At 63.9% G+C, this 115,343-nt stretch carries 100 protein-coding genes and 2 pseudogenes (2 of these 102 cut by a window edge); 52 read left to right on the forward strand and 50 right to left on the reverse strand.

Annotated elements, in window-relative coordinates:
• The 7 genes from RS897_RS24445 to RS897_RS24475 form a co-directional block, all read right to left on the reverse strand.
• On the reverse strand, positions 1 to 512 hold the 5' portion of the coding sequence (locus tag RS897_RS24445) for an ABC transporter ATP-binding protein (protein WP_315831292.1). It extends 532 nt beyond the left edge of the window; 512 of the gene's 1,044 nt are visible here — the first part of the coding sequence; the start codon lies at positions 510 to 512; its stop codon lies off the left edge, out of view.
• Positions 509 to 1,507, reverse strand: coding sequence for an ABC transporter ATP-binding protein (locus tag RS897_RS24450; protein ID WP_315831293.1), 999 nt, complete (start codon positions 1,505 to 1,507; stop codon positions 509 to 511). Before RS897_RS24450 ends, RS897_RS24445 begins: the two co-directional genes overlap by 4 nt.
• Positions 1,507 to 2,412, reverse strand: coding sequence for an ABC transporter permease (locus RS897_RS24455; protein WP_315831294.1), 906 nt, complete (start codon positions 2,410 to 2,412; stop codon positions 1,507 to 1,509). The genes RS897_RS24450 and RS897_RS24455 overlap by 1 nt, the downstream gene beginning before the upstream one ends.
• Positions 2,409 to 3,389 carry an ABC transporter permease gene (locus RS897_RS24460; RefSeq protein WP_315831295.1) on the reverse strand — a complete coding sequence of 327 codons (981 nt, stop codon included), beginning with the start codon at positions 3,387 to 3,389 and terminating at the stop codon, positions 2,409 to 2,411. Before RS897_RS24460 ends, RS897_RS24455 begins: the two co-directional genes overlap by 4 nt.
• A gap of 25 nt (positions 3,390 to 3,414) precedes the next feature.
• Entirely contained in the window at positions 3,415 to 5,007 is a 1,593-nt protein-coding gene (locus RS897_RS24465; protein ID WP_315831296.1) for an ABC transporter substrate-binding protein, read from the reverse strand.
• An 83-nt stretch (positions 5,008 to 5,090) separates the two neighbouring features.
• Positions 5,091 to 6,050: a CobW family GTP-binding protein gene (locus RS897_RS24470; protein WP_315831297.1), complete on the reverse strand. Its 960-nt coding sequence runs from the start codon at positions 6,048 to 6,050 to the stop codon at positions 5,091 to 5,093.
• Positions 6,047 to 7,690, reverse strand: coding sequence for an amidohydrolase (locus RS897_RS24475; RefSeq protein ID WP_315831298.1), 1,644 nt, complete (start codon positions 7,688 to 7,690; stop codon positions 6,047 to 6,049). The genes RS897_RS24470 and RS897_RS24475 overlap by 4 nt, the downstream gene beginning before the upstream one ends.
• Before the next feature lie 200 nt (positions 7,691 to 7,890).
• On the opposite strand from RS897_RS24475, the gene pdxR reads away from it, so the two are divergent.
• On the forward strand, positions 7,891 to 9,432 hold the full coding sequence (pdxR, locus tag RS897_RS24480; RefSeq protein WP_315831299.1) for a MocR-like pyridoxine biosynthesis transcription factor PdxR: 1,542 nt from the start codon (positions 7,891 to 7,893) through the stop codon (positions 9,430 to 9,432).
• A 12-nt stretch (positions 9,433 to 9,444) separates the two neighbouring features.
• On the opposite strand, the gene RS897_RS24485 is transcribed toward pdxR, so the two are convergent.
• Positions 9,445 to 10,233, reverse strand: a complete 789-nt coding sequence (locus RS897_RS24485; RefSeq protein ID WP_315831300.1) for a sulfite exporter TauE/SafE family protein — start codon at positions 10,231 to 10,233, stop codon at positions 9,445 to 9,447.
• 12 nt (positions 10,234 to 10,245) lie between these two features.
• Positions 10,246 to 11,757 carry an aldehyde dehydrogenase family protein gene (locus RS897_RS24490; RefSeq protein ID WP_315831301.1) on the reverse strand — a complete coding sequence of 504 codons (1,512 nt, stop codon included), beginning with the start codon at positions 11,755 to 11,757 and terminating at the stop codon, positions 10,246 to 10,248.
• A gap of 215 nt (positions 11,758 to 11,972) precedes the next feature.
• On the opposite strand from RS897_RS24490, the gene RS897_RS24495 reads away from it, so the two are divergent.
• Together RS897_RS24495 and RS897_RS24500 are read left to right on the forward strand one after the other, a co-directional pair.
• The gene (locus RS897_RS24495) at positions 11,973 to 12,395 is read left to right on the forward strand and encodes a nuclear transport factor 2 family protein (RefSeq protein WP_315831302.1); all 423 of its coding nucleotides are present in this window, start codon (positions 11,973 to 11,975) and stop codon (positions 12,393 to 12,395) included.
• The gene (locus RS897_RS24500; protein WP_315831303.1) at positions 12,392 to 13,786 is read left to right on the forward strand and encodes an NAD(P)/FAD-dependent oxidoreductase; all 1,395 of its coding nucleotides are present in this window, start codon (positions 12,392 to 12,394) and stop codon (positions 13,784 to 13,786) included. The genes RS897_RS24495 and RS897_RS24500 overlap by 4 nt, the downstream gene beginning before the upstream one ends.
• Positions 13,787 to 13,856: 70 nt before the next feature.
• Here the strand turns inward: RS897_RS24500 and RS897_RS24505 are convergent, their stop codons facing one another.
• The 5 genes from RS897_RS24505 to RS897_RS24525 all read right to left on the reverse strand — a co-directional run bounded on the left by RS897_RS24505 (position 13,857) and on the right by RS897_RS24525 (position 19,774).
• Entirely contained in the window at positions 13,857 to 14,849 is a 993-nt protein-coding gene (locus tag RS897_RS24505) for a 3-hydroxybutyryl-CoA dehydrogenase (protein ID WP_315831304.1), read from the reverse strand.
• Positions 14,849 to 15,940, reverse strand: a complete 1,092-nt coding sequence (locus tag RS897_RS24510) for an NAD/NADP-dependent octopine/nopaline dehydrogenase family protein (RefSeq protein WP_315831305.1) — start codon at positions 15,938 to 15,940, stop codon at positions 14,849 to 14,851. Before RS897_RS24510 ends, RS897_RS24505 begins: the two co-directional genes overlap by 1 nt.
• On the reverse strand, positions 15,937 to 17,475 hold the full coding sequence (locus tag RS897_RS24515; protein ID WP_315831306.1) for a class I adenylate-forming enzyme family protein: 1,539 nt from the start codon (positions 17,473 to 17,475) through the stop codon (positions 15,937 to 15,939). The genes RS897_RS24510 and RS897_RS24515 overlap by 4 nt, the downstream gene beginning before the upstream one ends.
• A gap of 188 nt (positions 17,476 to 17,663) precedes the next feature.
• Complete coding sequence (locus RS897_RS24520; protein WP_315831307.1) at positions 17,664 to 18,959, reverse strand: acyl-CoA dehydrogenase family protein; 1,296 nt, start codon at positions 18,957 to 18,959, stop codon at positions 17,664 to 17,666.
• A complete protein-coding gene (locus tag RS897_RS24525; protein ID WP_315831308.1) occupies positions 18,959 to 19,774 on the reverse strand; it encodes an alpha/beta fold hydrolase in 816 nt (271 codons plus the stop codon). Before RS897_RS24525 ends, RS897_RS24520 begins: the two co-directional genes overlap by 1 nt.
• 271 nt (positions 19,775 to 20,045) lie before the next feature.
• Between RS897_RS24525 and RS897_RS24530 the strand changes: the two genes are divergently transcribed.
• The 8 genes from RS897_RS24530 (at position 20,046) to RS897_RS24565 (ending at position 32,340) form a co-directional block, all read left to right on the forward strand.
• Positions 20,046 to 21,134: a ketopantoate reductase family protein gene (locus tag RS897_RS24530; protein WP_315831309.1), complete on the forward strand. Its 1,089-nt coding sequence runs from the start codon at positions 20,046 to 20,048 to the stop codon at positions 21,132 to 21,134.
• 14 nt (positions 21,135 to 21,148) lie between these two features.
• Positions 21,149 to 21,952 (forward strand): class II aldolase/adducin family protein, encoded by an 804-nt coding sequence (locus RS897_RS24535; RefSeq protein WP_315831310.1) that lies wholly within the window; start codon positions 21,149 to 21,151, stop codon positions 21,950 to 21,952.
• A gap of 222 nt (positions 21,953 to 22,174) precedes the next feature.
• Positions 22,175 to 23,869 carry a dihydroxy-acid dehydratase gene (ilvD, locus tag RS897_RS24540; protein WP_315831311.1) on the forward strand — a complete coding sequence of 565 codons (1,695 nt, stop codon included), beginning with the start codon at positions 22,175 to 22,177 and terminating at the stop codon, positions 23,867 to 23,869.
• A 191-nt stretch (positions 23,870 to 24,060) separates the two neighbouring features.
• Positions 24,061 to 24,939, forward strand: coding sequence for an NAD(P)-dependent oxidoreductase (locus tag RS897_RS24545; RefSeq protein WP_315831312.1), 879 nt, complete (start codon positions 24,061 to 24,063; stop codon positions 24,937 to 24,939).
• A 226-nt stretch (positions 24,940 to 25,165) separates the two neighbouring features.
• Positions 25,166 to 30,013, forward strand: coding sequence for an autotransporter domain-containing protein (locus RS897_RS24550; RefSeq protein ID WP_315831313.1), 4,848 nt, complete (start codon positions 25,166 to 25,168; stop codon positions 30,011 to 30,013).
• A gap of 239 nt (positions 30,014 to 30,252) precedes the next feature.
• Complete coding sequence (locus tag RS897_RS24555) at positions 30,253 to 30,714, forward strand: Rrf2 family transcriptional regulator (RefSeq protein WP_315831314.1); 462 nt, start codon at positions 30,253 to 30,255, stop codon at positions 30,712 to 30,714.
• On the forward strand, positions 30,704 to 31,600 hold the full coding sequence (locus RS897_RS24560) for an NAD(P)/FAD-dependent oxidoreductase (protein ID WP_315831315.1): 897 nt from the start codon (positions 30,704 to 30,706) through the stop codon (positions 31,598 to 31,600). Before RS897_RS24555 ends, RS897_RS24560 begins: the two co-directional genes overlap by 11 nt.
• A gap of 104 nt (positions 31,601 to 31,704) precedes the next feature.
• Positions 31,705 to 32,340: an FMN-binding negative transcriptional regulator gene (locus RS897_RS24565; protein WP_315831316.1), complete on the forward strand. Its 636-nt coding sequence runs from the start codon at positions 31,705 to 31,707 to the stop codon at positions 32,338 to 32,340.
• A 14-nt stretch (positions 32,341 to 32,354) separates the two neighbouring features.
• On the opposite strand, the gene RS897_RS24570 is transcribed toward RS897_RS24565, so the two are convergent.
• From RS897_RS24570 to RS897_RS24580, 3 genes are all read right to left on the reverse strand, one after another.
• Positions 32,355 to 33,593 carry an aminotransferase class V-fold PLP-dependent enzyme gene (locus tag RS897_RS24570; protein WP_315831317.1) on the reverse strand — a complete coding sequence of 413 codons (1,239 nt, stop codon included), beginning with the start codon at positions 33,591 to 33,593 and terminating at the stop codon, positions 32,355 to 32,357.
• A 22-nt stretch (positions 33,594 to 33,615) separates the two neighbouring features.
• Positions 33,616 to 35,109 carry a flavin-containing monooxygenase gene (locus RS897_RS24575; protein ID WP_315831318.1) on the reverse strand — a complete coding sequence of 498 codons (1,494 nt, stop codon included), beginning with the start codon at positions 35,107 to 35,109 and terminating at the stop codon, positions 33,616 to 33,618.
• A 192-nt stretch (positions 35,110 to 35,301) separates the two neighbouring features.
• Positions 35,302 to 35,751 (reverse strand): cupin domain-containing protein, encoded by a 450-nt coding sequence (locus RS897_RS24580; RefSeq protein ID WP_315831319.1) that lies wholly within the window; start codon positions 35,749 to 35,751, stop codon positions 35,302 to 35,304.
• Positions 35,752 to 35,952: 201 nt separating this feature from the next.
• Between RS897_RS24580 and RS897_RS24585 the strand changes: the two genes are divergently transcribed.
• The 6 genes from RS897_RS24585 to RS897_RS24610 all read left to right on the forward strand — a co-directional run bounded on the left by RS897_RS24585 (position 35,953) and on the right by RS897_RS24610 (position 44,261).
• Complete coding sequence (locus RS897_RS24585; protein ID WP_407654293.1) at positions 35,953 to 36,993, forward strand: AraC family transcriptional regulator; 1,041 nt, start codon at positions 35,953 to 35,955, stop codon at positions 36,991 to 36,993.
• 128 nt (positions 36,994 to 37,121) lie between these two features.
• The gene (locus tag RS897_RS24590) at positions 37,122 to 38,510 is read left to right on the forward strand and encodes a M20 family metallopeptidase (RefSeq protein WP_315831320.1); all 1,389 of its coding nucleotides are present in this window, start codon (positions 37,122 to 37,124) and stop codon (positions 38,508 to 38,510) included.
• Positions 38,511 to 38,592: 82 nt separating this feature from the next.
• On the forward strand, positions 38,593 to 39,354 hold the full coding sequence (locus RS897_RS24595) for an SDR family NAD(P)-dependent oxidoreductase (RefSeq protein WP_315831321.1): 762 nt from the start codon (positions 38,593 to 38,595) through the stop codon (positions 39,352 to 39,354).
• Between the two features lie 62 nt (positions 39,355 to 39,416).
• Complete coding sequence (locus RS897_RS24600) at positions 39,417 to 40,268, forward strand: enoyl-CoA hydratase family protein (protein ID WP_315831322.1); 852 nt, start codon at positions 39,417 to 39,419, stop codon at positions 40,266 to 40,268.
• A 162-nt stretch (positions 40,269 to 40,430) separates the two neighbouring features.
• Positions 40,431 to 42,782 (forward strand): bifunctional salicylyl-CoA 5-hydroxylase/oxidoreductase, encoded by a 2,352-nt coding sequence (locus tag RS897_RS24605; protein ID WP_315831323.1) that lies wholly within the window; start codon positions 40,431 to 40,433, stop codon positions 42,780 to 42,782.
• Positions 42,783 to 43,022: 240 nt separating this feature from the next.
• Entirely contained in the window at positions 43,023 to 44,261 is a 1,239-nt protein-coding gene (locus tag RS897_RS24610; RefSeq protein ID WP_315831324.1) for a flavin-dependent oxidoreductase, read from the forward strand.
• 303 nt (positions 44,262 to 44,564) lie between these two features.
• Here RS897_RS24610 and RS897_RS24615 read toward each other — a convergent pair whose 3' ends face one another.
• From RS897_RS24615 to RS897_RS24635, 5 genes are all read right to left on the reverse strand, one after another.
• The gene (locus RS897_RS24615) at positions 44,565 to 45,848 is read right to left on the reverse strand and encodes an IS701 family transposase (protein WP_315831325.1); all 1,284 of its coding nucleotides are present in this window, start codon (positions 45,846 to 45,848) and stop codon (positions 44,565 to 44,567) included.
• A 117-nt stretch (positions 45,849 to 45,965) separates the two neighbouring features.
• On the reverse strand, positions 45,966 to 46,427 hold the full coding sequence (locus tag RS897_RS24620; RefSeq protein WP_315831326.1) for a cupin domain-containing protein: 462 nt from the start codon (positions 46,425 to 46,427) through the stop codon (positions 45,966 to 45,968).
• 35 nt (positions 46,428 to 46,462) lie between these two features.
• Entirely contained in the window at positions 46,463 to 47,161 is a 699-nt protein-coding gene (locus RS897_RS24625; protein ID WP_315831327.1) for an ABC transporter ATP-binding protein, read from the reverse strand.
• Positions 47,161 to 47,946 carry an ABC transporter ATP-binding protein gene (locus tag RS897_RS24630; protein WP_315831328.1) on the reverse strand — a complete coding sequence of 262 codons (786 nt, stop codon included), beginning with the start codon at positions 47,944 to 47,946 and terminating at the stop codon, positions 47,161 to 47,163. Before RS897_RS24630 ends, RS897_RS24625 begins: the two co-directional genes overlap by 1 nt.
• Positions 47,943 to 48,926, reverse strand: a complete 984-nt coding sequence (locus tag RS897_RS24635; protein WP_315831329.1) for a branched-chain amino acid ABC transporter permease — start codon at positions 48,924 to 48,926, stop codon at positions 47,943 to 47,945. Before RS897_RS24635 ends, RS897_RS24630 begins: the two co-directional genes overlap by 4 nt.
• Before the next feature lie 167 nt (positions 48,927 to 49,093).
• Between RS897_RS24635 and RS897_RS24640 the strand changes: the two are divergent.
• A pseudogene (locus RS897_RS24640) lies at positions 49,094 to 50,239 on the forward strand (IS4 family transposase); the annotation flags it as partial.
• A gap of 259 nt (positions 50,240 to 50,498) precedes the next feature.
• On the opposite strand, the gene RS897_RS24645 reads toward RS897_RS24640, so the two are convergent.
• The 3 genes from RS897_RS24645 to RS897_RS24655 form a co-directional block, all read right to left on the reverse strand.
• Entirely contained in the window at positions 50,499 to 51,419 is a 921-nt protein-coding gene (locus RS897_RS24645; RefSeq protein ID WP_315831330.1) for a branched-chain amino acid ABC transporter permease, read from the reverse strand.
• A gap of 158 nt (positions 51,420 to 51,577) precedes the next feature.
• Positions 51,578 to 52,705: an ABC transporter substrate-binding protein gene (locus RS897_RS24650; RefSeq protein WP_315838732.1), complete on the reverse strand. Its 1,128-nt coding sequence runs from the start codon at positions 52,703 to 52,705 to the stop codon at positions 51,578 to 51,580.
• Positions 52,706 to 52,886: 181 nt separating this feature from the next.
• A complete protein-coding gene (locus tag RS897_RS24655; RefSeq protein WP_315831331.1) occupies positions 52,887 to 53,129 on the reverse strand; it encodes a hypothetical protein in 243 nt (80 codons plus the stop codon).
• Positions 53,130 to 53,317: 188 nt separating this feature from the next.
• Here RS897_RS24655 and RS897_RS24660 point away from each other — a divergent pair, with 188 nt between their 5' ends.
• From RS897_RS24660 to RS897_RS24685, 6 genes are all read left to right on the forward strand, one after another.
• Entirely contained in the window at positions 53,318 to 53,821 is a 504-nt protein-coding gene (locus RS897_RS24660) for a MarR family winged helix-turn-helix transcriptional regulator (protein ID WP_315838733.1), read from the forward strand.
• A 30-nt stretch (positions 53,822 to 53,851) separates the two neighbouring features.
• Entirely contained in the window at positions 53,852 to 54,685 is an 834-nt protein-coding gene (locus RS897_RS24665) for an alpha/beta hydrolase (protein WP_315831332.1), read from the forward strand.
• Between the two features lie 276 nt (positions 54,686 to 54,961).
• Positions 54,962 to 56,152, forward strand: coding sequence for an acyl-CoA dehydrogenase family protein (locus RS897_RS24670; RefSeq protein WP_315831333.1), 1,191 nt, complete (start codon positions 54,962 to 54,964; stop codon positions 56,150 to 56,152).
• 77 nt (positions 56,153 to 56,229) lie between these two features.
• A complete protein-coding gene (locus RS897_RS24675) occupies positions 56,230 to 57,882 on the forward strand; it encodes a benzoate-CoA ligase family protein (protein ID WP_315831334.1) in 1,653 nt (550 codons plus the stop codon).
• A gap of 35 nt (positions 57,883 to 57,917) precedes the next feature.
• Positions 57,918 to 58,394, forward strand: a complete 477-nt coding sequence (locus tag RS897_RS24680) for a RidA family protein (RefSeq protein WP_407654294.1) — start codon at positions 57,918 to 57,920, stop codon at positions 58,392 to 58,394.
• Between the two features lie 377 nt (positions 58,395 to 58,771).
• Entirely contained in the window at positions 58,772 to 60,100 is a 1,329-nt protein-coding gene (locus RS897_RS24685; protein WP_315831335.1) for an MFS transporter, read from the forward strand.
• Between the two features lie 146 nt (positions 60,101 to 60,246).
• Here RS897_RS24685 and RS897_RS24690 read toward each other — a convergent pair whose 3' ends face one another.
• Positions 60,247 to 60,609 carry an SPW repeat protein gene (locus RS897_RS24690; RefSeq protein ID WP_315831336.1) on the reverse strand — a complete coding sequence of 121 codons (363 nt, stop codon included), beginning with the start codon at positions 60,607 to 60,609 and terminating at the stop codon, positions 60,247 to 60,249.
• A 479-nt stretch (positions 60,610 to 61,088) separates the two neighbouring features.
• Between RS897_RS24690 and RS897_RS24695 the strand changes: the two genes are divergently transcribed.
• Both RS897_RS24695 and RS897_RS24700 read left to right on the forward strand, forming a co-directional pair.
• Entirely contained in the window at positions 61,089 to 62,678 is a 1,590-nt protein-coding gene (locus tag RS897_RS24695; protein WP_315831337.1) for a B12-binding domain-containing radical SAM protein, read from the forward strand.
• 129 nt (positions 62,679 to 62,807) lie between these two features.
• Positions 62,808 to 62,990: a hypothetical protein gene (locus RS897_RS24700; RefSeq protein WP_315831338.1), complete on the forward strand. Its 183-nt coding sequence runs from the start codon at positions 62,808 to 62,810 to the stop codon at positions 62,988 to 62,990.
• Positions 62,991 to 63,114: 124 nt separating this feature from the next.
• Here the strand turns inward: RS897_RS24700 and RS897_RS24705 are convergent, their stop codons facing one another.
• The gene (locus tag RS897_RS24705; protein WP_315831339.1) at positions 63,115 to 63,819 is read right to left on the reverse strand and encodes an SDR family oxidoreductase; all 705 of its coding nucleotides are present in this window, start codon (positions 63,817 to 63,819) and stop codon (positions 63,115 to 63,117) included.
• Positions 63,820 to 64,134: 315 nt separating this feature from the next.
• On the opposite strand from RS897_RS24705, the gene RS897_RS24710 reads away from it, so the two are divergent.
• From RS897_RS24710 to RS897_RS24725, 4 genes are all read left to right on the forward strand, one after another.
• A complete protein-coding gene (locus RS897_RS24710) occupies positions 64,135 to 65,130 on the forward strand; it encodes a phosphotransferase family protein (RefSeq protein ID WP_315831340.1) in 996 nt (331 codons plus the stop codon).
• A 4-nt stretch (positions 65,131 to 65,134) separates the two neighbouring features.
• The gene (locus tag RS897_RS24715; protein ID WP_315831341.1) at positions 65,135 to 65,509 is read left to right on the forward strand and encodes a DUF6285 domain-containing protein; all 375 of its coding nucleotides are present in this window, start codon (positions 65,135 to 65,137) and stop codon (positions 65,507 to 65,509) included.
• 18 nt (positions 65,510 to 65,527) lie between these two features.
• Positions 65,528 to 66,814, forward strand: a complete 1,287-nt coding sequence (locus RS897_RS24720; protein ID WP_315831342.1) for an acyl-CoA dehydrogenase family protein — start codon at positions 65,528 to 65,530, stop codon at positions 66,812 to 66,814.
• A 204-nt stretch (positions 66,815 to 67,018) separates the two neighbouring features.
• Positions 67,019 to 68,026, forward strand: a complete 1,008-nt coding sequence (locus tag RS897_RS24725; RefSeq protein WP_315831343.1) for an adenylate/guanylate cyclase domain-containing protein — start codon at positions 67,019 to 67,021, stop codon at positions 68,024 to 68,026.
• Positions 68,027 to 68,115: 89 nt separating this feature from the next.
• On the opposite strand, the gene RS897_RS24730 is transcribed toward RS897_RS24725, so the two are convergent.
• A complete protein-coding gene (locus RS897_RS24730; RefSeq protein WP_315831344.1) occupies positions 68,116 to 69,339 on the reverse strand; it encodes a phenylacetate--CoA ligase family protein in 1,224 nt (407 codons plus the stop codon).
• A 101-nt stretch (positions 69,340 to 69,440) separates the two neighbouring features.
• Between RS897_RS24730 and RS897_RS24735 the strand changes: the two genes are divergently transcribed.
• Positions 69,441 to 70,589 (forward strand): AGE family epimerase/isomerase, encoded by a 1,149-nt coding sequence (locus RS897_RS24735; protein ID WP_407654564.1) that lies wholly within the window; start codon positions 69,441 to 69,443, stop codon positions 70,587 to 70,589.
• A 15-nt stretch (positions 70,590 to 70,604) separates the two neighbouring features.
• Here the strand turns inward: RS897_RS24735 and RS897_RS24740 are convergent, their stop codons facing one another.
• The 12 genes from RS897_RS24740 to RS897_RS24795 all read right to left on the reverse strand — a co-directional run bounded on the left by RS897_RS24740 (position 70,605) and on the right by RS897_RS24795 (position 83,910).
• Positions 70,605 to 71,447: an ABC transporter ATP-binding protein gene (locus tag RS897_RS24740; protein ID WP_315831346.1), complete on the reverse strand. Its 843-nt coding sequence runs from the start codon at positions 71,445 to 71,447 to the stop codon at positions 70,605 to 70,607.
• Positions 71,448 to 71,506: 59 nt separating this feature from the next.
• Positions 71,507 to 72,808, reverse strand: a complete 1,302-nt coding sequence (locus RS897_RS24745) for an ABC transporter substrate-binding protein (protein WP_315831347.1) — start codon at positions 72,806 to 72,808, stop codon at positions 71,507 to 71,509.
• A gap of 33 nt (positions 72,809 to 72,841) precedes the next feature.
• The gene (locus RS897_RS24750) at positions 72,842 to 73,915 is read right to left on the reverse strand and encodes a branched-chain amino acid ABC transporter permease (RefSeq protein WP_315831348.1); all 1,074 of its coding nucleotides are present in this window, start codon (positions 73,913 to 73,915) and stop codon (positions 72,842 to 72,844) included.
• 2 nt (positions 73,916 to 73,917) lie between these two features.
• Positions 73,918 to 74,811: a branched-chain amino acid ABC transporter permease gene (locus tag RS897_RS24755; RefSeq protein WP_315831349.1), complete on the reverse strand. Its 894-nt coding sequence runs from the start codon at positions 74,809 to 74,811 to the stop codon at positions 73,918 to 73,920.
• Positions 74,812 to 74,826: 15 nt separating this feature from the next.
• A complete protein-coding gene (locus RS897_RS24760; RefSeq protein ID WP_315831350.1) occupies positions 74,827 to 76,758 on the reverse strand; it encodes a long-chain fatty acid--CoA ligase in 1,932 nt (643 codons plus the stop codon).
• Complete coding sequence (locus RS897_RS24765) at positions 76,755 to 77,555, reverse strand: ABC transporter ATP-binding protein (RefSeq protein WP_315838735.1); 801 nt, start codon at positions 77,553 to 77,555, stop codon at positions 76,755 to 76,757. Before RS897_RS24765 ends, RS897_RS24760 begins: the two co-directional genes overlap by 4 nt.
• A gap of 365 nt (positions 77,556 to 77,920) precedes the next feature.
• Entirely contained in the window at positions 77,921 to 78,595 is a 675-nt protein-coding gene (locus RS897_RS24770) for a Crp/Fnr family transcriptional regulator (protein WP_315831351.1), read from the reverse strand.
• A gap of 171 nt (positions 78,596 to 78,766) precedes the next feature.
• The gene (locus tag RS897_RS24775) at positions 78,767 to 79,462 is read right to left on the reverse strand and encodes an ABC transporter ATP-binding protein (RefSeq protein WP_315831352.1); all 696 of its coding nucleotides are present in this window, start codon (positions 79,460 to 79,462) and stop codon (positions 78,767 to 78,769) included.
• Entirely contained in the window at positions 79,462 to 80,241 is a 780-nt protein-coding gene (locus tag RS897_RS24780) for an ABC transporter ATP-binding protein (protein WP_315831353.1), read from the reverse strand. Before RS897_RS24780 ends, RS897_RS24775 begins: the two co-directional genes overlap by 1 nt.
• Positions 80,238 to 81,539 (reverse strand): branched-chain amino acid ABC transporter permease, encoded by a 1,302-nt coding sequence (locus RS897_RS24785; protein ID WP_315831354.1) that lies wholly within the window; start codon positions 81,537 to 81,539, stop codon positions 80,238 to 80,240. The genes RS897_RS24780 and RS897_RS24785 overlap by 4 nt, the downstream gene beginning before the upstream one ends.
• The gene (locus RS897_RS24790) at positions 81,536 to 82,477 is read right to left on the reverse strand and encodes a branched-chain amino acid ABC transporter permease (RefSeq protein WP_315831355.1); all 942 of its coding nucleotides are present in this window, start codon (positions 82,475 to 82,477) and stop codon (positions 81,536 to 81,538) included. The genes RS897_RS24785 and RS897_RS24790 overlap by 4 nt, the downstream gene beginning before the upstream one ends.
• A gap of 200 nt (positions 82,478 to 82,677) precedes the next feature.
• Positions 82,678 to 83,910 carry a branched-chain amino acid ABC transporter substrate-binding protein gene (locus RS897_RS24795; protein ID WP_315831356.1) on the reverse strand — a complete coding sequence of 411 codons (1,233 nt, stop codon included), beginning with the start codon at positions 83,908 to 83,910 and terminating at the stop codon, positions 82,678 to 82,680.
• A gap of 533 nt (positions 83,911 to 84,443) precedes the next feature.
• Between RS897_RS24795 and fcl the strand changes: the two genes are divergently transcribed.
• Positions 84,444 to 85,388, forward strand: coding sequence for a GDP-L-fucose synthase (fcl, locus tag RS897_RS24800; protein ID WP_315838736.1), 945 nt, complete (start codon positions 84,444 to 84,446; stop codon positions 85,386 to 85,388).
• Between the two features lies 1 nt (position 85,389).
• Here the strand turns inward: fcl and RS897_RS24805 are convergent, their stop codons facing one another.
• On the reverse strand, positions 85,390 to 87,837 hold the full coding sequence (locus RS897_RS24805) for a CaiB/BaiF CoA-transferase family protein (protein ID WP_315831357.1): 2,448 nt from the start codon (positions 87,835 to 87,837) through the stop codon (positions 85,390 to 85,392).
• A gap of 289 nt (positions 87,838 to 88,126) precedes the next feature.
• Here RS897_RS24805 and RS897_RS24810 point away from each other — a divergent pair, with 289 nt between their 5' ends.
• Positions 88,127 to 88,426 carry a hypothetical protein gene (locus RS897_RS24810; protein WP_315831358.1) on the forward strand — a complete coding sequence of 100 codons (300 nt, stop codon included), beginning with the start codon at positions 88,127 to 88,129 and terminating at the stop codon, positions 88,424 to 88,426.
• Positions 88,410 to 89,120: a nucleotidyl transferase AbiEii/AbiGii toxin family protein gene (locus RS897_RS24815; protein WP_315831359.1), complete on the forward strand. Its 711-nt coding sequence runs from the start codon at positions 88,410 to 88,412 to the stop codon at positions 89,118 to 89,120. Before RS897_RS24810 ends, RS897_RS24815 begins: the two co-directional genes overlap by 17 nt.
• Here the strand turns inward: RS897_RS24815 and RS897_RS24820 are convergent.
• The gene (locus RS897_RS24820; RefSeq protein ID WP_315831360.1) at positions 89,105 to 89,971 is read right to left on the reverse strand and encodes a uroporphyrinogen-III synthase; all 867 of its coding nucleotides are present in this window, start codon (positions 89,969 to 89,971) and stop codon (positions 89,105 to 89,107) included. The genes RS897_RS24815 and RS897_RS24820 overlap by 16 nt on opposite strands.
• Before the next feature lie 200 nt (positions 89,972 to 90,171).
• Here RS897_RS24820 and purU point away from each other — a divergent pair, with 200 nt between their 5' ends.
• Positions 90,172 to 91,035 carry a formyltetrahydrofolate deformylase gene (purU, locus tag RS897_RS24825; RefSeq protein ID WP_315831361.1) on the forward strand — a complete coding sequence of 288 codons (864 nt, stop codon included), beginning with the start codon at positions 90,172 to 90,174 and terminating at the stop codon, positions 91,033 to 91,035.
• 4 nt (positions 91,036 to 91,039) lie between these two features.
• On the opposite strand, the gene RS897_RS24830 is transcribed toward purU, so the two are convergent.
• From RS897_RS24830 to RS897_RS24840, 3 genes are all read right to left on the reverse strand, one after another.
• Positions 91,040 to 92,023 (reverse strand): NAD-dependent epimerase/dehydratase family protein, encoded by a 984-nt coding sequence (locus RS897_RS24830; protein WP_315831362.1) that lies wholly within the window; start codon positions 92,021 to 92,023, stop codon positions 91,040 to 91,042.
• A 100-nt stretch (positions 92,024 to 92,123) separates the two neighbouring features.
• On the reverse strand, positions 92,124 to 92,660 hold the full coding sequence (locus RS897_RS24835; protein ID WP_315831363.1) for a helix-turn-helix domain-containing protein: 537 nt from the start codon (positions 92,658 to 92,660) through the stop codon (positions 92,124 to 92,126).
• Between the two features lie 88 nt (positions 92,661 to 92,748).
• Positions 92,749 to 93,576 carry an amidohydrolase family protein gene (locus tag RS897_RS24840; RefSeq protein WP_315831364.1) on the reverse strand — a complete coding sequence of 276 codons (828 nt, stop codon included), beginning with the start codon at positions 93,574 to 93,576 and terminating at the stop codon, positions 92,749 to 92,751.
• Between the two features lie 649 nt (positions 93,577 to 94,225).
• Between RS897_RS24840 and RS897_RS24845 the strand changes: the two genes are divergently transcribed.
• The 6 genes from RS897_RS24845 (at position 94,226) to RS897_RS24870 (ending at position 100,104) form a co-directional block, all read left to right on the forward strand.
• Positions 94,226 to 95,347 (forward strand): ABC transporter substrate-binding protein, encoded by a 1,122-nt coding sequence (locus RS897_RS24845; protein ID WP_315838737.1) that lies wholly within the window; start codon positions 94,226 to 94,228, stop codon positions 95,345 to 95,347.
• A 220-nt stretch (positions 95,348 to 95,567) separates the two neighbouring features.
• Complete coding sequence (locus RS897_RS24850) at positions 95,568 to 96,434, forward strand: branched-chain amino acid ABC transporter permease (protein ID WP_315831365.1); 867 nt, start codon at positions 95,568 to 95,570, stop codon at positions 96,432 to 96,434.
• A gap of 7 nt (positions 96,435 to 96,441) precedes the next feature.
• Positions 96,442 to 97,488, forward strand: coding sequence for a branched-chain amino acid ABC transporter permease (locus tag RS897_RS24855; RefSeq protein WP_315831366.1), 1,047 nt, complete (start codon positions 96,442 to 96,444; stop codon positions 97,486 to 97,488).
• Positions 97,485 to 98,237: an ABC transporter ATP-binding protein gene (locus RS897_RS24860; protein WP_315831367.1), complete on the forward strand. Its 753-nt coding sequence runs from the start codon at positions 97,485 to 97,487 to the stop codon at positions 98,235 to 98,237. The genes RS897_RS24855 and RS897_RS24860 overlap by 4 nt, the downstream gene beginning before the upstream one ends.
• Complete coding sequence (locus tag RS897_RS24865) at positions 98,230 to 98,943, forward strand: ABC transporter ATP-binding protein (protein ID WP_315831368.1); 714 nt, start codon at positions 98,230 to 98,232, stop codon at positions 98,941 to 98,943. Before RS897_RS24860 ends, RS897_RS24865 begins: the two co-directional genes overlap by 8 nt.
• 45 nt (positions 98,944 to 98,988) lie before the next feature.
• Positions 98,989 to 100,104 (forward strand): cobalamin-independent methionine synthase II family protein, encoded by a 1,116-nt coding sequence (locus RS897_RS24870; protein WP_315831369.1) that lies wholly within the window; start codon positions 98,989 to 98,991, stop codon positions 100,102 to 100,104.
• Between the two features lie 165 nt (positions 100,105 to 100,269).
• Here the strand turns inward: RS897_RS24870 and RS897_RS24875 are convergent, their stop codons facing one another.
• Positions 100,270 to 100,701: a CBS domain-containing protein gene (locus RS897_RS24875; RefSeq protein ID WP_315831370.1), complete on the reverse strand. Its 432-nt coding sequence runs from the start codon at positions 100,699 to 100,701 to the stop codon at positions 100,270 to 100,272.
• Positions 100,702 to 101,064: 363 nt separating this feature from the next.
• On the opposite strand from RS897_RS24875, the gene RS897_RS24880 reads away from it, so the two are divergent.
• From RS897_RS24880 to RS897_RS24915, 8 genes and pseudogenes are all read left to right on the forward strand, one after another.
• On the forward strand, positions 101,065 to 101,847 hold the full coding sequence (locus RS897_RS24880) for an adenylate/guanylate cyclase domain-containing protein (protein ID WP_315831371.1): 783 nt from the start codon (positions 101,065 to 101,067) through the stop codon (positions 101,845 to 101,847).
• On the forward strand, positions 101,844 to 102,089 hold the full coding sequence (locus RS897_RS24885) for a nucleotidyl cyclase domain-containing protein (RefSeq protein WP_407654295.1): 246 nt from the start codon (positions 101,844 to 101,846) through the stop codon (positions 102,087 to 102,089). The genes RS897_RS24880 and RS897_RS24885 overlap by 4 nt, the downstream gene beginning before the upstream one ends.
• Positions 102,090 to 102,243: 154 nt before the next feature.
• Positions 102,244 to 102,861 carry a TetR/AcrR family transcriptional regulator gene (locus tag RS897_RS24890; protein ID WP_315831373.1) on the forward strand — a complete coding sequence of 206 codons (618 nt, stop codon included), beginning with the start codon at positions 102,244 to 102,246 and terminating at the stop codon, positions 102,859 to 102,861.
• Positions 102,858 to 104,552 (forward strand): acyl-CoA dehydrogenase family protein, encoded by a 1,695-nt coding sequence (locus RS897_RS24895; protein ID WP_315831374.1) that lies wholly within the window; start codon positions 102,858 to 102,860, stop codon positions 104,550 to 104,552. The genes RS897_RS24890 and RS897_RS24895 overlap by 4 nt, the downstream gene beginning before the upstream one ends.
• A 10-nt stretch (positions 104,553 to 104,562) precedes the next feature.
• The gene (locus tag RS897_RS24900; RefSeq protein ID WP_315831375.1) at positions 104,563 to 105,408 is read left to right on the forward strand and encodes a class II aldolase/adducin family protein; all 846 of its coding nucleotides are present in this window, start codon (positions 104,563 to 104,565) and stop codon (positions 105,406 to 105,408) included.
• Between the two features lie 2 nt (positions 105,409 to 105,410).
• On the forward strand, positions 105,411 to 106,307 hold the full coding sequence (locus tag RS897_RS24905; protein ID WP_315831376.1) for a Rossmann-like and DUF2520 domain-containing protein: 897 nt from the start codon (positions 105,411 to 105,413) through the stop codon (positions 106,305 to 106,307).
• Between the two features lie 35 nt (positions 106,308 to 106,342).
• Positions 106,343 to 106,861: pseudogene (locus tag RS897_RS24910) on the forward strand (AMP-binding protein); the annotation flags it as partial.
• 103 nt (positions 106,862 to 106,964) lie between these two features.
• Entirely contained in the window at positions 106,965 to 107,936 is a 972-nt protein-coding gene (locus tag RS897_RS24915) for an AMP-binding protein (RefSeq protein WP_315831377.1), read from the forward strand.
• Between the two features lie 16 nt (positions 107,937 to 107,952).
• On the opposite strand, the gene alkB is transcribed toward RS897_RS24915, so the two are convergent.
• The 4 genes from alkB to RS897_RS24935 form a co-directional block, all read right to left on the reverse strand.
• Positions 107,953 to 108,603, reverse strand: a complete 651-nt coding sequence (alkB, locus tag RS897_RS24920) for a DNA oxidative demethylase AlkB (RefSeq protein WP_315838738.1) — start codon at positions 108,601 to 108,603, stop codon at positions 107,953 to 107,955.
• Positions 108,604 to 108,606: 3 nt separating this feature from the next.
• Positions 108,607 to 109,374, reverse strand: a complete 768-nt coding sequence (locus RS897_RS24925; protein ID WP_315831378.1) for a 2OG-Fe(II) oxygenase — start codon at positions 109,372 to 109,374, stop codon at positions 108,607 to 108,609.
• The gene (locus tag RS897_RS24930) at positions 109,371 to 109,904 is read right to left on the reverse strand and encodes a methylated-DNA--[protein]-cysteine S-methyltransferase (protein WP_315831379.1); all 534 of its coding nucleotides are present in this window, start codon (positions 109,902 to 109,904) and stop codon (positions 109,371 to 109,373) included. Before RS897_RS24930 ends, RS897_RS24925 begins: the two co-directional genes overlap by 4 nt.
• An 83-nt stretch (positions 109,905 to 109,987) precedes the next feature.
• Positions 109,988 to 111,298 carry a UDP-glucose dehydrogenase family protein gene (locus tag RS897_RS24935; RefSeq protein WP_315831380.1) on the reverse strand — a complete coding sequence of 437 codons (1,311 nt, stop codon included), beginning with the start codon at positions 111,296 to 111,298 and terminating at the stop codon, positions 109,988 to 109,990.
• A gap of 191 nt (positions 111,299 to 111,489) precedes the next feature.
• On the opposite strand from RS897_RS24935, the gene RS897_RS24940 reads away from it, so the two are divergent.
• From RS897_RS24940 to ahcY, 3 genes are all read left to right on the forward strand, one after another.
• Positions 111,490 to 112,839: a hypothetical protein gene (locus RS897_RS24940; protein WP_315831381.1), complete on the forward strand. Its 1,350-nt coding sequence runs from the start codon at positions 111,490 to 111,492 to the stop codon at positions 112,837 to 112,839.
• Positions 112,840 to 112,899: 60 nt separating this feature from the next.
• Positions 112,900 to 114,096: a methionine adenosyltransferase gene (gene metK, locus RS897_RS24945; protein ID WP_315831382.1), complete on the forward strand. Its 1,197-nt coding sequence runs from the start codon at positions 112,900 to 112,902 to the stop codon at positions 114,094 to 114,096.
• A gap of 75 nt (positions 114,097 to 114,171) precedes the next feature.
• A protein-coding gene (gene ahcY, locus RS897_RS24950) for an adenosylhomocysteinase (protein WP_315831383.1) crosses the window boundary here: on the forward strand, positions 114,172 to 115,343 show its 5' portion. Its footprint extends 232 nt past the window's final position; the window shows 1,172 of its 1,404 coding nt (coding positions 1–1,172); its start codon is at positions 114,172 to 114,174; the stop codon falls past the right edge of the window.

Consider the following 115,343-nt stretch of genomic DNA (forward strand, 5'->3'; position numbering starts at 1 on the left):
TGACCGCCGGAGAACTGGTGCGGAAACAGTGCAGCGGCCTGCGGCGGCAGGCCGACCTCCGCGAACAGCTTGCTCACCCTTTGATCGCGTTCGCTGCGCGATCCGATCTGCAGGAGGTCAAGCGGTTCGCGCACCTGATCACCGGCCCGCCGTCGCGGGTCGAGCGCCGAGAACGGATCCTGAAACACGATCTGCAGATGCCGCCGCACACGCCGCAGCGGCTCGCCCGCGAGCGGCATGATGTTCTCGCCGCGGAACACGATCTGGCCCGATGTCGCGGGCACGAGGCGCAGGACTGCCTGCGCGGTGGTGGATTTTCCCGATCCGCTCTCGCCGACGATGCCGAAGGTGGTGCCGCGCCGGACCCGGAAGCTGACGCCATCCACCGCATGGACATGGGATGGTCGGGCGAACGCGGTTTTGCGGCCTGCCGGAAAATGAACGACGAGATCGTTCACATCCAGCAGGACGGAAGAGGGATCGTTCGGCGCAGGGTGGCTGATGGCGTTCATGCCGCGATCTCCGCCTGCCGCCAGCACGAAACCGCGTGGTCGGGCCCGGTCTTGTCGAGCGGTGGTTGCGGGTGCGACCGGCAGATCTCGGTGGCGCGCGCGCAACGCGGCAGGAACGCGCAGTCCGCCCCGCGGGCGCCAAGCGGTGGCACCATGCCGGGGATTTCTCCAAGATCGATCCAGTGTTCAGCTTTGTGCCGGCCGAGCGTGAGATGCGGAACACAGGCCAGGAGGCCGCGGGTGTAGGGATGCCGGGGCCGCGCGGTTATGGTGTCGGCCGGGCCGGTTTCGATGCAGCGCCCGGCATAAAGCACGGAGACGTCATCGGCGAGTTCGGCGACGGCGCCGAGGTCGTGGGTGATCAGTACGATCGCCGTGTCGGTGTCCTCCTGCAGCCGCGCCAGCAGGTCGAAGATCTGGGCCTGAACCGTCACGTCGAGGGCCGTGGTCGGCTCATCGGCGATCAAAAGCCTGGGCTTGCAGGCGAGCGCCATCGCGATCATGACACGCTGGCGCATGCCGCCCGAGAGTTGGTGGGGGTAGGCATGGATGCGTTGTTCGGCCGCCGGAACTTGCACCGCTTTCAGGAACGCGAGCGCCTGTTCGAAGGCGTCGGCGCGGCCGAGGTTGCGATGCAGGCGCAACACCTCGGCGATCTGGTCGCCAACCGTGTACAGTGGATTGAGCGCCGTCATCGGCTCCTGGAAGATCATCGACATCGCGTTGCCGCGCAGGCTGCGCAAACGCTTGAGCGGCGCGGCGAGCACGTCCTCGCCGTCGAGCCAGACCTGGCCGCCCGTGACGACGAAATCCTCCGGCAGCAGCCGCATGATGGCGAGCGCCGTCATGCTCTTGCCGCATCCGGATTCACCGACCAGCGCCATCGTCCGGCCCTGATGCACCGCGAAGGACAAGTTCTCCAGCACCGGCACCAGCTCTCCCGTGCCGCTTCTCATCCCGACGCTCAGATCATCGACGCGCAGCACCGGATTCATCATGTCCTCCGTCGCAGCCGTGGGTTGACCGCATCGTTGACGCCGTCGCCCACCAGGCTGACCGACAGCACCGCAAGAAAGATTGCTGCGCCGGGGAACATCACGGTCCACCAGGCGTCGAGCATATAATTGCGGTTCTGTCCGAGCATCAGGCCCCAGCTCATGGTGTTGGGATCGCCGAGCCCGAGAAAACTCAGGCCGCCCTCGAACAGGATGGCGACGCCGATGGCGAGCGTCGCCGACACGATGATCGGCGGCAGTGCATTCGGCAGCACCACCCGCAGGATCAGGTGCGCGTTGCCGGCGCCGGCAGCGCGTGAGGCCTTGATGAAGTCGAGATTGCGCAGCCGCATGAATTCGGCCCGGGTCAGCCGTGCGGCGGCGGTCCAGCTCACCGCACCGATCGCAAGCGTGATGGTCGTGAGTTTCGCCCCGAACAGCGTCACCAGCACCATCGCGAACAGCAGCGGCGGCAGGATCTGGAAGAACTCGGTGATCTTCACCAGCACGGTATCGACGGCGCCACCGAAGAAGCCGCTCAGCGCCCCGACGGTGACGCCGATGGCGATGGTGATCAGCGCGGCCACCGCGCCGACCGTCAGCGTCGCGCGGCCGCCATAGATCAGGCCCGCCAGCACGTCCCGGCCGAGATAATCCGTTCCGAGCCATGCATCGGCGGATGGCGGGTCGAACGGCGCGCCGGCGATATCAAGCGGATCGATGGAATAAACCATCGGTCCGAACACGGTACCGAGGACCAGTACGAGCAGCAGCACCGCGCCGATGATCCCCGACGGGCTGCGGCAGAACTGCCTCAGTGCCGCCATGGCAGGCGAGGCGGCCGGCCGCACGGGAAGGGTGACCGCGGGCGTCGGCACGGCGGACGTGGTTTCAATCGCGCTCATCTTGCCCCCGTGCGAATGCGCGGATCGATCAGCCGGTACATCATGTCGGTAACGATGTTGGCGATCATCACCATCATCGCGGAGAAGAACAGCACGGCCATCAGGGTCGGATAATCCCGCCGCAGGATGGAATCGAACACCAGGCGGCCCATTCCGGGCCAGCTGAACACCGTTTCCACCAGCACGGCGCCGGCGAACAGGTTGCCGAACTGCAGGCCGACGATGGTCACGATCGGGATCAGCGCATTGCGCAACGCGTGCTTGACGACCACGATCCATTCCGGAAGGCCCTTGGCGCGGGCGGTGCGGATGTAGTCCGCCGACAGCACGTCGATCATGTTGACGCGTGCCAGCCGGCTGTACTGGGCGATGAACACCAGCGCCAGGGTCAGCGACGGCAGGATGAGGTGGTGCAGCACGTCGAGCAGATAGGCGAAGCCGGTTCTCGGATGAACCACGTCGGCCATGCCGGTCACCGGCAGGATCGGCCAGACCGAGCCGAACAACAGCAGCAGCATCAGCCCGGTCCAGAAAATCGGCGCGGCATATCCCGCCAGCGACAGCACGGTGACGCCATGACTGAGCACGCCGTTGGGGCGGCGGGCACTGACGACGCCCAGCGCCGTGCCGATCAGGACCGCCATCACCAGCGCCGATATCGCCAGATACAGCGTCGCCGGCAGCCGCTGCGCGATCAGATGCAGCACCGGCTCGTTGAAGTAATAGGAGTAGCCGAAGTCTCCGGTCGCGACCTTGCCGAGATAGGTGAAAAGCTGCTCCATCAGGGTGTGGTCGAGACCGTATTTCTCGCGCAGCGCCGCGATCACCTCCGCCGATGCGCCCCCCATCTCGCCGGCGATCACCTGCACCGGATCGCCCGGCGCGAGGTGGATCAGGCAGAAGTTCAGCACCAGCACCGCGCCCAGCAGGGCGACGGCGTTGGCCAGTTGACGGATCATATGCACGGCGAGGGTCATGACGCTGCCTTGTGGTGTCGCGGCCTCAGGTCTTCGGCGGCGTTTCCCAATACAACTCGTCGAGCGGCGACATCATGCCCCAGATCGTTGTCGGCAGGTTCCCCAGGCCCTTGCTGAAGGCGTTGTAGTAAGGGGTCGCATTGACGAAGAAGATCGGCACATCCGACACCACGATTTTCTGGAACTCGGCGTACAGCGCCTTGCGCTTGTCGGGCGAGGTCTCCCGCGCGGCCGCGGCCAGCAATTCGTCGACCTTGGGGTTGCTGTACTGTTGGGTATTGGACCAGATGATGCCCTTGCGGATGTTGGAGGAAAGATAAGTGCGATCGACCCCGATCACCGGATCGCCCCAGTTGAACACATTGTCCATGGTCAGGTCGAAGTCGTAGTTGGAGACGCGCTGTGCCCAGGTCGGGAAGTCTGGAGCGGCGCGAACTTCGAGACTGATGCCCGCACGCTTCAACTGCGAGCGCAGGTATTCGGCGATATTGCGCTGCTGCTCGTCGAAGCCCGGAAGATAGTCGATGGTCAGGGAGAAGCGCGTGCCGTCCGCCTGCTTTGGATAGCCTGCGGCATCGAGCAGGGCTTGCGCCTTGGCGAGATCGAATTTGTAGGTCTCGACGCTCTTCTCCTCGAGCGGCGATCCCGGAGCGATCGGTCCGGTGGCTGGCGTTGCCTTGCCGCCCATCAGCTTGCTGACGATGAAATCGCGGTTGGCGGTGTAGGCGATGGCCTGGCGCACGCGCACATCGTCGAGCGGTTTCTTCCTGGTGTTGAAGGCGAGCCAGTTCAGCGGACCGATGCCGGCGAAGCCCTTGTCGGTGACGGTGAGGTTCGCGGCCTTCTGCAGCCGCTCGATATCGCGGACACCGGCCGCGTAGGGCAGGATATTGGCATCGCCACGCTCCATCGACACGATCGCGGCGTTCGGATCGGAGATCAGGCGGACCACGATCCTGTCGAGTTTCGGGCGGCCCGGGATGAAGAACCTGTCGAATTTTTCCAGCGTGTAGTATTCGCCCTGCTTGTATTCGGTCAGCTTGAAGGGGCCGGAACCGATCGGCTTGAGATTGGCCGGATGGGTCTTCAGGTCCTGGCCGTCGCCATAGATATGCTTCGGCAGGATCGGCATCAGCGCCGGCGACATCGCGAGCAACAGCGCCGGGTGCGGATGCGACAGCCGGATCACCGCGGTAAACGGGTCGGGCGTTTCGACCTTGTCGACTGCCGCGAGCATGCTCTGGAACGGGTGGTTGGCCTTGATTGCCATGATCGAGAACGCGACGTCCTCCGATGTCACCGGATGGCCGTCATGGAACACCGCATTCTTGACCAGCTTCAGCGTCACCGACAGCCCGTCGGGCGCAACCTCCCATGACTCCGCGAGATAGGGCTTCGGAGTCCAGTTGTCGTCGTAGCGCAGTGGGCTCGCGAAGATCTGCGAACTCGGCACCGCCGTTGCGATGCCCGATTGCACCGCGCCGTTGAAATGGCGCGGAACCTGGGTCGATGCGATCACGACCGTTCCGCCCGCGGATTGGGCGCGCAGCAGGCCGGGAGCGGCGAGCGAGAGGAGGCACCCGAGAGCGCCTGCAAGAATGGATCGCTTCAACGACATGGATGATACCCTGTTGTGAATGATGTTGCGGATGAACCGGCGTTTCTGGGCCGCCGTTGACGATATGAAAGCCGGAGCGCCGATCATCGTGGTGCGACCGGTGGCGCAAGCGCGCCGTCGAGGATGCTGTCGAGTTGGTCCGCCGACGGCAGGTCGCGGGTGCCGACACCAACCAGAACGATGCCCGGCGTACTTGCGGCTGGTTCGGTGGCGGGCGACAGCGACCACGTCTTGTCGACCATCTGGAAGACGGCGGCCGAGCTTTCGTCTGCCAGCCGGCACGATCCCTTGAGGCGCAGGAGTTGCGGCGGGAGTTGCGCCACGGCCGTGGCAAGACGGCGGCGATCGAACGCACCGTTGCGCCGGTAGGCCCAGCGTCGGAAGTCAACGTCATGGTTCGGTGCGTCAGCGTCGGCCGCGTCCGCGCGAAAGCCGGTGCCCGGGAGCGCGACCGCGAGCGACGTGAGCAGGGGCATCGCGTCGCGCGAGGTGACGAGGATCGGAATGCCCGGGCGAATCGCGGTCACCGTCTGCCGGGCGGTGTCGAGGCCGACGGTGTCGACCAGATCGCTTTTGTTCAGCAGGACCACGTCGCAGCGCGCGAACTGGTTGCGGACGGTGTCGCCGACGCGGACGTCGGCCACAAGCTGCGTGATGCGCGCGGCATCCGCGACCACGATCACCCGGCTCAGGCGCAGCGACGACTCGACCAGCGCGATTTCGGCAATGCGCCAGGGATCGCCGACGCCACTCGCCTCGATCACGATGTGATCGAATGCCGTGGTTTCATCGAGCAGGCGGCCGAGGGTTTCAATGAAGCCGCCGCCGATGCTGCAGCAGACGCAGCCATTGGTGAGCGTCATCGTGGTGCCGTCGTGGCGCGCGATCAGCGTGGCGTCGATGTTGATTTCACCGAAGTCATTGACCAGTACCGCGGTGCGCGCGGTGCCGGAGGCCAACAGATGATTGAGGAACGTGGTCTTGCCGGCGCCGAGGAAGCCGCCGATCACCGTGACTGGAATGGCCGCAGGCGATCCGCTCATGCGCGCGGTGCCTGCTTGACGCGGCCGCCGATCACGGTGCCCCAGACCGCAATGTCCTTCAGTTTTTCAGGGGCAACGGTGAAAGGATCCTTTTCGAGGACTGCGAAATCGGCGAACTTGCCGGCTTCGATGCTGCCGACGGCGTGATCGAGCTTGAGCGTGTAGGCGGCGCCGATCGTCACTGCCGCGAGCGCCTGTTCGACGCTCAGCGCTTCGGTCGCGCGGCCGAGCAGCCGCCCGCCGGAGGAGGTCCGGTTGACCGCGCACCACGCGGTGAACAGCGGGCCGAGCGGCGTCACCGGCGCGTCGGAATGGATGGCATAGGGAACGCCGATGCGCTGCGCGGTGCCGGTGGCATCGAGCCGATGGGCGCGCTCCGGCCCCATGGTGAGCTCGTAATGGGCGTCGCCCCAATAGTAGAGATGATTGGCGAACAGGTTGACGCAGACCCCGAGCGCCTTCATCCGGCGGAATAGCGCCGCATCGGCCATCTGGCAGTGCTGCAGGGTGTGGCGGTGGTCCGGCCGCGGCATTGTGGTCTGCGCGGCCTCGATGGCGTCGAGCGCCAGTTCGGTGGCTTCGTCGCCATTGGTGTGGATGTGAAGCTGGATGCCGGCACGGTGATAGGCGTCGACGAGGCGCGGCAATTCCTCGGGCGCGATGTACCACAGGCCGTTGGGCGCGCCGTTGTGATAGCCCGGCCAGCGCAGCCGCGCGGTAAATCCCTGGATCGATCCGTCGACCACCAGCTTGACGATGCCGTAGTGCAGCTTGTCGTTGTTGCCTTCGCGCAGCGATGCGATCTTGGCGATCCCCTGCTCCGGGGCATGCGAGGCCGACGACAGCGCCGGCACCAGCCGAACGCCGAAATCATCGTGCGAGGTCGCGGAGCGGTAGAGTTCGATCGTCTGCTCGCTCAGGTCGTTGTGCAGGTCGGTGATCGTGGTGACGCCCTGAACGCAGGCGGAGGCGGCGTAGCGGGCGATGTCGGCGGCCGCCATATTGCCGGACAGGGGGTTGCCGAGCACGCGGAACACCTTGAAGCGCGCGGCGATGCCCTGCAACTCGCCGCTGGCAAGCCCGTCGCTGCCCGCGACCACGCCGGAAATGTCGGTGGCGCGCAACAGTTCGGTGCGCTCCAGCACCAGCGTATTGACGTTGATGATATGGAAGCTCGCGTGGATGACCATGATCGGACGCGTGGTCGACACCTCATCGAGCTGTTGCCGGGTCAGCATCCGTCCGCCGATATGCAAGGGATCGAAGCCCCATGCGAACAGTGTCGCATTCGGGTCCGTCATCTGCGCCTCGGCCGCCTTGAGCCGCGCGATGATGGCGTCGATGTCGCGAACGCCGGGCACCAGCCGTCCCTCCGGCGAGCGGCGGTCGCCGGCGCCGACATAGGGCTGCGACCACACGATGCCTTCCATGATGTGGCTGTGGCCTTCGACGAAGCCGGGCAGCAGGATCTTGTCGCTGAAGCGATCGTCGATCGCGGCTTTGAGGCTGCTGGAGAGCTCCTCGGTCGACCCGACCGCGACGATGCGGCCGTCACGAACAGCGACGCCGGTCGCCGTCGGACGCGACGGGTTCATCGTGACGATGTGGCGGGCGGCGAAGACGACGGTGTCCTGGCTCACGCTCTCTCTCCCAAACTCGATGCAGGGAGCCTGAAGCGTCGGCTGGTCTCATGCCAGCGCCAGATGGCATGCACGAATGGAGCCAGCGACGTGCGCGCAGCGCACTGCGGCGGTCCCCGCCATGGCGTGGTTTTTGCTTGACATCGGGCCGCGGGACGACGTCCGATGACGGGCTTCGGCGGAGCAGGGCCTTAATTTGTATGGGAAAATCTGCGGAATTGAGACACACGGACGTGACCGGGACGCTGCCGTCGGCCGGAGGCGCCGACGTGCTGTTCTGGGGATCGCTGTTCCACAGTCTCGATCGCGGCGGCTCTTTCCTGCAATTGCAGATCCGGCAGATGATCGTGACGGCGATCGAGGATGGGCGGTTGCCTCTGGGTATCCGCATGCCGTCCAGCCGTGACCTGGCGTCGGTGCTCAAGGTCTCCCGCAACACCATTGTCATCGCCTATGAGCAGCTGGTTGATCAGAACTTTCTGGTGTCGCGCGAGCGCAGCGGCTATTTCGTCGCGGGCCTGCCGAAGCATATCGGCGCCGCGACGCGCGAGGGGGTTGTTGCGCCGTCTGACGCGGATGAACGCTGGGCGGGCCGGTTTGCCCTGAAGCCATCAGCCACCCGCAACATCGTCAAGCCGCTCGACTGGCAGGCCTATCCCTATCCCTTCATTTTCGGGCAGTTCGATCCGAGCCTGTTCCCGACCAACGACTGGCGGGAAAGCGCGCGCGCGGCCCTCAGCGTGCCGGAAATCAACAATTGGGCGCGGGACCTGATCGACGGCGACGATCCGGCGCTGATCGAACAGCTCCAGCTTCAGGTGCTGCCCCGCCGCGGCATCCGTGCCCGGTCCGACGAGATCATGATGACGATCGGCGCGCAGCATGCGCTCTATTTGATCGCCAAGCTGTTCATCAGCCCGGCCACGAGGGTCGGGATCGAGGAGCCGGGATATCCGGACGCCCGCAACATTTTCGGCATGCTGACGTCGAATGTGGTGCCGTTGCGTACCGACGGCGACGGACTTGTGCCGGACGATGCGTTGGAGAGCTGTTCGCTGGCCTATGTGACCGCGAGCCATCAGTGTCCCACGGCCGTGGTGATGCCGCTGGCGCGGCGGCAGCAGCTTTTGCAGGCGGCGCGGGCCCGCGACATCGTCCTGATCGAGGACGACTACGAGGGCGAGCTGATGCCGGAGGGGCCTGAGCTGCCGCCGCTGATGAGCCTCGACCGCAGCCGCAACGTGCTTTATGTCGGCAGCCTCTCCAAGGCGCTCGCACCGGGACTGCGGCTCGGATACGTGGTCGCGCCGGCGCCGGTCATCAAGGAGCTGCGCGCGCTGCGACGCCTGATGCTGCGTCATCCGCCGCTCAACAACCAGCGTGTAGCCGCTTTGTTCATCGGCCTTGGTCATTACCGCACGCACCTCCAGCAGGTGGCGCGTGTGCTGCTCGAACGAGCCCGCATCCTCGACCGGTTGTTGCCGGAGCATCTGCCGGACTGCACCTGGTCGCGCGGCGCGGGCAGCACACATTACTGGTTGTCATGCCGGCCCGGCACCGACACGACGAAACTTGCCGAGAGGGCGCGGGCGGAAGGCGTCGTGATCGAGCCGGGAGACGTGTTTTCGATGGACGAGAACGCCAGCCGCCATTGTTTCCGGCTCGGCTTCTCCTCGATCCGTACCGACCGGATCGAGCCCGGGATCCGGCAATTGGGGCAGGTCATCGCGCGGACCCGGTGAAGGACGTAGACGTCACATCAGATCGCTGAAACCCTTGATCGCGCTGCCGAGCGCGATGATGCCGAGGCTTGCGACGGATACCTGGCGATGCAGCGCATCGCTGCCGCGGTGAAACGCGTAGGCCCCGATCCGGGTGCCGATCAGCATCACCGGTAGCCCGATCACGGACAGCCACAGCACGCGGCGGTCGAGCAGCCCGACCGCCGCCACGCTGGCCATGGCGGGTATCGATGTCGCGAGAAAGAACACCAGCAGCGACGCGCGCGCCGCGACCCGGCCGAACGGGCCGGACATGTAAAAGACCACGGCAGGCGGTCCCGGCATCGCCGCGAGGCCGTTGAACAGGCCCGCGATCAGGCCGACGATGGTGGTGGCGAGGCGTGGCGGAACCGCGGCCAGTGCGAACCCTCTGCCGAGCATCAGCACGGCGCCCGCGGTGATCGTCGCGATCACGATGCGCGCCATCGGCGCCGGCACGACGCTGAGCACCAGCGCGCCGACTGGCGAGCCAATCACCGCGCCGACAATCAGCCAGCGTAGCGATGGCCAGTGACACGCCCGCGACGCGGCGCGCAAGTCGATCAGGCCGGCGAGCAGCTGCAGGCCGACCGCGACCGGGACGGCCTGCGACGGCGCCATGAACAGGCCGAGCAGGGGCACCGCGGCCAGCGAGAAGCCGAAGCCGGTGAAGCCGCGCAGCAGCGCGGCCGCGAAGACCGCGGCCAGTGTGCTGCCGACGGCCTGGGGCGTCAGCGACTGGGTGGCGAGGAGGTCGCGGAGCGCCGCGATCAGGTCATGCATGTCGCTTTCCGGTCATCGCATGTCGATGACGACGGTCTTCTTTCGTGTGAAATGCTCCAGCATCGCTTCGAGCGAGGCCTCCTTGCCAAGGCCGGATTTCTTGAAGCCGCCGTAGCTGAGGTTCGGCTGGATGGTCAGGTTCTGGTTCACCTGCACGTAACCGGCGTCGAGGTGCCGGGTGGCTTTCAGTGCTGTGCGCAGGTCGCGGGTCCAGACGGTGGCGGCAAGGCCGAAGTCGCTGTCGTTGGCACGCGCCATCACGTCATCTTCATCCTCCCAGGACTGGATGCAGACGATGGGGCCAAAGATTTCCTCGCGCATCAGCGGGCTGGCGTCGGGCAGGCCGGTGATGATGGTGGGCTGCAGGAACAGGCCGTCCTTGAGATGTGCGGCAGAGGGCAGCGTGCCGGCCCGCAGTACCGTCGCACCCGGCGTTCGTTCGCCTTCGGCGATATAAGCCTCAATTTTCGCTTTCTGCCGTTGCGATACCACAGTGCCGATATCGGTCGCCTCGTCCAGTGGATCGCCGATCTTCAGTGTCGCCACTGCATCGCGCAGGTTCGAGACGAACGCGTCGAAGCATCGCGCGTGAACGTAGATACGGCTCGCTGCCGTGCAGCTCTGGCCCTGACGGGTGAAGCGCATGCCGGCCACCGCGCCAGCCACGGCCTGCGCGAGCTCGGCGTCGGGATAGATGATCATCGGGCTCTTGCCGCCGAGTTCGAGGCTGACCGGAATGATCTTGCGTGCCGCGGCCTGATAGATGGCCTCGCCCACCGCCTGCGAGCCCGTAAAAGTCACTTTGGCGACGCGCGGATGCTCGACGAGCGGCATGCCGCAGTCGCGGCCGGTGCCGCAGATCACGTTGAGCACGCCGGCTGGCAGCACATCGGCCATCAGCCGGGCGGCTTCGATGGTCGCGAACGGGGCTTCTTCCGAAGCCTTCACCACCACCGTGTTGCCGGCCACCAGCGCAGGCGCGATTTTCAGCATCATCAGAACCAGCGGCACATTCCACGGCAGGATCGCGGCGACGACGCCGAGTGGCTCGCGTGTCGTGAAGCTCAAGACCGAGGGATGGAACGGCAGCGTCTCGCCCTTCAGCTCGGAGGCGAGGCCGGCATAGAGGGTGAGAATATCGACCGCGGTCGCAATCTCGCCACGGCACTCGGTGCGTAGCGCCTTGCCGCTTTCCAGCGCCAGCACGTTCGCGATGATCTCGGAGGCGGCGGCGATCCGCCGCGCGGCCTCGGCGACGAGCCGCCCGCGCTCGCGGGCCGGTGTCTCCGCCCAGCCAGGGTAGGCCTTGTCGGCCGCATCGACCGCAAGCGCGACATCCTCGGATGTGCCGGCAGGCGCAGAAGCGATCACCTGCGCGGTGGCCGGATCGAGCACGTCCAGGGTGAGGTCGAGGGCGGGGCGCACGAGCGCGTCGCCGATCAGGTGGCGGCCGGCGAGGCGGGTGAGCAGCTGCGGTACGGCCGAGGCCGAAGCCGGATTGATACGGGTTGCGACATTGATCATGGCGCCACCTTGGCGATGTTCGCCATCGCGCGAAGGTCCAGTGGCCACCAAGCCGTTGGGCCAGTTCGAACCGTCTTGACGTCGTTCTGGCCACAGACATCGCGGCATCTGGTTCTAAAGCTGGGCCGGGATGCCGTGCATCGTCGCGATGAAACCGGTGCCCATCGTCGTTCATTCGCAACGGATGTCGCGCCGTTGACAGGATGGAACTGGATATGTCTGACCTCGATGCGCTTCGGCTTGCCCGTCTTGAACAATTGTTTGCGGCCTTCAATCGCCATGACGGCGACGGCGTGATGGCCTGCATGACCGACGATATCGTGTTCGACGCTGCTGCGGGACCTGAGATGTTCGGCCGCCGGATGACGGGGACCGCGGACGTTCGCGCCGCGTTCGTGCGCACCTGGACCGATATGCCGGACGTCAGCTGGCAATGCACGAGGCATGCCGTGTTCGGCGACCGTGGACTGTCGGAATGGATTTTTCGCGCGACCACGAAGGATGGCAGCGGGATCGAGGCCGAAGGCTGCGACCTGTTCGTGTTCCGCGGTGACAGGATCCGCACCAAGAGCGCGTTCCGCAAGGACCGGCCGCTGCAGCCCGCCATGGCGGCGTCGAAGGAGACGATCGCCCGATGAACGTTCAGTCCAAGTTCGCGTCCGCCGCCGCCTACGACCCACACTACGACCCGCTGGTATCCGACGGTCCCGGTCGGAATCGCGAATACGCGCCGACCTACTGGCTGGCGACGGCGGGCGAACCGCCGCAGGATGACGGGCCAATCACGCAGGACGTCGATGCGGATGTGGTCATCGTCGGCTCCGGTTATACCGGGCTTGCCTGCGCGATCTTTCTCGCCCGCGAGTTCGGCATCAAGGCCACCGTGCTGGAGGCCAATCGCGTCGCCTGGGGATGCAGCACGCGCAACGGTGGCCAGGGGCAGAATGCGGCCGGCCGCCTGTCCCGCTCGCAATGGATTGCGCGCTGGGGCCGCGATGTGGCGCTGCGGCTGCATGCGGAGGTGCAGGACGGTTTCGAGACGTTTGAGGATTTGATCCGCGGCGGGCCGATCGATTGCGAGCCGCAACGGGGCGGGCACCTCTATATTGCCCACCGTCGCCGGAACCTCGAGAAGATCGCCGCCGAATCGAGGGTGCTCAACGATGTTTTCGGCTACGCCACCCGCGTCATCTCGCCCGAAGAGCTGCGCCGTGATTTCGTCAACGAAGCAGAGGCCGTCGGCGCGGTGCACGAACCTCTCGGCACGGGGGTGCATCCGGCCAAGCTCGCGTTCAGCTATCAGCGGATGGCACACGCGCTCGGCGCGCGTATCCATACGGCCAGTCCGGTTCAGCAGATAGAAGAGCGCAATGGCATCTTCCACCTGCGTACGCCCGGTGGCACCGTGCGCGCACGCGCCGTGGGCATCGCGACCGGCGCCTACACGGCTCCGGGCCTGACACCGTTGTTGCGCGGCCGGTGCATGCCGATCCTGTCCAATTCGATCGTCACCCGGCCGCTGACGGCGGCCGAACTGGACGCGACGGGATTCCGCACCACCCAGGTGATCACGGATACCCGCACCCTGCGCTTCTACTATCGTCGGCTTCCCGATAACCGGGTGCAGATCGGCAGCCGCAGCGCGATCACCGGCGCCGACGCCACCGATGAACGGCACCTGCAATTGCTCATCGACGGCCTGCACCGCAAGTTCCCGGCGCTCACCGGCATCGGGATCGATTATTCGTGGTGGGGTTGGGTCGATGTCAGTCACGACATGATGCCGCGCATCTTCCGGCCCGAACCGAATCAGAATCTCGTCTACGCGCTAGGCTATGGCGGCAACGGCGTGTCGTATTCGGCGCAGGCCGGCCGCCGCATGGCGCAGATGATCGCGGGGCAGACGTTCAAGGGTCAGGACTTGCCGATCTTCGTCTCGCCGCTGCCGGGACATCCGTTCGCACCGTTTCGGCGCATCGGCCAGCGTATGCTGTATCGCTGGTATCAGATGCGCGACGAAGCGGCTTGAAGCGAAGCCATTGTCCTGGCCGGGCTTGTCCTGGCCATACTCTGCGCCGCTGCAAACGAGGTTGTGTGCCTCAATCCAGCACCGGCGGCTTCGCCAGTCCCATGCGCTTGAGCTGTTCGGCGAGCTCGTTCAGCCGCGCCTCGCGATAGGCGTCCACATCCATGCTGGCATAGTCCAGGAACCCCTGGCCGGTGCGCAGGCCGATGTGGCCATCCTTCATGTTGCGCTCGATGATATCAGGCGCGACATAGCGGTCGTTGTTCAGCGCGCCGGCCAGATAGCGGCTGGCGTAATACAGAATATCGCCGCCGCCCCAGTCAATGAATTCGAGCAGGCCGAGCACCGCGAAACGGAAGCCGAAGCCATATTTGATCGCCTTGTCGATATCGGCGGCGCTGGCGACGCCTTCCTCGACCATCCGCGCGGCCTCGTTCATGGCCAGCGCCTGGATCCGCGGCACGATGTAGCCGGGGCGCGCGGCGCAGACCACCGGCACCTTGCCGATCGATTCCAAAATGGCGGTCAGTTTCGCGGTGACGTCGGGTGAGGTTTTTTCGCCCGGTGACAGCTCGACCAGCGGCACCAGGTGCGCCGGGTTGAGCCAGTGGGCGTTGAGGAAGCGCTCGGGGTGCGCCACCGCGGGGGAGATGTCATCGACCAGGATGGTGGAGGTGGTCGAGGCGATGATCGGCGTCGGTCCCGCGAGCTGCGACGCTTTCGCCAGGGCCTCGCGCTTGAGGTCCACCACTTCGGGCACGCCTTCGAAGATCACCGCGGCTCCGGAGAGCGCCGCGCCGGCCTCGGCTTCCGGCACCACGCGCACGCGGGCCATCAGTGTGTCGATATTGTCCGGGGTCAGCGCATTGAGCCTGCCGAGGCTTTCGAGAATCTTGCGCACGTCGCCCAGCGCTTCGCTTGAGAGCTTGGCAAACGTATCGGCGTCGCGCGGCTTGAAATCGACGATCGCAACATCGTGGCCGGCATAGGCGAACGCCACCGTAATGCCGCGGCCCATGCGGCCGGCGCCAAGACAGGCAATGGCGGGACGTGTGGACGCCGGCATCAGGCAAATCCCTTCTGCAGCAGTTCCAATAGTCCGGCGCGGTCGAGGCGGCCGAGCCCGAGGCTCTGCAGCGTGCGGCCGCCCTCCAGGAAGTTCTCGCCGCAGATCGCGCCGCCGATGCTGAGGAAGGCCGTGGCGAGCGGCGTCGGCACGCCGGCCAGCCGCGCGACGGAGGTGAAGAAGGACAGGCCGACGCGCAGGTCCTCGCGCATGTAGCGATGTTCGGTCAGCACCAGCTGCTCGCGCCAGTCGCCGGAGTCTGTCAGCCGGTCATGGGAGCCGCGGCCGTACATCCACTCCTCGCCCTCCTTGGCGTAGTGGTTGGCGAGTGGAAAATGTGGCGCGCCATAACCGAGGCTTTCGCGGATCGCCATGCGCTCGGCGTCGAGCGCGTCGGTGACGCGGCGGATCGCGGCCTGGGTGCCTTCCTTGTGGATGTCCCAGCGTTCGAAATGCTCGATGGGGCCGGCATTCATCACGATCAACGGCGGATGGATGATGGGACCGGCGTTCATCAGCGCGCCCGACAGCGCATCGCCGCAGGGTTTGATGGCGCCGGGAAATGCTTCGGAGATCACCGCAATGGCGCGATCGGCGTCCGTGAGCGGAAACACGCCGACCGGCAGCCGCTTGGCGCGGATGGTGATGGCCACTTCAAATGGCCCGTGCTTGCGGGCGAGCCAGGGCAGGGTGCCGGTCTCGGCAAAGGCGACCTTTGCGCGATTGCCGGCATCGAACGCGGCCTTGGCGAAAATCAGGGAGCCGAAGGTGGCTGGCGGCAGGAACACGACCTGGCCGTCGGCGAGATGCGGGGCCAGCGCCGCCGCGATGTCGTGCTGGGCGAAGGCCGGCGCCGGGCAGAGGATCAACGCCGCATCACGCACCGCGTCCGCAATGTCGGTCGTCACCAGCACAAGCGTCACCTCATGGCGACCGCGCGCGTCCTTGACCGCGATACGCGACCCCTCAGCGCGATGCCGCGCGACCAATTCGGCGTCGCGCCGCCACAGCCGCACCTCATGTCCCTGCAGGGCGAAATCGCCCGCCGCCGCAAAAGAGCCGTTGCCGCCGCCAAGTACCGCAATCTTCACTGTGCGTCCCCTTTGATGTCCCGGGCTTCTTTGATCTTGAAATGCTGCACCTTTCCAAGTGCCGTGCGCGGCAGGTCGTCGACGAACACGATGTCGCGCGGCACCTTGAAGCGTGCGAGCTCGGCCAGCACATTCGCCATCAGCTGCGCCTTCAGCGTGTCCACCTCGCTCGTGCAGCCGGCACGGCGCACCACATAGGCGACCGGAACCTCCTGCCATTTCGGATCGGGCGCGCCGATCACGCCGACGTCGGCCACATCTGGATGTTCGAGCAGCACACGCTCGATCTCGGCGGGATAGATATTCTCGCCGCCGGAAATGATCATGTTCTTCTTGCGGTCATGCACCCAGACATAGCCGTCGCTGTCGCGGGTGCCGATATCGCCGGTGCGGTACCAGCCATCGTGCAGCGCCTGGCGGGTCGCCGCTTCGTTGCCCCAGTATTCGAAGAACACATTGGGGCCGCGCACGGCGATCTCGCCGGTGGCGCCATGCGGCAGCTCGGTGCCGTTGTCGTCGATGATGGCGGCCTCGCAGCAAAGCCCCGGCAGGCCGGTCGACCCACGGCGGGCAAGGTCGCCGCCGATACGGGTGTAGATCGATATCGGACAGGTCTCCGTCGAGCCGTACACCTGCAGCACCGGGATGCCGCGCGCGGTGAAGCGATCGATCAGCGCCGGCGGCACGATGGTCGAGCCGGTGGCGATGGCCTTCAGGCAGGAAAAATCGGTGCTGCTCCACGCCGGATGATCGAGCACCGCCTGCAGCGTCGCCGGCACCAGCACGGTGAGGGTGGGGCGCTCGTTCTGGATGGTGGCCAGCGTCTGGTCCGGGGTGAAACGCTCGTGAATGGTCACGGTGGCGCCATGATGCAGCGCCGGCGTGGTTTGGATGTTGAGGCCGCCGACATGGAAGAACGGCAGCACGGTCAGGACATGGTCGTCCGAGGTCAGGCCATGCATATGCTGGCTCATCACGCCGTTCCACAGCAGCGCCTCCTGCCGCAGCACCGCGCCCTTCGGCCGGCCGGTGGTGCCGGAGGTGTAGACGATCAGCAGCGGGCACGACGTATCGGTATGCGGGTTATGGCCGTCGCCCTGCGCATGAGTCAGCAGGTCATTGAACAGCAACCCGCGCGACGGCGTGAAATCGAGGCCGATCGCGCGGGCTTCCGGCAGCTCCGCACCGAGCTCCGGCAGCAGCGCGGCGAACGTCTGCTGCAGCACCACCACTTTCACCGCGGCGTCCGACAGGATGAACATCTGTTCTGCGACCGCCAGCCGCCAGTTCAGCGGCACCAGGATGGCGCCCAGACGCGCACAGGCGTAGAGCAGCACCAGATAGTCCGGATGATTGAGGCTGAGGATCGCCACGCGATCGCCGCGCCCGACTCCGAGTTCGGATTTCAGGGCGCGGGCTGTGGTCTCGATCCGCTGATGCAGCGCCGCATAGGTCAGCGTCTCGCCATTGAACAGCAGCGCCGGTTTGTCCGGTGTGAAGGCGGCATTGCGTGCGATGAGGGTTGAGAGGTCCACGGACGGCTATCCACAAGCTCGATCTAAGTGATCCGTCATCCTGAGGTGGCTGCGCGCAGCGCGGCCCTCGAAGGACGACGGCCCGGGCCGTGCATCCTTCGAGGCTCGCCGAGCGGTGCAAGTGCACCGCTACGCTCGCACCTCAGGATGACGGATAACATGGCACTACTCTTGTCGTATTCACTCGTTCACTCATCCGTCTCACCGGGCTCATACAGCGCCTCACGCCCGATGCGATCCAGACACAGCTCCGCCGTCCAGGGCAGCATCAGCGAGCCGCACCGGCTGTCGCGGTAGATCCGCTCCAGCGGCAATGTCTTCAGCATAGCTTGGCCGCCGCAGGTGCGGATCGCCAATCGCGCGATGTCATTGGCGCCTTCCATGGTGGCGTACTGCGCGGCGTAGGCGCGCAGTACCTGCTCCTTGCTCGGGTTGGGGCCCGCTTCGGTGATCGCCTGGAACCAGGTCGCCTTGATCTGCTCCAGCCTGACGTGCATCTCGGCCACCGCGATCTGCTTGGTCGGATACATCCGCCGCTTCACCGGCGGCGTGCCCGGCACTTCGCCGCGCAGGTATTTGACGGTGAAATCGTAGGCCGCCTGGGCGAGCCCCATATAGGTGGGTGAGAGCGTCAGGAACATGTGCGGCCAGCGCATCGCGGCCTGGAAGTAAACACCGCGCGGCAGCATCGCCGCGTCATCGGCGACAAACACATCCTTGAAAATCAGGGTGCGGGACACCGTGCCGCGCATGCCCAGCGGATCCCAGTCGCCGACCACCGAGACGCCGTCGGCTTTCGCCGGCACCGCCAGATAGAGCGTGTTGCGGCGCGAGGCCTTCTCGCCCTCGGCGATCTCCGTGCAGAGCACGCCGTAATAGTCGGCATGACCGGACAGCGAGGCGAAGATCTTCTTGCCGTTGACAATCCAGCCGCCTTTGACGGGCTTGGCTTCGGTGCCGAACGCGACACCGCCGGCGGCCGCGGCGCCACCTTCGGAGAACGGCTGCGAATAGATCGCGCCGTCATCGACAATGCGCTTGTAGTGCACCGCGCGCCGCTGCTCGTGCTCGGCGCGGGTCGCCGCATCCATCTCGAGATCATCGGCGAGGGGGCCCGACCACAGCGTCGAGCACACATGCATGTTCCAGGTCAGCGCGGTGGCGCCGCAGTAGCGGCCGATTTCGGCGGCGGTGACGGAATAGGTCTGATAGTCAGCGCCAAGGCCACCGAGTGCCTTGGGGATGGCGATGCCGAGCAGGCCGGAGCGATGCAAATCCTTGTAGTTCTCGGTCGGGAATTTGGCGTCGCGATCGTAAGCAGCTGCGCGTCCCGCGAACACGGTCTGTCCCAGTGCGCGCGCCCGGGTCATGATGTCGCCCTGGGCGTCGCTGAGGCGGAACGCCTTGGGATCAAAAATCGGCGCGTCGAGCTTGATGCTGTCGAGGTCCGCGGCGCGGGTGGCCTGGGGGGCGGATTGGCTCATCACGTCCTCTTTAAAGCAGTGGTCAGGAACTGATCGATCGTGGTGTTGAATTCGCCGGGGCGTTCGAGGCCGGCGAGATGGCCGACGCCCTGAAGTTCGGCATAAGCGGCAGCCGGAATGTAGGTCGCCATCTTGGCCATCATCGGTGCCGGCGCGTTGTTGTCCTTTGAGCCCGACAGCACCAGCGTCGGCACGGAAATTTTAGCTAGCGCGCTGCGCAGGTCGAAGCCCATCAGCGCCAGCATGGTGGCGCGGTAGGTGGCTTCCGGCACTGCCGCCATGCAATCGCGGGCGAGATCCATGCCCTGCGGATCGGGGGCATCGCCGACCAGCTCGCGCACCAGCGAGGGCGCGAGCTCAGCCATGGTGGCGCCGCGGTCGAGCGGACCGAGCCGGGCGTCGATGAATTGTTTCTGCCAGTCGCCGTCCGGCTTGCCGAAGGCGGGGCTGGTTTGCGCCAGCACCACGGCGCTTGCGATCTGCGGATCGCTGGCGAGCAATTGCTGCACGATCATGCCGCCGATGGAATGGCCGACCAGAGCGGGTTTGGTCGCACCTGCCGCTGCCAGGAAATCCTTCAATGCGGCGGCGAAGGTCTCGATGCTTGTGGCCGTAAGCGGCGCCGAGCCGCCATAGCCCGGCATGTCCCAGGCAAGGGCAAAAAAGCGGTCGCCGAAATGTTGCAGTTGCGCTCGCCAGGCGCGTGCGGCGCCGCCGATGCCATGGAGAAAGACCAGAGGTGGTGAATGGGGGGAGCCCGCAGCCTCGTAAGCGAAGCGCCCGTCACCGGTTGTCTTCAAGGCAATATCGACCATGACCGCTCTCACGTCTGTCAACGCACCGATCCTAGCAGGCCCCGAATATATGAAAAGCGATAATTTTATATTTGAAGCATTTTTTCCGTCCGCTTCGTGAAGTCGTTGATTCGGTTGGGCGTTGCGCGATTGTTGCAACGCAGCGCCCAAAAATCGTTCAACCTGCCACTCGCCTTGGCGCTAATTTGACCTTCTATTTTAGACTTAAAATGGTTGTACTGTGCGGGTGCGATGACCGGTCGTCATCGCGTCGTCTTGTGGACACGTCGTCATGGCATCAGCGATACGCAATGCTCTCGAATCGGCGGTCGCGATGTCCCATGATGAGTCTCCCGTTTCAAAACTGGCCGGCAGCAAGCCCGCGCGGATCTGCGTGGCGGGCTCGGGGGCCATCGGCGGCACCCTGGCGGCGAGGCTGGCGCTCGCCGGTCACGATGTCAGCGTGATCGCGCGCGGCGCCACTCTCGAGGCGATCCGCAGCTCCGGGCTGCGCCTGGTCGACACCACTGCAGTGAACGCGACACCGGTGCGGGCGGATGTGCGCGCTGCTGAGCGCGCCGAATTCGGCGTGCAGGACATCGTCTTCGTCTCGGTCAAGGCCCATGGCCTGCAAGACATGCTGCCGCAGCTTGCGCCGCTGATCGGCGAGCGCACCAGCGTGGTCCCCACCATCAATGGCCTGCCATGGTGGTACTTCCAGGGGGAAGGCGGCCGGTTCGACGGTGAAGCCGTGCATGCGGTCGATCCGGATGGCGCGCTGCTACGCGCGTTGCCATGGCGGCGGGTTGTCGGCTGCGTGGTCTATATTGCGGCTCACGTGACCGAGCCGGGACTGGTCGTCACCACCAACGCCAACCGGCTGATTCTCGGCGAGCCGGATCATCAGTTGAGCCCGCGCGTCACTGCGCTGTGCTGGTATCTGGAACGAGCCGGCATCAAGGCGGAAGCAACCGCGCGCATCCGCGACGCGATCTGGATCAAGCTGATGGCCAACCTTGCCACCAATCCGCTGTCGGTGGTCACCGGCGGCACGCTCAGCCAGTTGCACAGCGACGAGGGCACGCGCGCCATCATCCGCACCATCATGCAGGAAACGCTGTCGGTCGGCCGCGCTTATGGCGTGCAGCCGGTGGTCGACATCGAGCAGTTGCTGGCGCAGGGCCTCAAGCTCGGCGCGTTCAAGACCTCGATGCTGCAGGACTTCGAAAAAGGGCAGCCGCTGGAACTCGCCGGGATCGGCGACGCAGTGGTCGAGCTTGCCGCGCGCGCCGACATTCCGATCCCCGCCACGCGGCAACTGCTGGCGCTGGCGCGGTTCCGGTCACGGCACGAGCCATCGCCCGTGCAATCGAACGTTTAAGAGAGGCCGCCATCATGACGCAACTGTCGCCCATCCGCACCAATGCCACGCCGCGATGGAGCGACGAGGAATGGAGGCTCCGGATCCAACTCGCGGAGTTCTACCATCTGGTGGATTATCTCGGCTGGACCGAAATGATCTTCAATCATATCTCGGTGCGCGCTCCGGGCCCGGATCATCATTACCTGATCAATCCGTTCGGCCTCTATTATGACGAGGTCACGCCGGACAACCTGCTCAAGATCGATCTTGCCGGCCAGTTGGTCGAGCCGTCGCCGTATCCGGCCAATCCGGCCGGCTTCGCCCTGCACAGCGCCATTCACGGCGCCCGCGCCGATGCGCATTGCATCGTGCACACCCATACCACGCCGATCTCGGCGATCGCGCTCAAGCAGGACGGCTTCGGTCACGACGATTTCTACGGCGCGCAGCTGTTCGGCCGGGTCGGCTATCACACCTTCGAGGGCATCACGCTGTTCGCCGCGGAAAAGGAGCGCATGCTCGCGAGCCTCGGCGACCGCAACGTGCTGGTGCTGCGCAACCACGGCGTGGCGGTCTGCGAACAGGACATTCCACGCACGTTCATGCTGCTGTGGACGGTGCAGCGCGCCGCCGAGATTCAGACTGCGGCCGGCGCCATCCCCGGCGCCAATGTGGTGCTGACCGACGAGATCCGCGGCAAGTGCTCCGATCTTGCTGATCATCTGGTGGAAGACGCCGCCTTCGCCACCAAGCTGTTCGACGCCATTGTCCGCAAGATGCGCCGCAACCGCGGCGAGCTGTGGCCTGGGGATGATGGGGAGCGGCGGAGGGCATAAGGGCGGCCGGGAGGTCAGATCGGAACGTATGCTTGCGCTTGTCCAGCGACTTGGCTGCGCCAAGGCGCCGGGACAAGCCCGGCCGTGACGGCCTGGGGTATCGAGACGTATCGCCCCTTACCGGATGCCAATTTATCGCTTTGCATCCGGCCGCGCCGGGCGATATGCCATAATACTCTTTAAGCTTGAAGCATACCGCCCCTGAACCAGGACTGCCCCGTCATGAAGAAACTTCGGTCACGCGTCACCACCGATGGGCTCGACCGGGCGCCGCATCGGGCCTTCATGCGCGCCATGGGGCTTGACGATGCTGCGATTGCGAAGCCGATGGTCGGCGTGGTCAGCATGAAGGGCGAGCAGACGCCCTGCAACATGACACACGACTTCCAGGTCGCGGCGGCGAAAGAAGGCATCGCGGAGGCCGGCGGCACGCCGCGCGAATTCTCCACCATCTCCGTGTCCGACGGCATCAGCATGAACCACGAGGGCATGAAGTTTTCGCTGCTGTCGCGCGAATTGATCGCCGATTCCATCGAAGCGGTGGTGCATGGGCTGGCCTATGACGCCCTGATCGGATTCGGCGGCTGCGACAAAACGCTGCCCGGGGTGATGATGGGCATGATCCGCTGCAATCTGCCGTCGATCTTCATCTATGGCGGCAGTGCGCTGCCCGGGCGGTTTGCGGGACGTGATCTTACGGCGCTGGATTCCTATGAGGCGGTTGGCGCCGTGATGACCGGCGAGATGGACGAGGCGACGCTGGAGCGGATCGAACGCGCGTGCCTGCCGACCATCGGCGCCTGCGCCGGGCAGTTCACCGCCAACACCATGGCCATGGTGTCGGAGGCGATGGGACTGACGATCCCCAACATCTCCATGGTGCCGGGCGTCTACAGTGAACGCGCACAGCAATCGCGCCGGGCCGGGCGGCTGGTGATGGAGATGCTGGAGCGTGGCGGCCCGCTGCCGCGCGAGATCGTCACCCGCAAGGCGCTGGAGAACGGTGCTGCGATCGTGGCTGCCACCGGCGGCTCGACCAACGCCGCGCTGCATCTGCCGGCGCTCGCCAACGAGGCCGGTATCAAATTCAGCATCGACGATGTCGGCGAGGTGTTCGCGCGCACGCCGCTGATCGGCAACCTGCGCCCCGGCGGCAAATACACCGCCAAGGATGTCTATGACATCGGCGGCACCGCGGTGGTGATCCGCGCGCTGATCGAAAGCGGCCACATCGACGGATCCTGCATGACGGTGACCGGGTGGTCGCTCACCGCCGAATACGGCGAAGCCAACAAGCCGGATGGCGAGGTGATTTTCAGGACCGACGCGCCGATCATGCGCGACGGCGGTGTCGCGATCCTGAAAGGCAATCTCTGTCCCGACGGCGCGGTGATCAAGGTCGCGGGGCTGAAGAACCTGGTGTTCGAAGGCAAAGCGCGGGTGTTCGAGGATGAAGAGGGCTGCGTCGCCGCCGTGCGCGCGCGCGCCTACGAGGCCGGCGACGTGCTGATCATCCGCAACGAGGGGCCGGTCGGCGGCCCCGGCATGCGCGAGATGCTCGGCGTCACCGCATTGATTTACGGCCAGGGCATGGGCGAGAAGGTGGCGCTGGTCACCGACGGCCGCTTCTCCGGCGCGACCCGCGGCCTGTGCATCGGCTATGTCTCGCCGGAGGCTGTTGTCGGCGGACCGCTTGGGCTGGTCAAAACCGGTGACCCGATCCGGATCGATGCCGCGTCGCGCCGCATGGATCTCTTGGTCGACGACGACGAGCTCGCACGCCGACGCAAAGCCTGGACCGCGCCGCCGCCACGCCATCGCGCCGGCGCGCTCGCGAAGTATGCCAAGCTCGTTGGGCAGGCCCCGGGCGGCGCGGTGACCCATGACGGTGCCGCGCAATGGCCCTGGTTCGATTGAGGCCCAACTCCTCATCCTGAGGAGCCCGCGTAGCGGGCGTCTCGAAGGATGAGGCCCGCGCGGTGAGCACATCGGCCTCGTGGTTCGAGACGGCGGTTCGCGCCTCCTCACCATGAGGAGCCGAGCTGAGATTTTGGTGTGCGTGATAGCGCTCGCTGAGACGACGACAAACTCACTGGAAGGAACACCCCATGGAAACACTCGGTTACATCGGCCTCGGTTTGATGGGACTGCCGATGACGCGGCGACTGCTCGCAGCCGGCCACAGAGTGTCGGCGTGGAACCGCTCGCAGGCGAAGCTTGCCGAGGTGGTGCAATCTGGCGCCCAAGCGTTGAACAGCCCGGCTGAGGTCGCCGCCAGCGCCAGCATCATCTTCATGTGCCTGACCGACGCAAAAGCCGTCGAAGCGGTGGTGTTCGGCGCCGATGGGTTAGCGTCGGTCGCGGGCGAGGGCAAAGTGGTGGTGGATTTCTCCTCGATCCATCCCGACGCGACGCGCTCCATCGCCGAACGCCTGCGTGCCAAAAGCGGCATGCACTGGATCGATGCGCCGGTGTCCGGCGGCACCAAGGGCGCGGCCGAGGGAACGCTCGCGGTGATGGCCGGCGGCGATGCCGCCGACATCGCCCGCGTCACGCCTTATGTACTGGCGATGGCGCGCGGCTTCACCCACATGGGGCCGACCGGCGCCGGGCAAACCACCAAGCTGTGCAATCAGGTGATCGTCGGCTGCACCATGGCGGTGCTGGCGGAAGCCACGCGTCTGGCGGTGAATGCCGGCATCGATGCCAGGCGGCTGCCCGAAGCGCTGAAGGGCGGTTTCGCGGATTCGATTCCGCTGCAATTGTTCGTGCCGCGCATGGTCGACGCGATCCATTCGCCGCCGCTCGGCGGCTCGGCCATCATGCTGAAGGATCTCGACACCGTGCTCGATGTCGCGCAATCGAACGGCACGCCGGTGCCGATGGCCGGTCTTGCTGCGCAACTGTTCCGGATGTTGCAGGCGACGCGTGGCGATGACGCCGAAGCGCTGGAGATCTACAAGCTGAGCGGAGTCAGCAAGAGTTAGCTTTGGCAAGAGCCAATTCTCCTGCGCTTACGATTACGCAATCGATCAATCTGATTCAATGTTGAGCCAGATCTGAAGATTGCGTCGCGGCAACAGTGCAAGCGAAAAGCACGGAATCAGCGACACACCCACGTCATGCCCTCCCGCAATTATTGCTGCATGTGTCCGTAGGCGACATCTGCTGTAGTCGATGTTGCCGGATGAGACATGAGTGAGGGTTCCAGTTATGCGCGATACCAGCGTGATGACGTCGCGGTTCCACTTCGGCGCGGTTTCGCGAACACGTGTGGAGCGGAACAAAACTTATCTCACGTCCACCGCTCTCGCAGGCGGATTGTCTCTGCTCGGATTCGCGGCATTGCTTCCACAACAGGCTTTTGCTGCCTGTGTTGTCAGCAGCGGTTCCACTGCGGTGTGTTCCGGAACCAACACAACACCGCAGACGGTCACAGTCGATAACGCTGATGTCACGACCACGCCGGGGTTCAGCATCGACACCACTGCAAGCAGCGGCGACGCGCTGACGATTTCGGGTGCAGGCGCCATCTCTTATAACGACGCCAATGCATCGGCACTGCAGTCCACCTCAACAGCGCTTTCGGTGACAACAACGGGGAACTCCGGTGTCACGCCGGGCTCCCTGACCATCAACACCGGTGGAACCATCACGGGCGCCGACGGCTATGGCATCTATGCACGGAACTCCGGCAGCGGAGCCACCAGCATCACGGCGTCGGGTGCAGTAACCGCGTTCGGCAACGTCGGCTTTGGTATCGGCGCGATCTTCGTGCAGAACGATGCCACCGCCACGAATCTGACCGTGAACGCAGCGTCGGCGCGGGGGGATCTCTACGGAATCTGGGTCGACAATGCCGGCACCGGCGCGACCAGCATCACGGCCACCGGCACGGTGAGTGGCAGCGCCAGCGGCATCTACGCGCATAATGCTGCCTCGGCAACGGATCTGACCATCACAGCGGCGATCGTGGTCGGGAGCGATTTTGCCATCGATGCCCAGAATTCCGGCTCCGGCAAAACCAGCATCACCACGGGCGATGTGTTTGCGACAACGAACGGCATGATTGTTTCGAACGGCGTGACCGCGACCGATCTGACGGTCCGTACCGGGGCCGTGACCGGAGGGCGCAACGGAATCGGCATCTCGGTTTTCAACAACGGTACCGGAGCAACCAGCGTGACCACCACCGGTCTGGTCGAAGTCGGCACGGCTGGAACGGGCATCCAAGCCGCCAACGGCGGTTCGGCGACCGATCTCACGATCAGCACCGCGGCTGTGAACGGCGACGATTACGGCATCTACGCCGACAATGCCGGCCACGGCGCGACGCGGGTGACGGCGACCGGAGCAGTGACGGCCGCCGGCGTCGCGAATCCCGGTGCTACCGGAATCTTCGCACGCAATTCAGCTTCAGCGACAGACCTGACGGTGAATGCCGTCGATGTGAGCGGCGGCACCACCGGCATTTATGCCGAGAATGGCGGCACCGGCGTGACCGCCATTACGGCGACCGGCGATGTGGCGGGGCGGACCTCGGGCATCGTTGTCCGCAATGGCTCGACCGCAACCGATCTCACGGTGAATGCGGCCGCCGTCACCGGTGGGCAGGCCGGACGTTTCGGCATGGGGATTTCCGCGATCAACAACGGGACCGGTGCCACCAGCGTGACGGCCACTGGGCTTGTGGCAGGTGGTAACAGCGGAGAGGGCATCCACGCCGCCAACGGGACGTCGGCCACCAGTCTGACGGTGAAGGCGGCTGATGTCAGCGGCGACACCTATGGCATCTTCGCCGACAATGCCGGCACCGGAGCGACCAGCATCACAGCGACGGGTGCTGTGACCGTGGCCGGCGTTTCCGGCCCGGGCGCGGCCGGTATTTTCGCGCGCAATGCAGCGTCCGCAACCGACCTGACCATCAACGCTGCCGCTGTGAGCAGCACCAGTTACGGCATCTATACCGAGAACCGCGGCCGGGGCGCGACCAGTGTCACCGCCACGGGCGACGTCGTGGCGCCCCTGATCTACGGCATTGTTGCCGTCAACGGGCAAGTGACCTTCAATGACTCCGGGAGTATCACCGACGTCGCGGCATCAAACGGCACCGATCTGACGGTGAAGGCCGCCGCGGTAACCGGCGCCGCGGCGGGCATCTATGCCTGGAACGCCGGGACTGGAGCGACCAGCGTGACGGTGACGGGCTCCGTTTCAGGCAACAGCCAGGTCGGCAGCGGAAGCGGAATCTTCGCGCAGAACGGCGCGACGGCGACAAGCCTGACGGTCCATGCAGCGGCGGTGAGCGGTGATGGTTACGGCCTTTACGTCCATAATTCCGGTACTGGCGCAACCAGCATCACGACAACCGGTGCGGTGATCGGATCCGGCGATGCCGGTGTTGGCACCGGCATCTTCGCCCAGAACGAGGCTACAGCGACCAGCCTGACCCTGAAAACGGCGGCGGTGCAGGGCGACATCTGGGGCATTCAAACCTACAACGCGGGGACCGGTGCGACCAGCATCACCGCGACTGGCGCCGTCACCGGGATTATCGGGATCGATGCCCGCAATGCGGCGTCGGCAACGGATCTGACGATCAATGCGACGGTCGCGGGTGGCCGCGATGAGGGCATCATCGCGGCGAACGCCGGCACCGGCGCAACCCGCGTCACCGTCACAGGCGGGGTATTCGCGCTGTCGAGCGGTATTCTGGCCTTCAACGGGGCGAGAGCCACCGATCTGACGGTGAATGCAGCAATGGTGACCGCTAACCGAAACGGTCTTGGCATTTCTGCGAGCAACAGCGGCACGGGTGCAACCAGCGTCACCGCCACCGGCCGGGTGAGCAGCGGCACCAACGGAGAAGGCATTCACGTCAGCAACGCGAGTTCGGCGACCAGCCTGACGGTGAGTGCCACTGATGTCAGCAGCGATGCCTACGGCATCTACGCCGACAATGCCGGCATCGGGGCGACCAGTGTGACGGCCAGCGGTGCGGTCATCGCTGCCGGCATCGCGGTTCCCGACGCGGTCGGCATCTTCGCGCGCAATTCCGCTTCGGCGACCAGCCTGCGGGTGGATGCGGCTGATGTCAGCGGCGGCAGCTATGGCATCTATGCCGAGAACCGCGGCCGCGAATCCACCAGCATCACGGCGCGCGGCATCGTCGAAGGTGGTGTCGCAGGCATCGATGTCGTATCGACCCAGATCGCCTTGATCCGGATCACCGGCGCGAATGCAGAGGTGCGCAATGCGTCGCGCGATCCCTCGGCGGCCGCCATCGTCACCAGCGGCGGATCAGTCACCCTGTTCAACGAAGCGCGTCTGACCGGAACGGTGCAACTGGGCGGCGCCGGCAATCTTGTGCTGAACAGCGGCGTCTGGACCACGGCCGGCGGCCTCAACGCCTTCGGCACCGGCGGCAACACCCTGATCAACACCGGCACGATCGCAGCCGCCGTCTCTGGCGCCCAGGCGGAAACGACGCGGTTCAATGGCCTTGCCAATTTCAGCAACAGCGGCTTGCTCACCTTGCAGGATGGTGGCGCCGGGGACACCGTTCGTTTCAGCGGCAATCTCATTTCCACCGCCGGCTCCGTCCAGGCCATCGACCTCAACAAGGCCGGCCAATCGGACCGCATCCTGGTGGATGGTGTTGCGAGCATCGGCGGCACGACGCTCAATGTTGCCAACCAGGGCGGTTTCACCGTGGGCACGCGCTACACAGTGCTGACCGCGACCGGGGCCCTGATCGGAACCTATGGAAACATCACCGGCAGCGGCGCCTTCATCGGTCTGGTCGACACATATGACGCCCACAACGCCTATCTCGACGTCACCCAGGCGCGCACCTTCAGGGCCGCCGCACTGACGCGCAACCAGGTCGCCATCAGCACCAGTCTCGATGCACTGGAGACCACCGACACCAGCAATGCGGTGTACAAGGCCGTGGTCAATTCCGCGACCGATAGCCAGGCCCGGGTGTCGTTCGATGCTCTGTCGGGCGCGGTGCATGCCTCGGGGCAGACCGCGCTGATCGAGAACAGCCATTTCGTCAGCGACTCCGCGATCGATCGCATTCGTCAGAGCTTCGACGCCGTTGGTGCGCCGTCCATGCAAGGGGCGATGCCTGTGATGTCGTTTGCAGCGGATGCGCCGGTCTCGCCTGCGCTCGATGCCATGGCTTATGCGATGCCAACCAAGGCGCGGCCGATGCGCGCGCCGGAGCCGGAATCCACGCTTGCGATTTGGGGGCAGGGGTTCGGCTCCTGGGGCCACACTGGCGGCGACGGCAACGCCGCTGCAGTGAACCGCTCCACCGGCGGCATCGTCACCGGCATCGACGGAGTTGTTGCCGAGACGTGGCGGCTCGGTCTGATGGCCGGCTACAGCCGCAGCAATTTCAGCGTGTCGGACGTGGCATCCTCCGGCCAGAGCGACAACTATCATGTCGGCGTCTATGGCGGCACCCAGTGGGGCCCGCTCGGCTTCCGTGCCGGCGCCGTCTACACCTGGCATGACATCTCGACTGTGCGCTCGGTCAATGCGCCGGGCTTCTCCGATCGCTTGCGCGCCGACTACAACGCCAACACGACGCAGGCGTTCGGCGAATTCGGCTATCGGCTGGACTGGTATCGCGTGGCGCTGGAGCCGTTCGTCAATCTCGCCCACGTCCATATGCACACCGACGGCTTTGCGGAAAGCGGCGGGCTGGCCGCCCTGACCAGCATCGGCACCACGACCGACACCACCTTCACCACGCTCGGCCTGCGCGGTGCCACGAGCTTCATGCTGGGCCCCGTAGCTACCACCGCGCGCGGCACGCTGGGCTGGCGCCATGCGTTCGGGGATGTCACGCCGCTGAGCACATTTGCCTTCGCCGGCAGCAGCGCTTTCTCGGTCGCAGGCGTGCCGCTGGCGAAGGACGCCGCGGTGGTCGAGGCGGGACTCGATTTCGCTGTGACCCGCGCCGCCACGGTCGGCGTTACTTATGGCGGCCAGTTCGGCGACAATGCGCGCGATCAGAATGTGCGGGGCACGCTCGCCATCAAATTCTGAGTTCGGGACTGAAGTGCGTCGGCGCTCTATTGATGTTGAATTAACTCCGTCATCCTGAGGTGCGAGCGAAAGCGAGCCTCGAAGGATGCTCGGCCGTGGCCGTCGCCCTTCGAGGGCCGCACTACGCGCGGCCGCCTCAGGATGACGGATAACGTTGATCGAACCATCTCGCTTTAGGTCGCTGCGAAAAACTTCGCGCCCTCTTGACGTCTGCCGTTTCACGTATCATATCAAGTTACATGAGACGAGACAGCAGACTTTCTGGCGTTCTCCATGTGCTGCTGCACATGGCGGAGCGGGACGTGCCGATGACCTCGGAGGAACTAGCGGCCTGCATGGGCACCAACGCCGTGGTCGTGCGGCGCACGATGGCCGGATTGCGCGAGGCCGGATTCGTCCGTTCTGAGAAGGGCCATGGCGGCGGCTGGACCATCGCGCGGGATCTCAAGACAGTGTCGCTGCGTGACGTCTACCAGGCGCTGGGCGAACCCGTTCTGCTCGCCATCGGGCACCGCACCGAAAGTCCAGGATGCCTCGTCGAGCAGGCGGTGAACGCCGCGCTCGGCGATGCCTTCCGCGATGCGGAGGCCTTGCTGATCGAACGCCTCGGCGATGTGTCGCTGGCTGATCTCGCCGATGATTTCAGGAAGCGCTACGCCGCGCACCGGCGCAGCCACAAAGGACACGGACATGCAGGTTGATGCAATCATTGTCGGCGGCAGTTATGCGGGCATGGCAGCGGGGCTCCAACTGGCACGCGCACGACGCCAGGTGCTGGTGATCGACGCCGGCCAGCGCCGCAATCGTTTCACCCGGGCATCGCACGGCTTCCTCGGTCAGGACGGCAAGCCGCCGGAGGTCATCGCCAACGAGGCGCGGGCGCAGCTCATGGCCTATCCGACCGTGAGCTGGATCGACGCCACGGCGGAGCATGCGGACGGATCGATGGATGCATTTAGCGTGACGGCGTCGGGCACCACGCACCAGGCGAGGCGCCTGATTCTGGCAACAGGCGTCGTTGACGACCTGCCCGAGGTGGCGGGATTGCGCGAGCGCTGGGGCCGCAGCGTGTTCGTCTGTCCTTATTGCGACGGTTATGAATTGAATCAGGGGCGGATTGGCGTGCTGGCGGCGGATGCCCGCTCATTCCATCACGCCATGCTGCTTCCCGAATGGGGGAGCGTTACTCTGTTTACCAACGGTGCGTATGAGCCCAGCGCCGATGAGCGGACCGCGCTTGCGCGGCGAGGCGTTGTGATCGAGCCCACGCTTGTTGCTGAGATCGGTGGCGAGGCCGCGACGGTCATGCTGGTTGATGGCCGTTCCATTGCACTCAGCGGATTGTTCGTGCTGCCGCGCACCCGTATAGCGAGTCCGCTCGCCGCGCAGCTCGGCTGCGGTCTCGAGGACGGGATGTTCGGGCCGATCATCACAACGGATCCAATGAAGGCAACATCGGTGGCCGGCGTCTACGCCTGTGGTGACGTCGCACGGATGATGGCATCGGTGTCCCTTGCCGTCGCCGACGGGGCCATGGCCGGCGTTTCGGCACATCAGTCCCTGGTCTTCAATCCGATCCCACACTGAGCACTTTGGCCCCCTGTTCTTGTGTGAAATTGGATGTTTATGGCGGTCCGGGTTCGGTGCACATTTTGCCTCTCAATCCGAGGACGATGCAAAGGACGATCGCCGTGTACATTCCGCCAGCTTTTATCGACAGTGATCTGTCGTCTGTCCACGCCACCATCCGTGAGGCGCGGCTGGCCAATCTGGTCACCGCCACCGCGCAAGGCTTGATTTCAACGCCGCTGCCGCTGTTTCTGGACGAGACCGAGGGAGCGCAGGGCGTATTGTACGGCCATGTGGCGCGCGCCAACCCACAGTGGAACGAACCGCCGGCCGGCGAGGCGCTGGCCATCTTCATGGGGCCGGACGCCTATGTGACGCCGTCCTGGTACGCGACCAAGCGGGAGACCGGAAAGGTGGTGCCGACCTGGAACTACATCGCCGTGCATGCCTATGGTCCGGTCGAATTCTTCGAGGATCCGCAGCGGCTGCTCGCGGTGGTGACGCGGCTGACCAACCTTCATGAGGGACCGCGTGCGGCAATCGGGGCCGAGCCCTGGGCGGTGAACGATGCGCCGGAGGATTTCATCAAGGCGCAATTGCGCGGCATCGTCGGCCTGCGACTGCCGATCGCGCGGCTGGAGGGCAAGCGCAAGATGAGCCAGAATCGCAATGCGCAGGACCGGACAGGTGTGGTGGAAGGACTGGCCGCGAGCGCAAACGCCGAGGACAGGATCGTGGCCGGCCTTATTCCGAAATGAAGGACGGGCGCGGTTCAGCCGTCCTTGCGATCGTCCCTGCACCGGTCCGACAGGACCCGTCCAAGCACCTCGATGAACCGCGCGATTTCATCGGTGTGTGTGTACGCATGGGGTGAGACACGCAGCACGTTCTGCAGGCCGCGGGCATCGAGCTCTTGCGGGGCGTAGATGCGTTCCTGGCTGGCGATGGCAATGCCGTCCTCGGCGAGGGCGAACACCACCTCGGACGACGGCACCCCATTGCACGTGAATGTCAGGAAAGCAGCATCGCCGTTGGCGGGCTCATGGACCGTGACGCCTTCGCATGTGGCGAGGTCACTACGAAGTTGCCGCAGCCGTTCATTGATGGTGGCGGTGACGGCGCCCTGGCCGGCATCGAGCAGTTCACCCAGCGCCGCGCCAAAGCCGAGCCGGCCGGCGACGCTGAATTCATGGCCCTCAAAGCGCCCGGCATCGCCGCGCGGCGTGGGCTCTCCCGCATCCGACCAGACGAAACCGCCGAGATCCATCAGTGGCGGGCTGGTCAGGCGCAGAAGGGCTGCGCTGGAGAGCGCCGCCACGGCCTGGCCGCGCGGCCCGCGCAGCCATTTGCGCGCCGGTGCCGTTATCACATCGGCGCGTGTGTCGCGAAGCGACAGGGGAAAGCGCCCCAGGGCCTGAGCGGCGTCGATGAAATAGAGGCAGCCCGGCGGCCGTTCCAGCGCGCCGATCTCGGCCACCGGCTGGCGCAGGCCGTAAACGCTCGACACGGCTGTCACCGCGAGCAGGCGAACGTCAGGGGCGAGCCGCGTGGTCAACCGCTCAAGATTGATCTTTCCGGTGGCGTCGGTCGGGATCGTCTCGATGTCGAAACCAAGCTCCCGGCCCATCACCTGGATGGCCAGCAGATTACCGCCCCATTCGCCGCGCGAGACCAGGATGCGTCCGCCCTTCGCAAAACGTTGGGAGCTAAACAGCAGTGACCAGAGCTGGGCGCAGGTGCTGCCGAACGCGATCTGGTCGGGACGGCAGTCGAGCAATGTCGCGGCGCACTGGCGGGTTGTCGCCAATCCCTCCTGCGCCTTGGTTAACGCGGCCTGCAGTCCGATTTTCGCCTCGAGATCGAGATGCGCCCTGACTGTGGCGACGACATCGGCGGCTGGCAGCGCTGCGCTGCCAGCATTGAGATGCAGCAGGGACGCGACGCCGGGCGTGCGCGATCGATAAGCTCCGGCATCGAAAGATGCCGGGGAACCTTGCGTCGGGCCGTTCATGATATCTCGCGGCAGGGGTTGGTCACGTCGCCACTTTATACGCCGGGGCTGCGGCAAGGAAGCGTGCATAGGCGTCCGCATCGGGCGGGCTGAATTTCTCCACCAGCGGATTGCGGCGCCGCTTGCCGGTGCCGATATCGGTCATCAATTCGTCGAAATGCTTGAAGTGATAGGGGGCTACGCAGAGCCCGCCATAAACGCCGGCCGCCGGCCGCTCCACCCGCTTGAAATGCAGCATCATGGCGATGTTGTCGCGCATCTCGGCTTGGCTCGGCTGCCGCGCGAGCTGGCCGTCGGCATAACGCACCAGCCAGTTCGCCGCGAGATCGGCACATAGCACCGTGCAGAAGCTGGAGTTGAAGCCGACGAAGCCGATATCCGGCAGGTCCGGATTGGCGATCAGCCGGTAGAGCTTGTACTGCCCGTCGGCATCAACCAGCTTGTCGCGATAGGCATCCGGTAGAAACGGAACACCGAGCTCGTAGCCGATCGCGAGCACGGCGAGGTCGGCATCGATGCGCTCGCCACCGGTCATCACGATGGTGTTGCCGTCGTAGCGATCGAAGGTGCCGCGCACCGCCTTGATGCGGCCATCGGCTACCATGGGAAAGAAATTCGGGGTCGCGATCGGCACCGAGCAGTTGACCCCATCCTCGATCCGCGTTTCCGGCACCATGTTGCACTTGCCGAGCTTGAGTTGCAGTTTCAGCAGGCTCTCCAGCCCGCGCCAGTTCGCCCACACCAGCGGCTTCGCCACCGCGTGCGCCAGCCGTGACAGCGGCCCGATGCCCCAGCTGCGGAACATTTCCTCCTGCGCGCGGATATAGAGGATGCGCTTGAAGTTGATCAGGCCGCCGATGAAATAGGGAATCCGCCACACCGGTTCGCGATAGACGATAGTCACGGCGCTGGCGCCGGAGTTGACCGCGTTGACGGCAATGTCGGTTGCCGACTTCGAACCGCCGAGCACGACGACCTTCTTCCTCCCGACGAGGGCCGGATCGTTATACTCCGACGAATGCAGGATCCGGCCACCCTGCGCCTTGAAGGCCTCGTCGCCGGGATGGCTGATGGTCTGCTTCTCGTTGAACTGCCCGGTGCAGACGGCAACGAAATCGAAGTCCTCGCGGCTGCTGCCGCCGTCCGGGTTGCGCAGATCGAGCGTCCATCCCGGCTGTCCATCCGCGCGACGGTTCATCTGCAATACACACGTGTTGAAGCGCATGGCGCGGTCGAGGCCGTGGTCGCGGGCGTAATCGTGCAGATAAGCCTGCACCTGCGGTCCCTTCGGCCATTCCGGATAGGACGCCGGCATGGCCTTGTCGGTGTAGCGATAGAGCTCCTTCGGACTCTGGGTCTGCACGTCGGGATAGGAGCGGGCCGGCTCCCAGACGCCGCCGAGGTCGCCGCTGCGCTCAATGATGGTGATGCGATGTCCCTGCCGGGAAAACGCCTTTGCCGCGGCCAGTCCCGATATACCGGCGCCGATGATGCCAACACGCTTCTGTTTGACCATGAGAAAAATCTCTCCCGTCCGATGAAATCGGTTGTGGTGCTTCAAAACTATTTTGTCAGGCGAAGCCGTATCGACATTCACTGTGTCATCACCGGGCTTGTCCCGGTGATCCCGCTTAGGGCGCAGTGCGTCCCTGGTCGGGGTTGCCGGGACAAGCCCGGCAACGACAAAGGAAGTTGCCGAACGCGATTCCTACTCGTTCGCTTCCGGCGGCAGAAAATTCACCTCGTGCTCGGCCGAGACGCGAACCACCTCGGCGGGATCGGCGAGATTGTGCAGCTTGTCGAACAGGGCTTCCAGCTTCTGCGCCGGCGAGACCCAGAACAGTGCGCGGGCCGGCTTGTCGGATTTGTTGAAATAGCCGTGCGGAATACCGCGCGGCAGCCGCACCAGGTCGCCCGCCTTGGCCTTGACCCACACGCCGTCAAGCTTGAGGTCGAGCTCGCCCTCCTGCACCAGGATGAACTCCTCCTGGCTCGGGTGGATGTGCACCGGCACGAACTGTCCGGGTTCGCTGTTGGTCTCGAACGCGAAGGTCGAGTCCGTGACGGCTTTGGGAAAATAGACCTGACCAAGGATATTCCAGGTCTTGCCACCGTAGCCGGTGCCGTTTGCGGTAATGCCTTTTTCGAGCGCTGCCATCGATACCCCCTGGTTGAGACTGGATGGCGCAGGCTGGCGTGGCCGGGGAGGGCTGTCTAGCCGTTAAACGAATCCCCCGTTGCTGCGATGCAGGATGGACCGCCTGCGCAACGATCGAGCAATCTGGCGTGCAAAACCGCTTTCGTAACGGCCGACCCGATATATTGTAGGTTTCAAATAATCTGGGAAGGCCGCCAGGTCATGATGAGGGGCGAGGGCACGCTGCAAGCTGATGGTGATCCGCGATGGTCGGCTGCCGCGATCCGGCTTGCCGCGTTTAACCGTGTGGCGACCGATAGTGTCGACGCTGCCGCCGAGGCGGTCGGGCGCATCTTTTGTCCCCACGACCTGAAACCCGTCCACCACGCTTCGCCGGACTTCTACACCCTGCACAACAGCGCCGCCTTCGAAGGCTTCTCCATCAACTACGTGGCCTATGGCGGATCGGTGTCGATTGATCCGGGCTGCCTCGAACGATTTTTCCTGGTGCAGATCCCGATCACGGGATCGGCGCGTGTGCGCACCGCAGCGTGCGAGGTTGCCACAGGGCCCGATCGCGTCGGTTCGTTGCTGTCGCCCACGATCCCGACCCGCATGACGTGGCAAGGTGATTGCGCCCAATTGATCCTGCTGGTCGAACGGCGGCTGGTGGAGCAGCGGGCGGCGGCGCTGGCGGGGACGTCGAGACGCACCGTCGAGTTCGATCCGGCTGTCGATCTGGAAACGGCCCCCGGCCGAGCGCTGCAGTCGCAGATCGCGCATCTGGTCGACGTCGCTGAAAGCCTTGGGCCGGGCCGCAGCCTTGCGCCGAACGCCGCCGCCGATCTGCGCGAGGCAATTCTGGATGGCCTGCTCAACGGCCAGCGCCATGGCCTGAGCGATGCGATCGCGGTGTTCGACGGCCGGGCGGAAACCCTGCCACGTGCGTTGAAGCGGGTACGGGACCATCTGCATGCAGAGGCGACCGAGCCGCTTGATCTCGCTGGGCTTGCTGCGGTTGCGGGCATCGGCATCCGCGCCCTGCAGCTTGGGTTCAAGCGGCACTTTGGAACGTCGATTTCCGACATGCTGCTCGATATTCGCCTGGCGCATCTCAATGCCCGGTTGCGGAATGCCGATCCCAGTGCGCGCATCACCGACATCGCCTTTGATCTCGGCTTCACCCATTTGAGCCGGATGGCAAGCGCCTATCGGGACAAGTTCGGCGAAACGCCATCAACGACGCTGCGCAAGCCCAGCTAGATCGTTGAATATTGCGCGATGATTGCATGGGGCCAGCGCATCCCCGGCCCTCGACTTTGCTTGCGATTGTCAGCAAACTCGAGCTACGGATCGATCCCCTTCATTCAACTGAATTCATGGAGTTCGTCATGACAAGAGCCGATGCGATTGATCGTGTGCGCAAGCATCTGCACTCGGGCGGGTTTCTCGCCGAACTCAATCGCCGCGTTGCCTACAAGACCGTAAGCCAATCGACAGAACATGCCGTGGACCTGCAGGCCTATCTCGACAGGGAATTGCAGCCGTCTTTCGCTGAGCTCGGCTTCACCAGCAAACTGATCGCATCTCCCACGGGCAGGGGCCCCTATTTGTTGGCGGAATATCGGGAAGATGCGTCGCGGCCGACCGTCCTGATGTACGGCCATGGCGATGTGGTCGAAGGCATGGTCGGGAGATGGCGCGACAATCTCGATCCGTGGCGGGCCACGCAAATTGGCGAGCGCGTCTATGGCCGGGGTGCGGCCGATAACAAGGGACAGCACACCATCTTGATGTCCGCGCTCGCCGCAGTGCGTGCGGCGCGCGGCGGCAAGCTCGGCTTTAACGCCAAGTTCATCATCGAAACCGGCGAGGAAATCGGCTCTCCGGACCTGTATCCGGTTTGTGCGTCGTTGCGTGACGAGCTTGCGGCCGACGTGTTGATCGCTTCGGACGGGCCACGGCTGTCCGCGGACCGGCCCACCATCGTTCTCGGCTGCCGTGGCGGCCTGCGTATTCATCTGGACGTCGAGCTCCGCGAGGGCGCGCATCATTCCGGCAACTGGGGCGGCGTACTGTCCAATCCGGCCACCATTCTGGCCAACGCCATCGCGAGCCTGGTGGATCATCGCGGGCGCATGCTGCTGGAGGCGCTGAAGCCACCGCCGATTTCGGGTGACGTGCGCCAGGCGCTGGCCAGTGTCGAGATCAGGCCGACACCGAGCGAGCCGGCGTTGGCGCCGGATTGGGGCGAGGAGGGGTTGTCCGCGGCCGAACGTCTCTATGCCTGGAATACGCTGGAAGTGCTGGCGATGTCAGCGGGCAGCACAGCCAACCCGGTCAATGCCATTCCCGATCGCGCGCAGGCGGTTCTGCAATTGCGCTTCGTGGTCGGCACGGACGTCGATGGTGTCGAGCGCGCCATCCAGGACCATCTGAACGCCCAGGGGCTATCGATGGTCCGGGTCAGCCTCCATCAGCGTTTCACAGCATCGCGCACCGATGTGCGCAATCCCTGGGTCGGCTGGGCCGTGTCTTCTATCCACGACACCACCGGCAAGGAGCCGGCGGTCTTGCCGAATTTCGGCGGGTCGCTGCCCAACGACGTGTTCTGTGATCTGCTGGGGTTGCCGACGATCTGGGTGCCACACTCCTATCCCGGCTGCAGCCAGCATGCGCCCGACGAACATATCCTGCTGCCGACCACCGAAGAGGGGTTGAGCATCATGGCCGGACTGTTCTGGGATCTGGGCGAGAAACCGCGGATTTCCGGCGGATAACCGACCTTGAAATGCCAAGTCGCTTCCTTGCAATTATTTCAAGCCTAAAATATATTGAGGGCTTGCTGATGCGAGGTTGAAGATGGCCGCATTTCCCCGTTCGACACATGCGCTGGTCACCGGTGGTGGCCGGGGCATCGGCCGCGCGATCGCGGCGTCCCTGGTGCAGGCCGGCGCGACGGTGACGGTGCTCGGCCGCAATCGCGATGGTCTGGATGAGGCCGTTGCTGCCGGTGCGGCGCACTTTGGCGTGGTTGCGGATGTCGCGAACGAGGCGTCGGTCACACAGGCGATCGCTGAGGCGGCGGCGCGCCAGCCGATCGATCTGTTGATTGCGAATGCGGGTGCGGCGGAATCTGCCCCCTTCATGAAGTCGGATGCGGCGCTGTTCCAGCGCATGATCGATGTCAACCTGATGGGGGTGGTCCACGCCGCCCATGCGGTGCTGAAGCCGATGACGGAGCGGCGGGAGGGTCGCATCGTGGCGGTTGCGTCGACCGCCGGCCTCAAGGGCTATTCTTATGTGTCCGCCTACTGCGCGGCCAAGCATGCGGTGGTGGGCTTCGTGCGTGCGTTGGCGCTGGAGGTGGCGGCAAGCGGCGTCACCGTCAATGCGGTGTGCCCCGGCTTCACCGACACCGATCTCGTCGCCGGCAGCCTCGATCTCATCATGAAAAAAACCGGCCGCAGCCGTGAGCAGGCGGTGGCCGAGCTCGCCAAGCACAATCCGCAGGGTCGGCTGGTGGCGCCGGCGGAGGTCGCCGATACGGTGCTTTGGCTGTGCGGACCTGGCGCGTCCGCGGTGACGGGACAGGCCATTGCGGTGGCGGGTGGAGAGATTTGATCCGCAGCGAAACCGCCGCATATTTTTTTGCGAAACAACCAAAATAACGTCCGGGAGACTTCATGAGCACAGATTCAACGGCAAGCTTCGCCAACTCCGTCACTTTGCCGCTGTCGCAATATGCGCCGCGCCATTTCCTGCTGTCGGTGATCGGCGGTGTTGCGACGGTGACGCTCAACCGTCCCGAGCGCAAGAATCCGCTGACCTTTGCAAGCTACCGCGAACTGACCGATTTCTTTCGCGCCTGTGCCCATGACGACACCGTCAAGGTGGTCGTGGTCACCGGAGCCGGCGGCAACTTCTCCTCCGGCGGCGATGTGTTCGAGATCATCGGCCCGCTGGTCGAGATGGACACCAAGGGATTGACCGCCTTCACCCGGATGACCGGCGATCTCGTGAAAGCCATGCGGGCGTGTCCGCAGCCGGTGATCGCCGCGGTCGAGGGCATCTGCGCCGGCGCCGGCGCCATCATGGCCATGGCGTCCGACCTGCGGCTGGCGGCCACCGGAGCCAAGGTCGCCTTCCTGTTCAACAAGGTGGGGCTCGCCGGCTGCGACATGGGGGCCTGCGCGATCCTGCCGCGCATCATCGGCCAGTCGCGTGCCTCGGAACTGCTTTACACTGGCCGTTTCATGACTGCGGAGGAGGGCGAGCGCTGGGGCTTCTTCAGCCGCATCGTGGCGCCTGAGGACGTGTTGGCGCAGGCCCTGACGCTGGCTGGCGACATCGCCGCCGGCCCGACATTTGCCAACACCATGACCAAGCGTATGCTGGCGATGGAATGGGCGATGTCGGTGGAGGAAGCGATTGAATCCGAGGCGATTGCGCAGGCATTGTGCATGACCACCAAGGACTTCGAGCGCGCCTTCCAGGCCTTCGCCAACAAGCAGAAGCCGGTGTTCGAGGGGAATTGAGGAGTCAGACGTGTAGCCCGGATGAGAGCGAAGCGCGACATCCGGGACAAGCGGCTCCCGGATATCGCTCCGCTCATCCGGACTACAGTTGTCGATAAAATCCACTTGCCAGGAAATTACTTTAGGCTTAAAATAATTGACAGTTGATCCCAGGAGGCTGTCATGAAGGTTGCGATCATCGGCGGTGGGCCAGCGGGGCTCTATGCAGCGATCCTGCTGAAGAAGCAGCGGCCGGAGGCCGATATCGCTGTCTACGAGCGCAACCGCGCCGACGACACCTTCGGTTTTGGCGTGGTGTTCTCCGATGCCACCCTCGACAATTTCGAGAAGCACGATCCGCCGAGCTATCGCCGCATCACCCAGGAGTTCGCCTACTGGGACGACATCGCGGTGCACTTCCGCGGCACCGTCCATCAGGTCGGCGGCAACGGCTTTTGCGGCTGTTCGCGCCGGATGCTGCTTCTGATCCTGCAGGAGCGGGCGCGTGAACTCGGTGTGCGACTGTTCTTCGAGGTCGATATCGCCGATGAAGACAAGTTCGCCGACGCCGATCTCATTGTGCTGGCTGACGGCAGCAACAGCCGCTTTCGCGACAAGTTCCGCGATCATTTCCAGCCCGAGATCGACCTGCGCTCCAACACATTCACCTGGATGGGATCGACCAAGCCGCTCGACGCCTTCACCTTCGTGTTCGAGGAAACCGAGTGGGGGCCGTTTATCGCCCACGCCTATCAGTACGAAGTCGGCCGCTCGACCTGGATCTTCGAGACCGACCCCGAGACCTTTGCCCGCGCCGGACTGACGGGTCTCAGCGAAGCAGCCTCCGCGAAGCGGATGGAGGAGATTTTCGGCGCCTACCTCGATGGCCACAAGCTGCTGATCAATCGCTCGATGTGGCGTAATTTCCCGATGATCCGCAGTCAGCGCTGGGTCAAGGACAACATGGTCCTGCTTGGCGACGCCAAGGCAACCGCGCATTTCTCGATCGGCTCCGGCACCAAGCTCGCGATGGAAGATGCCATCGCGCTCGCGGACGCCATGCAGAATGCGCCGACCATCGATGCGGCGCTCAATGCGTATGAACACGGCCGCCGCGAAGAGGTGGAGAAGATCCAGCACGCCGCCGACGTGTCGCTGGTCTGGTTCGAGCACGTCGATCGCTTCTGGGCATTCGATCCGGTGCAGTTCGCCTTCGGCGTGATGACGCGGTCCAAGGCGATCACCTATGATAATCTCGGCCTGCGCGCGCCGGAGTTTGTTGCCGAGGTGGATAAGGTTTTCGCGCGCCAGGTGCGGGCCAAGGGCTTCGACGTCAATGTCGACAAGCCGGTGGCGCCGATGTTCCAGCCGTTCAAGTTGCGCGACATGGTGGTGAAAAATCGCGCCGTGGTATCGCCGATGTGCATGTACTCGGCCAAAGAGGGCGTGCCGCAGGATTTCCATCTGGTGCATTACGGCTCCCGCGCCATCGGCGGCGCCGGGCTCATTTTCACCGAGATGACCTGCGTGGGGCCGGATGCCCGCATCACCCACGGCTGCACCGGCCTGTGGAACAACGAGCAGGAAACGATGTGGCGCCGCATCGTCGATTTTGTCCACGGCAACTCGGCGGCAAAAATCTGCCTGCAACTCGGGCACGCCGGGCGCAAGGGCGCCACCAAACTGATGTGGGACGGCATCGACCGGCCGCTGGAGAAGGGCGGCTGGGATGTGGTGTCGGCGTCGCCGATCCCCTATTTCCCCGACAGTCAGGTGCCGCGCGAACTCGACCGCGCGGCGATGGCCCGCATCAAGCAGGAGTTCGTCGACGCGGCGATCCGTGGCGATCGTTGCGGCTTCGACATGCTGGAGCTGCACTGCGCCCACGGCTATCTCCTGGCGAGCTTCATCTCGCCGCTGACCAACACCCGCACCGATGACTATGGCGGCTCGCTGGAGAACCGCCTGCGATTCCCGCTGGAGGTGTTTACGGCGATGCGTGCGGCGTGGCCGGCGCACAAGCCGATGTCGGTGCGTATCTCGGCGACCGACTGGGCCGAGGGTGGCCTCACCGGCGACGATGCGGTGGAGGTCGCGCGCGCGTTCGGCGAGACCGGCGTCGATCTGGTCGATGTCTCGACCGGACAGACCGTGCGGGACTCCCGTCCGATCTATGGCCGCATGTTCCAGATCCCGTTCTCCGATCAGGTCCGCAACGAGGCCCATGTGGCGACCATGTGTGTCGGCAACATCACCAGCGCCGACCAGATCAACACCATCCTGGCCGCCGGCCGTGCCGACCTGGTGGCGCTAGGGCGCCCGCATCTGGTCGACCCGGCCTTTACCATAAAGGCAGCCGCCTGGTACGGCGCCGGGGACGCCTATTGCCCTCCGCAGTATTTGCCCGGAAAAGAACAGATCTTCCGCAACAGCGTGCGCGAGCGTCAGGACTTCGAGGAGCTGAAGATCAAGGCCAAGCCGCGGACCCGGGCGGAGCTGAAAGCGGATGCGACAAAGCCGCTGGCGGCGGAGTAACGACTGAGTAATGATGCGAGCTACACAGGAGGCGTCATCCTGAGGTGCGAACCGCGTCAGCGGTGAGCCTCGAAGGATGGCTGAGGGAAAAGATAAAAAAGATAAGAGACAAGAAGCGTCACACCGGCCGTCGTCCTTCGAGGCTCGCCCAGCGGTGCAAGCGCACCGCAAGGCTCGCACCTCAGGATGACGGATCCTACTCGGAAAGCGTTCTAGGTTGGGTTGCGTGGAGCAGAGTTCATGAAGGCGATCATCGTCGGCGGCGGTATCGGAGGTCTCACCACGGCGCTGATGTTGCGCGCGCGCGGCATCGATTGCGAACTCTACGAACAGTCCGACAGCATCCGTGAGCTTGGCGTCGGTATCAACACGCTGCCCCACGCGATCCGGGAGCTGACCGGCCTCGGCCTGCTGGACCGGCTCGATGATGTCGCAGTCCGCACCGACCAGCTGTTCTATCTCACCCGGCATGGCCAGCAGGTCTGGCATGAAAAGCGCGGCCTTGATGCGGGCCACGACGTGCCGCAGTTTTCAATTCATCGCGGCCGGCTGCAGAGCGTGATCCACCGGGCGGTGGTCGAGCGGCTCGGCGCGGACGCCATCCACACCGGTTGCCGGCTGGGCGCCTTCACCCAGGACGAGGGCGGCGTCACCGCGCATTTTTTCGATCGCACCGGGGCTCATGTGGCGACCGCGCGGGGCGATGTCCTGATCGGCGCCGACGGCATCCATTCCAAGGTGCGACAGACGATGTACCCCAACGAGGGGCCTCCGGTCTGGAACGGCCTGATGCTGTGGCGCGGCGCCACCGACTGGCCGGTTTTTCTGACCGGCAGCTCGATGATCATCTCTGGCGGCCTCAACGCCAAGGCGGTGATCTATCCGATCGCGGAAGGCTCAAGTCCCGCGAGCCGGCTGACCAACTGGGCAATCCTGGTGCGGATAGGCGACGCCAATACGCTGCCGCCCCGCCGCGAGGATTGGTCGCGCCCCGGCAAACGCGAGGAGTTGATGCCGCATGTCGCTGGCTTTTCGATTCCACAGGTCGATCTCGCCTCATTGATCCGAGCGACGCCGGAATTCTGGGAGTATCCTTGCTGCGATCGCGATCCGTTGCCGTCCTGGATCGACGGCCGCGTCACCCTGCTCGGCGATGCCGCGCATCCGATGTATCCCGTCGGCTCCAATGGCGCCTCGCAGGCGATCCTCGATGCACGCTGCCTGGCCGACGCGTTGGCGCGCTCCGAACATCCGCGCCAGGCATTGATGGCTTATGAGCGCCAGCGGCTGCCAATGACCGCCGACATCGTTGCCTCCAACCGCCGCGGTGGCCCCGAGGGTGTGATCGACGCCGTGGAGAAACTGGCGCCCCAGGGCTTCACTGACATCGATGCCATCCTGAACTACGAATCCCGCGAAGCGATCGTGCGCGGCTATGCAGCGAAGGCTGGATTTGCCGCACGGGTGGTGGGGCGATAGGCGTCAGCAGGCTGATGCTTTGTAGCCCGGATGAGCGCAGCGATATCCGGGACGGGAATCCCGGGTGTCGCTTCGCTCACCCGGGCTACGCAGCTCGCAGGGCGGGTTAGCCGAAGGCGTAACCCGCCGACGCACGTCAACGCATAACGGCGGATTACGCTGCGCTAATCTTACTGCGTCATGATTTTTCTGCGCGTGGGTGATGCTGCGACGGCGCCGCAACAAGGGCATCGTATGATCGTTTTGCTGAGGGCCCGGCTCAACCGCACGCGCATGGTTGCGATCGAGTTCGGGACGTGGCGTTCAGGCCGCAAGGGCAGATCCTCTGGGTCGATAATTGTCGGGTAAGAGAGGGACCTGGACTGGCGCGGCGGAACAAGTTTCTGAGGGGGGAATCGTCGCCTGTTCGGCGATCAGGAAGCCGTAGGCCGCGATGCACAGGGTTGCGTGATGATGGAAGCCACGCCAGCCGCGCCCCTCGTAGTGACCGAGCCCGACCTCCTGCTTGAGCTCCTGATAGTCGCGCTCGATGCGCCAGCGCAGCTTGGCCAGATTGACGAGCTGCGTGAAGCTGACGTTCTCCGGCAGCGTGGCGAGCCAGTATTTGGTCGGCTCTGCTTCGCCCTCCGGCCATTCGATCAGCAGCCACTCCGGCGACAGCTTCTCGGGGATCAGTTTGTTGTACCCGACGCGGACACGCACCCGCGCAAAGCGCGAGGATAGCTGGTCGGCCGAGCCTTCCCGCCACGCCACCGTGCGCCAGGCCTGCTTCGGGAGACTGAGTGCCACTTTTTTGGCCGAGACCAGTTCGGGCTCGTCGCGGCGGCCGGTGTTGTTCATCGGCTTGTCCATCCGCCGCGGGCCGCTGCCAGGGGCCCACATCAAGATGGTCGGCACGATGCCGACCACGTAAGGCAAGCCCAATTCTGTCATGCCGGCACGCAGCCGCGCGTCCCTGCCGTAGGCCGCATCCATCAGCGCGACGCCGCGTGGCAGACTGCTCTCGCAGGCCCAGCGGATTTGCTCCAGCGCGATCTGCGGCTTAGTCTTGAACTTGATCTGCTTCGGCACGCCTGCCTTCTTCCGCCGGGCACGATCCTTCGTCCAGGCTTCCGGCAAGTACAGCCGATAGGCCACCGGAAGGCTGGCGGCATGATTGGCGATCGAGAGCGACACCGCCACCTGGCAATTGGCCTGCTTGCCGAGCTGCCCGCAATATTGGTGGTGCACGCCGACCGAATGCTTGCCTTGCTTGGGGAACGAGGTGTCGTCGATGATCCACGCCTCGATCGGCCCGCTCTTCTCGATCGCCGGCAGCACCAAATCGCGCACCTTGGTCAGCACGTCCTCGTCCGACCAGGCCGCGTTGGCGACAAAATGCAGCAACGACTGATGCTGTGCCGCCGTGCGCGCTGGAGCCGTCCGCGCCGCCATCGGCTCCACGCTCTTGCGTTCCCCAGGCAGCATCAGGCCCGTGCAATAGTCGCGCAGCGGTCTCGTCCGCTCCACGTGACCGATCACGCTTCCAAGACCGGCTACATACTCCGCAAACCGCGTTTCGCTATCCCCACCCTGATCGAGATTCATCCGGCCCTCCGCGCGCCAAATATTGAATCTCCTCAATTACTTGATTCTCAGCCTCAATGACTGCGACCGTCTGACTCAGTAAGACTAATCCGCCCTACGGTCTGAGTGCGTCTCGCCTTACGCCCCGGGAGGCGGCGGCAGGAAGTGGATGTTGTGCTCGGCGGCGAGAGCCACCACGTCGTCCGGATTCTGTTGCTTCATGTTGTGGATGCCCCAGAACAGGTCGTACAGCCTGCGCGTCGGCGACACCCAGAATAGCACCTTGGCAATCTGCTGCGATTTGTTGAAGATGCCGTGCGGCTTGCCCATGGCCAGGCGCACGGTGTCGCCAGCGGTGGCGAAGTCGTCGGCGCCGTCGAGCATGAAATCGAGCCGGCCTTCCAGGATATAGAGATATTCGTCCTGGTCGGGATGGATGTGCGGCGGCACGAAGGTGCCGGGCGGGAAGGTCGCGTGCCATGAGAACGAATGCTCGGTGCGGGTCTTCGGCACATAGGTCTGTCCGAGGATGTTCCAGCTGATGCCTTGCAGGCCTTCGTTGGCGCGGGTGATGCCGGCGGTTTCGATCGGCGTGGCCATGGTTCGGTCTCCTCCGTTTGGCGGACAGTTCGATCTCAGACGTGCAGAAATCTGTCCTTGATGGTGGGGTCGTTCTTCAGCTCGGAACTGGTGCCGGTCCAGACCACACGCCCTTTCTCTACGACAACGTGGCGGTCGGCGAAAGCGGTCAGCGCGTCGACATTCTTGTCGATGACCAGAATGGCCTGGCCCTCGCTTTTCAGCCGCTTCAGGCAGGCCCAGATTTCGGCGCGGATCAGTGGCGCCAGGCCTTCGGTGGCTTCGTCCAGGATCAGGAGCCTCGGGTTGGTCATCAGCGCGCGGCCGATCGCCAGCATTTGTTGCTCGCCGCCGGACAATTGCGTGCCGAGATTGCCGCGGCGCTCCTTCAGGCGCGGAAACAAGCCATGCACGGCGTCGAGCGTCCAGCGTGGCGTGCTCTTGCGGCTGGCCGCAGTGGCGATCAGGTTTTCGTCGACCGTGAGCGTCGGAAAGATCTGGCGACCTTCCGGCACCAGGCCGATGCCGCATTGGGCGATCTTGTAGGAGGGCAGGCCGGCGAGTGCTCTGGTTTCAAAGCTGATGTCTCCGCCGCTCGGTCGCAGCAGCCCCATGATGGCTTTGACCGTTGTGGTCTTGCCCATGCCGTTGCGCCCCAGCAGCGTTACCACTTCGCCGGCATCGATGCGCAGCGAGATGTCGAACAGCACTTGTGCGGCGCCATAACCAGCCTGCAGATGCGAGACGGCGAGCATCAGACGATCTCCCCGGCCAAATCTTGTTCATTAAAAGCGGCTTCTTCGCCCAGATACGCGGAGCGCACCTCCGCGTTGTTGCGAATGCTGTCGGGCGAGCCGCTGGCGATGATGCGGCCATAGACCAGCACCGAGACTTTATCCGCGAGCGCAAACACGGCCTCCATGTCATGTTCGATCAGGATGATCGGCAGTTCGCGCTTCAGCGCCAGCAGCGTGGCAATCACCCGTTGGGATTCCTCGTGGCTGGTGCCGGCCAGCGGTTCGTCGAGCAGCAACAGCTTCGGCTTCGATGCGATTGCCACAGCAAGCTCGAGCTGGCGTTTTTCGCCATGCGACAGCAGGCCCGCCGGCACGTTGGCGCGCGCCGCAAGCCCAAAGCGGGACAGCAGCTCCATGGCAATTTCGTTCAACGGCTGTTCTGCCGCCGCATTGCCGAGGAATCTGAAACTGGAGCCGGCATGCGCCTGCGCGGCCAGTGCGACGTTTTCCAGCACGGAGAAGCCCGGCAGGATCGAGACGATCTGGAACGAACGCACCAGGCCGAGCCGCGCCCGTTCGTGCATCGGCAATGATGTAACGTCCCGTCCGTTGAACGCGATGCGGCCGGAATCGGGCGCGGCGAGGCCGGAGATCTGATGCACCAGCGTGGTCTTGCCGGCGCCGTTGGGGCCGATGATCGCGTGCAGTTCACCCGGTGCGATGTCGAGCGAGACATCGTCGGTCACGCGCAGCGCGCCATAACTCTTGCGCAAATTCGTCAAAGTGAGGATCGGCGCGCTCATCGCTCGCTCCTCAGGATCGACACGAGGCCGCCGCGCGCGAACAGTACAACCAGGATCAGGATCGGGCCGAAAATCATGCCCCAGTATTCGGTGAGATGGGACAGGTACTCTTCGAGCAGGGTAAATGCCGCTGCACCGATGATGGCGCCGTGCAGCGAGCCGAGCCCACCCAGCACGATCATGAAAATGAGATCGCCGGAGCGCTGCCAGGTGGCGTAGGCCGGGCTGATGAATTCGCTCTGGTTCGCCAGCAGGCAGCCGGCGAGGCCGGCGATCATGCCGGCGATGACATAGGCGGTGAGCTGATAACGATAGGGCGCAAAGCCGATCGCTTCCATGCGCACCGGGTTCTCCTTGATGCCACGCAACACGCGGCCGAACCGCGACGCGACGATCGAGCGGCAAATAATGTAGATCCCGACCAGCAGGCCGAACACCACATAGTACAGCCCGAGATCGTTCTTCAGCACCGGCTTACCGAAGATCAGGCTGCGCGATGCGAGGCTCATGCCGTCATCGCCGCCATAGGCCGCGAGCGAGGTGGCGAGGAAATACAGCATCTGCCCGAAGGCCAGCGTGATCATGATGAAATAGACGCCGCGGGTGCGCAGCGAGATCGCGCCGGTCAGCAGCGCGAAGAGTCCCGACGCGGCAAGAGCCGTGCCGAGCTGAATGAAGGCGTCGTTGATGCCATGGCTGGACAGGATGCCGACGGCATAGGCGCCGATGCCGAGATAGGCGGCGTGGCCGAAGCTGATCATGGCGCCGCAACCGATCAGGAGATCGAGCGACATCGCCGCCAGCGCCAGGATCATGGTGCGGGTCACCAGCGCCAGGATAAAGCCGGAGGCGCCGAACTGGGCAGCGATGGGGACGAACGCGAAGGCCGCGAACAGGATGATCGGCAGCCAGAGCGCTGATTTGCGCGCGCGCGGCGGCGGCGTGGATGCAGCTGCGTTGATTTCGGCGATGTCGTTCATGATCGGCGGACTCGTTCGCCTGTGCCGTGATGCCGATTTCTTTCTGCTCCCTCCCCCCTTGTGGCAGGGCTGTCCCGGGAATGATTCACTATGCCGCAGCGCATGCCCGGCGACTCCAGCGTGAACCGGATACTTTCTGGTTGTCGAGACACAGAAAAGGGCCGGGCATGCAATACGTGAATAGCATCTTTGGGGAGCTCCTCAAACCGATTGATCGACGACAATTTCGGGAAATCGTCGAGCGACATAACGGTAATGCCTACGACAAGACGTTCAAAAGCTGGGATCATCTTGTGGCGATGGTGGGCGCCCAATTGGGCGGGGTCACGAGCCTGCGCGCTGTGGAAGCGACCTCTAAGGCAAACTCCCATCAGCATTATCATTTGGGTGTAGGCAAGACCCCTCGCTCGACACTCTCGCGTGCGAATGCACGTCGTCCGGTGAGTATTTTCGCGGAAACTTTCGCGATGCTGGCAAAGAAGGCCGATCGACACACGCGGGTGGAAGGGGCCGAGATGGTTCGGTTGATCGACTCGAGCCCGGTGCCGTTGGGCAAGATGTGCGAATGGGCCGAATGGAATGGCCGTATCCGCGGCCTGAAGATGCACGTCGTCTATCATCCAGGGAACGATGTCCCGCGTTGTGTCGAGATTACGCCGGCGACCGTCAATGACGTCGAGATCGGCCGTCAAACGGAGCTGGAAGCCGGTGCGACCTACGTTTTCGACAAGGGCTATTATCACTTTGGCTGGTGGAAGAAGATCAATGCTGCCAAGGCTTTCTTCGTCACCCGCGTCAAGGTGAACACGCGCTTGCGCATGACAAAGTCCCGGTACGTGCGCAAGACCATAGGCGACGGCTTCAGAGTCATCGCCGATGCCAATGTCTCGCTCGCCAGCAAGGGCGATTCCAGTCTGCCGATCCCATTGCGACGCATCAAGGTCAGGCGTGACAAAGGGGGAATGATCACTCTCATCACCAACGATCTCGAACGCACGGCAGTCGAGATTGCGGCTCTCTACAAGAGCCGCTGGCAGATCGAGCTCCTGTTCCGCTGGATCAAGCAGCATCTCAACCTCCACAAGTTCATGGGCAAGAACGACAACGCCATTCGGCTGCAAATCATAGCCGCGATGATCGCCTATCTGCTCCTGCGCCTCGCGCGGCGTCTGAATTCCTTGCCGATGCTGCAGCTACGTTTCGCTGAGCTCGTTTGCCAACGCCTGTTCATGCGAAAACCGATCGCAGAAATTGACACCCCGCCACCCGTCAATCCGAGCAGGCCAAAACCCAGGTTCTCTCCCGATCAGCTGGGGTCACCTATGCGTGATTTTTCCCGGGACAGCCCTGCCCTTGTGGGGGAGGGGCGGGGAGGGGGGTATTCCGTGTTCTGAGCTGGAGAGATCTTGCGGGAAGCGGGCGATCCGATCTGCTGCGGAGGCGCGGTTACCCCCCTCCCTAACCCTCCCCCACAAGGGGGGAGGGAACGGCTCATTGCCGCGAAGCGAGGTCGGCGGCTAACCAAGCCTGCGTTTGCCGGCGTGAGTGTTGCGATCTCTTGATGCATAGGCGCTACCGCTTCGCCGGGAACAGGCCGGAAGGCCTGAAGAACAGGACCGCCGCCATCAGCACATAGATCAGCATCGGCGCGATGGCGCGGCCGGTCTGGCTGGCGGTGGCCGGATCGAACACTGCGCGCAACAAAGTGGGTGCAAAGAAGCGTCCGAGCGTATCGGTCAGCCCGATCAGCAGCGCTGCGATAAACGCACCGCGGATGGAGCCGATGCCGCCGATCACGATCACCACAAAGGCGAGGATCAGCACATTGTCGCCCATGCCGGGCTCGACCGAAAGGATGGGGGCCACCATGGCGCCGGCAAAGCCCGCGAGCATGGCGCCGACGCCGAACACGATGGTGAACAAGAGCCGGATATTGACACCGAGCGCCGACACCATCGGTGCGTTGCTGGCGCCGGCCCGCACCAGCATACCGAGACGGGTGTGGTTAACGGTCCAGTACAGCAGCAGTCCCACCGCCAGGCCGGCAGCGATGATGACCAGGCGATACACCGGATAGAGCATGCCCGGCGCCAGCGTGACCGTGCCGGAGAGCAAATCGGGGATCGGCACGCTCAGCGGCGCCGCGCCCCACAACAGTTTCACTGCTTGATTGAGAAAGATGATGACGCCGAAGGTCGCCAGCACATGGGCGAGATGATCGCGTTCATAGAGGTGGCGAAAGATCAATACCTCCAGCAGCAGGCCGAACAGCAGCGCAGAGGGCAGCGCCAGAGCGAGGCCCAGCGCGAAACTTCCGGTCATCGCCGTGAAGGCGGCGGCGAGATACGCCCCCACCATGTACTGCACGCCGTGGGCAAGGTTGATGAAGTCCATCACGCCGAACACGATGGTGAGCCCGGCGGCGATCAGGAACAGGATCAGCCCGAACTGCATTCCGTTCAGGATCTGGACGAGTGCGAGCGTCAGGGTCATGCGGGCCTGCGGTGCTCCACACACGGCGTCATTGCCGGGCCTGACCCGGCAATCCAGCTTCCTTGCCGAAAACGAAGCAAGCTGGACACGCGGGTCAAGCCCGCGTGCGACGCTGTGGGTTGTTGAAACGCGTTAAACCAAACCAGTCGACGATCAGATCAATTCCCCGCCGGGCAATCCTTGGCGAACTGGTCGCCGAAGTTCGAATACACCTTCTGCACGACCTCGGTCTGGAACTTGCCGTCGGGGCGCTTGGCGGCCTTCACCAGATAGAAGTCCTGGATCGGATAGCCGTTGCTGTTGAACTTGAAGCCGCCACGCAGCGAGGTGAAGTCGGCTTTCTTCAGCGCGGCCTTGATCGCGTCCTTGTTGCTGACATCGCCCTTGGTCGCCTTCAACGCGCTGTCGATCAGCAGCGCCGCATCATACGCCTGGAAGGCGTAGGTGCCGGGCACGTTATTGTAGGCGGCTTCATAGGCGGCGACGAACTTCTTGCTCTGCGGCAGGTCGAAGTTCGGAGCCCAGTTGGCGCCGCCGAACATGCCGACAGCCGCGTCCTGCTGGGCGGGCAGGGTGGATTCATCCACCGTGAACGCGGAGAGGAACGGAATGCGGTCGGACAGGCCGGCCTGCTTGTACTGCTTCACCAGGTTGACGCCCATGCCACCGGGCATGAAGGTGAAGATGGCATCGGGATTGAGGGACGCGATCTTGGAGAGCTCGGCCTGGAAGTCGAGGGTATTCAGCGGAACGTAGGATTCCTCGATCACTTCGCCCTTGTAATCGATCTTGAAGCCGGCGACGGCGTCCTTGCCGGCCTGATAGTTCGGCACCAGCAGGTAGACGCGCTTGTAGCCGCGATCCTGCGCCACCTTGCCGAGGACCTGGTGCACCTGGTCGTTCTGGTACGAGGTGACGTACATGTACGAACTGCAAGCCTTGCCGGCGAGACTCGAAGGACCGGAGTTCGGGCTGATCAGGAAGGTCTTGGCTTCGACCACCGGCTTCTGGATTGCGATCAGGATGTTGGAGAAGATCGGTCCGACCACGAAGTCGACCTTGTCGCGCTCCAGCAGTCCCTTGACCTTGGTGACGGCCACGTCCGGCTTCAGTTCGTCATCGGCGATCACCACCTCGACATCGCGGCCGCCCATCTTGCCGCCGAGATCCTTCACCGCGAGGTTGAAGCCGTCGCGCGCCTGCTGTCCCAGCACGGCGGCGGGCCCCGACAGCGTCAGCACCAGACCGATCTTGAGTTTCTCCTGAGCGATCGCCTGGCCGGCCATCAGGCCAGACACTGCCGCAACCGCAACTCCCCCGAAAAATCCTTTTAGGATCCGCTTCATCGTCGTTCTCCTGTCCCCAAAAATATCCTCACCAGCAACCTAGCTGTTTCACAGGCGCTGTCGCAAGCCGACGGCGCATCGGCACAGTGTCGCGCCGGTCCGCTCTCAAATTATTTGAAGCTTAAATTAGTTTTGAAAACCGCGCAAGCGACCGGATTGCCCATTCGGCGTGCGGCAAGGCCACATGTTGCACTGCGTGTGTTTGGCTGTTTCTGCCGCGCTTTTCATAATCGATGAGCGTTGGTTGATCTCGCTGTGCAGCCGAATTGAGCGGCATCAGAGCAAAATTGCTGCAGAACTGAACCCTCATGGTGAGGAGCGCGAAGCGCGTCTCGAACCATGAGGCCGATGCCTTGCCCCACATCCATCCTTCGAGACGCCCGCTTCGCGGGCCCTCAGGATGAGGCGGTATGTGTGGAAGACCAGTCAAGACCGTATCGTTCTTTGACTTTCGTCGCATTCCGAATTATTTCAAGGTTCAAGGGTGATCCGGATCATGTGTCCGGGAGCGCGTCGGCGCAGGCCGCAACGGGGCGAAATCGCAACATGTCCATGACATTCGATTCCGAGACCAAGGCCACGGAAACGCCGGAAGATCATGGCGACGAACTGCGGCTGTGGCTGCGGCTTCTGACCTGCACCACCTTGATCGAAGGCGAGGTGAGAAGTCGGTTGCGCGAGCGCTTCGATGTCACACTGCCGCGGTTCGACCTGATGGCGCAGCTCGACAAGGCCCCCGACGGCATGACGCTATCAGACGTCTCCAAGCGCATGATGGTGTCGAACGGCAACGTCACCGGCCTGGTCGAACGTCTGGTCGAATCCGGCCACATCGATCGCCGTACCTCGGAAGAGGATCGTCGCGTGCAGGTGATCCGGCTGACCAAGCTGGGACGTGCGGTGTTTCGCAAGATGGCGGCGGAGCATGAAATCTGGATCGCCAGCTTCTTTTCCGAGCTGACCGAGAAGGACGTCAAGGAGCTGATGCGGCTGCTCGGCAAGGCCAAGGCGTCGACCCAGAAAGCTGCCAAGGAGCGGGCGTCGCTGCCGACTTAATCCACCTTAATCCAGTTCGCAGGACATCGCGTGGCCGCTGCAATCGATTACGAAGCCGAGTACAATAATCCCGCTCGCGTGCCCGAGCATCCGCCGATCATCGCCGGCTGGGCGCGGGATTCGGAAGCCTATCGCGCAAGCCACGGCCGCTGGCGCGCGCTGCGTTATGGCGGCGGTGAACGCCATGTGATGGATTTCTTTCCGTCTGAGGCCGATGCCGGCGCCATCGTGATGTTCATTCACGGCGGTTATTGGCAGAAGCTGGACCGTTCGTTCTTCAGCTATGCGGCCCGCGGTCTGAACCTGCGGGGCGTCAGCGTGGCCGTCCCGAGCTACGACCTGTGTCCGGCGGTGACCGTCGGCGACATTATCGGCCAGATGCGCCGCGCGGCGCGGGAACTGGCGCGGCTCGGCCGGCCGCTGGTGGTCAGCGGCCATTCCGCGGGCGGGCATCTGGCGGCCTGCCTGCTGGCCACCGATTGGCCCGGCATGTCTGCCGAACTGCCGGCTGATCTCGTGACCGCGGCCTATGCCATCTCCGGCGTGTTCGATCTCGAACCGTTGATTCCGACCTCCATGAACACCGCGCTGCAGCTCGATGCCGCAACGGCGCGCGCCGTCAGCCCGCTGTTTTGGCCCGCGCCGCATCGGGGCGTGCTCGATGCCGTGGTTGGCGGTGCGGAGAGCAGCGAATTCCTGCGCCAGAGCCAGGTGATGGTGGAGGCCTGGGGGAAGGCGGGGTTTGCCGCGCGGTATGAGGCGCTTCCGGGCGCCAACCATTTTACCGTTGTCGCGCCATTGGCGGATCCCGACTCGGCCATGACGGGGCGGCTGGCGGAACTGGCGGGGCTCGGTCGGCGGTAGAGCGACCAGGCTTCTCCATATACTGCGTCATTGCCGGACTTGATCCGGCAATCCAGCTTGCTCCACATCCGGATCGAATTTTGAAGCTGGATGCGCGGGTCAAGCCCGCGCATGACGGGTAGGGTGGGGACGTGCATCGCCCGTTACCGCGGCACGATGATTTCCCAATCCCCGCAAAAACCGGTGCACCGCCTCAAAATTCCCAGTTGCGTGAAATTATTTTAGGTTTAAAATGATTTTCGGATTTGGCGTTTCTCGAGCTCCGGCGGAGACCAGATGGCCGACACACTTTCCTGGCCGTTTTTTGAAGATCATCATCGCAAGCTCGGTGCGGATCTCGCGCGCTGGGCGGCGGCCACGCTGCCGGCGCTGGTCGATCATCATGATGTCGACGGCTCCTGCCGCAAGCTCGTTCGCGCGCTGGGTGAGGCTGGCTGGCTGCGCACGGTGGTGCCGGCGGTGTATGGTGGCCTGACGCCTGTGTTTGACGTGCGCACGCTCTGTCTCGTGCGCGAGACGCTGGCCTATGAGAACGGACTGGCCGATTTCGCGTTTGCGATGCAGGGGCTCGGCACCGGGCCGATCACGCTGTTCGGCTCGAACGAACTGAAGCAGATGTATCTGCCGCGCGTCGCCAAAGGCGAGGCGATCGCCGCCTTTGCGTTGTCCGAACCGGACGCCGGCTCCGATGTCGCGGCCATGAGCACGATGGCGGTGCCCGACGGCGCCGACCATGTCCGCATCAATGGCCTGAAGACCTGGATTTCCAACGGCGGCATCGCCGATCATTACGTCGTGTTCGTGCGCACTAATGAAGCGCCCGGCGCCCGCGGCATCAGCGCCTTCGTGATCGATGCCGATACGCCGGGGCTGACGATTGCGGAACGCATCGATGTGATTGCGCCGCATCCGCTGGCGACGCTGAAATTCGAAGATTGCCGCGTGCCGCTGGCGCGCCGGATCGGCCCGGCCGGCGAAGGCTTCAAGGTCGCGATGGCGACGCTTGACGTGTTCCGCTCGACAGTCGGTGCCGCAGCCCTCGGGCTTGGCCGGCGGGCGCTCGACGAGGGGCTTGATCGCGCAGTCAATCGCAAGATGTTCGGCGCCGCACTCGGCGACCTGCAGTTGACGCAGGCCGGGCTCGCCGAGATGGCGACCGGGATCGATGCGGCGGCGCTCTTGGTGTATCGCGCCGCCTGGACCAAGGACCAGGGCGCGCCGCGCGTCACCCGCGAGGCGGCGATGGCGAAGATGTTCGCGACCGAAACCGCGCAGACGGTGATCGATCGCGCAGTGCAGATTTTTGGCGGCCTTGGCGTCAAGAAGGGCGTCAAGGTGGAAGAGCTCTATCGCGAAATCCGCGCGCTGCGGATCTACGAGGGAGCTACGGAAGTGCAAAAGGTTGTCATTGGCCGGGAACTGATGAAAGCCGCACAGACGGTGGCTGTGCGCCATGCTGCTGAGTAGCGCAGCGTGGCGGACGGGGGAGGAACGCATGAGGTGTTGGTTGAGCTGGTGCGAGCGACGCTGAAAGGGAACGCACGATGGCAAAGACGGCCCATGTTGATACGTTTGCACGTGATAATCTGCCGGCCCCGGAGCTTTGGCCGGACCTGATCTTTACCCGCCCGGAGTATCAGTATCCGGAACGCCTGAACTGCGTGTTCAATTTCCTCGATCGCTGGATCGACGAGGGGCGCGGCAGCGATCCCTGCATCTTCACTGACCAGAAGAATTACAGCTACGGCGAACTGCAGCACCTGGTGAACCGCATCGCCAACGTGCTGGTCGGCAAGCTCGGCCTTGTCACCGGCGGGCGAGTACTGCTGCGTTCGGCCAACACCCCGATGATGGTCGCGACTTATCTCGCGGTGATCAAGGCCGGCGGCATTGCGGTGGCGACCATGCCGCTGCTGCGGGCCAAGGAAATCGCTTATCCGATCCAGAAGGCGAAAATTGCACTGGCGCTGTGCGACCACAAGCTCGCCGACGAAATGGAAAAAGCCAAGGCGGTGGCGCCGGAGCTCAAGCGCGTCGTGTACTGGGAGTCGAACGGACCGGACTCGCTGGAAGCGCTGATCGCCGATGCCAGCCCCGACTTCGCAGCCGTCGATACCGCGGCCGACGATCTCTGCCTGATCGCCTTCACCTCCGGCACCACCGGCGATCCCAAGGGCACCATGCATTTCCACCGCGACATGCTCGCGGTGTGCGACGGCTTTGCCGGCAATGTGCTGCGGGCCCGCCGTGAGGACCGTTTCATCGGCTCGGCGCCGCTGGCCTTTACGTTTGGTTTCGGCGGCGTGCTGTTCCCGATGCATATCGGGGCATCGTTCGTCCTGCTGGAAAATCCCGCGCCGGCCAATTTCGCGGCGGCGATCGAGCGCTTCAAGGCGACAGTGTGCTTCACAGCACCGACAGCCTATCGCGCCATCATCGGGCTCAACGGCAAGCACGATTTGTCATCGCTGCGCAAATGCGTGTCCGCCGGAGAGACGCTGCCGAAAGGCACTTTCGATGCCTGGCTCAAGGCCACCGGCATCAAGCTGATCGACGGCATCGGCTCGACCGAGATGCTGCACATCTTCATCAGCGCCACCGAAGACGAGATTCGCCCCGGCGCCACCGGCAAGCCAGTGCCGGGTTACGAGGCCAAGATCGTCGACGACGAGGGCAATGATGCCCCTGTGGGGACGATGGGGCGACTGGCGGTGCGCGGCCCGACCGGGTGCCGCTATTTCGCCGACGAGCGGCAGCGCAAGTACATCCTCAATGGCTGGAATTTGACCGGCGACACCTACCTGATGGATCAGGATGGTTACTTCTGGTACCAGTCGCGCTCCGACGACATGATCGTGTCCGCGGGCTACAACATCGCCGGACCCGACGTCGAAGCTGCGCTGATGAGCCATGATGCGGTCGCCGAATGCGGTGTGGTCGGCGCGCCGGATGACGAGCGCGGCACCATTGTCAAAGCCTATGTGGTGCTGCGACCCGGCGTCAGTGGTGACGCCGCGCTGGTGGGTGCGTTGCAGGACCATGTCAAACGCGAGATCGCGCCCTACAAATATCCGCGCGCGATCGAATTCGTGACCGAATTGCCGAAGACTGCCAGCGGCAAGCTGCGGCGCTTCACATTGCGGCAGATGGCGCAAGCCAGCGCCGCGTCCACACGACCCATGACGGCGGCGGAATGACCCGTTGTCACGCGATATCATAGGGAGATGAAGCGGTGACTGCACCGAAAGCCAACACTCTCGCGGTCTTGCCCGCGACCAAGGATCAACCCAAGACTCTGACAGCCGCGACGGGTCCGCAGGTGCTGCAGCCGGGCGGCTGGCCGCGTCCGAAGGGTTATGCCAACGGCATGATGGCCGAAGGCAGGCTGGTGGTGACCGGCGGAGTGGTCGGCTGGGATGTGGCCGGGAATTTCCCGACCAGCTTCGTGGAGCAGGTCAAGCAGACGCTTGAGAACATCGTCGCCATTCTGGCGGAAGGTGGCGCCCGGCCACAGGATCTGGTCCGGATGACCTGGTATGTCGTCGACATGGAGGAATATGTCTCCAACCTGAAGGCGATTGGTGCGGCCTATCGCGAGGTGCTGGGTTCGCACTATCCCACCATGGCGCTTCTGCAAGTGGTGCGGCTGGTGGAGCCCGCGGCGCGGGTCGAGATCGAGGCGACGGCGGTCGTGAGCCGTGACGCATGACGCGGTGATCGCGTCTGCAATTGGTCACATGCGGTTGGGCAGCCCCGGAGCAATCCGGGGCTTTTGCCTGTCGGCGACGATGGGCCTTGCTTCAAGGGCGGTCGGGCAAACCGCGCCAAAAGTCGTATACGGTGGCTGCCCTGTTCGGGAGTAAAGTGGGCCTGCCTTGCGTTCCCTGTCGAGGGAACAAGGCGACAACTGCTCGCGGCGCTGAAGGCCGCTTGAGCTTTCCCCGGGCGATTTGAGCCGCCCGAGAGCAGGCGTTACGAGCGCATTTTTATCAACTCCCGGCGGATGCTGTCCGCGCGGACGTCGCTTTGCGGCGCAATCAGGCCCTGAAAACAGGTGGAAATGCGTTGATATAAAAGGAGGACAACATGGCTGTCCAAGTCCCGAAGGATTTCCGCCGCGTGATTGTCGCCGCGTCGGTTGGAAACGTCATCGAATGGTATGACTTCTATATTTTCGGAAGCCTGGCCGCGGTGCTGTCGGTCAAGTTCTTTGAAAAGTCCCATCCGGTTGCGGCGCTGCTCAGCACGATTGCATTGTTCACCGCAGGATTCCTGATCCGTCCTTTGGGAGCTTTTCTCTTCGGATGGATGGGCGATCGGATCGGCCGCAAGTACACGTTCCTGGTGACACTGAGCGGCATGGGGATCGGTACCGGGGCCATCGGCCTGATCCCTACCTACGAGTCGATCGGCCTGACGGCCGCGTTCCTGCTCTTCGGCTTGCGTATGATCCAGGGCCTGTGCCTGGGCGGTGAGTATGGCGGCGCCATCACCTACGTCGCCGAGCATGTGCCGGACGAACGCCGTGGCTACTACACCGGCTGGCTGCAGACCTCTCCGACTCTCGGCATCGTGGTGTCGCTGGCTGTGATCATCGCGGCACGCACGTACTTCGGCAATCAAATCTTCGATGAGTGGGCGTGGCGGATCCCGTTCCTGGTGTCCTTCTTGCTGGTCGCCATCGCGATCTACATCCGGCTCCAGCTCCAGGAAACGCCGATCTTCCAGGAGATCAAGGCAAGGGGGCAGATGACGAAGAATCCCTGGAAGGAGGCCTTCCTCAGCTCGAACATCAAATACATACTGATCGCCACCGTCGTGCTGATCGGGCAGGGAGTGGTCTGGTACAGCGGTCAGTTCTGGGCGTTGTATTTCCTGCAGCAGGTTTCCAAGGTGGACCCGCTGACCTCGGCCTACATCGTGGGAGCCGCGCTGCTCATTGCAACGCCAAGCTTGATCTTTTTTGGCTGGCTGTCCGACATCATCGGCCGCAAGCCAGTGATCTTGGGAGGCATGCTGCTCGCCGCGATGACGTACTATCCGCTGTATTTGTGGCTGGGAACGGTCACGCAACCTGGCAACATCAACTATCCGATCGCGATCTTCATCATCTTCATCCTCGTTTGCTACGTCGGGATGGTGTATGGGCCGGTCGGAGCGTTCCTGGCGGAATACTTCCCCGGCAGGATTCGGTACACGTCGGTATCGGTGCCGTATCACATCGGCAACGGCTGGGGTGGCGGATTGGTACCGTTCATCACCTCGGCGGCTTTCGCGGCCACCGGCAGCATCGGCTACGCGCTGATCTACCCGATCGCGGTTCCCGCCGTATGTTTCGTGCTCGCCCTCTTCCTGATGCCGGAGACCCGTAAAATCAGCATCTGGCAGCCGTTCGAGGCCAAGACAGCATCATAGCAAAGTCGCTTATGTGCGGCACCACTCGGGGCCGCACATCTTCCTCTCTTCGCGAACTCGTTCGCGCTGCACGTTGTCGAAACGGACCCTCCCTCCGACCGCGAGCAGACGATGGCCGATCCATAAGGCTTCGGGCGAGAGCCTTCTCAGGTCGCCGGATGATGCCAGAGATCGTGCCACCAGGTGATGAACTCGCGATCGGTCATCAGTTCCCAGGTTGCGAACAAGATGACCAACAGACCCGACACCACGCTGTTTGTCGTCGCCGCCGACGACTCGTAGCCGATCGCCCACGGAGCGGCCACCAGAGCCAGACCCAGCAGGATCTCTCCCCATTCCTCCAGATAGGATGGAACGATAAATCCCTCGACGGCAAACAGAACGACGAACACGCCGAGCAGCACCGTGACCCAGGTCGCCGCTCCCGTGAAGCCCAGGGCAAACGGCGACGCCACCAGCCACGCGCCCAGCAACAAGCTGACAACATCTTGCCAATGTCGAACACGCATGACGCTTCCTCCTCTGTACAAACCTCCCCGCCACTGTAAAATATATGGATGGTTCAAGGCGCACCCCAGATGCCGTGAACCAATTATTGATCGTGCGATCATCGCGGCCGGATAGCCGGCGGGCGACGGGGCGTAGCGTTTGCGGGCCAAAATACAGAATCATGACAGGCGCATCATTTCGTGTGTGCTCCTCGCTTGTATGGTCCCCGGTAGGCCCGGTTTGTTCGAAAACTTCACAGCTGAATCGTTCAGGGCAGATTGACGCAGTGCAGGGTTGATGAGACGCGCCTTGCACCCGGACGTCGGCGATCCTAGGTCAGCCGCTCCGGCGCTCGCCGGTATGACCGGTAAATGCCACAATTGCCGGGATTATTTCTGCATACAATCCGATGGCCATGGCACCAAAAGCCGGGCAAGCTGGTTGTGTGGGTGGGCCTGACTTGTGAAGACCTGACTTGCGGTTTCGATCGGGGGACTGAATGCTGACTAACGGCGATTTGCCGGTCCGGAAGATCCTGTGCGTTTTTCCGCGCTATACCCCTTCGTTCGGAACTTTTGAGTATTCCTATGCCCTGACCGACGGCGTGCAGGCCTTCATGCCGCCGCAGGGGCTTCTGGTGATCGCCGCCGTACTGCCCAAGCACTGGCCGGTCCGGTTCATCGACGAGAACATCCAGCAGGCAACGGCCACCGATTTCGAGTGGGCGGACGTGGTGTTCGTCAGCGGCATGCACATCCAGCGCCAGCAGATGAACGACATCTGCGCGCGGGCCCACGCCGCCGGCCGCACGGCCGCACTTGGCGGACCTTCGGTGAGTTCCTGTCCGGAATACTATCCGGATTTCGATTATCTGCATGTCGGCGAACTCGGCGACGCCACCGATCGCCTGATCGAACAACTGGCCCAGGATCCCTCCCGACCGGCACAGCAGGTGGTGCTGACCACCCTCGACCGCCGCGACATGACCGAGTTCCCGCAGCCGGCCTACGAGCTGGTTCCGCTGACCAAATACTTCATCGGCAGCATCCAGTTCTCCAGCGGCTGTCCCTATCAGTGCGAGTTCTGCGATATCCCCGCGCTGTATGGTCGCAACCCCCGCCTGAAGTCGCCACAGCAGATCACCGCCGAACTCGACAAGCTCTTGGAGTGCGGGCTCCTGGGCGCGGTCTACTTCGTTGATGACAATTTCATCGGCAACCGCCGCGCCGTGCTCGAACTGCTGCCGCATCTGATCGAATGGCAAAAACGCAACGGTTTCGCGCTGCAGTTCGCCTGCGAGGCGACCCTCAACATCGCCAAGCGCCCGGAAATCCTCTCCCAGATGCGTGACGCCTATTTCACTACGGTGTTCTGCGGCATCGAGACCCCGGATCGCGATGCACTCAAGGCGATGTCGAAATCCCACAACATGATGGTGCCGATCCTGGAAGGCGTCCAGGAGCTCAACAAATACGGCATGGAGGTGGTATCCGGCATCATTCTCGGCCTCGACACCGACAAGCCGGATTCCGGCGAGACTATCCTCGAATTCATCGAGCAGTCGCAGATCCCGATGCTGACCATCAACCTGCTGCAGGCGCTGCCGCGCACGCCGCTGTGGGACCGGCTGAAGAAGGAAAACCGCCTGCTGCTGGACGACGACAGCCGCGATTCCAATGTCGATTTCCACCTGCCGTACGACCAGGTGGTGCGGATGTGGCGCGACACTATGGCGCGCGCCTATACGCCCGACAAGCTGTTCGAACGTTTCGAACACCAGGATCGCGTCACCTATCCGAACCGGCTGACGCCGCCGAACAGCCCGCAGCGTGTCTCATGGCCCAACATCAAGCGCGGCCTGACCATGCTGGCGAAGATTCTCTGGAACGTCGGCGTGCGCAGCGACTATCGCCGCGAGTTCTGGAAGTTCATGTGGCCGCGGCTGAAGAAGGGCGACATCGAGCGCATCATCAGCGTCGGCCTCGTCGCACATCACCTGATCATCTTCGCCCGAGGCGCCGCCAGCGGCAAACAGACCGCATCGTATTATTCGACGCGGCTGCCGGGCGCGGCGGTTCCCGCGGAATAGGGAACTCGGCGGGAACGGCGTGCAGCGTGCCTTGCAAACGCCGTCCCGGAGGATCAGACTCCCGAACTGTTAGGGGCGTCCTGCGCGTCGATCACGGTTGATGATCGGCGCACCAGAAGGAGAGACGCCATGCGGGAGATGGAGATCCACGACATCGCGCGGCAGATGCTGGAAAAACACGGCGGCCAGGCCATCGCCCAGGCCGCGCGGAAAGCTGTGAATTACGAAGAACAAGGCAACGTCGAAGAAGCCAGGGATTGGCGGCACATCGAAGATGCCATGAAGATGATGCGCGGACCACACCAGAGCTGACGCGATCTCGGCGAGCGGCGTTCGATTTCGACGAATGCCGCGTCGCCTCTTCGTGTGCGTTACCGAGGTGAGAGTCTGCGACCCCTGCGCAAGGCTCACGTTTCCTGCACCGTGGCCTGGTCGCTCACACCGAGCGGGTGATGCCACCGTCCACGCGGATATTCTGTCCGGTGATATAGCCGGCGCCGGGGGAGGCGAGGAAGGCGATGGTCGCCGCGATTTCCTCGTTCCTGCCGTAACGTCCCATCGGAATGCGGGCGCGACGATCTTCGGTCTCCGGAAGGCTGTCGATGAAACCCGGCAGCACATTGTTCATGCGAACGTTGTTGGCTGCATACTTGTCCGAGAACAGCTTGGTGTAGGCGGCAAGGCCCGCGCGGAACACACCCGATGTGGGAAACAGCGGATCGGGCTCGAACGCCGCATAGGTCGAGATGTTGATGATCGTGCCGGCCTTCTGCGTCAGCATGATCGGCGTCACCAGCCGGGTCGGACGAATGACGTTCATCAGATAGACGTCGAGCCCGTTGTGCCAGTCCTCGTCGGTCAGATCGAGAATCGGCGCGCGCGGGCCATGTCCGGCGCTGTTGACGAGGACGTCGATGCGGCCCCAGCGTGCCAGGGTCTCACCGGTCAGGCGCTGCAGGTCGTCGTTGGAGCGGTTGGAGCCGGTGATGCCGAGCCCGCCCAGCTCCCTGGCCAGGGCTTCGCCCTTGCCGGAGGAGGACAGGATGGCGACCTTGAAACCATCGGCGGCGAGCCGGCGTGCGGCGCCCGCGCCCATTCCGCTGCCGCCAGCAGTGATCACGGCGACCTTCTCTTCGGACATGTCGATCCTTTCCTGTCGAGACAATGGCCGGATGCCCCGGCCGGGCGACGTTGATATCACCAATCGGAACGCATGTGCGAGCGGGCAACAGCGACATCGGCGCGCGGCGATACCTCTCGGAGACTGGCAGCGACGCGCGGCTGCCCGCGCGTCAACGTCCGCAAGGCGATTTTTCGTGGTGCAGAATAAGCCTTTTCGATCCCCGCACCGCGGCATCGTTTTCACGTGGCTTTTAGTCAAGCCCTTAATTAACGTATCGCGGGAATGAGAATGGCGATGTGAATGTCACGCTCGAATGAAGACACGACGGCATCAATGGCTGGGGACGATCTGGCTGATGTGTTGTTGCGGTTGATCCGCAGGCTGTTCGGCGAACGCTGTCGCGTGGCATCGATCAGCCGGCTGTCCGGCGGCGCCAGCAAGGAGACGCTGGCGTTCGATGCAATCGAGGAGGGGGGCGATCGCCGGCCGCTGATCCTGCGGCGGATGCCGCCACACACCAATGCCAAGGTGGGGGCGCCGGAGATCGAGACCGAGGCCGCGTTGATCACGGCGGCCATGGCGGCGGGCGTGCCGTCGCCGCGCGTGGTTCATGTGCTGGCGCCGGAGGACGAGCTCGGGCGCGGTTTCCTGATGCAGCGGATCGACGGTGAAACCATCCCGCGCAAGATTTTGCGCGATGCGGCGTATGCCGGCTTGCGCCCGCGGCTTGCGCGCGAACTCGGCGGCATTCTGGCCCGCCTGCATGCGATTGATGTTGCCGGATTGCCTTCGCTGCAAACCATCACTGCCGCCGACGAACTGGCACAACTGCGCGAGATCTATCTGGCCGACGGCCAGCCGCGGCCGGTGTTCGAACTGGCGTTCCGCTGGATCGCCGAACATGCGCCGCAGGAGCCTAAGCCGTCGCTGGTGCATGGCGATTTCCGCCATGGCAATTTCATTGTCGATGCGAGCGGCGTGCGCGCCGTCCTAGACTGGGAACTGACGCATCTGGGCGATCCGATGCGCGATCTCGGCTGGATCTGCACCAACGCGTGGCGCTTCGGCGGCATCGACAAGCCGGTCGGCGGTTTCGGCACGCTGGAAGATCTGATCGCCGGTTATGAAGCGGCCGGCGGCGGCAAAGTCGACGTGGCGCGGGTGAAATTCTGGGAAACCTTCGGGTCGCTGCGCTGGGGCGTGATGTGCCTGGGCATGCTGGCGCGCTATGAGCGCGGCGGCGACCGCTCGATCGAACGCGCGATGATCGGCCGTCGCGCCTCCGAAAACGAGATCGATCTGTTGCGTCTTCTGATGCCGCGAAGGTAGAGCCATGCAGGACCGTCCCGATCCCATCGACCTCGTCCGCACCGTCGCACAGACGCTGCGCGAGAAACTGATGCCGCAACTGTCGGGCAGTTCGGCGTTCGAGGCCCGCGTCGCCGCCAATGCGCTCGACCTGGTCGCGCGACAGCTCGAACGGGCCGATGCGTCCCATGCGACCGAGATGCAGCGGCTCGAGAGCCTGCTGGACCGCACCGGCACGCTTGAGGATCTCAACCGCGAACTCTGTGCGCGCATCACCGATGGCCGGCTTGCGGCGGATGATCCCGGCCTGAAACAGCATCTGTGGGCCACCACCCTCGACAAGCTCGCGGTGGACCAGCCGACCTACGCCGCCTACCTTGCCGAAAACAACAAACAATAAGACCAGAAGGAAACGCCGATGGACTTCTCGCTGCCACCGGAACTCACTGCCTATCTCGCCGAGCTCGATTCTTTCATTGCGCGCGAAATCAAGCCGCTGCAAAGCGATGATGATAACGAGCGCTTTTTCGACCACCGCCGCGAATGGGCGCGCACCGATTTCGACAATGACGGACTGCCGCGCCACGAATGGGAAGCACTGTTGCGCGAGGCGAAAAATCGAGCCGACCGCGCCGGGCATCTGCGTTATGCGCTGCCAAAACGTTATGGCGGCCGCGACGGCACCAATCTCGGCATGGCGGTGATCCGCGAGCATTTCGCGAGCCAAGGGCTCGGCCTGCACAACGACCTGCAGAACGAACACTCTATCGTCGGCAATTTCCCCGTCGTCATCATGCTCGACAATTACGGCACCGATGCCCAGAAGGAACAGCTGATCGAGGCCAGCATCACCGGCAAGGCGCGGATTTCTTTCGGCCTGACCGAGCCCAATCATGGCTCCGACGCCACCCATATGGAAACCCGCGCCGTGCGCGAGACGCGCAACGGGGTCGCAGGCTGGCGCATCGACGGCGAGAAGATGTGGACCACCGGCATGCATGTCGCGACCCATTGCGCGACATTCGTCCGCACCTCCGGCAAGGACGGTGACGCCACCGGCATCACCTGTTTCCTGGTGCCGACGCAAACGCCCGGCGTCAAGATCGAGGAATACATGTGGACCTTCAACATGCCGACCGACCACCCGCGCGTCAGCTTCACCAATGTGTTCGTGCCGGATGACGCATTGTTCGGCCCGGTCGACCGTGGACTGGCGCTGGCGCAATGCTTCGTGCACGAGAACCGCATCCGCCAGGCAGCAAGCTCGCTCGGCGCCGCGGTCTATTGCATCGAAGAGAGCGTGCGGTATGCGCGGGAGCGCAAGCCGTTCGGCAAGCCGCTGGCCGACAACCAGGCGATCCAGTGGCCGCTGGTCGAACTCGCGACCCAGGCCGAAATGCTGCGGCTGTTGATCCGCAAGACCGCCAGCGAAATGGACGGCCTGTCGCGTGATGCGATCGAAAAGACGCTCTCCGACAAGGTCTCGATGTGCAACTACTGGGCGAACCGTCTCTGTTGCGAGGCCGCCGACCAGGCCATGCAGGTGCATGGCGGCATGGGTTATTCACGGCACAAGGCGTTCGAGCACATCTACCGCCATCACCGCCGCTACCGCATCACCGAAGGCAGTGAGGAAATCCAGAAACGCAAGATCGCGGCTTTCCTGTTCGGCTTCATCGGCCCGCGCAAAGTGAAGGCGGGATGAGTGCGAATTCCTCATCCTGAGGAGCGGCCGTTTGGCCGCGTCTCGAAGGATGAGGCCCGGGCGGTGGCTTCGGTGGCCTCATGGTTCGAGACGGCGCAACTGCGCCTCCTCACCATGAGGAATTAGGGCTGGCCGAATGGCGTGATCCATGCCGGCCCCGAAACCGGGTTGACCTTTCGCGCGGTCGCGGGTGACATGCCCTGCATGAGGCGCCCGACCATCTTCATCGCGTTGTTCGGCCTGCTGGCGGGGGCCGCCGTTCGTTATTTCGGCGACGATGCGATCGAGGCGACGGTCGCCAACTATCTGCGCAGTGCCCTGCACGGGATGGGGCTCGCGCTGACCGGCTGGGCGGTGCATGTCTATTTCACGTCCGGCCGCAGCGCCTGGGCCAGCCGCCGGCCGCTGTTGGTCGACATCGCGGTTCGCTCGGCGAGCATGGCTGTTGTCGTGGCGCTGGTCGCCATCGGCCTGCAAGCGCTGCTCTACGGACAGCGGATCGAGGCGCACTGGCTGACCGACAGTTTCCCCCGGATCGTGGCGGTGACGTTTGGCTTGTCGCTTTTGATCGGAATAGGCTTCGAGCTGACCCGACTGGTCGGCAGCCGGGTGCTGTTCAATGTCGCACTGGGGCGGTACCGGCGACCTGTGCGCGAACAGCGTGTGTTGATGTTTCTCGATCTGGCGGGGTCGACGTCGCTTGCGGAATCGATGGGTGAACTGCGGGTGCAGGATCTGCTGACCCGCTTTTTCTCCGACATCGATGGCGCGATCGTCGCGCACGGTGGCGAGGTTCATGCCTATGTCGGGGACGAGGTCATCGTGACGTGGCCGCTCGAAAGCGGGGTGTCGGAGATCCGCTGTATCGATTGTTTCTTTGCGATCGCGGATTGCGTTGCGGCGAAAGCGGAGTCTTACCGGCGCGAGTTCGGCATGGTGCCGGGCTTTCGCGCCGGCCTGCATGCGGGTCCGGTGGTGATCAGCGAATGCGGCAATTCGCATCGCCAGTTGGCTTATTTCGGCGACACGGTGAACGTGACGGCGAGGCTGCAGGAACACTGCAAGGCAGTGGGACGGAATTTACTGCTGTCGGCCGATCTGCTGCAGCATGTGCGGCCAGGAGCGGGCCTGATTGTCGAAGCGCTCGGCGAAGTTCAATTGCGCGGCCGCGCAGCACCACTTGAGGTGTTCGCGGTGGGGCGTGGCGAATGAATTTGTAGCCCGGGCGAGCGGAGCGACCCCGGGGTTTCTGACTCAGTGAGTGTGATTCCCGGATATCGCTGCGCTCATCCGAGCTACGATCAACGTTCGTCGGCAATCACCTTGCCATCGTTCGGCAGTGATCCCGGGGCGACGAGATCGACGCCGCCGCGCAGCTTGGTCACGCCCTGCAGCGTCGTGGCGAGTTCAGTGCGCAGGCTGTCGCTCGCAGCATCGGCCTCCGCCCGCAGCGTCATGGCATCGGTCTCGCCGTCGCGGCTGACGACGAGGCGCAGCCGCCCCAGCGCGGGATGACGTTTGCCGATCTCCGCGATCTGTTCGGGGCGGATGAACATGCCCTTCACCTTGGTGGTCTGGTCGGCGCGGCCCATCCAGCCCTTGATCCGCATATTGGTGCGCCCGCACGGGCTCGTGCCGGGGAGGGCGGCGGTGAGGTCTCCGAGCGCGAGCCTGATCCAGGGATGGTGCGGATGGAGCAAGGTGACCACGATTTCGCCGACATCGCCGTCGCGTACCGGATCGCCGGTGCCCGGCTGGACGATTTCGAGGATCAGGTCCTCGTTGACCACAAGGCCTTCGCGCGCCGACGTCTCATAGGCGATGAAGCCGAGATCGGCGGTGGCGAACGCCTGATAGGCGTCGATGCCGCGGCTTTTCATCTCGTCCTGCAGCGATTTCGGGAATGCCGCGCCGGACACCAGCGCACGCTTGATCGAGGAGACGTCGCGGCGCGCGTTTGCGGCGCTGTCGAGCAGGATCTTCAGAAAATCCGGCGTGCCGGAGTAGGCCGACGGCCTGTAGGCGTCGATCAGCTCGAACTGCTGTTCGGTGTTGCCAGGGCCGGCCGGGATCACGGCGCAACCGAGCGCGCGGGCCGAGCCGTCGAAAATGAAGCCGCCGGGGGTGAGGTGGTAGCTGAAGGTGTTGAGGACGACGTCGCCCTCGCGAAAGCCGGCGGCAAACAGCGCGCGGGCGCCGCGCCAGGGATCGGCTTCCCGCGACTCCGGCTCGAAGATCGGCCCGGGCGAGGTGAACAGGCGGGCAAACGACCCCGGTGTTTCGTGCACGAAGCCGCCGAACGGCAGGCTGGCCTTGTGCAAGCCCGGCAGGTCGGCCTTGCGCAGCACCGGCAACCGCGCCAGCGCCGCGCGGCTGGTAACCCCCGCGGGATCGACGCCGGCCAGCCGTTCCGCATAGGCGGGCGCGGCCATCGCGCACCGCAGGATATCCGGCAGGCGCGCGAACAGCTCGGCTTCGCGCGCGGCGGGGTCCTGGATTTCGCTGATGTCGTAATGGTCGGTCATGGCTTATTCCCTGGGTTCGGGCCGATTGCGCTCCACCCTCGACGTGCTATCAGACGGCTTCTCTCCGCCTTGGAGATGGTCCGGGACACACAATGAGCGAGATGCACCCCGCCGCAGCGACAGACGTGCCTGATGCCGACATCGTCAATCGGCTGAAGCGCCGCATTGTCGAGCACTGCCTGCCGCTGTGGTCCACGGAAGGCTGGGATGATGTCGCCGGTGGTTTTGTCGACCGTCTCGATAGCGATGGCCGCGCCGATCGCGTGGCCCCGCGGCGCGTGTTCGTGCAGGCGCGGCAGATCTATTGCTACGCCAAGGCCGCGCAGATGGGCTGGTATGCGGACGGCCGCGCGATCGCGTTGAGGGGGCTGGAGCATCTGCTGGCCAAAGCGAAGGCGCCCGACGGCCGGCCGGGCTTCGTGCATCGGCTGATGCCCGATGGCGGCGTGCTGGATCCGCGCCGCGATACCTACGACCATGCCTTTGTGCTGCTGGCACTGGCGACGGTCTATGCTCTTGACCGCGATGCGCAGGTGCGGTCCGAGATCGACAGCCTGCTTGCTTATATCGACACTGATTTGCGCTCGCCGAACGGCGGTTTCCGCGAGGGATCGCCGCCGTCGCTGCCCCTGCGGCAGAATCCGCAGATGCACCTGTTCGAGGCGATGATCGCGGCGTTCGATGCGACGCACGACATGGCGTTTCAGCAGCGCGCCGGGGAATTTTTCGCGCTCTTTCTGGCCAATCTCTATGACAAGCAGGCGCGTGTGCTCGGCGAATATTTTGAAGAGGACTGGTCGAAGATTTCGCCCGTCAGCGTCGAGCCCGGGCACCAGGCGGAGTGGGTCTGGCTGCTGAAGGGCTTTGAGCGGATCACGGGCTGTCCGACCGGGCGGTATCGCGACGAACTGCTGGCGTCCGCGCTGCGTTACCGTGATGAAGCGACCGGCTGCCTGGTGGATGAGGGCGACGTCGAGGGCCGCATCCGGCGTCCGACCAGACGGCTGTGGCCGCAGACCGAGATTGCAAAGGCGTGGATTGCGCAGGCGGAAGCGGGCGAGACGGGCGCGGCCGACAAGGCGCTGACGTCGCTTTCGCTGCTCGAACGGCATTATCTCAGCCATCCCGTTGCGGGTGGCTGGTACGATCAGTTCGACCGCGACGGTAAATCGCTGGTCGCCACCATTCCTGCGTCTTCGTTTTATCATGTTCTCTGCGCTGTCACGGAAGCGGAACAGGTGCTCGTGTGAGACACCCCGCGGCGTTCACAGCCACCGCTTCCGCCGCTTGAAGCTCTTCAGGTTCTTGAAGCTCTTGCGCTGGTCGCCGGCGCCGCCGAGATAGAACTCCTTGACGTCTTCGTTGTCGCGCAATTCGTCGGCGGTGCCGTCGAGCACCACCTTGCCCTGTTCCATGATGTAGCCATGGCTGGCGACCGACAGCGCGGCGCGGGCATTCTGCTCGACCAGCAGAATGGTGACGCCGAGGTCGCGGTTGATCTGGCGGATGATGCCGAACACTTCCTTGACCAGCAGCGGGGACAAGCCCATCGAGGGCTCGTCCATCAGGATCATCTTGGGCCGGGCCATCATGGCGCGGCCGATCGCCAGCATCTGCTGCTCGCCGCCGGAGAGATAACCGGCGAGGCCGGTGCGCTCTTTCAGGCGCGGGAAATAATTGAAGACCATCTCGATATCGGCCTCGACGCCGCCGTCGTTGCGGGTGAAGGCACCGAGCCGCAGGTTTTCCAGCGAGGTCATGTCGGCGATGATGCGGCGGCCTTCCATCACCTGGAAGATGCCGCGGCGCACGATCTTGTCCGGGTCGATGCCGTTGATCCGCTTGCCGTCGAACATGATGTCGCCGCGGGTGACTTCGCCGTCCTCGGTCTTCAGCAGGCCCGAGATCGCCTTCAGCGTGGTCGACTTGCCGGCGCCGTTGGCGCCCAGCAGCGCGACGATGGCGCCCTTCGGCACATCGAGGCTCAGGCCGCGCAGCACCAGGATGACGTCATCATACACCACCTCGATATTCTTCACCGACAACAGCGGTGCGGTGACCGCGGCGGGTGTCGGTCCGAGAGACGGCTGTGCGGGGCCTTGCAGCATCACGATCCTCAATATTGGAAGGCGCCGCCCCGCAAGGAGCGAGGCGGCGTCTTGTCAACTTACCAGCCGAGCCAGTCGTTCTTGCGCGGCAGTTCGACAGTCCTGACCTTATCGAGCTTGATGGTGCCTTTGCCCATCAGGTCGTTGAGGTCGCCGTCCGTCGCACCCGACACCTTGGAGCGATAGAGATCGACGGTCATGGTGCCGCGATGGTCCTTGTCGGTCCAGTTGGACTTGTTGCAGACGCCTTCCAGGCCCGTCGGCACCCAATCCTTCTTCTGGTAGAAGCCCTTCTTGACGTTCTCGCCGGTGGCGCCGCCGTTCTTCACCGCCCAGGCGATGGCTTCCTGCATGTAGAGCGCGGTGCAGACCCCGGCGACATAGTGCACCGGACGATAGATCTTGCCGGTCGGATCCGAGATCTTGGAAATCTCCATCACCGTCTTCATGCCTGGAGCATTGCCGCCCCATGCCACCGCAGTGCGCAGCGGGAAGATCACGCCGTCGGCGGCGTCGCCTGCGGCCTTTGCTGCGTTCTCGTCCATGCCCCAGACGTTGCTGAGGAACTGCACCTCGACGCCGGCCGACTTGCAGGCCTTCATCACCGAGATGTTGGAGGCCGCGGTGTTGCCGAGATAGGCATAGTTGGCGCCGGAGCTCTTCAAGCTCAGGCACTGGGCGCTGTAGTCGCCGGGCGTCAGGGCGAATACCAGCGGCGGCAGCACGTCGAAGCCGAGCTCCTTGGCCATCGCTTCACCGGCTTCCTTCGGCGCGTTCGGGTAGGGGTGGTTGGCGCCCATGTGCACGAACTTCGGCTTGCCGGATTTGCCCTTGGCTTTCCAGTCATCCGCCGCCCAGCTCAGTTCGGCGCGCAGGGCGTCCGAATAGGTCGGGCCGTAGAAGAAGTTGTAGGGCGCGGGCTTGGCCTTGCCGCTGGCGCCGGTCGGGTCCGACAGCGCCGCCGCGTAGGAGCCGGAGATATCCGGAATCTGGTCCTGCGCCAGGAAGCCGGTCAGCGCTTCGGTGTCGGCGGTGCCCCAGCCCATGATGGCGGCAACCTTGTCGCTGCCCGACCACTTCTTGTACTGCGCGATCGCGCGCGGCACCTGATAGCCATAGTCCACGGTATCGACGTCGAACTTGGTACCACCGACGCCGCCGTTCTTGTTGACCCAGGCATAAGCGTCGGCGACGCCCTGGCCGAACGGCGTGCCGACGTCGGAGGTGCCGCCGGAATAGTCGGCGAGGTGTCCGATCTTGATCGGCGACCGGGCGCGGGCGCCGCCAGCAAGCAGAACGCTGCCGCTGCTGGCAAGCAGCACGGCGATCGCAGCCGAGCCGAGATAAGTCTTGATGGTCATGAACGTATCCTCCGTTTTTATATTGTCAGTCTTCTAGTGCGAGAATGGATAGAGCTTCCAGTAAGCCTTGATCTGCCGCCAGCGGTGCGCGAGCCCGTCGGGTTCGAAGATCAGAAACAGGATGATGATGCCGCCGATGGCGATCTCGCGCAGAAAAGTCAGGTTGTTGTTGAGCTGCAGCGCCTGATCGATGGCGCTGCCCTTCAGCCCGGCGCTCAGCCACTGCATCGTCTCCGGCAGGATCACCACAAAAGCCGTGCCCATCAGCGTGCCCATGATCGATCCGGTGCCGCCGATGATCACCATGGCGAGGAAGATGATCGAGCGGTCGATGCCGAAGCCTTCGTTCGACACCACCAGCTGGTAGTGCGCATAGAGCGCGCCGCCGACGCCGGCGAAGAACGCAGCCAGGCCAAACGACAGGGTGCGGTATTTGGTGAGGTTGATCCCCATGATCTCGGCAGAGAGATAATGGTCGCGTACCGCCACCAGTGCGCGGCCGTCGCGGGTGCGCATCAAATTGGTGACCAGCACGAAGCAAACGATCACATAGGCCAGCACCACGTAGAAAAATTGCCGGTCGTTGCGCGCGACATAACCGAAGATCGAGAACGGCTCAGCCATCGCCGGCACGGTGCCGCCGGTGAACCAGTCGGCGCGAGCGAAGAAGTCGAGCAGGATGTATTGCGCCGCCAGCGTCGCGATCGCGAGATAGAGGCCTTTCAGGCGGGCTGCGGGCAGCCCGAAGACCAGCCCGACCAGGGCGGTGACGGCCCCGGACAGCGGGATCGAGAAGAACACCGGCACCGACAGCTTGCTGGAGAGATAGGCCGAGGTGAAGGCGCCGAGCAGGAAGAACGCGGCATGGCCGATCGAGATCTGGCCGGTGAAGCCCACCAGGATATTGAGGCCGAGCGCGGCGATACCGAACATGCCGATCTGGATCAGGAGCGCCACCCAGTAGTCGCTGATGAACCAGGGTGCGATGCAGATCAGCACGATGCCGAGCAGCAACGCGTTGCGACTGGCGGTCGTCGGGAAGATCGTGGTGTCGACGGCATACGAGGTGCGGAAGTCGCCGGCGGGGAGAATGGATTGTCCTGCCATGATCAGATCCGCTCGATGTCTTTGGTGCCGAACAGGCCGTACGGCTTGATCATCAGGATGATGATCAGCACGTAGAACGGCGCTACTTCGAACAGGTTGCCCCAGTGCAGATATTCGCCGTCGATGAACTGGGCGAAGTTTTCCAACAGGCCGATGATGATGCCGCCGATCACCGAGCCGACGATGCTGTCGAGCCCGCCGAGGATCACGGCCGGAAACACCTTGATGCCGTAGGCGGAGAGGCCCGACGACACGCCGTTGACCACCGCGACCACGATTCCCGCCACCGCGGACACCGTTGCCGAGATCGCCCAGGCCATGGCGAACACGCTTTTCACCGAAATGCCGAGGGACTGCGCCACCTGCTGGTTGAATGCGGTGGCCCGCATCGCCAGACCATATTTGGAGGCACGGAAGAACCAGGCCATGCCGGCCATCATGGCGACCGAGACCACCAGGCTGAGCACATAGACGGTCTGCAGTTGCAGGCCAAGGAAGCTGACGGTCTCGCTGCGGAAGATCCGCGGGAACGGCTGCGGGTTGACGCCGAATACCCATTTCATCAGCGCCTGCAGGATGGTGGACAGCGCGATGGTGACCATAATGACAGAGATGATCGGCTCGCCGATCATCGGGCGCAGGATCACGAGCTGCACTGCGATGCCGAACACAAACATGAACACCAGCGTGATCGGCATGCCGAACCAGAACGGGATCTGGTATTTGGTGAGCAGTGCCCAGCACACCCAGGCGCCGACCAGCAGCAGCTCGCCCTGTGCGAAGTTGACGACCTGGGTGGCCTTGTAGATCAGCACGAACGACATCGCGACCACGCCGTACAGCGTGCCGACCACGAGGCCGTTGACAAGAAGCTGGAACAGCAGGTGCATGTTCATCGCGGGCGCATCATCCTATTCGGCAGCTTGCGGGATGGAACGGTTGCGCAAGAGGTCGACCACGGCGAGGGTGGTGCGGATGCGCTGGGTGGTGCCGTCCTGGAAGCGGATCACGGTGTCGATGTCGATGTCGGGCCGGTCGCCATAGATCGCATCGATGATGTCGGCATACTTTTCGTTGATGACGCCGCGGCGGACCTTGCGGGTGCGGGTCAGTTCGCCGTCGTCGGCATCGAGCTCCTTGTAGAGCAGCAGGAATTTGGCGATGCGCTGCGCCGGCGGCAGCGTGGCGTTGACCGCCTCGACCTCCTTGCGCAGCAGCGCATAGACCTCCGGGCGCGAGGCCAGATCCGTGTAAGTGGTGAACGAGATCCGGTTCTTTTCCGCCCACTTCGAAATGATCGAGTAGCGGATGCAAATCATGGCGGCGAGCTGGCTGCGGCCGGCGCCGAGCACCACGGTCTCCGCAATGTAGGGCGAGAACTTCAGCTTGTTCTCGATATATTGCGGCGAGAAGCGGTCGCCTTGAATGGTTTCCGCCAGGTCCTTGATGCGGTCGATCACCACAAGCTGCTTGTCGGCGTTGAAATAACCGGCATCGCCGGACAGCATCCAGCCGTCGCGCATGTCCGCGGCCGAGCCTTCCGGGTTCTTGTAATATCCCAGATACATGTTGGGGTGACGCACCACGATTTCGCCGACGCCGTTGGGGTCCGGATTTTCGATGCGGATCTCGATGTCGTCGGCCATCGGCACGCCGGTGGTGTCGGGATCGACATGATCCGGTTTGTGCAGGGTGTAGGCGCCGAGCAGTTCGGTCTGGCCGTACAGCGTGCGCAGCGGCACGCCCATGGCGCGGAAGAACTTGAAGGTGTCGGGACCGAGCGCGGCGCCGCCGGTGGCGGCCGAGCGCAACCGGGTGAATCCCAGGCGGTCCCGCAGCGCGCGGAACAGGACGGCGTCCGCCACGGCCGAGCGGCGTCCCTGCGCCAGCGCGGCGAGGCCGCTTTTCATGCCGAGTTCGTACAGGCTCTGCTTGAGCGGAGAGGCATCCATGACGCGGGCGCGGACATCGGCGGCAATCGATTCCCAGATCCGCGGCGCGAACAGCACGAAGGTCGGCGCGATTTCGCGGAAATCGTTCATCATGGTGTCGGCCTGCTCGACGAAGTTGACCTTCATCCGGCACAGCAGGCCTTTGCCCAGCACATAGACCTGCTCCATGATCCAGGGCAGCGGCAGCACCGAGACGTATTCGTCGTCGGGCCCCTTCGGATCGAATGCGAGATATGTCGCGCAGTGACGCAGCACGCGTCCGGGCGCCAGCATCGCGAGCTTGGGATGCGATGTGGTGCCGGAGGTGGTGCAGAGAATGGCCGCCGCATCGCCGCGGGTGGCGTCGACCAGCCGGTCATACAATCCGGGGTCTTTGGCGCCGTGTTCACGGCCGAGCGCCGCGAGCTTGTCGGCCTCGATCAGCCTGGGATCGTCGTACTTCCGCATGCCGCGCGGATCGGAATAGACGATGTGTTTCAGGTGAGGGGCGCGATCGCCCAGGCCCAGCAGCTTGTCGACCTGCTCTTCATCCTCGGCGAACACCAGCTTGGTTTCGCCATAGTTGAGCAGATAGCCAACCTCTTCCTCGAGCGCATCGCGGTACATGCCGAGGCTGAGGCCGCCGATGGCGTGGGTGGCGATCTCGCCTGCGACCCAGTCAGGCCGGTTGTCGCCGATGGTGCCGATGACATCGCCGGCGCCAAGGCCGAGCGCGGCCATGCCCAGGGTGAAGTCGTGGACGCGATCGTGATAGTCGTTCCAGGTGAATTCACGCCACAGCCCAAAATCCTTTTCGCGCAGCGCGATCTCGCTGCCGTGCTCCCTGGCATTGAGCCGCAGCAGCTTGGGATAGGTGTCGGCCTGGGCGACGCGTCCGGCGTAATCCATCATGTGGTCAGCTCCGCCGGCACCGCGTCGTCGGGGCTGACCAGCAGTTCGTCTTCCTCGCCGAGATAGGCGCGCTTGACATGCGGGTCGGCGAGCACCGCTTCCGGATCGCCTTCAGCGATCTTGCGGCCGAAATCGAGCACCATCACGCGGTGGGAGATGTCCATCACCACGCCCATGTCGTGTTCGATCATCATCACCGTCATCCCGAACTCTTCGTTCAGGTCGACGATGTAACGCGCCATGTCTTCCTTCTCTTCGAAATTCATGCCGGCCATCGGCTCGTCGAGCAGGATCAGCTGCGGCTCCAGCGCCATGGCGCGAGCCAGCTCGACGCGCTTGCGCAGGCCGTAGGACAGCGTGCCGGCGGTCGCCTTGCGTACCGACTGCAGATCGAGGAAGTCGATGATCTCTTCCACCTTGCGGCGGTGCTCGAGCTCCTCGCGCCGCGCGCCGGTCAGCCAGTAAAGCGAGCCGGTGAGGAAGTTGTTCTTCAGCAGATGATGGCGGCCGACCATGATGTTGTCGAGCACGCTCATATGGTGGAACAGCGCGAGGTTCTGGAAGGTGCGGCCGATGCCGAGGCCGGGGCGGGCATTGGGATTGAGGCCGGTGATGTCCCGGCCACGATAGTGGAGAGTGCCTTCAGTCGGCCGATAACGTCCGGAAATGCAATTGACCATCGAGGTCTTGCCGGCACCGTTGGGGCCGATGATCGAGAACAGCTCGCCTTCGTTGACGGCAAAGCTGACATCGCTCAGCGCGCGCACGCCGCCGAAGCGCAGCGACACGTTGCGCACCTCGAGTGCCGTTTCTCCCTTGACCGGGCCGTCCTTGACCAAGCCGTCCTCCCCTTGGAGCGCATTTGCGCTTTGATCCCCGGACTATGCTGTCCGGTGTTTTTCAAAATTATACGGATCAGGTCCGCTAACCTATTCAACTTAGGGCATGATCCCGGAAATGAAAATCGGTCTCCATATCCGGACAATGCGCCGCCTGAGGCGCCAACCGGCAGTCCGCGCCCGGTGCTTGGCTCTCACGGGTGGGGCAGGTCGTTCCAGCGTTTAGGTGACACAACTTCCAAAAATTTCGGGCGTGCGCCTGTCTTGAGAAACTTTTGGCGAGCTGTTGGCACTGCACAATAGCGCAAGTGTTCTGGACGGGGTCATTCCCCGTAACCGGCAAGGCCCGCCAGATCGAGCACGGTGACCCCGCCGCGCTCGACGCGCAGCAGGCCCTTGGCTTCCAGAAGCTTCAGGGCTTCGTTGGTGTGCTGCCGCGACAGGCCCGCAAGCAAACCCAGCTCTTCCTGGGTGATATCAAAGTGCGTTGCGGCATTGGGACAAAGCACGGGATTGAACAGCCAGGCGATGTTGCGGGCCACCCGGCCGGGTGCGGAGAGCATGCGGTCGTATTCCACCAGCGCGATGAACTGGCTGATCCGTTCGTTGAACTGCCGGATCAGGAACCGGTTGAAGGCCGGGCTGTTTTCATACAGCCAGAAGAAGGTGGTACGATTCATCTGCGCCACGCGCGCATCGCGCAACGCCACCAGGTCGTAGCGGCGCGGCTCGTCCTTCAGCATCGAGCCCTCGCCAAGCCAACTGCCGGCCCGGCAACCGGCCAGCGAGGTGGCTTTGCCGGAACTCGACATCGTGCCCATCTTGATGACGCCCTCGACCACGCCGGTCCAGGAGTCGAGCCGGTCGCCGCGGTGGCAGATATAGTCGCCTTTGGCGAAGGTCTTTTCGACAATGCCCCGGCGCGCCTGCTCGATTTCGCTCTCATTCAGGTCGTGCGCCCAGAATGCGATCATGCGCAGGCGCTCGGCGGAAATCATGGGCTTCGGTCGCTCCCTGGCTCGCGGCATCGGCCTTTGAGCCGAACGGCGGCGATCAACCGCTTTGGGGCAGTGTCGCAGGCCCAATCATACTTGGGAATGCGGATCAGTGCACAACCGATCTGACTGTTTTCCAGTCTTGAGGCTTGCGTTGGGTGGCTGGCGTTCCGCTCAGACCTCCAGCCACTCCTTGCGGACGGCGTCGTTGGCTTTGAGTTCCGCTGGCGTGCCCTCGAACACCACCCGACCGTGGCCCATCACATAGACCCGGTGGGAAATCCGCATCGCGATCGACAGTTTCTGCTCCACCAGCAGGATGGCGACGCCGCGCCGGGCGATTTCGGCGATCAGGTCGCCGACCTGCTGTACGATCAGCGGCGCCAGCCCCTCGGTCGGCTCGTCGATCATGACGAGTTCGGGATCCCCCATCAGGGTGCGGCAAATTGTCAGCATCTGCTTTTCGCCACCCGAGAGCACGCCGGCGGCGGTGTCGGCCCGGTTGGCCAGATTCGGGAACATGCCGAGCATGTCCTCGAGTTTCCACTTGCCGGGGCGGCGCGGATCCTTGACCCCCATCAGCAGGTTCTGCCGCACCGTCAGCGACGGGAAGATGTCCCGGTTCTCCGGGACATAGCCGAGCCCGAGGCGGGCGATGCGGTGGTTTGGCAGTCCGGCGATGTTCTGGCCCTTGAAGCGGATGACGCCGTGCGGCGGCACTTCGCCCATGATCGCCTTCACGGTGGTGGAGCGGCCGACGCCGTTGCGTCCGAGCAGGCTGACCACTTCGCCGGCGTCGATGTGCATGTCGACGCCTTGCAGGATGTGGCTTTTGCCGTAATAGGCGTGCAGATCTTGAACCTCGAGCATCAGGCTGCCTCCTCGCCGAGATAGGCTTCCTTGACCTTCGGATTGTTGCGGATTTCGTTTGGCGTGCCCGAGGCGATGATCTGGCCGTAGACCAGCACCGAGATGCGGTCGGCGAGCCCAAATACAACGCTCATGTCGTGCTCGACGATCACCAGGGTGCGGCGCTCGGTGAGACGGCGGATCAGGTCGACGGCGCGTTCGGTCTCCGCATGGCTCATGCCGGCGGTTGGCTCATCCAGCAGGATGACGTCGGCGCCGCCGGCGGTGGTGATGCCGATCTCGAGCGCACGCTGTTCCGCGTAGGTGAGCAATCCGGCCGGGACGTCGCGCCGGGCGGTCAGGCCGATCTCCTCCAGGATCTGCGCGGTGCGGTCCCGCACCTCGGGCAGCCGGTCGACATTCTTCCAGAAGGCGTAACGGTGGCCGGTGGCCCACAGTACGGCGCAGCGGATGTTCTCCCACACACTCATGTTGGCGAATACGTTGGTAACCTGGAAGCTGCGCGACAATCCGCGCCGGTTGATCTGGTAGGGCGGCAGCCCCGAAATCACCTGGTCACGCAGCAGCACTTCGCCTGATGTCGGCGTGATGTAGCCGCTGATCAGGTTGAAGGTGGTCGACTTGCCGGCGCCGTTCGGCCCGATCACAGCGTGGCGTTCGCCCTGCGCCACGGTCAGATTCAGGTCGCGGATGATAGCGACGTTGCCGAAGCTCTTGTTGACGTTGCGAACGGTGATGGCGGGTGAGGTCGAGGGGGAACTTGCTGAAAGCTGTGTCATGCGAGAAAGCCTTTCTCGCGCGCGGCGGTCATGGCGGTGTCCCAGGCGTGGGCGACATATGTCCAGGTCTTGCGGGCCACGATGTATCCGACGACGATCAGCGCGGCGGCGAGCCCCCAGATCAATGGGCTTGCGGCATTGAAGCTCATGCCGAACGCCTTGATGTTGGGATCGTCGCTGGCATTCACGGTGTGATGCACCACAATCTCGATGGCGAGCACGAGGCCGGCGAGCATTGCAGCCGTCGGCACCAGCGCCGCCAGATAGGACCGCAATACCGTTCCGATCATGCCGGCGCGCAGCACCGGGCGGTGCTTCATCAGCAGGCCGGCGATGCCGCCGGGCGCGAACATGATCACTGCGATGAAGATCAGGCCGAAATAGAGCTGCCACACCGAGGTGAGGTCGCTGAGCGCCAGCGACAGATAAGTGACGAAGATCGCGCCGATGATCGGTCCGATGAACAGGCCGACGCCACCGATATAGGCCGCGAACAGCACGGTGCCGGACTGCACGGCGCCGAGATAGGCGGAGTTGGCGATCTCGAAATTGATGGCCGAGAGCGCGCCGGCGATACCAGCGAAGAAGCCGGCGAAGCAGAACGCGATGTAGCGGATCATATGTGGGTCGTAACCGACGAACTGCACCCGTTCGGGGTTGTCGCGCACCGCATTGCACATGCGACCCCAGGGCGTGCGGGTCAGCGCATACATCAGGATCATGGCGATCAGCGTCCAGGCCGCGACCAGATAATAGATCTGGATCTGCGGGCCGAAGCTCCAATCGAACAGCCGGAACAGTTTGGTGCGGTTGGCGGTGATGCCGGCTTCGCCGCCGAAAAAGCTGCGCAGGATGAGCGCGGAAGACGCGACCAGTTCGGCGACGCCGAGCGAGATCATCGCAAAGGCCGTGCCGCTGCGCCGGGTCGAGACCCACCCCAAGATCATCGCGAATATCAGGCCGGCGACACCGCCGATCAGCGGCACCAGCGGCAGCGGGATCGGCAGCTTGGACGATGCGATCAGGTTCATGCCGTGCACGGCGAGAAAGCCGCCGAGCCCGTAATACACCGCATGGCCGAACGACAGCATTCCGGTCTGTCCCAGCAGGATGTTGTAGGACAGCGCGAAGATGATGGAGATGCCGATCAGGCTGAAGGTGGTCAGCGCGCCGCCGGAGGAGAAGATGCGCGGCAGCACCAAGAGCGCGACGGCGACGGCAATCCACAGGCCGTAGAATTTGACGCTGTCGGATCGGGTCGAGCGGGCGGGAAGGCTGGGGGCGGAAATCTCGCTCATGTTTCGCGTGTCCCCAGCAGGCCCATCGGGCGGAAGGTCAGGATCAGAACCAGCAGGACGTAAGGCAGGATCGGCGCGATCTGCGCCACCGTGACGTTCCAGATGTCGGCCAGCAGCGTGTGTCCGGGGCCGAGCGGTCCGAATACGCTGGCCAGCGACCCGTTCATGGACACGGCGAAGGTCTGCAGCAGGCCGATCAGCAGCGAGGCGATGAAGGCGCCGGGCAGTGAACCCAGCCCGCCGACCACCACCACCACGAACAGGATTGGCCCGAGCAGGCCCGCCATATTCGATTGGGTCACGAGTGCCGGCCCGGCGATGACACCGGCCACCGCCGCAAGCGCCGTTCCAAAGCCGAATACCAGCATGAAGATGCGGCCGACGTTATGGCCGAGATGGCCCACCATGTGCGGATGGGTGAGAGCCGCTTGCACGATCATGCCGATCCGCGTCTTCTTGAGGCCGACCAGCAGGGCCGCAAAGATCGCGATCGAGACCAGCAGCATGAACATCTTGTAGGCGGGGTAATTGGTGGAGAAGATCGTGAAGGCGGGGAAATCGAGCGACGCAGGCACGCGATAATCCACCGGGCTCTTGCCCCAGATCATCTGCACGATTTCCTCGATCGCGAACGCGAGGCCGAAGGTGAACAGCAGTTCGGCGACATGGCCATTCTTGTGCACGTTGCGCAGGCCGTAGCGTTCCACCGCCGCGCCGAGCGCGCCGGCCAGCACCGGCGCGATCACCAGCGCCGGCCAGAACCCGAACCAGCGGCTGAGCTGGAAACCGAAAAACGCGCCGATCATGTAGAAGCTGGCGTGCGCGAAATTGAGCACGCCGAGCATGCTGAAGATGACGGTGAGGCCGCTGGCCATCAGGAACAGCAGCATCCCGAACAGGACGCCGTTCAGCGTCGATATGACGATCAGTTCGAGCACGAAGATGTTCCTCCGGCGGCGTGTTGGTGCGCTTGTCAGTCGATGGAGCAGGCTTCACCCACTGCGTCATTGCCGGGCTTGTCCCCCTGCGACTCGGCGTAGCCGAGTCGCCGTGGCAATCCATCTTTTTCCTTATGAGGACCGAAGATGGATACGCGGGTCAAGCCCGCGTATGACGGAGTGTGTGGGGCAGTGTCGACTTACGGCCGGTCCATCTTGCAGGTGGTCGGCAACACGGTCTTGTCGGCGTCGAGCTTGGCGACGAGCTTCCAGCCCCAGCCGGTCTTTTCCTCGTCGAACGGTTCCTTGTCGGAGCGTTCGCCGAACGAAGAGATGTACATCGGCTGGAAAAACTGGTGATCGTCCTTGCGCATGAAGCCCTTGCCGCCGTCATAGACCTCGAATTCCATGCCTTCCAGGGCAGCTGCGACCTTCACCGGATCGATCGACTTGGCCTTTTCGGCCGCGACTGCCAGCATCCGCATTTCGTTGACGGCGCGGGGATAGAACAGGCTGAAATCGTACTTGGCGCGCAACGCCTTCTCAAAGGCGTCGGCGGGCGCATGGCCGAGATTTGGCAGGCCTTCGGCGATCTGGAACACCTGATGGTTCAGGTTGGCCTGCTTGACGGCGGTCGGGCCGCCGGTGCCGCCGGCATAATAAGTGAACCAGTTGACCTTGAGGCCGGCGTCGGCGGCGGCCTTCAGCAGCAGCGCGAAGTCCTGGCCCCAGTTGCCGGTGATGACGCTGTCGGCGCCGGACGCCTTGATCTTGGCGACATAGGGCGCGAAGTCGGTGACCTTCAGCAGCGGATGCAGCTCATTGCCGACGATCTCGATGTCGGGGCGCTTGGCCGCCAGCATGGCCTTGGCCTGGGTGCGAACCGATTCGCCGAACGAGTAGTCCTGGTTGATCAGGTAGATCTTCTTCACCGTCGGCGTGTCTTTGATGTAGTTGGTCAGCGCCGCCATCTTGATGTCGGAGTTGGCATCCCAGCGGAAGTGCCAGTAGCTGCATTTGTCGTTGGTCAGGATCGGATCGACTGCGGCATAGTTGAAATACAGCACTTCCTTGCCCGGGTTGCGCTCGTTGTACTTGGTCACGAAGTCCGACAGCGCGGCGGCGACCGACGAGCCGTTGCCCTGGGTGAGGTAGCGCACGCCGGCATCGATAGCCTTCTGCGCCTGGATCAGGCTTTCCTGCGGATTGGTCTTGTTGTCGAGCGGGACGATCTCGACCTTCTTGCCGAGAATGCCGCCCTTGGCGTTCACCTCGTCGGCGAGGAACTGGAACGTTTTGAGGCCGACTTCTCCGACACTGGCGCCGCCTCCCGACAGCGGATCGATATAACCGATCTTCAGGGTGTCCTGCGCCATGGCAGTACCGGCAAACAGCGGTATTGCCAAAATCGCAGTCATCATCATCTTGCGCATGATCATCCTCCTTGGATGTTTCTTTTGTTGAGTTGTTGCCAAGGACGGCGAATGGTATTTCGCTATGCGAAATTTCGCGCGTGCTCGGTGTATGCAGTTATGTCGTTGTGGTTTTTTCGTCTTTTTTGCCTCGGGCCGGATTGTGGTCCAAGCGTGATGGAGGTGCAAGTCCATGCACTTTAAGTCAATAGGTGATCGGGCGGAGGGCGGGACTCGTCGCGCGTTCGGTGCCGGTGAGGCCAATGCCGGATCCGGAGCCGGGGGATCAGAACTGCACGAGTCTTTTGCGCGCAATGGGAGTGCTGCGCGGTGCAAGAGCGATAAAGTTTGTTCACGATCACGTTTGGGATATTTGCCGTGCAGCGTTTCCGCCTTACAAGGTCGGCCATCATGAAAGTCCAAAATCCTGTCACATGGTTGGGATTAAGTATTAATTGCGATATGCGATCGTCTGCGTTCGGAAGGTCGGGTATTCACGCATGCCAAGGCTTCAGCCGGCCAGTTAGATGGCGCGAGTAACCGAGGGAAAATTGATGGCGACCACGCCGTTCGAACTGAAGGGCAAGACGGTTTTTGTCGCGGGTCATGGCGGCATGGTCGGCGGCGCGCTGGTGCGCCGGCTCGCCCGCGAAGGTGTCGAGTTGCTGACCGCCACCCGTCAACACGTCGATCTGGCGGATCAGGCGGCGGTCTATCGCTGGTTCGCCGCGGCCCGCCCGCAGGTCGTGTTCTTCGCGGCCGCCAAGGTCGGCGGCATCGTCGCCAACAATACGCTCCGCGGCGAGTTCATCTACGACAACCTGATCATCGCCACCAACGTGATCCACGCCGCACACGTCAATGGTGCCGAGAAGCTGATGTTTCTGGGCTCGTCCTGCATCTATCCGAAGCTCGCGCCACAACCCTTGCGAGAGGATTCGCTGCTGACCGGGCCGCTGGAGCCGACCAACGAGCCGTACGCTATCGCCAAGATCGCCGGCATCAAGCTGGTGGAAGCCTACCGCAGCCAGTATGGCAGCGATTTCATCAGCGTGATGCCGACCAACCTCTACGGTCCGGGCGACAATTATCATCCCGAATACAGCCATGTGGTCGCGGCGCTGATTCGCCGCTTCCACGAAGCCAAGGTCTCGGGCGCGTCCGAGGTGGTGGTCTGGGGCACCGGGACGCCGCGCCGCGAGTTCATGTTCGTGGACGACATGGCGGATGCCTGCGTCCATCTCATGAAGGGCTATTCCGGTGACAACATCATCAATATCGGCACCGGCGAGGACATCACCATTGCCGAGTTCGCCCGCGTGGTCGCCGAGACGGTCGGTTACAAAGGGGCCATCACTTTCGACACCTCGAAGCCGGACGGCACGCCGCGCAAACTGCTCGATGTCGGCCGGCTGGCCGATCTGGGCTGGCGCGCCCGCACCTCGCTGGCGGATGGCATGAAGCAGGCTTACCAGTCGTTTCTGAACCGGCCAGCGTAAACTATTCGGCGGCGCTCTTGCTGGCGGGGGCGGTTTTCGACGTCGCCACCGTGCCGATCACGCCGCTGCGCTCCAGCGCGGCGATCTCTTCATTGCCGAGACCGAGCAGCTCCGACAACACTTCGCTATTGTGCTGGCCGAGTGTCGGCGCCGTGCTGCGGATGGCATAGGGCAGGGCGGCGAAATCCTCGCGATAAGCCACCGACGGCTCGAGATGCGGCCCGACGAAGGCACGATCGACACTCTGCCAGTGGCCGACCGCGACCAGATGTGGATCGGCGGCGAGATCCCCCGGCAATCTGGCGATGCCGGCCGCGACGCCGGCGGCTTGCAGCGTCACCATTGCGACGTCTGGCCGCACCGTTGCCGTCCAGTTCTGCACAGCCGCCTCGATGCGATCCTCCTGCGCCCTCCGGCCGGCTGATGTCGCGAGTGCCGGATCGTCGGCGAGATCAGTGCGCCGCATCGCCTTGCACAGCGCCCGCCATTCCCAGTCGCTGCGCACGGCGATGGTGATCCACTGGTCGATGCCGAGGCAAGGAAAGCAGCCGTGCGGTACATGGTCCGGATGCCGGTTGCCGAGGCGGGGGCCGGTCGTCCCGGTGATCGATTGTTCGATCACAAAGGGGGCGACCAGCGGCAGCATGCACTGCACCTGCGACAGGTCGATGTGCTGACCCTCGCCGGTAGCCTTCTGGTGCATGAAGCCCAGCAGCAGCGCGGCAGCGCCGTTCAGGCCGCCGAGCGGATCGGCGAGTGCCGCATGCAACATGGTCGGCGGATCGCCTTCGCGGCCGTTCACCGACGGCAGCCCCGAGGCTTGTTCCAGTGTCGAGCCATAGGCGCGCGCGCCGTTCCACATCCCGCTCATGCCGAAGGCCGGCATGGTGACCACGACCAGCCGCGGATTGATCGCCAGCAGGGTCTTTGCGTCGAGACCGAGCCGCGGCATCACGTCGGCGGCATAATTGTCGATCACGGCATCGGCATCGGTGAGTAGCCGCTTCAGCAGCGCAAGGCCCTTCTCGCTGGTGAGGTCGAGGGTGATGCCGCGCTTGTTGCGATTGTTGAACTGGAACCAGTACGTCTTCTCGTAGAGACGCTCCTCATGATAGGGCGGCCGCGTATCGGTGCCGCGAAACCAGTCCGGATACTGGCAGGACTCGACCTTGATCACGTCGGCGCCGAGATCCGCCATCTGCCGCGTTGCGGTCGGGCCGGCCCAGCCCATGGTCAGGTCAATGATGCGCAGGCCGTCAAGCGGCAATGGATCGGTTTTGGTCGCCGCGCGATCGGCCAGGCGCGTGTGCGGTGGCAGCGTCTCCACGGCGGTGTCGCCGGCCAGTGGTGCGCGACCGTTCGGTTTCGGCAGGGCGCGGGTGAGGTGCTGCGGCAGTACAGGGGCTTCGAACGACGCCGTGCCGATGCTGACGGGCGCGAACGCGCCGCGACCCCTGTGCACCTCCTGCGCCAGCAGTTCGCCCATATCGGGGACGACAGCGAGCGTCAGTCGCAGCGGGATGCCGCGCTCGAACCACTCCAGCGCCGTGCGCTGCATCAGCGCCGGCGTGATGATGTCGCGCAATTCCTCCGCGCGCGTGAAGCGGTCGATCGTGGTGTTGTATCTCGCATCATGTCCGAGTTCGGGCAGCCCGATCAGCTTGCAGAACCCGACCCATTGCGCCGGGGTCACCACGGTGACGCCGAGCCAGCCGTGCCTGGTCATGAAGTTGCCCGAGGGATAACCGCGGCCGAACCGGTTGAGGCCGGGGCGCGGCCGCGTGAAGCCGGCTTCCAGCGCCAGTCCCGTGTCGAACTCGGTGATGTGCAGGAACGCCGCGTGCAGGCTGACGGAGAAACGGCGCGCGCCGGTCGTGTGTCCATAAAGTCCGGCGAGGCTCGGAATGAAGGCGGTGAGGCCCCCGGTCATCGCGATCTGCCCATCGCGTGGCAACACCGGTGGCCCTTCGACCGGGCCGACCAGCTTGACCAGTCCCGCGAGACTGCGACAGACGGATTCCGTCATGGCATAGTCGCGATAGGGTCCGTGCTCGCCGAACCATGAGAGCGCCGTGATCGCAAGGCCGGGCTCTGCCCGGCGCAGATCCTGATGCGACAGCGGCGAGGCCTGAAGTTCGGCCGGCGGACGCGCGTCGAGCAGCAGGTCGGCCGTCGACAGCAGCGCCCGGATTTTTGCGACGTCGGCTGCGGTGTTGAGATCGGCTGTGATGCTCTGCTTGTTGGTATTGAGCCAGGCGAAGGTTCCGCTCTCCAGGTGCCCGCCGCCGGCATCAACCAGCGGTGCGATGCGTCGCGCCGGATCGCCGCCCGGCGGCTCGATCTTGATGACCTCGGCGCCGAAATCCGCAAACAGCTTGCCGCAATAGCCCAGCGCGTCGCCGCACCCGATCTCGATGACGCGAATTCCAGCCAGCGGAAATTGCTGCATCTGCACTCCTTCTGCATCCACATGCGCATTCAAGCGCAAGAGAGCGACACTCGCGCACCGCAAGCATCGCTCACTTCACGCAGTGTGAGCGAACTCCCTGCAAAGCTCAATGAACGTTCGCGAATGAGGCGACGGCAAAACTGTGAGAGGGGGCTTTCCACACAACATGCATTTGGACGTCAGGCGCGCGGGGTGGCACCGGGTGGGTCGGGGCCGGAAAATGCACGATAAGTTCGTGGCAACCACGCTGTGAATCTGCTATGTTTTGAAGATGGATTCAGGCGGCGAAATGAAGCGCTTTTTGGCGGAATTGAGCCACAAATACCTGTGGTGGGAGCCGGTCGGCGACAGCCCGCATTCGGATGACCGCATTGTCGCACAAGCGATGAATCTGGCGACGTTCGATGATGTTCTTCGGCTGGAGCGGGTCGTCGGTAAACCCCAACTGGTCGCATTGATGAGGCGCGCCGAGCCAGGCTGGTTCAGCGATCGGTCCTGGGAGTTTTGGCGTGGACGTTTGTCATTCTCCACCGGAGCAGTGATACCGGATGATCCTCCCCGAAGGACATTCCATGCCGCAATATCTTGATCCGATTTTTTCGATCCTGCCGGCGGCTCAAATCGAAATTTGGAAAGACCTCGCGACGGCCCCGAAACTCGCTTTTGTCCTCTACGGCGGGACGGCAATTGCGCTTCATCTCGGGCACCGACAATCGGTCGATTTTGATTTTTTCCGATCTGAACCGCTCGACAAAAACCAGATCCACGCCTCGTTCAAATTTATCGACGGAGCCGTTGTGCTGCAGGACAGCCCCGAGACGCTTGTCGTGCTCGCGCAGATGCCGTCCGGACCAGTCAAGGTTTCATTCTTCGGCGGACTGAGTCTCGGGCGCATCAAGCCGCCGCTGCAGACCCGTGACGGCGTATTGCTGGTCGCGTCGCTGGAAGATCTTATGGCGACAAAGCTGAAGGCGACGCTGGACCGCGCCGAGGCCAAAGACTATCGAGACATCGCCGAGATGATTTCTGCAGGCGTATCCCTGTCGATCGGTTTGAGCGCCTTTCAGCAGATGTTCAGGGGAGAGCCGTCCCAGGTTCTTCGCGCTCTTGGGTTTTTTAAGGATGGCGATCTTGCGACGCTCAGCGAGCGCGATCGAGACATCCTCAGGAATGCTCGCGACCGGGTTGAAGATCTGCCGCATGTCTCTCTAACGCAGGGATCGCTCGCGATCCCGCTCGATGAGAGCTACGATCGCAACGGCATTTCTCAATCGAAAGATTGAGCTCCTCGGTCTTCACACGTGGCGCGTGGCGGCGTCTTGCCCAATGCGATGGACATCGCGCTGATCAGCGGCCTCATGAAGAACGCATCGTCGGCCGGATAGATATCGGTGCGCAGGCCGTGCGCCCTCAACGCATCGGAGACGGCAGGGCCGACGGAGGCGATCTGGGTCCTGGCGAGTCCCTCACGAAGTTTGGTGTCAAAACCGCGACTCTCGGCCGCGTCGATCAGCCGGCGCACCTGATTGGCATTGGTCAATGCGATGGCATCGACACGCCCGTTCGCCATCTCCTCGATCGCCTCGATGATGTTGGTGTCCGCGGCCTGCGCATCGTAGATGTAAGGCAGCACCGTATCGACGTCGGCACCTTGCGCCTTGATGGCATTGGTCAGCGTGCCATGATCCTTGTCGGGATAGAGCTGCAGCCCGACGCGGTGTTGTGTCAGGTCAACCCGTTTCAAGATCTCGGCGACGCCTTCGGATGTCGGCGTTTCGGTGGTGACCTTTGGCTCCAGCCCGATCTCGCGCAGCGCGCGTCCGGGCTTGGGACCGCGCGCGAAGGTGCGGGTGGCGCCGAGTGACGTGATGAATTCCTGTTCGAGGCCGATGCGGCGGACGACTTTCATCAGCCGGCGCAGGCCTTCGCCGGTCATCAGCACGAGATCATCGAACGGCCGGTCAATGCTGCGCCGGATCCAGGCCTCGATCGGCGCGGGATCGGGGGCGTCATGGATAATGAACATCGGACACTGCAACACGTCGGCGCCTTGCTCGGCGAGCAGCCGGGAGAATTGGGCCTCCTCACGCGTCTCCAGAATGAGAATGCGATAACCGCTGAGTTTGTCCGCCATGATCCCGATCCGTCGACGCTGTCACCGGCGCTGTCACCGGATTGTCAATCACACCGCAAATCCAAGGTTCGCTCAAATCACGGCGTCATTATCCCTATTGTGGCCCGCGCGGGGATTGGCGCAAGGGGGGACGGGTGCTAGAGCACTGCGGCAACGCCGCCCTTAATCTCCGATCAAGATCGTTCCCAGAAGATATCCCCATGCCCCAGTCCCAGTTCGTGTTGACGCTTTCGTGTCCGGATCGCCCCGGCATCGTGGCCGCGGTCTCCGCCTTTCTGTTCGCCAACGGCCAGAACATCCTGGATGCGCAGCAGTTCAGCGACACCGAAACCGGGCATTTCTTCATGCGGGTGCTGTTCGAACCGGCGACGTCCACGGTCGCGCTCGACCGGCTGCAGCAGGATTTCGGCGACATTGCAGCGCGCTTTTCCATCGACTGGCAGATGCGCGACCGCGCCGACCGGCGCCGGGTGATGCTCTTGGTCTCGAAGTTCGATCATTGCCTGGCTGATATTCTCTATCGCTGGCGCACCGGCGAACTGGACATGATTCCGACCGCGATCGTCGCCAATCATCCGCGCGAAACCTATAACGGCTTCGACTTCGGCGACGTTCCGTTCCACCATCTGCCGGTCACCCGTGAGACCAAGCAGGTGCAGGAGGCCCAGATCCTGAAACTGGTCGAGGAGACCAAAACCGATCTGGTTGTCCTGGCGCGCTACATGCAGGTGCTGTCGGACGATCTTTCGGCGAAGCTGTCCGGGCGCTGCATCAACATCCACCACTCGTTCCTGCCGGGTTTCAAGGGCGCCAGGCCCTATCACCAGGCGCATGCGCGCGGCGTCAAGCTGATCGGTGCCACCGCGCACTATGTCACCGCCGATCTCGACGAGGGCCCGATCATCGATCAGGACGTCGAGCGCATCAGCCACCGCGACGCGCCGGAAGACCTCGTCCGCAAGGGTCGCGACATCGAGCGCCGCGTGCTGGCCCGCGCGGTGCGCTTCCATCTCGAGGATCGCGTCATTCTCAACGGCCGCAAGACCGTGGTGTTTACGGATTAAGTTCTCAAGCCACCGGGTAGGGGCCTTCCACGAAGGTTTCGGCGTGATAGCCCTTGCTGCCGATCTCGCGCGCCAGCGGGCTGCGGAAATCCTCGCCGGCCCGCAGCGAGGCCAGCACATGCGCGAAATCGTATGTCGGCCGCCAGCCGAGGTCCGTCACGGCGCGTTCATTGACATAGACGCGATCCATGCTCGGCAACAGGGTCCAGCCGCGCGTCGCATAAAGCCTGTCGCTGTCGGGGAAGAGCCGGCGCACCACGCTTGCGGCGTCGCGGCGCAGGGCCGGAAGGTGGTCACGTGTGAACGGCGTGGTCGCTGAAATGATGTAACGGCGGAAGCCGAGAATCGGTGCTTTTTCGATCGCCACCAGATGCGCACCGACGACGTCCGCGATATCGACCCGCCGGTATAACAGCTCGTTGGCCTGGGCGTTGGCCGTGGCGTAGCTGTCCCGCACGGCGGCATTGTCGTCGGCCTCGGGAAAAAATCGCGAGGTGCGCAGCACGATCACCGGCAAGCCGTGCTGGCGATGGACCAACTGGCACAGATCCTCTGCCGCGACCTTGGTCACGCCGTAGATATTACGCGGGATCGGAACCACATCCTCGGTCACCCAGGCCGCCGGTTCGCCGGCGGCCGGCGTCAGCGCCGCGCCAAAGGCGCTGGTGGTGCTGGTAAAGACGAAGGCTTCGACACCGGCGGCGACGGCCGCCTCCAGCAGCACCTGCGTGCCGGTGAGATTGGTGTCGATGAAGTCCTGGGCGGTATGGGTTGCGACATGCGGCTTGTGCAGGGTCGCGGCATGGATCACCGTGCGCACGCCGTCCATGCATTGCCGGATGAAATCGGGATCGCTGATGGAGCCCGTGCGATCGGTCCATGCCGACGGCTTGAGGTCGATGCCGCGGGCCGGCCGGCCCGCGGCGCGCAAAGTTCGCATCAGCGCCTCGCCGAGATGGCCCGCGCTTCCGGTTACGAGAATGGTCATGGTTGGTCCATTTGCATCAGCGGGGCGAGGCTAACCATGGCCGGTGAAAACGGTCCACGCATAAAATATGCGAGGGATGCGGCAAGGAATCTGGACCTGATCAGGCAAGCGTGGTGACAAGCCGTCCCGCGCTGCCGTCCGCGAGCATGATGCGCTCCCACAGCGCGCGCCCCGGCGCGATCGGAACCTGCGGATCGGCGTTGGCGCCAGTCTCGACCGTGAGGCAGGACAGGTGTCCGTCGTGCCAGCCGAGACTATCGAGCGTGGCTTCCGCCGTCAGGATCTCCGGTGAGGCATAACCGATCAGGGATTGGCCGAGCAGTTGCGCCGGATCGGTGTGCCATTCCGCTTGCCGCGTGGGCGAGGCCGCGAGCAGGCGATGGGTTCGATCGCAGACCAGGTGCACCTTGCGCGCGGACGACTCCACCAGCCGCCTGAGGGCCGCGTCCTGCGACGGGGCGGGTCGGACCACGAGCAATCGCCAGGCGGCGGCCTGCTGGTCCCAGGACATCGGCAGCAGTCCGCATTCCCAGCGCGACACCGTGGCCTGGTTGACATCCAGCCGCTCTGCCAGATGGCTTTGCTTCATCCGTTGCAGCAGACGCAGTCGTCTCAGCGTTCGGCCTGGGTGATGCATCGGGACGCTCCGGATCGTGGCTTTCAACGATTGCGGTTAGCACGATGGCGGCCGCCGCCCAACCGGCTCATGCCGTCTTGAGAACAGATCAGCTTGCGGTCTCGAAGCCATAAAGCTGCGACGGGTTAGCTGCGAGAACCGCTTCACGGTCGGCGTTATCAGGTATCCATTGCCGAAGCGTCGCGAGCGCAGCGGTGACGTGGGCGATGCCGTCGGCCACGGCGTGCTGGCTCCGCGCCTGTAATGCACCGCTGCTCCAGACGATCCGGTCGCGGCGAGTGGCGAGCGCACTGGAGACGAAGGTTTCGATCCGGCTGGGCATGTCGTCGTTGTGCCGGGTGACAGCGGCGCCGGACAGTTTGATCCAGGTGCGCCCGAGCCGCAGCAGGACCAGAATGAATTCAAGCTCCGGATCGTCCGGTGCGCGGCGCGTGATGATGTCGGTGATTCCGCTGAGACAGACGGCGACCGGAAAACGCATCAGCGTCCATTCGCTGTCGCGGGGCAGGGCGCTGCCATTGCTGAATTGGAGTTCGATGTGCCATCCGCATCCGACGATGCGGTCTGCATAACGCAGAACCCTGTCGAGTTGAGTGCGCACGCGATCCGCATCACCGCTGATCTTGAAACGAACGCCGCGCACGCCCTGGGCCTGCAGGTCGTGCAGCATGGCGGGATCGGGATGGGGCGGAGCGGCGATCACGAAGCGGGTGGCGATGCCGTGCGAGCCCGGCTCCGGCGACAGCGTCACGCTGGCGCGCGGCAAGCGGCCGACCACCGCGCGCGTGATCCCCTGGCGGACAAGCGCTTCGTTGCTCGGGCTGACGGACGGATCGAGATCGCAATCGGTCCAGCCGGCGTCCATCGCGTTGCTGGATGTGTCCGGTCGCGTGATATGCGCAGGCGCTTCAGACATCGGTGAGCCCCCACCCCCGATCAGGTTGAGGCGAGCCTAAGCTATTTCGTTTCGATTCGCGGGACTGGTGTCGCGCTCTGCCCAGCGATTGTTTCTGATGGCGCGTTGCGCATTGGGGCACTCGTTGACAGGACCATGTTATTTGTACGATCGTACAAATAACAAAATGCAAAGCGGCGGCTCAAACGCGCGGGGAGAAGGTCTGTATACAGTTCACGTATCTAAACCTGCTTTTTGCGGAGAAGCTGTTGATTAACAGCGTGGTTTGTATACAGGATGCCCGCCACATTGAGGCATATTGGGCGGGGTGGTTTGAGAGGGGAAACGGTCGGAGACGGCCGATGGCGATGCTGGCCGGGCAAGGTCGCATGTTGTCGCGAATGCCGATTGCGGCGCGAGCGAAATGCGATCGGTCCGCCGGGCACCACGTCACGTCACCTCTCATTCTAAAGTCGGAGCTGTGCAGCGGTCGGGACGTATGGTCACGTCCTGACATGGCGCTGATGCTGGGGCAGTCTTGAGTTAGAGTCAGAACAAGACCGCCATGAAGGCGGTCGCGAGACGAGAAACGACTGGAGGGAGAACTATGTTGGCCTGTATTCACCATTCACGACGATCTGCGCTGCTCGGCCTGGTCGGCGCCGCCGCAATGTTCAGCGCGCCGGCGCTGGCCCAGGAGACGGTCAAGATTGGCCTGATCGTGCCGATGACCGGCGGCCAGGCGTCCACCGGCAAACAGATCGACAATGCGATCAAGCTCTATATGCAGCAGAACGGTGCAACCGTTGCCGGCAAGAAGATCGAAGTCATCCTGAAGGACGACGCGGCACTGCCTGACAACACCAAGCGGCTGGCGCAGGAGTTGATCGTCAATGACAAGGTCAACATCATCGCCGGCTTCGGCGTGACGCCGGCGGCGCTGGCCGCGGCTCCGCTCGCGACCCAGGCCAAGGTGCCGCAAATCGTGATGGCCGCGGGCACCTCGATCATCACCGAGAAGTCGCCCTACATCGCCCGCACCAGCTTCACATTGCCGCAGTCGGCGACCGTGATCGGTGACTGGGCGGTGAAGAACGGCATCCAGAAGGTTGCCGTGCTGGTATCCGACTATGCGCCGGGCGTCGACGCTCTGGCCTCGTTCAAGGAGCATTTCGAAGGCGGCGGCGGCAAGATCGTCGAGGAAATCAAGGTGCCGCTGGCCAACCCGGATTTCGCGCCGTTCCTGCAGCGCATGAAGGACTCCAAGCCCGACGCCATGTTCGTGTTTGTGCCGGCCGGCCAGGGCGGCAATTTCATGAAGCAGTTCGTCGAGCGTGGCCTCGACAAGACCGGCATCAAGGTGATTGGTCCCGGCGACGTGGTGGATGACGACCTGCTCAACAACATGGGCGATGCGGCGCTTGGCATCGTTACCGCGCACATCTACTCCGCGGCGCACCCCTCGGCGAAGAACAAGGAATTCGTCGCAGCCTACGAGAAGGCCTATGGCAACCGCCCGGGCTTCATGGCGGTCGGCGGTTATGACGGCATCCACCTGATCTACGAAGCGTTGAAGAAGACCGGTGGCAAGGCCGATGGCGATTCCCTGATCGCAGCGATGAAGGGCATGGCGTGGGAAAGCCCGCGCGGCCCGATTTCGATCGATCCGGAGACCCGCGACATCGTGCAGAACGTCTATATCCGCAAGGTCGAGAAGAGGGACGGGCAGCTCTACAATGTGGAGTTTGCGACCTTCGGGCCGATCAAGGATCCGGGCAAGATCAAGAAGTAATGCTGCGGCCGCGCGGTGGTTTCCGCGCGGCCGTTTGCGTATCTCCTCATGGTGAGGAGCGGCCTTTTGGCCGCGTCTCGAACCATGAGGCCCCAGATACCTCTCGTCTGGCCTCATCCTTCGAGACGCCTGCTTCGCAGGCTCCTCAGGATGAGGGGAGGGGTTCGAGCGTGACGCTGAAGAGCATGATGCAGAATACAAGCGACTGGTTGTCCTGCCCATGACCGTTCTGACCATCCTGTTCGACGGCGTTGCCTACGGCATGCTGCTGTTCGTGCTGGCCTGCGGTCTCTCCGTGACCATGGGGCTGATGAATTTCGTCAATCTCGCCCATGGCGCGTTCGCGATGGCGGGTGGTTATGCCTGCGTCATCCTGGTCAACAAGTCCGGCCTGCCGTTCTTCGCGGCGCTGCCGCTGGCGTTCCTGGCTGCGGCGCTGATCGGCTTTGTGCTGGAGCGGCTGCTGTATCGTCATCTTTATGGACGCACCCATCTCGATCAGGTGCTGTTCACCATCGGCCTGGTGTTCATGGCGGTCACGGCGATGGACTACTGGATGGGATCGCAGCAGGTCTTCATCCAGATTCCGGAGTACCTGCGCAGCCAGATCGACGTCTTTGGCGTCGGTATCGGCCGCTATCGGCTGATGATCATCGTCATCTGCGGGCTTCTGACCATCGCCCTGCAGTTGATCCTGGCGAAGACGCGGTTCGGCAGCCGCCTGCGGGCGGCGGTTGACGACGCGCGCGCGGCGAACGGCCTCGGCATCAATGTCAACCAGGTGTTCGCGCTGACCTTTGCGTTTGGCTCCGGCCTTGCCGGTCTCGGCGGCGCGCTGGGTGCGGAGATCCTTGGGCTCGATCCGTATTTCCCGCTGAAGTTCATGATCTACTTCCTGATCGTGGTCTCGGTCGGTGGCACCTCGACCATCACCGGGCCGTTCCTGGCGTCGCTGCTGCTCGGCATCGGCGACGTCGCCGGTAAGTATTACGTGCCGAAGCTCGGCGCGTTCGTGATCTACGCCATGATGATCGTGTTGCTGCTCTGGCGTCCGAACGGCCTGTTCGGCCGCTCGGCGGCGCGGTGAGGCGGCCATGACAAAGCCACACGGCGCCATGGGAGATCATCTGGTCGCCGCCGCGCGCTGGCGCTGGCCCGAGATCGCGTTCTGGCTGATCGCCCTGGCCGCGGTGTTCCTGTTTCCCAACCGCTATCTCATCCTGACCGAGATCGCCTGGCTCGGGCTGTTTGCGCTGTCGCTCGATTTGATCCTCGGTTACGCCGGTATCGTCTCGCTCGGGCACGCCGCGTTCTTCGGGATCGGCGCCTATTCGGCGGGCCTGCTTGCCAAGCACGGCATCATCGACGAGCCGGTGCTGGCGCTGCTGGTCGCCGGGCTTGCCGCCACGGTCGCCGGCTTTCTCACCAGCTTCCTTGTCATGCGCGGCACCACCGACCTGACGCGGCTGATGGTGACCCTCGGCATCGCGCTGCTGCTGCGCGAGCTCGCCAACCGCTTCTCCAACATCACCGGTGGATTCGACGGCCTGCAGGGCATCACCATGGCGCCGATCCTCGGCCTGTTCGAGTTCGATATTTTCGGCAAGGTCGGCTTCATCTACTGCCTCTCGGTGGGATTCCTGCTGTTCCTGCTGGCGCGCCGCATCGTGCATTCGCCGTTCGGCCTGTCGCTGCGGGCGATCCGCAACAATCCGCTGCGTGCGGCCGCGATCGGCATTCCGGTGACCCGGCGGCTGATCGCGATCTACACGGTGGCCGCGTTCTATGCCGGTATTGCCGGCGCACTGTTCACCCAGTCGACCGCACTGGCCTCGCTCGACGTGTTCGCGTTCGATCGCTCCGCCGACCTGCTGCTGGTGCTGGTGATCGGCGGCACCGGTTATCTCTATGGCGGCCTGATCGGCGCGGCGATCTTCAAGTTCCTGCAGGAATTCCTCTCGACCCTGACGCCGCAGTTCTGGCAATTCTGGATCGGTCTCTTCCTGGTGGTGATCGTGCTGATCGGGCGCGAGCGGATGCATCGCTGGGTGTTGCATGTCCCACGCCAGTTTGCGCAATGGTTCGGTTCCAAGTCCAAGACTGAAACACCTGCGGCGTCGACCGGTGGAGAGGCGCCATGACATTCGCGCTGGAAACCATCGGGTTGCAGAAGCATTTCGGCGGGCTTGCCGTGACGCGCGACCTCTCGCTCAAGGTCAAGACCGGGGCGCGCCACGCCCTGATCGGACCGAACGGCGCCGGCAAGACCACGGTGATCAACCTGTTGACCGGCGTGCTGCGGCCGAACGCCGGGCGCATCATCCTGGAAGGCTCCGACATCACCGCGTTGCCGGTGCACAAGCGGGTGCTGCGCGGGCTGTCGCGCACCTTCCAGATCAACCAGCTCTATCCGGATCTGACGCCGCTGGAGACTGTCGGACTCGCGGTCTCCGAGCGCCTCGGCCACGGCTCCGACTGGTGGCGGGTGCTGGGCACGCGCTCCGACGTCAATGGCGAGATTGCCGAGCACCTCGCGCGTTTCCATCTGCTCGATGTGATGAACGAGCGCACCGCCACACTGCCCTATGGCAAGCAGCGGCTGCTGGAGATTGCGGTCGCGATCGCCACCAAGCCGCGGGTGCTGTTGCTGGACGAGCCTGCCGCGGGTGTGCCGGAAAGCGAGCGCCATGACATCCTGGCGGCGGTCGCCAGCCTGCCACGGGACGTCACCGTGCTGCTGATCGAACATGACATGGACCTGGTGTTCAGTTTCGCCGATCGCATCTCGGTGCTGGTCGCCGGCGCCATGCTGGTCGAAGGCGCGCCGGACGAGGTGGCGCGCGATCCCCAGGTGAAGGCGGTCTATCTCGGTGAGGGCGCCGATGTCTGATCTGCTCGCGATTTCGGATCTGCGCGCCGGCTACGGCGAAGCCGTGGTGCTGCCGAAGATGTCGCTGCAACTGGCGGAGGGGCAGGTGCTGGCGCTGCTCGGCCGCAACGGTACCGGCAAGACCACGCTGATCAACTCCATCGTCGGCGTCACCCGCCGGTTCGGCGGCACCGTTACGCTCGCCGGGCAGGATGTGACGCGGATGCGGCCGGACCAGCGTGCGCGAGCCGGCATCGGCTGGGTTCCGCAGGAGCGCAACATCTTCCGCTCGCTGACGGTGGAAGAAAACATGACCGCGGTAGCGCAGCCGGGACCGTGGGATGTCGACAAGATCTACGCGATGTTCCCGCGCCTGAAGGAGCGACGGAGTAACTTCGGCAACCAGCTCTCCGGCGGCGAGCAGCAGATGCTGGCGATCGGCCGGGCGCTGACGCTCAATCCGAAGGTGTTGCTGCTCGACGAGCCGACCGAGGGCCTGGCGCCGATCATTGTCGATGAACTGCTGCTGGCGCTTGGCAAGATCACCCGTGCCGGCGGCATCTGCTCGATCATCGTGGAGCAGAACGCCCGCAAGATTTTGTCACTGGCCGATCGGGTGGTGATTTTGGAGCGCGGCACCATCGTGCACGACACCTCGAGCGCCGCGCTGAAAAATGATCCCGCGACCCTGGAGAAGTTCCTCGGCGTCTCCGGCGGGACCCACTGACCTCGTCGACCAACCAACAAGATCAACAAGCATCGGAGAAACATCATGCAAAGGACAGCCCCGCCATTCCGCGCCGACCAGGTCGGCAGCCTGTTGCGGCCGTCGCGCATCAAGGACGCGCGCGCCAAACTCGAGAAGGGGGAGATTCCGGCGAGCGAGCTTGCCCGGATTGAGGATCTTGAGATCGAGAAGATCGTGCACAAGCAGAAGTCGATCGGCTTGCAGCTTGCGACTGACGGCGAGTTCCGCCGCTCCTGGTGGCACTTCGATTTCCTTGCCAAGTTGACCGGCTGCGAACTGTACCACCCCGAAGGCATCCAGTTCGCCGGCATCACCACCCGCGCCGACAGCGTCCGTGTGATCGGAAAGCTCGACTTCCCGGCCGACCATCCGATGCTTGCGCACTATAAGTTCCTGCACAAGCAGTGCGCAGTCGCCGGCATCACCGCGAAGATGACGATTCCCTCGCCCGCAGTGCTGCATTTCCGCGGCGGCCGCAAGGCGATCTCCAAGGAGGTCTATCCGGATCTCGAGCCGTTCTTCGAGGATCTGGCCAAGACCTACCGCAAGGCGGTGAAGGCATTCTACGACGCCGGCTGCCGCTACCTGCAGTTCGACGACACCGTGTGGGCCTATCTCTGCTCGCAGGATGAACTGAAGAAGGCGCGCGAGCGCGGTGACGAGGTCGATCATCTGCAGGAAATCTACGCCCGCGTCATCAATTACGCGATCGCGGAAAAGCCCGCCGATATGGCCATCACCACCCATGTCTGCCGCGGCAATTTCCGCTCGACCTGGATTTCGTCCGGTGGTTACGAGCCGGTGGCGGAAACCATGCTCGCCGGCACCAATTATGACGGCTACTTCCTTGAGTATGATTCCGACCGCGCCGGCGGCTTCGAGCCGCTGCGTTTCCTGCCCAAGGGCAAGAAGATCGTGGTGGTCGGCGTCATCACCTCCAAGTTCGGCGAACTGGAGAAGAAGGATGACATCAAGCGCCGGCTGGAGGAAGCCGCCAAGTTCGCCGACATCGACCAACTCGCCGTGTCGCCCCAGTGCGGATTCGCCTCGACGGAAGAGGGCAACATTCTCTCCGAGGACGAGCAGTGGGCGAAGCTGAGCCTCGCGCTCGAGGTGGCGAAAGAGGTGTGGGGGAAGTAGGGCGCCTGCGTTAAGAAGCAGAGCACCCACCCGATATGATGCGTCATGGCCGGGCTTGTCCCGGCCATCCACGTCTTTAGGGCGTTTCCGTATACACAAGAAGCAGGACGTGGATGCCCGCGACGAGCGCGGGCATGACGCAGAGTATGCATCCGATTTGGGTGCCTACATCTCCCCGACCGCCTCGCGCCGACGCCGCTCGGATTCTTCCGAATAACGTCGCAACGCATGCGCCTCGGTCAGAAGCCCGATCACGCGCCGCTGCTCGGCGGTGTCGACCACCGCGAGAGACTCCGCCTCCGCGCGGTCGAACGCGGCGACCGCGTCCTGCACGTTTTGGTCCGGCCGCAGCATGGCCTCTGGATAATGCAGAATGTCGTGCAGCTTGATGGCTTCGGCGGCGCTGCGGATGGTTTCGCCGCGCAAGTGGAATCGCCAGGTGGCGAACGAATAACCGAACAGTTCCCGGGTCAGCTGGGTCGAGATGATGACGGCCACCAGCGCCGCGGTGGTCAGCCACAGGTTGCCCGTGGTCTCCAGCGCGATGAACGACATGGTGAGGGGGCCGCCGATCACGGACGCGGACACCGCGCCCATGCCCACGATCGCATAGAGGTTCGGGTCCCGGCCAGATCATGTCGATGCCGGCGGCCAACAGGTGGCCGCCAAGGGCGCCTAGCAGCCGCGAGGCGAAGAACAGTAGACGTGCTCAGAGAGGGCAAGAGGAGGCTGTTGAAGGGTTCAAGTGCGATTTTCGCTGGGATTGAATGACGAAGTGGCGGGGACATCCAGAAGTGATGCGCGGGGCGCGCATGCCTCGGGCCCTTGGGAGAGGCTTCTGCCTCATCTGTGCTTCAGATGTGCGACAGTCGACGAGAAATTTGGTTTGCCGTTCGCATCGGGGCGTTGTCTTTCGGCATGATCCGAGAATAGTTGTCGATTGCGGGGGCAAAGGACGACATGGACGCAAGACTCGAACGAAAGCTGCGCGCGCTGGTGGTGATTGCGGCCAGCGGGATCGTCGCTGGCATCGCCTATGTCATGATGCAGGGAACGATGGCGCCGGTCGAGATCGCGATCGGGATTTCCTACGGTCTGCTGATCAGCCTCGCGGTCGGTGTCGTCGGGCTGTTCCTGGAGGCGGGCCCGGTCAATCTCTGGCTGGGTGGCCTGTCCTTCACCGTCAGCCTGCTGATCCGCAGCGCGGTGTACGCCGCCATCATCATTCCCATCCACTTCTTCCAGTTGGGAGTGCGGCTGGTCGGCCAGACGCCGGTGTATTCCGCGGAGGGCTTCTGGAGCGCGACGCTCTATTCCGCCGCGTTTCTGATTGTGATGAATCTGATGCTCGGCATCGTCAATATCATCGGGCCGCGCGCGTTTCTCAATTTTATCACCGGGCGGTATCACGCGCCGGTGGAGGAAAACCGCTTCGTGCTGTTTGTCGACATCGCTGGATCGACGGGGCTGGCCGAGCAGCTCGGCGGCATCGGCATTCATCGCTTTCTCGACCGCACGTTTCGCCTGCTGACACTGTCGGTGGTCGATCATCGCGGCGAGGTGCTCAATTACATCGGCGACGAGGTGATCGTGACCTGGCCCGAAGACAGCGGCGCGGTCGATTGCCGGCCGTGCGGTGTTTTCTTGCAATGCGTGCGGTGCTTGCGCATGCGTCACGGCAGTTCGAGCGCGAGTTCGGTGCGGGGCCACGGATTCGCGGCAGCCTGCATTTCGGCCCGGTGATCATCGGCGAAATCGGCGACGTCAAGCGCGCCATCGTGTTCAATGGCGATGTCATGAACACTGCCGCGCGACTGGAGGAGCTCAGCCGCACCGTCGAGGGTGGCTTTCTCGCCTCGCGCGCGGCGATGCAGCGCTTCACATCCACGTCGCCGTTCGCCATGCGCGATCTCGGCCAGATGGCGATCCGCGGGCGCGCCGACGGGATCGAGGTGGTGGGGCTGGATGCCGCTGTCTTGACGTAGCACGCGCCGGTGGTGCCCCGACCGGACCGTGCGGATAGGGCCGGAACCGGGCCGAAATGGCCCATCTCAGGCCCTTGACAAATCCCGTTATGAATCTAGCTTCAGGATTCATGAAGAAAGATTCATAATGGCAATAGCTCAGATCCGCAGGCAGTTGATCGAGGACACGCACAAGCGCGTGCTCCAGGTCACGCGAGACCTGATTGCCGAGGGCGGATGGTCTGCAGCGCAGATGTCCGTCATCGCCAGCCGCGCGGCCTTGGCGACGGGGTCGATCTACCGCTATTTCGACTCCAAGGTTGACCTGTGCGTGCAGGTGCTGTCGCAGGTCTCGGAGCGCGAGGCGCAAGTTGTCGCGGACATCGTTGCGACCGACGGCGATGCCACGTCGAGATTGCGCGATGCCGTCGCGATGTTTGTGCGGCGCGCGGCGCGTAAGCCGCGGTTGGCCTATGCATTGATCGCCGAGCCTTGCGAGCCGGAGCTCAACGAGGCCAGGCTCAAATACCGTGACGCGCTCGCGGGGCAGTTCGCGCGCCTGATCGCCGAGGGGATTCGCCGCGGCGAGTTTATCGACATGCCGCCCGACCTGCTGTCCACCTGCGTCATCGGAGCGATGATGGAGCCGCTGATCCGGCCGCTGGCGCGCGCGGTGACCCACCCGATGCCGGAGATCGAAACGCTTGCGGAGCAGGTGGCGACGGTTTGCGTCCGCATGGTCCGCGCAGAAGCCAAGTTGACCAGTGTCAAGGCAACCCGGAAGCCATCATGAATTTGCATTTCGAAAGCACCGCGCTGGCGCTTCAAATTCCCTCGACCGACGGCATCGAAACCCACAGGGTGCTCAACCAGGCCCGCCCTTGCGTCGGATACAACGCATTCACCGGTGATGTTGCGCTTCGCGAGCTTGTGGCGGGGCATGCTCCGTGGGTCATCCCGAACGCGGCCGGCCTTGGCGCGCTCGTCGGCGACGAGCAGGTCCAGGAGCTCGCAAGGCTGGCGAACGAACATAGTCCGCAGCTTCGCACCCACGATCGTTTCGGCAATCGTCTCGACTGGGTCGAGTTTCATCCGGCTTGGCATCAGCTCATGGCCCTGGCATTCGGTCACGGCGTTGCCGGCCTCGCCTGGACGACGCGCGAGCCGTCCGGCCACTTCGCCCGAGCGGTGCTGAGCTATCTCTGGAATCAGGTTGAAAACGGCACAGGTTGTCCGACCGGAATGGCTTACGCGGCCTGCGCCGGCTTCGCCGGCCGTCCGGAGTTCGCGCTGTGGCGGGACAAGACGCTGTCGGGTGTCTACGACCCGCGCCGATTGCCGCTGCCGGAGAAAACCGGGGCCGTGATCGGCTACGCGATGACCGAGAAGCAGGGCGGCTCCGACCTGCGCCAGACACAGACGACGGCCAACTTCCTCGGCAGCGAAAACGGCGCGCAGATCTATGCCGTCACCGGCCACAAATGGTTCTTCTCGGTGCCGACATCCGACGGCTTCTACACGCTGGCCCAGACCACATCCGGCGTCAGCTGCCTTTTCGTTCCGCGTTTCCTGCCGGATGGCGGCCTCAACCGCGTCCTGGTGCAGCGTCTGAAAGACAAGTGCGGAAACCGCTCCAACGCGTCGAGCGAGGTGGAGTTCAACAAGACGTGGGCGATGCTGGTCGGCGAGGAAGGGCGCGGCATCCGCGAAATCCTGTCGCATGCGCATCTCACGCGCCTCGACTTCGCGGTCGGCTCGGCCGGGTTGATGCGTCAGGCGCTGACGCTGGCGATCGGCCACGCCTCGACGCGTGACGGCTTCGGGCGTCGGATGGCCGATCTGCCGATGCAAACCAACGTGCTGGCCGATCTGGCGCTGGAGAGCGAAGCGGCGATGTTGTCCGCGCTGAGGATCGCGCAAGCCACCGACAGCATGGAGTCGGACGACCACGAGCGCCTGCTTGCGCGTGTCGCAACGCCCATCGTCAAATACTGGAATTGTCAGCGCGCGGCCTATTTCGTCTACGAAGCGCTGCAGGTGCACGGTGGAAACGGGTTCATCATGGAGAATCCGATCGCGCGGCTCTACCGTGAGTCCCCCCTCAACTCGATCTGGGAAGGCACCACCAACATGATGTGTCTGGACGTGCTGCGGGCGCTGAGCCGCGAAAAGGGATCGCGCGACGTCTTTTTGGATGAGGTCTCCCGGCAGGGAACGGCGAATGCCGCGCATGCGGCGTTCCTGTCCGGCCTGCGCGACGATCTCGGCGCCGGCGTCGTCGAGGAAGGAAATGCGCGCGCGGTCGTGACGCGCATGGCGCTGGCCCTGCAGGCGAGCGAGATGCTCAAGCACAGTCCGGGCGCCGTCGCGCAGCGTTTCGTCGAGTCGCGCCTGGGCGGCCGGCACGCCGGAATCATCGGCACGCTTCCGACCGGCGGCGATCTCCGCGACATCGTCGCCCGTGCGTCAGTCACCGCAATCTGAGGAGCTTGAGTTGGACAGCCAGGAAAGACTTGTTTCGGTTGAGGGCGTCAAGGCCGCCGTGTCTGCCGAGGAATGGCAAACGCGTGTCGATCTTGCCGCGTGCTACCGCCTGATCTCGGCGTACGGCATGTCCGACCTGATCTACAACCACATCAGCGCGCGTATCCCGGGGCAGGGCGAGACCTATCTGATCAATCCCTACGGGATGCTGTACGACGAGATCACGGCCTCGAGCCTGGTGAAGATCGACGTTGAGGGGCATACGCTGCTGCAGCCGGACCACGGCTACAACGTCAATGTCGCGGGATTCTATCTGCACGCCCCGATCCACAAGGTCCGTCCGGATGTCCAGTGCATCATCCACACCCACACGAGGGCCGGCACCGCGGTGAGCGGATTGAAGGAAGGCCTGCTGCCGTTGTCGCAAACGGCGATGCGGTTCCACGGCCGGGTCGCCTATCACGACTTCGAGGGGCCGGCGATCAGCGGCGAGGAATGCGATCGTGTCGTCAGCGACCTCGGCGCCCACGACGTTCTGTTCCTGCGCAACCATGGCCTTCTGGCGTGCGGCCGCACCATCCCGCAGGCCTTCAACGCGATGTACTGGCTGGAGAATGCCTGCCGCATCCAGGTCGACCTGCTCGGCTGCAATCGACCGCTCTATCACCCGACCGAGCAGGCGATCGGCAACACCGTGACATGTTTTGCGGGCACGGAGATCACGCTGGCCAACGAAGCGCGGACCAACCCGGTGCTGAACGAAGACGCGCGCGTGGACAAGGGCGGCTATGGCGAGCTTGAATGGGCGGCGTTGCTGCGCAAGCTCGACAGATCAGATTCCTCTTACCGGAGCTGAACGTGACGGAACGTGAGACATTCGGCTTCGTCGGATGCGGCCGTGTCGGCCGCACCCTGGCGCAGGCCTTCGCAAACGCGGGCCAAACGGTCACCGCGGCCTGGAGCCGGCGTGCAGCGGACGCCGAGACGATGGTCGGCGAGGTCCCCGGGTTGCGGGCACTGCCCAGCGCCCAGGCCGTGGCGGACGCCTGCGATGTCGTCTGGATCACGGTCTCCGATGACGCGATCGCCCCGGTTTCGGACGGCATCGTCTGGTCTGCGCACCACAAGGTGATCCATTGCAGCGGTGCGACCGAAGTGGGGGCGCTGGCGGCGGCGAAGAAGGCCGGCGCCGCGATCGGCGGCTTTCATCCGCTGCAGATGTTCACCAATCCCGCCGTCGCGCTCAAGGGGCTGCCCGGCTGCACGGTGGGCATCGAAGCGGAGCCCGCCCTGTACGAGAGCTTGAACCGGCTGGCCCTGGACATCGGCTGCACGCCGGTGCAGGTCCCACCCGGCGACCGCGCGCTCTATCACGCGTCGGCATACTATGTGGGCCCGTTCCTGATTGCGTTGCTGGCCGAAGGCGTGGCGCTCTGGCAGACGTTCGGCGTCGGCGAGAAGGACGCGCTGAACGCGCTGCTGCCATTGCTGTCGGGCACGCTGTCCGCCGTCGACCATGGCGGCCTGGCCCAGGGCATGGGCGGGTGCGTCGCACGGGGCGACGTCGGCACCGTGCGCAAGCATATCGCTGCCATGGATCAGTTCGATCACGACGCCGGCAAGCTCTATCGCATGCTGGCGGAACGCACGATTCCGCTGGGCCTGAAGCGCGGCACGCTCAATCCACAGGCGGCCGAAGCGATCCGCCAGGCGCTCGGTTCCGGCAACACCATCCAGGCATCAGCTGCAGAATGAGCGACATCTTCGGGTTGATGCAAGACAAGCAGCTGATGATCAGCGACTTCATCGGCTACGCTCAAAAGTACCATCCGGGCCGCGAGATCGTGTCCCGCGACGAGGACGGGAGAACGCATCGCTATACTTACGGCGAGGCCGGGCCACGCGCCCGCAAGCTCTCTAGCGCGCTGCTGCAGGCCGGCGTGAAGCGCGGCGATCGCATTGCCACGCTTGCGATGAATGGTTACCGGCACTTCGAACTGTTTTACGGCGTGTCGGGGATCGGGGCCGTCCTGCATACGGTCAATCCCCGTCTTTTCGAGGAGCAGCTCGTCTACATCCTCGAACACGCGCAATCCAGGATGCTGTTCGTCGATCCTGCGTTCGTCCCGCTTGCGCGCAGGCTGATGCCGCGCCTGCCGGCGATCGAGCGCGTCGTGATCCTCGCGGATCACGGCATGGACGATTGGGAATCGTATGAGAGCTTCATCGCGCAGGGCGATGCGCGCTACCGCTGGCCTGTCTTCGACGAACGCAGCGCATCGTCGCTGTGCTACACCTCGGGAACCACCGGCAATCCAAAAGGCGTGCTGTACAGCCATCGTTCCACCGTGCTGCATGCCCTGGCCGCGGCACAACGCTCCGCCATGGGGTCTCGCGGCCGACGACGTGATCATGCCGCTCGCCCCGATGTTTCATGCCAACGCGTGGAGCACGCCGTATCTGGCCCCGATGGTCGGCGCCAAGCTGGTCCTTCCCGGCCCCCGTCTCGACGGCAAGAGCGTGCAGTCTCTGATCGCTGCGGAGGGCGCGACGTTTACTGTCGCCGTGCCGACGGTGTTCACGATGCTTTTCGAGTATCTCGATGCGTCCGGCAGCCGCATCGACAGCCTGAAGCGCGCGGTGATCGGCGGCTCCCCGGTGCCGCCCTCGATGATCGAGCGGCTCGCAAGTCTCTATGGCTGTGCCGTTCTGCAGGTCTGGGGCATGACGGAAACCAGTCCGCTGGGTACGATGTGCACGCCGACGCCGGCTTTGGATGAGCTCCCTGCGGACGACCGGCGCAGCAAGCTGCAGACGGCCGGTCGGGTGCAGTACGGCATGGAGTTGAAGATCGTCGGTCCGAACCGTGAGCGTCTGTCCCACGATGGCAAAAGTTCCGGTGACCTCTGGGTGCGGAGCGGTTGGGCGGCCAAAGGCTATTTCCGCGACGAAACGTCCAGGCTCGATGCCGATGGATGGTTTCCGACCGGCGATGTCGCCACCATCGACGACATCGGCTACATGCGGATCACCGATCGGACAAAGGATGTCATCAAGTCTGGCGGAGAGTGGATCAGCTCCGTCGACGTCGAGAGCGCCGTCTACGCGCATCCCGCAGTGAAGATGGCGGCTGTCGTCGCTGCCGCACACCCGAAGTGGGAAGAGCGGCCGGTCCTGATCGTCGTGCTCAAGGAGAGCCAGCTCCTGAACGAAACCGATTTGATCGATTTTCTGCGGCCGCGAATGGCGCGCTGGTGGTTGCCCGATCGCGTGGTCTTTGTGCCCGAGATGCCGATGACGGCCACCGGCAAGATTCGCAAGACGGTTCTGCGGGAGACGTATCGCGAGATCCTGCAGTCTCACGCGGTTGGGTCGCCGGCGTGACGGTCAGGTCGCAGCCTTACCCCGCCTTGCGAAACGTCAGGTTGATGCGCTGACGGCCGAGCAGAGGGTGATCGCCGTCCGCGAGCGGCAGCACGCCGTGGTAGGCGAGGCGAGCCGGGCCGCCCCAGACCACCACATCGCCATGGATCAGCTTGATACGCTGCTGCTTGTCGCCGCGCGCCAATCCGCCGAACAGGAAAGTCGCCGGCAGGCCCAGTGAGACCGAAACAATTGGCGCGTCGTAATTGCGCTCGTCCTTGTCCTGGTGCAGCGACAGCTTGGCGCCGGGTTCATAGCGGTTGATCAGGCAGGCCTCCGGAGCGAAGCCGGCAAAGCCAACGGTCGCGGCGGCCTTGGCCGCAAGCGTGGCAAAGACCTCGGGCATGGGTGGCCAAGGCAAGCGGGTCTCCGGATCGATTGGATCGTAGCGATACCCGCTGCGATCGCTGACCCAGCCGAGCCGGCCGCAATTGGTCATGGCGACCGACATGCGATAGCCGCCCGGCGTGATCAGATGACGGAATGGCGCCCTGGCGGTGACGTCCCGCACTGCCACGAGCAGCGAGGCCTCGTGGGCCAGTGCGAAGCCGCCCAGCACCATCGCGCCATCAGCGAGCCGCAGGTCGCGCGGCTCGCTCTCGAACAGATCGTCCATCGTCTTTTGCATCATCTATTTGGCATCGTGGAAAATGATGCCGACAGTATGACGATGGCCGGAGCGGACGCGGCTGACGCCGTGACGCAGGTTGACGCGATAGACCCCGCGCGTTCCAGTTCTTCGAGAGGATTGCACCGGCCGGTTATGCACGGCGAACACCACCGCATCGCCCTGCCGCAGGGGGACGACCTCGGCGCGGGACTGCATCCGTGGCCGCTGTTCGGTCAGCACGAACTCGCCGCCGGTGAAATCCCGGCCCGGCTCCGACAGCAGGATGGCCACCTGCAGCGGGAACACATGCTCGCCATAGAGATCCTGATGCAGGCAGTTGTAGTCGTCGGCGCCATATTGCAGCAGCAACGGCGTCGGGCGGGTCTGGCCGGCCTGATGGCAGCGCTTGATGAAAGCTGCGTGGTCATCGGGATAGCGCGTATCGATGCCCATCGCCGCATTCCAGCGATTGGCAATCGGCGCGAGGTGCGGATAGAGCGCGGTGCGCAGCGCACCGATCAGGTCGGGCAGGGGATAGGAGAAATACTTGTACTCGCCGCGGCCGAAGCCGTGCCGTCCCATCACGATGTGGCTGCGGAAGCCGTCGCCGTCATAGAGGCCGGCGATCCCCTGGCATTGCTCCGGCGTCAGCAATTTGTCGAACACCGCGAAGCCGTGTGCATCGAGTTGTCCCGCGATCTCCGGCCAGGCGATATCAGCGACGCCTGCGATATCTGTCCCAGCGAGCGATGGCGTCGCTCGCTGGGCTGCGGTCCGCGTGCCGGTCATATCGCCGCCTCCCGCTGCAGCAGGCGGCGTTTGCGCTCAGAGCCCCAGCGATAGCCGGATAGGCTGCCGTCGCTCCGCACCACCCGATGGCAGGGAATAGCGAGCGCGATCGGATTGGCGGCGCAGGCACCGGCGACCGCACGAACCGCGGCGGGCGAGCCGATACGCCGAGCGACGTCCGCGTAGCTTTGGGTGCGGCCGGCAGGGATCTTGCGCAGCGCCTGCCAAACCCGCCGCTGAAATGCGGTGCCCTGGATATCGAGCGGCAGATCTAGCTTTTGGTCGGGTGACTGCACGAAACGGGTCACGCGGGCGAGCAGAGCATCGCATGCCTTGCCGCCGCGCATCGGGTTGGCGTGAGGGAAGCGCCGTTGCAATTCCTTGACCATCTCGGTCGGCTTGTCGCCGAGCAGGATCGCACAGATTCCCTTGTCGCTGGTTGCGACCAGCAGCGTCCCGAGCGCGCAGGCGCCTGTTGCGAATTCAAGATCGATTTTGGCGAACGTGTCGTCCTTCAGCATCTGGCCCATGATGTGCTCCTGTTCATATCGTGAGCACAGCATGGACCTGGAGCTTGGCTGGGCTCCACCCGATTTCCGACGAATTGCGCCGCTTAACTCGCCGGCCGTCCTACGCTTTCATACGTAAATCCGTGCTCTGCCATCTCGTCTGCGCGGTAGATGTTGCGCAGGTCGACGATGATCGGCTGCGCCATTTCCTGCTTCAGCCGTTGCAGATCCAGGGCGCGGAACTGCTCCCACTCGGTGACGATCACCAGCGCATCGGCTTTCGCCGCGCAGGCGTATGGGCTGTCACAGTAGGTGATGTCAGGCAGTTCGTGCCTGGCCTGCTCCATGCCGACCGGATCATAGGCCTGAACCTTGGCGCCGAGGTCCTTCAGCGCGGTGATCAGCGGGATCGACGGCGCCTCACGCATGTCGTCGGTGTTCGGCTTGAAGGTCAGGCCGAGCACGCCGATGGTCCTGCCACGCAGGTTGCCGCCGAGCGCGGCCGAGACCTTGCGCGCCATCGCGCGCTTGCGGGTCTCGTTGACCGCGAGCACAGCTTCCACGATGCGCAGCGGGGCATCGTAATCCTGTGCGGTTTTTACCAGCGCGCGGGTGTCCTTGGGAAAGCAGGACCCGCCGAAGCCGGGGCCGGCATGGAGAAATTTGGCGCCGATGCGATTATCGAGGCCGATGCCGCGCGCCACGTCCTGCACGTCGGCGCCGGTTCGTTCCGCGAGATCCGCGATCTCGTTGATGAAGGTGATCTTGGTGGCGAGAAAGGCATTGGCCGCATACTTGATCAACTCGGCGGTGCGTCGCCCGGTGTACATGATCGGCGCCTGATTGAGATAGAGCGGGCGGTAGATCTCCGCGATCACCTTGCGTGCGCGCTCGTCCTCGGTGCCGACCACGATGCGGTCGGGATGCTTGAAGTCCTGGATCGCGGCGCCCTCCCGCAGGAATTCCGGGTTGGACGCCACCGCCACGTCGGCCTTCGGATTGGCCTCGGCCATGATGCGCTCGACATCGTCGCCGGTGCCCACCGGCACCGTCGATTTGGTGATGATGACGGTGAAATTCTTGACGTTTTCGGCGATCTCGCGCGCTGCGGCGTGGACGTAGCTGAGGTCGGCATGGCCATCGCCGCGCCGCGACGGGGTGCCGACCGCAATGAATACGGCGTCGGCCGCCGCTACCGCATCGCGCAGATCCAGGCTGAAATCGAGCCGGCCGGCGGCGATGTTGTTGGCGACCAGCGCGTTGAGCCCGGGCTCATAGATCGGGATCTCGCCCCGCTGCAGGGCGATGATCTTGCCTGCATCCTTGTCGATGCAAGTGACGTGATGGCCGAAATCGGCGAAGCAGGCGCCCGACACCAGCCCCACATATCCCGTTCCGATCATTGCGATGCGCATGCTTGTCTTTCCAGGTCCGTTACCAAGTCTGTTGTCCGTTTGGACGATGTCAGCGAGTCAGGGCCTTCTACCAGTCGTGATGTGGCTTGATGATGTCAGAGCAGGCCCGGATTCTGCTCGATGGGGGCTTCATGGTAGGTGAGTCCTGTGATTCATTTGCGAACAGCTGATGTGCGGGATTCCACGCGGCGATGAAAAACGACCAGTTGCTGGCCCAGATCTCCGACTATTGCCGGCAGGCCGGCATGGCCGAATCGACTTTCGGCCGCCTCGCGGTCAACGACGGCAAGCTTGTGTCGCGGCTGCGGGAAGGCAAGCGCATCACCACCGACACGCTGGAGCGGATTAGAGCCTTTCTTGGGGAAGGCCTTCCTGGCGGCGCGCCCCCGGAAAAACCCGAGCCACTGGAGCGGCGCGATCCGCGCGGCAATTTCCGGTTTTTCGAGAATCGGCAGAAATACCTGCTGTTCGTCCACACCTGCAGCGAAAAGCGGGTGATCGCCCAGCGGGTGGAACTCGAGCTCGGCAGCATCCATCCGAGACCCCCGGCACTGCGGGTGTTCGATGCCGGGGTCGGGGATGGAACCGTATTGGCCCGCGTTATGCGCTCAATGCATAGCCGTTTTCCGCATATGCCTTTTTATGTGGCAGGCAAGGAAATCAGCCTGGAGGACGTCCGCCTGGTGCTGGACAAGCTGCCGGACCGCCTGTTCGAGCACCCGGCTACCGTTTTCGTGCTGACCAACATGCATTACGCCGAGGCGCCCTGGTTGGCGCCACGATCGCCGGCGGCGGCGGCCGGCATGATCTGGCGTGAAGTGGCGCTGACCGGAAACGCGGCAGGCGATTTCGAGACGCAAATCGCTGAATTGCAGCCATTTCTGGAGGAAAACTGGCGTGCCAGCGTCAGTCCGCGCTCGGGCATGCCGGTTTATGAGCGGCCGGTGGCACTGGTGTTTTTTCGGGAGGACCACCGATTCCTGCTCGATGGCGTGATTCCGCGGGCCGGGCGGGTCGAGGCCAATTTCGACCTGGTCATGGCGTCGCAGCCCTATCGGGCCAAATCCTCGGTGAATTTCAGGGCCAAGCGGATCATCGCCCCGCTCGCCCGGGCGCTGCGTCCCGGCGGCCGGCTGATCGGGATTCACTCCTACGGTCATGATCCGGGGATGGAGATCATCGAGGCGATATGGCCCGGAGAAAATCCTTTCTCCGTGAGCCGTCATGAGCTATTGCGCGCGGTGAAATACGAACTGGGGACGGCCGCCCGAAACCTTAACTTTAACGCCTATTCCGACGCGCGTTCGATCTTCAGATACGATATGGAAGCTTTGCCGAATGAGGTCACGGGTTCGATCGGGACTTCTACGGCCTTTGCAGCCTGGAACGCGGCGGTGTATGTCGCTCAGGTCGAGGACGACCGGTTGACGGACTTGACCCAGAGCGGACGCTATCTCGATGCGACGAGAGACGTTCTGCGCCGGCATAACGGTTTGTGGTTTTATGACGAGTCCTACGTCATCTCGCGCCGGCGCGACTGACGTTTACGATCACGATCATTCAAGCGGACCGCTGGAAGGTCCAGCGGAAGGGGTTTCTTGATGCGCGCGTCTTACTTGTTCACCAGCGAATCGGTGTCGGAAGGTCATCCGGACAAGGTCTGCGATCGTATTTCCGATGAAATCGTCGATTTGTTCTTCCGGGAGGGTCCCAAGGCCGGCATCGATCCATGGGCGATCCGCGCGGCGTGCGAAACGCTTGCGACCACCAACAAGGTTGTGATCGCCGGTGAAACCCGCGGTCCCTCGACCGTGACCAACGACCACATCGAAGCCGTGGTTCGCGCCGCCATCAAGGACATCGGCTACGAGCAGGACGGCTTCCACTGGAAGAACGCCGATATCCAGATCCTGCTGCATCCGCAGTCGGCCGATATCGCGCAGGGCGTTGACGCGCTGCAGCCCGGTACCAACCAGGAAGAAGGCGCCGGCGACCAGGGCATCATGTTCGGTTACGCCACCAACGAGACGCCTGAACTGATGCCGGCGCCGATCTTCTATGCGCACAAGATCCTGCGCCTGATCTCGGAAGCCCGTCACGCCGGCACCGAAAAGGTGCTGGGACCGGACTCCAAGAGCCAGGTCACCGTGCAATATGAAAACGGCAAACCGGTCGGCGTGCGCGAGATCGTCGTCTCCCACCAGCACCTCGTCGAGGACATGAGTTCGAACCAGGTGCGTGAGCGCGTGGAACCCTACGTCCGCCAGGCGCTGCCGGAAGGCTGGATCACCGACAAGACGATCTGGCACATCAACCCGACCGGCAAGTTCTTCATCGGCGGTCCGGACGGCGACGCTGGCCTCACCGGCCGCAAGATCATCGTCGATACCTACGGCGGCGCTGCCCCGCACGGCGGCGGTGCGTTCTCCGGCAAGGACTCCACCAAGGTGGATCGTTCGGCCGCTTACGCTGCGCGTTATGTCGCCAAGAACATCGTTGCCGCTGGTCTCGCCGACAAAGCGACGCTGCAGTTGGCTTACGCCATCGGCGTGGCGCGTCCGCTGTCGATCTATGTCGACACCCACGGCACCGGCAAGGTCGCCGATGACGTGATCGAAAAGGCCGTCGCTCAGGCGATGGACCTGACGCCGCGCGGCATCCGCAAGCATCTCGACCTCAACAAGCCGATCTATGCCCGCACCTCTGCCTATGGACACTTCGGCCGTACGCCGGATGCCGATGGTGGATTCTCGTGGGAGAAGACCGATCTGATCGACGCGCTGAAGCGCGCGGTCTGATTTTCTCTCGTTTTTGACGCGTGTTCCGGGCGGCAATCTGGCCGGACCGGAACATGCCTTTTTAAGGAACCCGCAATGAGCACCGCTGACTATCTCGTCAAGGACATCGCCCTTGCCGCCTTCGGCCGCAAGGAAATCGATCTGGCCGAAACCGAAATGCCCGGCCTGATGGCGACCCGCGCCGAATTCGGCGCATCGCAGCCGCTGAAGGGCGCGCGCATCGCCGGCTCCCTGCACATGACGATCCAGACCGCTGTTCTGATCGAGACGCTAAAGGCGCTCGGTGCCGACATCCGCTGGGTCTCCTGCAACATCTATTCGACCCAGGACCATGCCGCAGCGGCAATCGCTGCCGCCGGCATTCCGGTGTTCGCCTACAAGGGCGAGACGCTGACCGAATACTGGGACTACACCGCCAAGCTGTTCGACTGGCACGGCGGTGGCATGCCGAACATGATCCTGGACGACGGCGGCGACGCCACCATGTTCGTCCATCTCGGCCTGCGCGCCGAGAACGGCGACACCGCGTTCCTCGACAAGCCTGAGAGCGAAGAAGAGGAGGTGTTCTTCGCGCTGCTCAAGAAGAAGCTCGCCGAGAAGCCGAAGGGCTGGTTCGCGGAACTCGCCAAGAGCATCAAGGGCGTGTCGGAGGAGACCACCACGGGCGTCAACCGCTTGTATCAGCTCGCCGCCCAGAGCAAGCTGCTGTTCCCGGCGATCAACGTCAACGACAGCGTCACCAAGTCGAAGTTCGACAACCTCTATGGCTGCCGCGAATCGCTGGTGGACGCCATCCGCCGCGGCACCGACGTCATGATGTCGGGCAAGGTCGCGTTCGTCGCCGGCTTCGGCGACGTCGGCAAGGGCTCGGCGGCGTCGCTGCGCCAGGCCGGCTGCCGCGTTATGGTGTCGGAAGTCGATCCGATCTGCGCGCTGCAGGCGGCGATGGAAGGCTATGAAGTCGTCACCCTCGAAGACGCGCTGCCGCGCGCCGACATCTATGTTACCGCGACCGGCAACAAGGACATCATCACCGTCGATCACATGCGCGGGATGAAGGACCGGGCGATCGTCTGCAACATCGGCCACTTCGACAATGAAATTCAGGTCTCGGGCCTCCGGAACCTGAAGTGGACCAACATCAAGCCGCAGGTCGACGAGATCGAGTTCCCGAAGGGCAATCGCATCATCCTGCTGTCGGAAGGCCGCCTGGTGAACCTCGGCAACGCCATGGGCCATCCCTCGTT

Source organism: Bradyrhizobium prioriisuperbiae (assembly GCF_032397745.1).
Lineage (GTDB): Bacteria > Pseudomonadota > Alphaproteobacteria > Rhizobiales > Xanthobacteraceae > Bradyrhizobium_A > Bradyrhizobium_A prioriisuperbiae.

Bases quoted from the DNA above. Each gene is read 5' to 3' on its own strand.
- RS897_RS24685 (WP_315831335.1), top strand. From the start codon at position 58,772: ATGGCTGTCCAAGTCCCGAAGGATTTCCGCCGCGTGATTGTCGCCGCG.
- RS897_RS24935 (WP_315831380.1), bottom strand. From the start codon at position 111,298: ATGCGCATCGCAATGATCGGAACGGGATATGTGGGGCTGGTGTCGGGC.
- RS897_RS24700 (WP_315831338.1), top strand. From the start codon at position 62,808: ATGCGGGAGATGGAGATCCACGACATCGCGCGGCAGATGCTGGAAAAA.
- RS897_RS24615 (WP_315831325.1), bottom strand. From the start codon at position 45,848: ATGAATCTCGATCAGGGTGGGGATAGCGAAACGCGGTTTGCGGAGTAT.
- RS897_RS24595 (WP_315831321.1), top strand. From the start codon at position 38,593: ATGGCCGCATTTCCCCGTTCGACACATGCGCTGGTCACCGGTGGTGGC.
- RS897_RS24755 (WP_315831349.1), bottom strand. From the start codon at position 74,811: ATGAACATGCACCTGCTGTTCCAGCTTCTTGTCAACGGCCTCGTGGTC.
- RS897_RS24770 (WP_315831351.1), bottom strand. From the start codon at position 78,595: ATGATTTCCGCCGAGCGCCTGCGCATGATCGCATTCTGGGCGCACGAC.
- RS897_RS24450 (WP_315831293.1), bottom strand. From the start codon at position 1,507: ATGAATCCGGTGCTGCGCGTCGATGATCTGAGCGTCGGGATGAGAAGC.
- RS897_RS24625 (WP_315831327.1), bottom strand. From the start codon at position 47,161: ATGCTCGCCGTCTCGCATCTGCAGGCTGGTTATGGCGCCGCACAAGTG.
- RS897_RS24690 (WP_315831336.1), bottom strand. From the start codon at position 60,609: ATGCGTGTTCGACATTGGCAAGATGTTGTCAGCTTGTTGCTGGGCGCG.
- RS897_RS24880 (WP_315831371.1), top strand. From the start codon at position 101,065: ATGGACGCAAGACTCGAACGAAAGCTGCGCGCGCTGGTGGTGATTGCG.
- RS897_RS24630 (WP_315831328.1), bottom strand. From the start codon at position 47,946: ATGAGCGCGCCGATCCTCACTTTGACGAATTTGCGCAAGAGTTATGGC.
- RS897_RS24495 (WP_315831302.1), top strand. From the start codon at position 11,973: ATGTCTGACCTCGATGCGCTTCGGCTTGCCCGTCTTGAACAATTGTTT.
- RS897_RS24940 (WP_315831381.1), top strand. From the start codon at position 111,490: ATGAAAAACGACCAGTTGCTGGCCCAGATCTCCGACTATTGCCGGCAG.
- fcl (WP_315838736.1), top strand. From the start codon at position 84,444: ATGGCGACCACGCCGTTCGAACTGAAGGGCAAGACGGTTTTTGTCGCG.
- RS897_RS24570 (WP_315831317.1), bottom strand. From the start codon at position 33,593: ATGAACGGCCCGACGCAAGGTTCCCCGGCATCTTTCGATGCCGGAGCT.
- purU (WP_315831361.1), top strand. From the start codon at position 90,172: ATGCCCCAGTCCCAGTTCGTGTTGACGCTTTCGTGTCCGGATCGCCCC.
- RS897_RS24585 (WP_407654293.1), top strand. From the start codon at position 35,953: ATGATGAGGGGCGAGGGCACGCTGCAAGCTGATGGTGATCCGCGATGG.
- RS897_RS24470 (WP_315831297.1), bottom strand. From the start codon at position 6,050: ATGAGCGGATCGCCTGCGGCCATTCCAGTCACGGTGATCGGCGGCTTC.
- RS897_RS24760 (WP_315831350.1), bottom strand. From the start codon at position 76,758: ATGATGGATTACGCCGGACGCGTCGCCCAGGCCGACACCTATCCCAAG.
- RS897_RS24675 (WP_315831334.1), top strand. From the start codon at position 56,230: ATGGCAAAGACGGCCCATGTTGATACGTTTGCACGTGATAATCTGCCG.
- RS897_RS24895 (WP_315831374.1), top strand. From the start codon at position 102,858: ATGAATTTGCATTTCGAAAGCACCGCGCTGGCGCTTCAAATTCCCTCG.
- pdxR (WP_315831299.1), top strand. From the start codon at position 7,891: ATGGGAAAATCTGCGGAATTGAGACACACGGACGTGACCGGGACGCTG.
- RS897_RS24845 (WP_315838737.1), top strand. From the start codon at position 94,226: ATGTTCAGCGCGCCGGCGCTGGCCCAGGAGACGGTCAAGATTGGCCTG.
- RS897_RS24455 (WP_315831294.1), bottom strand. From the start codon at position 2,412: ATGAGCGCGATTGAAACCACGTCCGCCGTGCCGACGCCCGCGGTCACC.
- RS897_RS24560 (WP_315831315.1), top strand. From the start codon at position 30,704: ATGCAGGTTGATGCAATCATTGTCGGCGGCAGTTATGCGGGCATGGCA.
- RS897_RS24645 (WP_315831330.1), bottom strand. From the start codon at position 51,419: ATGACCCTGACGCTCGCACTCGTCCAGATCCTGAACGGAATGCAGTTC.
- RS897_RS24815 (WP_315831359.1), top strand. From the start codon at position 88,410: ATGCCGCAATATCTTGATCCGATTTTTTCGATCCTGCCGGCGGCTCAA.
- RS897_RS24830 (WP_315831362.1), bottom strand. From the start codon at position 92,023: ATGACCATTCTCGTAACCGGAAGCGCGGGCCATCTCGGCGAGGCGCTG.
- RS897_RS24670 (WP_315831333.1), top strand. From the start codon at position 54,962: ATGGCCGACACACTTTCCTGGCCGTTTTTTGAAGATCATCATCGCAAG.
- RS897_RS24710 (WP_315831340.1), top strand. From the start codon at position 64,135: ATGGCTGGGGACGATCTGGCTGATGTGTTGTTGCGGTTGATCCGCAGG.
- ilvD (WP_315831311.1), top strand. From the start codon at position 22,175: ATGAAGAAACTTCGGTCACGCGTCACCACCGATGGGCTCGACCGGGCG.
- alkB (WP_315838738.1), bottom strand. From the start codon at position 108,603: ATGCAAAAGACGATGGACGATCTGTTCGAGAGCGAGCCGCGCGACCTG.
- metK (WP_315831382.1), top strand. From the start codon at position 112,900: ATGCGCGCGTCTTACTTGTTCACCAGCGAATCGGTGTCGGAAGGTCAT.
- RS897_RS24655 (WP_315831331.1), bottom strand. From the start codon at position 53,129: ATGTGGGGCAAGGCATCGGCCTCATGGTTCGAGACGCGCTTCGCGCTC.
- RS897_RS24805 (WP_315831357.1), bottom strand. From the start codon at position 87,837: ATGCAGCAATTTCCGCTGGCTGGAATTCGCGTCATCGAGATCGGGTGC.
- RS897_RS24485 (WP_315831300.1), bottom strand. From the start codon at position 10,233: ATGCATGACCTGATCGCGGCGCTCCGCGACCTCCTCGCCACCCAGTCG.
- RS897_RS24705 (WP_315831339.1), bottom strand. From the start codon at position 63,819: ATGTCCGAAGAGAAGGTCGCCGTGATCACTGCTGGCGGCAGCGGAATG.
- RS897_RS24860 (WP_315831367.1), top strand. From the start codon at position 97,485: ATGACATTCGCGCTGGAAACCATCGGGTTGCAGAAGCATTTCGGCGGG.
- RS897_RS24545 (WP_315831312.1), top strand. From the start codon at position 24,061: ATGGAAACACTCGGTTACATCGGCCTCGGTTTGATGGGACTGCCGATG.
- RS897_RS24850 (WP_315831365.1), top strand. From the start codon at position 95,568: ATGACCGTTCTGACCATCCTGTTCGACGGCGTTGCCTACGGCATGCTG.
- RS897_RS24575 (WP_315831318.1), bottom strand. From the start codon at position 35,109: ATGGTCAAACAGAAGCGTGTTGGCATCATCGGCGCCGGTATATCGGGA.
- RS897_RS24610 (WP_315831324.1), top strand. From the start codon at position 43,023: ATGAAGGCGATCATCGTCGGCGGCGGTATCGGAGGTCTCACCACGGCG.
- RS897_RS24530 (WP_315831309.1), top strand. From the start codon at position 20,046: ATGGCATCAGCGATACGCAATGCTCTCGAATCGGCGGTCGCGATGTCC.
- RS897_RS24520 (WP_315831307.1), bottom strand. From the start codon at position 18,959: ATGAGCCAATCCGCCCCCCAGGCCACCCGCGCCGCGGACCTCGACAGC.
- RS897_RS24695 (WP_315831337.1), top strand. From the start codon at position 61,089: ATGCTGACTAACGGCGATTTGCCGGTCCGGAAGATCCTGTGCGTTTTT.
- RS897_RS24605 (WP_315831323.1), top strand. From the start codon at position 40,431: ATGAAGGTTGCGATCATCGGCGGTGGGCCAGCGGGGCTCTATGCAGCG.
- RS897_RS24505 (WP_315831304.1), bottom strand. From the start codon at position 14,849: ATGCCGGCGTCCACACGTCCCGCCATTGCCTGTCTTGGCGCCGGCCGC.
- RS897_RS24785 (WP_315831354.1), bottom strand. From the start codon at position 81,539: ATGAGCGAGATTTCCGCCCCCAGCCTTCCCGCCCGCTCGACCCGATCC.
- RS897_RS24465 (WP_315831296.1), bottom strand. From the start codon at position 5,007: ATGTCGTTGAAGCGATCCATTCTTGCAGGCGCTCTCGGGTGCCTCCTC.
- RS897_RS24660 (WP_315838733.1), top strand. From the start codon at position 53,318: ATGACATTCGATTCCGAGACCAAGGCCACGGAAACGCCGGAAGATCAT.
- RS897_RS24715 (WP_315831341.1), top strand. From the start codon at position 65,135: ATGCAGGACCGTCCCGATCCCATCGACCTCGTCCGCACCGTCGCACAG.
- RS897_RS24620 (WP_315831326.1), bottom strand. From the start codon at position 46,427: ATGGCCACGCCGATCGAAACCGCCGGCATCACCCGCGCCAACGAAGGC.
- RS897_RS24740 (WP_315831346.1), bottom strand. From the start codon at position 71,447: ATGCTGCAAGGCCCCGCACAGCCGTCTCTCGGACCGACACCCGCCGCG.
- RS897_RS24535 (WP_315831310.1), top strand. From the start codon at position 21,149: ATGACGCAACTGTCGCCCATCCGCACCAATGCCACGCCGCGATGGAGC.
- RS897_RS24840 (WP_315831364.1), bottom strand. From the start codon at position 93,576: ATGTCTGAAGCGCCTGCGCATATCACGCGACCGGACACATCCAGCAAC.
- RS897_RS24735 (WP_407654564.1), top strand. From the start codon at position 69,441: ATGCACCCCGCCGCAGCGACAGACGTGCCTGATGCCGACATCGTCAAT.
- RS897_RS24500 (WP_315831303.1), top strand. From the start codon at position 12,392: ATGAACGTTCAGTCCAAGTTCGCGTCCGCCGCCGCCTACGACCCACAC.
- RS897_RS24795 (WP_315831356.1), bottom strand. From the start codon at position 83,910: ATGCGCAAGATGATGATGACTGCGATTTTGGCAATACCGCTGTTTGCC.
- RS897_RS24750 (WP_315831348.1), bottom strand. From the start codon at position 73,915: ATGGCAGGACAATCCATTCTCCCCGCCGGCGACTTCCGCACCTCGTAT.
- RS897_RS24460 (WP_315831295.1), bottom strand. From the start codon at position 3,389: ATGACCCTCGCCGTGCATATGATCCGTCAACTGGCCAACGCCGTCGCC.
- RS897_RS24835 (WP_315831363.1), bottom strand. From the start codon at position 92,660: ATGCATCACCCAGGCCGAACGCTGAGACGACTGCGTCTGCTGCAACGG.
- RS897_RS24875 (WP_315831370.1), bottom strand. From the start codon at position 100,701: ATGGGCGCGGTGTCCGCGTCCGTGATCGGCGGCCCCCTCACCATGTCG.
- RS897_RS24555 (WP_315831314.1), top strand. From the start codon at position 30,253: ATGAGACGAGACAGCAGACTTTCTGGCGTTCTCCATGTGCTGCTGCAC.
- RS897_RS24490 (WP_315831301.1), bottom strand. From the start codon at position 11,757: ATGATCAATGTCGCAACCCGTATCAATCCGGCTTCGGCCTCGGCCGTA.
- RS897_RS24915 (WP_315831377.1), top strand. From the start codon at position 106,965: ATGCCGCTCGCCCCGATGTTTCATGCCAACGCGTGGAGCACGCCGTAT.
- RS897_RS24780 (WP_315831353.1), bottom strand. From the start codon at position 80,241: ATGACACAGCTTTCAGCAAGTTCCCCCTCGACCTCACCCGCCATCACC.
- RS897_RS24525 (WP_315831308.1), bottom strand. From the start codon at position 19,774: ATGGTCGATATTGCCTTGAAGACAACCGGTGACGGGCGCTTCGCTTAC.
- RS897_RS24725 (WP_315831343.1), top strand. From the start codon at position 67,019: ATGAGGCGCCCGACCATCTTCATCGCGTTGTTCGGCCTGCTGGCGGGG.
- RS897_RS24590 (WP_315831320.1), top strand. From the start codon at position 37,122: ATGACAAGAGCCGATGCGATTGATCGTGTGCGCAAGCATCTGCACTCG.
- RS897_RS24600 (WP_315831322.1), top strand. From the start codon at position 39,417: ATGAGCACAGATTCAACGGCAAGCTTCGCCAACTCCGTCACTTTGCCG.
- RS897_RS24745 (WP_315831347.1), bottom strand. From the start codon at position 72,808: ATGACCATCAAGACTTATCTCGGCTCGGCTGCGATCGCCGTGCTGCTT.
- RS897_RS24650 (WP_315838732.1), bottom strand. From the start codon at position 52,705: ATGGCCGGCCAGGCGATCGCTCAGGAGAAACTCAAGATCGGTCTGGTG.
- RS897_RS24635 (WP_315831329.1), bottom strand. From the start codon at position 48,926: ATGAACGACATCGCCGAAATCAACGCAGCTGCATCCACGCCGCCGCCG.
- RS897_RS24730 (WP_315831344.1), bottom strand. From the start codon at position 69,339: ATGACCGACCATTACGACATCAGCGAAATCCAGGACCCCGCCGCGCGC.
- RS897_RS24925 (WP_315831378.1), bottom strand. From the start codon at position 109,374: ATGACCGGCACGCGGACCGCAGCCCAGCGAGCGACGCCATCGCTCGCT.
- RS897_RS24865 (WP_315831368.1), top strand. From the start codon at position 98,230: ATGTCTGATCTGCTCGCGATTTCGGATCTGCGCGCCGGCTACGGCGAA.
- RS897_RS24775 (WP_315831352.1), bottom strand. From the start codon at position 79,462: ATGCTCGAGGTTCAAGATCTGCACGCCTATTACGGCAAAAGCCACATC.
- RS897_RS24580 (WP_315831319.1), bottom strand. From the start codon at position 35,751: ATGGCAGCGCTCGAAAAAGGCATTACCGCAAACGGCACCGGCTACGGT.
- RS897_RS24550 (WP_315831313.1), top strand. From the start codon at position 25,166: ATGCGCGATACCAGCGTGATGACGTCGCGGTTCCACTTCGGCGCGGTT.
- RS897_RS24855 (WP_315831366.1), top strand. From the start codon at position 96,442: ATGACAAAGCCACACGGCGCCATGGGAGATCATCTGGTCGCCGCCGCG.
- RS897_RS24720 (WP_315831342.1), top strand. From the start codon at position 65,528: ATGGACTTCTCGCTGCCACCGGAACTCACTGCCTATCTCGCCGAGCTC.
- RS897_RS24870 (WP_315831369.1), top strand. From the start codon at position 98,989: ATGCAAAGGACAGCCCCGCCATTCCGCGCCGACCAGGTCGGCAGCCTG.
- RS897_RS24810 (WP_315831358.1), top strand. From the start codon at position 88,127: ATGAAGCGCTTTTTGGCGGAATTGAGCCACAAATACCTGTGGTGGGAG.
- RS897_RS24930 (WP_315831379.1), bottom strand. From the start codon at position 109,904: ATGGGCCAGATGCTGAAGGACGACACGTTCGCCAAAATCGATCTTGAA.
- RS897_RS24820 (WP_315831360.1), bottom strand. From the start codon at position 89,971: ATGGCGGACAAACTCAGCGGTTATCGCATTCTCATTCTGGAGACGCGT.